We start from the raw sequence: 115,343 nt of genomic DNA, 5'->3' as shown, positions 1-115,343 counted from the left end.
AGGTGTTAATCTAATGATTACCAGCTTCGACGGCGGCTACATTGGTTACGTCACACCGGACGCCTATTACAACCGCCCAACCTACGAAACCCGCGACATGAACTGGTTTGGTCCCTACAATGGTGCCTATTTCGAGGAAATGATGATGGGATTATTGAAAAAGATATAGGGCCGCCCAATCAACCAACACCATGCCCATTCGTCTACCCATACTCATAGCGTTAGTAATCAGCATTACGGTATTTGCTGTTCCACCCGCCCACGTAGAGACAAGGCATGCCTTGTCTCTGCAAATGAACCAATCACACCAACCAACTGCCGTTATCCGCACTAACCTCCTGGGTTATCGCCCCAGCAGCCCTAAAATAGCGGTTTGGGGTAGCTTGACTGACCAGACGTTGACGCAGTTTCAGCTTATTGATGAGCAGACAAATCGCGTAATCCAGCAATTACCGGCCGGAAAGACGTTTGGGGCTTATGGGCCGTTTCAGCAAACCTATCGACTCGATTTTTCAACTGTCCGAAAACCAGGTCGCTATTACCTGCAAACAAACGACGGCGTCCGCTCACCCAGTTTCCGCATTGACGAAACCGTTTATGATGGAGCTGCCGATTTTTGTTTACGATATATGCGCCAACAACGAAGTGGCTACAACCCATTCCTGAAAGATTCCTGTCATACGCACGACGGCTATACACTCTACGGCCCCATGCCCGATAGTACCCATATCGACGCATCGGGTGGGTGGCACGATGCGTCCGACTACCTGCAATATGTAACTACCTCTGCCAACGCAACTTATCACCTATTGGCGGCTCAGCGCGATTTCCCGAAGGCGTTCAGCGATCAGCATCAGGCAAATGGATTAGCGGGCAGTAACGGACAAGCCGACGTACTGGACGAAGCGCAATGGGGATTGGATTGGTTGCTGAAAATGCACCCCAGAGAGGATTGGCTCTTCAATCAACTTGGTGATGATCGCGACCACGCCGGTATGCGGATTCCGAAAGAAGATAATTTCTACGGGAAAGGTTTTGAACGCCCCGTTTACTTCGCGTCGGGACAGCCGCAGGGGATGTTTAAGTACAAAAGTCGCGCAACTGGTGTAGCCTCTACCGCCGGAAAAGTCAGTAGTGCCATGGCCCTAGGTTATCAACTACTGCATGCTCGTCAGCCCGATTATGCGAAAAAGCTTTGGCAACGGTCGAAATCAGCCTATCAGCTTGGTTTGAACAAACCGGGAAACTGTCAGACGGCACCCGGACGAGCACCGTATTTCTACGAAGAAGACAATTATACCGACGACATGGAGCTGGCCACTGTTGAGCAACTCAATGCCGCCAAAGCCGCAGGAAAACAGGCTGTTAGATGGCAAACTAAAGCGCTGGATTTTGCCCGACAAGAACCGGTTACACCCTGGATTCTGAACGATACCGCCCGACATTATCAGTGGTACCCCTTTGTGAACGTTGGCCATGCAGAACTGGCAAAAAAACTTCCTGCCAGTCAGCGTAAAACGGTTACTGATTTTTATAAGCAAGGCATCGAAACCATCTGGCAACGTGCGAAACAAAATGCGTTTTATCGGGGTGTCCCCTTTACGTGGTGCAGCAATAACCTCACCACCTCCTTTGCTACCCAGTGCTTCTGGTACCGTCAGTTAACGCATGATACGCAGTACGAAGCACTTGAGCAGGCCAATTTCGACTGGTTATTTGGCTGTAACATCTGGGGCACCAGCTTCGTGTATGGCCTTCCTGCTAATGCTGATACCCCCTCCGATCCGCACTCGGCCTTTACGCACCTGAAACAATACCCTATTGATGGCGGGCTGGTAGATGGTCCCGTGCGGGGTAGTATCTACAGCAAACTGATTGGCATTACGCTCTATCAGCCCGACGAATATGCGGCTTTCCAGAGCAATGTGGCCGTTTATCACGACGATTATGGTGATTACAGCACCAACGAGCCAACAATGGATGGCACGGCAACGCTCATTTACTTATTAGCCGCCAAGCAGGCCGAAAAACCTAGTGCTCTTAGCCCTAAAGCGTTCCCTAAAAAAGTAAGCAAACCTGTTAAAAAGCTCAACCTACCAACAAGCGACACCAAATCAACCTATTTCAAAGGGGCAAAAATTAGGGGCGATACCTCGCTCAAGCGACTCGCACTCGTCTTCACAGGCGACGAATTTGCCGATGGTGGCTCAACAATTGCCCGAACGTTACGCAAGCACGACGTTCGGGCTTCGTTTTTTCTGACAGGTCGTTTTATTCGAAATCCAAACTTCTCCGCGATAATCAAGCAGTTGGTTCAGGACGGAAATTACCTTGGTCCCCATTCCGATCAGCATCTCTTATATTGCGATTGGGGTAAACGAGATAGCTTGCTCGTCAGTCGAAAGGAGTTTGTGAGCGACTTACGGGCGAACTATTCCGCCCTAGCTCGCTTCAATAATTCATCTAAAAATCCTCGCCTATTTCTACCGCCTTATGAGTGGTATAACGACAGCATTTCGATCTGGACCAGGGCCGAGGGGGTTCAACTCATCAACTACACACCCGGCACCCTGAGTCATGCCGATTACACTACCCCCGAAGATCGGAATTACCGAACCAGCGAGACAATCCTGCAATCAATCCACACGTATGAAGCAAAAAAGCCAGCGGGATTAAACGGATTTATCTTGCTGATGCACATCGGTACTGGCCCCACGCGAACGGATAAACTTTATGATCGCCTGGACGAGTTTTTAACTGACTATCAGCGGAAAGGCTACCAGTTTGTGCGGGTGGATGAATTGTGATTTTAGCCGAAACTTTACGCATGAAAGATAGTTGATAGGATACCCGGTTTCCAGTGATTTAGCTGGCGTCGGCTTACTCAACAAATGATCTTTTCTTATGCGTACGCTCCTATTTTTCTTCGTAGCCAGCCTGTCTGGCTCTCTTTGTTTTGCACAAAGTGATACCACAAAAACCACTACTCAGGAACCTGTTGTAAAGCAGGTAGCCATTCCAGGTGTTGATACGCCTATATCGGGTGGTGGTATGACGGCCCAAACGCCAGCGAACCCAATCCCACCCGTGCAGAACGACAAAAAACGAAAAACAATGCCCCCCAGCGATCCACGGGCCTTTGGCGTGTCGGTACCATTGGGAAAAGCCAGGAAAGATACTTTAAGGAATTAGACTTGTAAGGTGGACCTCTGGTCCGCATAGTTGAAACTTAAAAACTACCTATGCGGACCAGAGGTCCACCTTACCTAGCTCGTTGGTTTGTCAGGCAAGGGAGCCGAAGCATGAAACTCGGCATAAATCCGATGCATGTATTCATCTAATAACGTTAATATTCGATCACGATCAGGCGAATTGACAATCAATCCAACGTGGTATTCCCGATTGATACGCCAGAAAATTTCGGGTTCGGTAAACACCGAAAGATCAGGCCATTGTTGACGGGCTAATGATACAATTAGTCCGGCGTAATTTTCTTTATCAACCGGAGGCACATAGTGCTCTTTACGGGCAACGGCGATTTCCAGTTTGGCCCACTCTCGCCATAAGTTGACGCCCGATGCGGCTTCAACCATCTCGGCAATATGCGCACCACCTACTCGGGAAGACGTCTCCAGAAAATACAATTCGCCATCGTGATCTCCCCGAATGTATTCGGAATGTGAAGCGCTGTAACGCATCCCGAATGCTTCCAAAACCTGATCGTTCATCTGCTGAAGCGCATTCGTTTCGGGGGTGTTCAGCGGCAGTGTTCCGGTACGAAATACGCCACCACCGTGAGCAACTTCCATAGGCGTAGCCAGGTATTGACTTACCCGCGAGAAAACCGCTTTTCCATCGACCGACAAGGCATCAACGTGATAAACCTTACCTGGCTTAAATTCTTCGATCAGGTAGTGATGCCGAAGATCGCCGAGCAAATGAATAGCCGACCAGGCTTCTTCCAGCGAATGCACTTTCCGAATACCCGTTGTAGAGGCCTCTGAACGGGGTTTAATGAGCCAGGGCGATTCGGTTGTCTGTAAAAAAGCAGTAACTGTCTCGTCATGAAACAACGAACTAAACGCTGGAACCCGAATTCCAGCAGCAAAAGCCCGCGTCCGCATGGCCAGTTTATCCCGAAAGTATCGAGACGTCGTTTGCCCCATTCCATCAATGCGAAATGTTTCCCGAATAAGGGCGCCTTTTTCTACGTCGAAGTCATCCAGAGCCACGATCCGGTCAATCTTGCGGGAGCGCATCGCATGCGCCAGACCCACAATCATTTTTTCCAGCTCTTCGGGAGCGTTACTGGGCGAAGGCAGAAAAAAGAACTCGTCGATAGCCTCACGAGGCCAGTTTTCATTCGCTAATTTCTGATCCGTTAACAGATAGACGGTGTTGCCCAACTCTTTGCAGGCCTTCATGAAATCGTGCCCCTTGAGGAAGGTGGCTATGCACAAAAAGGACAACTGGCTCATAGTGATTTAGGTTGTAGTTTGTGGTTAGTCATTTGCTGGTGCCTATCCTCTGGTGTGGGTAGTAGTTAACATTGGCAAACTACAAATTATAGCTACTAAACCTACGGCCAAAAAACAAAAAGGCGAACTTTTCTTAGCAAGTCTCCGCAATTAATGCTCGTAAATAGGCAATTAACAACCGAATGCCAAATCCTGTTGCGTTTTTCTGCGAACCAAATTCTGTATCAGCGAACGCCATTCCGGCAATATCCAGGTGCGCCCAGGCTGGATGATTTTCCGAAAACACCTCCAGAAATTTAGCCGCGCTAATTGATCCGGCAATGGGTTTACCGCTGAAGTTTTTCAGATCGGCTACATCCGATTTGATGTCTTCCCGATATGCATCCCAAAGTGGTAACCGCCATAACCGCTCCCCTGTTTGGTTAGAGGCATCAATAAGTTTGCTGGCCAGTTCATCATTTTGGGTAAATAAGCCAGCCGCGTGGTAGCCTAAGGCCGCAATAACATTGCCTGTAAGTGTAGCCAAATCGATCAGGATATCGGGCTGGTAATTGCGGACCATATAGCCAAGTCCATCGGCCAGAATCACGCGCCCTTCGGCGTCCGTATCAATGACTTCAATGGTTTTTCCGTTATACGCCGTAATTACATCACCCGGTTTGGTTGAGCGGCCATCGGTTGAGTTTTCGGTTGATGGCACAATACCAACTACGTGAATCGGCAGTTTCAGCTTGGCCACCACCTCTACGGTTCCCAAAACAGCCGCAGCACCACCCATATCGCTCTTCATCAGGTGCATATTCGACGACGTTTTGATCGATACACCTCCCGTATCGAACGTAACGCCTTTGCCTACTAACCCTACCGTTAAAGGATTAGCAATGCCTTCTGGTTTATATTCGGTTACGATCAGCACGGGTGGCACATCGCTTCCCTGGCTAACACTCAACAAAGCGCCTAGCTTCTGTTTTTCCAGTTCCGCCTTATCAAGCACTGTCACAGAATAGTCATACTGACTACCCGACGAAACGGCCCAATCGGCTAATGTTTGCGGAATTTTATAATTAGCAGGCGCATTCATCAAGTCCAGAATCTGCCGCTGGGTTTGCGCAATGGCTTCGGCGCGGTTCAGGGCTTCTTTCGCTAGTTCCTGCTGATCTATATTGATATAAAGTGTCAGTTGCCCTGCATCGGAAAAGAAAACAGGAGCTGCCGGTTTATCTGTCTGATAGAGTTTCAGATCGTATCCACCCCAGCGAACACCCAGAACAGTGGCCTCGATTACCTCAGCCCTAAAGGTTGTTAAATCAATGCTAAGCTGTTCCGACAGTTTCGCTTTCTGCTCGAAAAATAACTTCCGAAACGCACGAAGCCAGTCGATTTCCTGCGGATCAGTCCCCAGACCAAGCAGATATGTTTTGTTGCCATCGGCCCTGTATAAAACCAGCACCTCTTTGGCATCGGCCTTAAAATCGCGTTGGAGTACAGAAACTGGTAGCGCCAGTTTCTCGGCGATACTGTCCAGTTGATTCGAAAGGTCAGTCGTTTGTTCAATCGGAATAATCAGATCGCCAGCGCCGGAAGCCTGGGTACTTAGGGTAATATTCATAGGTATTTATGGAACGCTGATTTTTAGGATCAATATGATTTTTTAATAAAACAACCACTCTACCGCTTTCGGGAATTCACGACCCCAGTGGGCTTCCTGATGGATTCCGGTTGGATCAACAGACAAATGAATATCGATAGGGTTGCCGCCATACGCCTGGCGGGCGAGTGATTCGTTGAATCGCTGAATATTCGGCACCATATACTGCGACTCCTTTTCTCCGCCATAGGCATAAATTTTCATCGGCACTGACGCCTTGAAACGAATGGCATCAAAATAGATTTTAGGCGAAATCCAGAGTGAAGGTGAAAAGACCATCAATCGTCCAAATATTTCAGGGTGCATCAGACCCGCATAAATGCTAATCAGACCACCTAACGAACTCCCGCCAATACCCGTATGAGTTGCATCAGGTAAGGTTCGAAACCGTTGATCAACCAGCGGTTTTAAGGTTTTTCGAATAAAGTCCAGATAGTATTGGCCTCGGCCTGCACCAGCCCGTGTACGGTGAAACGTAAACTCCCGAATACGCTCGTCATGGGCATGATCAATGGAAATCAGAATAACTTCGTGATGGTGTCTGGCTGCCAGAAGTGCCATTTTCTGGTCGATTTCCCAGCTCCCATAGCCCACTCCGCCACCAAATAAATTCTGGCCATCATGCAGATACAAGACGGGGTATCGCTTTTCAGTCTGATCATAATCATGCGGCAACAGGATATGAACCCGACGTGTCTGGAGGAGTTTGGGCGCGTTGAACGTATCGCCGAGCAGGGCTATTTTAGGTAAAAAGGCCGGATTGAAAGGCATCCCGAACCATCGCCAGTGAGGTACATACTCCCGTTTTGAGTTGACAGAACGTGGTACTGTTCGGTTTCCAACCGACTCACCCGATGCACTCAGCTCGACATGATCCCAGCCACCACGGGTATATTTATATTCCAGCGTTTTGGGCAGTTCCATCCCTTTAGGAAATTCGTACACAAACTGATCTGGCCCAACAGGCTGCATCTGAAATTGCGCCAAATCGGGAAGCCAGTCGCAAAAATTACCCGATACAAACACCGGGCGATCGTCGCTGATGGGCGTACGAAGTTCTAAACGTAGTGATGAAGACATACGTTTAAAATCGGATACTGAGTAAAGTTGGTTCAGACGACGTATGAAAAATTTAGAGCATCCCTACGCCAGGGCCCAATCTTCGGTTAGCCCTTTCACCATATGAACCAACTGTTTATAGCTGGCGGGTTTCGTGAGACATTGGTTAGCGCCTAAAGCTAAACTCCGCTGCCAATCAGATTTGTCAGACGATGTAGTCAGCATCACAACGGGTAAGTGAGCAAAACTGGGGGCGTTCCGAAGTTGATTGAGCGTCTCGAAGCCATCCTGACGATTCATATTAATATCTAACAGAATCAATGAAGGCAACTCTTCGCAGTTCGTTAGCTGCGGCAGTAATTCATCACCATCGGTCAGCGTACGGACATGAATAGGCTCATGCGTTTCCTTGAAAGCGGAGCGAATAAACAATTGATCGTCTTCATCGTCATCAACGATCCAAACGGAAGGGGCATTAGGTAGCCTGGAGCCGGTTAAGGAATGTATGGTCATGACGATTCAGAAAGTAAGAAGGTTTAACGGCGGATAAAGCAAAAGTAATTGCCGACTGATTACGGCGCAACAAGGAATAATACAGAGACTCAAAAGCAACAATAATCGTTGGAATTCACAAATTTTTATTGATTGAGTCGGCTATAAAATCGAAACGACATTCAGATAAGCAGCCTATAAATATACTATTTTATCTCGTAATTAATCAAGGCGTTGCGACCAATTTAATATTTATTTAACGGGCTTTTTCGGTAAAGATTTTACTTGCCTTCCGCTATTTATTAATTGGCCATCCAATTTCAGAGCGTCAAAGTGCGCTGACCCTGCCCTTTAAATCGAGAGGTAACTACTTATCTACAACCAATTTACACACTAATCCATTCATCATCCTAATAATTTTTTAATTTATTTTTAACATAACTTTATAATTAGTCTAAATACCACTTAATTTTGCCCCGACATTACGGTTCAATTATTCTTTAAGCATGATAAAGCTAAACTTACGCGCTCGATTTGTATGGGTACTAGCATTTGCAGTCAGTCTGTCTGCCTGTAAAGACGAAGAGAATCCAACTACGGTTCGTCCCCAACTCCGAAAAACTGTTGACTACGCAAAGCTGACCGATACGACCACCTACGCTAACTTTTTCGTTGATGATGCTGGCGTTAAAACCGTTGATCTGACTACAGGCGCCAACCGTCTGTTGATGTTCCGGGCGATCAATACCTATAATGGCACAGCTGTTAGTACAGGCGCTACGCTGGATGCTACTGTATTGAAAAATATGTTTTCGAACACAAGCAATCCCTTTTCGGGAACAGCTAATGCGGCTTTAAATAGCTCAGGTGTTCAGTTGCGTAACGTAACGGCCTCTTCTCTTTCGGCTACCGACGCCGAAAAAGAGCGGACAACGATTGAAGCTGGTTTTCCTAAAATCGCTACAGCCAGCAAGTTTGTAACTGCTACGGCATCAGAAGGCAAGGCGGGTAAACTAGGCACCTATCTGGTCGATGAGCAAGGTATTGAGTGGGCACAGATTATCCAGAAAGGCTTGATCGGTGCTTTCCAGGTTGATTACATTGGTAACGTTCTGCTCAGCGATAAGAACCTCGCGCTGGACAACACAACTCTGGTTGCGGGTAAGAAATACACGGCTCTGGAACAAAACTGGGATGAAATCTACGGCATCATTACGGCCAATCCAGTTTATGGTGGCAAAGCCACTACCACCTCGTCTGGCGAAAGCTTCATTGGTTCTTACCTATGGGAATACAATAAGGAAGATTTTACCAAGGTGCATAAGGCGCTGTTAACCGGCCGGGCTGCTATCGTTAACAACGACTTGACTACCCTGAAAACACAGGCAGACTTTATCCATAAAGCGATGGAAAAAGCCATTGCGGGTGCTGCTCTGGGCTACCTTGGCAAATGGAAAACCGGTACGACTGATGCGGCTCGTGCACACGCTATGGGCGAAGGGCTAGGCTTTATTTACAGCCTGCGTTACGCAACCATCGCCAAAGCGGATGCTGCTTTTTCAGACGCAATTCTTGCCGGTCTGATTGGTGCTCCCAATGGTTTCTGGGGTTTGACCAATGCCAAAATTGATGCGGCTTCAACAGCCATCAAAACGAAATTCAGTATTCAGTAAGCCCAATAGAAGCCGACGAATAATTCCAAAATTTAATCAGGATATACATTCAACTCGTACAGAGCGGTATTTTACGTGCCGCTCTGTACCTATTTAGTCTCATGAACCAATTCAGGTGGAAACAGATCGGCTTTATGTCCGCGTTTATCGTGGCATTATGGGCATGCGGAGGTGGTGGGTCCGATAATCCAACTCCCACACCACCCAATCCAACCGATCAGGCCAGCAGCGACCGGAAAGCCATGCTGACCAACATTGCCGACAATATTATTGTACCGGCCTACGCTAACTTCAAAACGAAGTTTGAGGCTATGGTCGCTAAATCGGATGCGTTTGCGGCTAAGCCCGACAAAACGACACTGACCGATTTCCGACAAGCCTGGGCGGATGCCTATACCGAATGGCAAAAAGTTGAGCTGTTTGATGTTGGCCCGGCTGAACAGTATACTTTGCGCAATTTCTTCAATATCTACCCGACGAGCGTTAGCGGTATTGAAGACTACATTGCCGCTGGTTCAGGCTCATTTGATGTACCGGCCTCTTACCCTAAACAGGGTTTTCCGGCCTTGGATTATATGATCAATGGTGTTGGCACTACCGATGATGCCATTGTAGCCAAATACACAACCGCGACGGATGCTGCCAAGCGAATTGCCTACCTGAAGCGCCTGACGACTCAGATGAATACCCAATTCACAACCGTTAATACTGCCTGGACTACGGGCGGTTACCGGGACACATTCATCAACAGCACAGGGCTGACGGCCAGCGGTTCAACCGGGAAACTGGTAAATGGCTTTGTCCTAAATTACGAACGCTACATCCGGTCGGGCAAATTCGGGATTCCGTCGGGTGCTATGGCCAATGGTACAGTGGCTCCCGATAAAGTAGAAGCCTACTACAAAAAGGATTTATCGCTAACCCTGGCGAAAACAGCCCATCAGGCATCTATCGACTTTTTTAACGGTAAAAATGTAAAAACGGGTGCCGAGGGACCAAGCCTGAAAACGTACCTGAACGGTATTGGTGCCAAAGACAGTCAAACCGGCAAATCACTGGTCGATATTATCAACGCCCAGTTTGAGTCGTCCAATCAAAAACTCGCTGCGCTGAAAGCCAACCTAGCCGATGAGGTTAAGAGCAACAATACGGCTATGGTGGCGGTCTACACCGAAATGCAGAAAGCCGTTCGGATGCTAAAAGTGGATATGACTTCGGCCATGAGCATCACGATTACCTACACCGACAACGACGGGGATTAGCCTAAGAATTGTTTCAGGTTTCATGTTCAATGTTCCAGACCGGCTAATATTCCGACTCCAACATTGAACATGAAACCTGAAACCTGAAACAAATCAAAAGAATGCGAAATTATCTTCGCAAGACCACCTCCGCAGCTCCCTTAGCTGTTTTCAGAATCCTATTCGGACTGATGCTCTTCGGGAGCATTGTTCGTTTCTGGAGCAATGGGTGGATTGCTGATTTATACGTTACACCTCATTACTTTTTCCCGTTCTACGGCTTCGAATTTGTGAAGCCACTGGGCAACTATACGTATCTGCTTTTTGTGATTTGTGGCCTCTCGGCGCTACTGGTAGCCATCGGCTTGTTTTACCGTGTGGCCATCAGTAGCCTGTTTCTGAGCTTCACCTACATCGAGCTGATCGACAAAAGCACCTATCTGAACCATTACTATTTCACGAGTATGGTTTGTTTGCTGCTGATCTTTTTGCCTGCACACGCGTACTTTTCTGTCGATGCTTATCGCCGTCGCAGCTTGCTGGCAGACCAGATTCCAGCCTGGTGTCTCGATTCACTGAAACTGTTCGTGGCACTACTGTATGTGTTTGCGGGATTGGCCAAACTCAACAGCGATTGGCTAGTACATGCGCAACCCCTACGGATCTGGCTACCTGCCCATAATGACCTGCCTATAATTGGCTCCTTGTTCAATTATCCCTGGATTCCCTACGCGTTCAGCGTATTTGGTTGTGTGTATGATCTGTCGATTCCGTTCCTGCTTTGGAACGCCACAACCCGAATCTGGGCCTATGCCGCTGTTGTGATCTTTCACGGCTTAACAGCGCTACTGTTTCCCATTGGTATGTTCCCGTACATCATGATGGTGACTGCTTTGATCTTTTTCTCAGCCAGTTTTCACCAGACACTTATCCGACAATTTGGCGCCTGGTTAGCGATCCCCTATAGCTTTCTATGCCCCCAACGTGTGTATCGGTTTCAGCCCGGTATGAGCAAACTCGTGCTGGGTTTACTGGCCATTTTCTTTGTCGTCCAGATCGTGTTTCCATTCCGGTATCTGCTTTATCCGGGCGAGTTATTCTGGACAGAACAGGGCTACCGATTCTCGTGGCGGGTAATGCTAATGGAAAAAACGGGCTATGCGCAGTTTACTGTTAAAGACAATTCGGGGCATCAAACCATTGTCAACAATTCGAACTTCCTGACGCCTTTGCAGGAAAAAATGATGTCTACCCAACCCGATATGTTGTTGCAATACGCGCACATTCTTCGGGATTACTACATCCAACACGGATTCCACAACCCGGAAGTCTACGTGGATTCCTATGTAGCCCTAAACGGTCGTTTGGGAAAACCGCTGATTGAGCCAACCACCAATCTGGCCAACAAACAAGACTCATTTACTAACAAAGAGTGGATCACTCCTTTCCATGATACGATTTACGGTTTTTAGTTATGATAGTTGTGTTGTCGGGTTCTTAAACCTGACAATGTCAGGTTTAAGAACCCGACAACACGGCCTGAAGATTTCGGTTTTATTTCTTTTTAGTCTTTTTTCTACTTCCGCCTTCGCCCAGTACCAGCTATCAGGAATGGTGCAGGCCCGGCATGATAGTACAGCTATAAAAGGCGTTACCATTTATCTGAACAACGGAAAGCGTCAAGCATTGACCGACAGTTTGGGCAAGTTTGTGTTCGTCAATTTGCCCAAGGGTCAATATGTATTGTATACCAGCGCCCCCGATTTTAAAGCCACTAAACAGACGTTTACGCTGGCCGAACACGATTTATCCGTGCACATTCAACTGACGAGCCGACAAGAAACACTGGCCGAAGTGACCGTTACCGACAAGCAGTCCGATTTCGGTTTTACCCGCATGCGGGGCGTGGAAAGCATGGGTATTTATGAGGGAAAAAAGTCGGAAGTGATTATCCCCGACCAACTGGTAGCCAACCTCTCGACTAACAACGCCCGTCAGATTTACGCTCGTGTGGCAGGACTCAATATCTGGGAAAACGAAGGCGCAGGTCTACAGCTCAGCATTGGCGGGCGCGGGCTCGACCCAAATCGAAGCTCCAATTTCAACGTGCGCCAGAACGGTTATGACATCAGCGCCGATGCCCTGGGCTACCCCGAAAGTTATTACACCCCTCCTACCGAAGCCGTAGGCCGTATTCAGATTGTGCGGGGGGCGGCTTCGCTCCAGTACGGGACTCAGTTTGGTGGGTTACTCAATTTCGTTATGAAGAAGCCCGTCGTCGACCGAAAGTTTGAACTGACAGCCCGGCAAACAATTGGCTCTTTTGGGTTTTATAATGCATTCACTAGTGCCAGCGGTACGGTGGGCAAGCTGAGTTATTATACCTTCTTCCAGTATAAAAAAGGCGACGGCTGGCGACCCAATTCGCATTTTACCAATTACACGGCCTTTGCCGATATTGATTACCGTTTTTCGGAGAAAACCACACTGGGCGTCGATGTTACGCAAATGAGCTATCTGGCACAGCAGCCGGGTGGGCTTACCGACGATATGTTCCGCGAAAATCCCCGACAAAGTAATCGGGAGCGTAACTGGTTCAAGGTCAACTGGACCATGCCCGCGCTCCATTTCGATCATAAATTCAATACCAACAATGAGTTTAACTTACGGGTATTCGGCTTGTATGCGTATCGGAATTCGCTCGGCTTTCGCCCCAATCGGGTGGCCAGCATCGACGATAACAGTGAGCGGGATTTGATTAAGGGTGATTTCCAGAACTGGGGTACCGAAGCCCGGTATTTAAAGCGCTATACGCTGAGCAAGCAACAGGCAGTTTTGTTAGTAGGCGGACGCTACTATCACGGCTTTAATCATAGTGTGCAGGGGTTAGGCAGCACTGGTAAAGACGCCGATTTCAACTTCATCAGTGACGCCAACGCCATTTCGTACGATTACCGATTTCCCAACCGCAATGTCTCAGCCTTTGCCGAAAATATCTTCTACATCGGCGAGAAACTGTCCATTACGCCCGGTGTTCGCTTCGAATATATCAAAACGACTGCCGATGGTTTTTATGGCACCATCACCCGCGATTTAGCAGGGAACATCATCAATTCGGTCAGTACGAACGAATTCAGAACCAACGGGCGACAGTTTGTGCTGGGCGGCATCGGCATCAGCTATAAGCCAGTTTCCCAACTAGATATCTACGGAAACCTTTCGCAGAACTACCGGTCTATCACGTTCACCGATATGCGTATTGCCAATCCATCGTCGGTAATTGACCCCAATATGCAGGATGAAAAAGGCTACTCGCTTGATCTGGGTATTCGCAGCACGCAGACCACGCTTTACAATTTCGATGTGAGTGCGTTTTACCTGAACTACAATAACCGCATTGGTGAGGTGCAGTTTTACGATGCCAACGACCGGGTTCTCCGCCGTCGGGGTAATATTGGGCAAGCCGTGATTATGGGGATCGAATCCTACGCTGAAGGTGATTTCCTGCGACTAGCGAATCCAGCAAACCCGAATGTCAGTGGAGTAATCTTTGCGAATGTCGCCCTGATTCACTCGACCTACAAAGCCAGCGAAATTTCTGGTGTGGTGGGTAATCAGGTGGAGTTTGTACCTGACCTGAACCTGAAAAGTGGGATACGGCTGGGTTATAAAAACTTGAAAGGGGCGTTTCAGTATACGCACCTGTCCAACCAGTTTTCAGATGCAACCAACGCGACGGAAGGAGGTGTTTCGGCAGTTCTTGGGCTGATTCCAGCCTATACCATTCTGGACGCCAGCTTGTCATATCAGTTCAGTCGTTTTCGGCTGGAAGGCAGTCTCAACAATTTGGCCAATACCGCCTACTTTACCCGACGAGCAACGGGTTATCCCGGACCAGGCATTTTGCCATCCGACGGCCGAAGCGTTTATGTAACAGTGCAGGTGAAGTTATAAAGATATACTGGTACTTTTTGTACAAGAAAAGTCAATCAATGTGTTCGCTTTTGTAAAACAGTAATTATTATTTTTGTTTTACAAAAATCGCCTACATACGCGTTCATTACAGACCATAAAAGTTAATATTGGTAACAAACCACGCCTATATAGGAGCTCTTCATTGTAATCAAAGGTATGCATTGACCATAAATTCTAGTACTTGTCCAATTTAGATTCTAGAGATCCTTTCGATTCTAATTGATCGTTTAGGTGTTGATTATCAATAGAATCCGACAGAATCAACCGCACGGGCGAACCCGAAAATCTACTTTGGTAAAGCACTAGTTTATATCGACATGACTAACGACGACTTGTTTTTCTGTTATTTAATCTAATCTGATTAGTAGTCAAACCTATTGTAACGTTAGAAATCCCACCATCATAGAAACTCATTTAACATGAAATTACTACTTATACTACTTATTTCATTACCCTTATACGCGCAGAATAAAGCAACAAAAGCACCTAAAAAAAGCGTATCAGTAATGCAAGAACCAGCAGCACCCGTAGTTATAAATAAATATGAAGAAATAGACAAACAAATAACTACAGATACCACACAAGTATCTATTCAGCAATTGAGCAATCGCTTCCAAAGCTTTCCCTCGGATGAGGCAAAAGTAAGAGCGATTTACATGTGGGTATCCAAGAATATTGCCTACGATGTTAACCAATTATTTTCGTTCCACTTTGGTGAGACGTCTGACTTATCTACAGATCAAATTTTACGTAAAAGGAAGGGAGTCTGCGTCGATTATGCATTATTATTTAATGAGCTTTGTACTAACGTGGGGTTAAAATCATATACTGTTGAAGGCTATGTAAAAAAAGGTAAAGTAATAGGTGATTTTGGCCACGCGTGGAATGCTGTTCGTATTCATGATCAATGGTACTTGTTCGATTCTACATGGGGAGCCGGCTATGTATCAGAACGAACATTTACCCAAGCGCCCAATGATGTTTACTTCATGGTTCCACCCGATGAATTCATCTACTCACACATGCCTTTTGATCCTCTATGGGAGTTTTTAGAGCATCCAATTACAAATCAAGAATTCTATAATAATCTTAATAAATCAGCGAATATAAGCTCTCCTTTTTCCATCAATGACAGTCTGAAAATATACGATCAGCAACCACACTTAAAACGCCTGGAAGCTGCAGAAAAGAGAATCCAGAAAAATGGCAATGTAAACTCTATGACAGAAATATATCTTCACAACATAAAGTATGAAATTTTAAGTACTTACTACAGTCGGGGTGTTGATGCCTATAATGAAACCGTAAAGTTGATCAAGAATTTTACAAACTATAGAATTGCCCGTTTCACTCCCTTAAAATCAGATGAAGATATTAAGAAAATGTTAATTGATATCGAAAGTCAATTAGCAGCCACTAAACGAATTGTAGCCGAAATTCCTCTGGAAAATAAGGACGTAATAAAAAAGGTTGACGAAATCAATAAATTACTGGTTGAACTTGACCAAAATGTAAAGGAACAGAATCAGTTTTTGACGAAATACTTTAAAGTCTGGAAACCTTTACGAAAGGCCATGTTATAAAAACGAAGCGTTCCCTTTTATTGACTCTATACAATCGTCAATAAAAGGGAACGCTTCGTTTTTACAGGCATTTAATGCCTGATAGCATCACTGTTATGCAGGAACACTAACTGCTCCTGTAGGGCGGAAACTGTTGACGAGCTCTTGGGATGATGTACGAACAACCTGTGAATCAGCTACGCGGCTTGGCAAAAAGATAAGCCGGATATTCCGCTGACGAGCCGCGACCCCGAAGTTCTGAATAGCGGTAACTACGTCGCTGTCAATGTAAGACGACTCCGTTCCGTTGATTTCAACGATAGAATTATCAGGAACACTTTTCAGAAGTTTCACTAATTTGGCCTTGCTCAGGAAGGACACATGATCGCCCAGACTTACGTGAATCCGTTTGATATCCCTGTCATAGTCCATTCGCACGCTGTGTGTATTCTGATAATGGTCGCGCAGGATAAAGAAAATACCCGTTGCCATTCCGATGCCAATACCTGTCAGCAGGTCGGTCAGTAGGATTGCCAGAATGGTAACTACAAACGGAATGAACTTGGTGATACCCTCCGCAAAAACAGCCTTCACAATCTCAATACGAGCCAGTTTATAACCCGTTACTAACAGAATTGACGCCAGACTAGCCCAGGGAATTTTGTTTAACAAAGTCGGTAACGTTACCACACAAACCAGCAACAGCGTTCCGTGAATCAGTGCCGCCAGTTTGGTTCGGGCGCCCGCGTTGATACTAACCGAACTCCGAACAATAACCGAGGTAAGTGGAATACCACCAATCAGTCCACTAATCAAATTACCAATTCCCTGCGCTTTCAACTCATGGTTGGCCGGTGTTTTCCGCTTCAGCGGGTCTAGTTCGTCCGAGGCTTCGATAGCCAACAGGGCTTCCAGACTCGCAACCAATGCAATTGCGACTGCCGATGTATAGACGAGCGGGTTAGTCCACTGCGAAAAATCGGGCAAGGTAAATAGCTGAAAAAAAGCCGCTGTACTTTCAGGAACAGGCAATTGAACAACGTGATTTCCCTTCAACACCCATTCTGGGGCAATTACCCGAACCAGTTCATTGATGCAGATACCCAGCACTACGACGACCAACGCAGCCGGTACATTTTTAGCAAAAGCACGCTGCCGGAAAGCAGGCTGTTCCCACACATAAAATACGGCTAACGATACGATCGTAATCAAAATTGCCACGCCCCGGAATTGCCCCAGCGCCATGTGCAGTTGTTCAATGATATTGAAACCGCCCGGCTGGAAAAGTGTAAGCCCTTCAGCGGCATCGGCATCGTAACCCACCAAATGCGGTAGTTGCTTCAGAATCAAAATAATACCAATACCAGCCAGCATTCCCTTAATGACTGACGATGGAAAAAAGTTGCTAACAATACCGGCTCGGGCAAACCCGAGACCGATCTGAATAAGACCGGCGATACACATAGCCAGCAGAAAGGCAGGGAACGAACCTAATGCCTGAATCGCGCTGAGTGTCACTACAATAAGGCCAGCTTCCGGTCCCGAAATACTTAAAGCCGACCGGCTAAAAATACCGACAACCAGGCCGCCTACAATACCAGCGATGATACCCGCAAACAGCGGTGCTCCCGAAGCCAGTGCGATTCCCAAACACAAAGGCACTGCCACCAGGAACGAAATCGCTCCTCCCCGGATGTCGCCCTGCCAATTGCTGAGATCAATAGATTGAAAAATAGGTTTCTTCTTGTTCATGTTCATTGTATAGTTGTACTCTTTGGGGTAATGCACTTTAATCTTATAATTCCTGGGCTCTCACTGGCCTATCACCTTCGTGGGACTGACTGGTTGATAGTTTCCGTACGCTCGACTTTTCGATTTGCCGCAGCCGTTGTTCCAACCGGACTTTCTCGTTGTACAACGAATCGGCGCGTTGACTTTCGGCCTCGTATTGAGCGCGATAATTGCTGTTCCTCAAGCGGTTATCGAAATAGAGGTTATAGGCAACAAGCAACCAGATCAATCCCCATACAACCACCCAGCTAGCCGGTTTTCTGAAGTTCGTTTTTCCATTAACGTTGTTATCCATGATCCAAAATGGTTTAGGTCACCACTCTACGAATCCATTTGGGCTAGTATTTGTACCCTTTCGTTTCTATCGATTCTGCGGATTCTTTAGATTCTCTTTATTCTGGTTATCAACACGATAGCATCAAAACAATCTATAGAAACAGTTAGAATCTATTTTGCCAAAGCCCTAGTCTGTCTGGAGCCTTAAAAACGATTTTCTGCCATAGCAGCTCACAAAATCCCCATAGAGTTCATGTGATTTTTGCGAGCTTACTATGACAAAAAACTTCATTTTCACTTCCAAGACTTAATTCAAACAGCTTCTAAGACTCAGGTAACAAAGTTCGTTTAATCAACTACAGCGTTAATTAAGGACCTCTTAGAAGGTGATGAGAGGGTAGTTAGAAGTCGATTAGAGATCGATTAGAAATGCTTGGGCAATTGAATGGTAAACGTGGTACCCTGTCCAATTTGGGAAGACACATTGATTCGTCCGCGGTGAAGCTGAATAATCCGGTAGGTCAACGGTAGGCCGACACCATGCCCGTGAATTCGTTTGACGTTTTCGGCCCGGAAGAAGGGTTCGTAGATACTTTTTATATCGGTTTCTGAAATGCCAACACCTTCATCTTTAAACGTAATCGTTACCCATTGGTCATTGGCACCCAGAATAACGTCCACGCGTTTTTTCTCCGAAAACTTACAGCCGTTTTCCATGAGGTTGAAAAAAGCCGAGTACAATAATGACTTGTTCCCTTCCAGCGTCAGTGAGGAGGGAACGTGATCGGTTTCGCCCTCGAACGAGAACGCAACCGTATAGTCGGCTTGCCGATTCATGAGCATTTGGGCCGCCTGATAAATAATCTCATCAACACTCACTTCGCTGAATTTCAAGGGTGTAGCGCCCAGGCTAACCATCGTCAAATCCAGCAAGTTATTCGTCAGTTTGTTCATGCGCTGGATCACGCCCAAGGCCGCTCTCCACTTTTCTTCGTGTTCTTCAACGGTACGCCGTTTGAGTAGCGTTACCTCAATTTGCCCTGTAATAATGGTGAGTGGCGTGCGTAATTCATGCGACGCATTGGCCACAAAATTTCGCTGAACTTCAAAGGCTTCCTGCACGCGGTCGAGCATCAGATTGAACGTATGGGCCAGTTGAGCCAGTTCGTCGTGGTCACTACCAGCCGTGACGCGCTGATCCAGATTCGACGCCGTAATCTGATCGACCTGTCGAACAACATCGGAAATTGGTCTGAGCGTTCGACCGGCATAAGCCCAGCCTACGGCAGCCACCAAAGCCAGACTGCAAACCAGGCCTACAATCATGATTGTACCCAAATGACCGATTTCCTCTTTTCCGTATTGGTCATAGGCCGAAGCCACCAGCACATATTCCTGATTCTTATGCTGATACGTAAAACCCACAATCTCAGAGCGATTCTTCCGAAAGAAAATCTCTTTCTTCGTCCGAATAAAGCTCAGGACTTCGGGCTTTACGATAGAGCTATCGCGGGTTGAATACAGAATGTGGTTGTTGTGATCGTAAACGTTGATTTGTTCTTCAGGAAGTGCTGTAATGTTATTGCGCTCGATGATTCGAAACAAACGAAGGTCAATTTCTTCTTCATCCAGCAACAGCCGGGCCACGTTTTTAGCCTTATCGCTTAGTCGACTATAAAAATCACGTTGCCGAAAATACTCCGCCGTGGCATACACCACTCCCGAAAACAGGAGGAGAATAGCCGCTACGATTCCTACGAACGTAAGCAAAAGGCGAGTGCGTATTTTCATGAGAGCTAGTTATGAATGAATAATGTACAACTCTGCATTATTTTTTATCCATTCATTTAATCATCATTGGCCTGCATAATGTAGCCGATGCCGCTGATGGTATGGATCAGTTTTACGGGAAAATCCTTGTCGATTTTCTTTCGTAAGTAATTGACATACACGTCTACTACATTGGTTCCGGTATCGAAATTAAGGTCCCAGACATGCTCCATAATTTCGTTACGAGTAAGGGCTTTGTTCTGGTTCTTCATAAAAAACTCAAGCAATGCCAATTCGCGAGCGGTCAGCATCAGCTTCTGATTTCCTCGCTTTACGGCTTTGCTTTGTTGATTAAATTCAAGATCGGCAATTTTCAGGATGGGCGGTTCCTGCGATGCCGCCCCACTCCGCCGATTCAGAGCCCGCAATCGAACAACTAGTTCGCGGAACTCGAATGGTTTTACCAAATAGTCGTCAGCGCCGGCTTCGAATCCGTTCACTTTACTATCAGTGCTACCAAAAGCTGTCAGCATCAGAATAGGCAACGTTTCAAAGCGGTTGCGAATCATGCGGCACAGATCGAATCCGTTAATAACCGGCAGATTTACGTCCAGGATTACAATATCGTATTCTTTGTCAGCCAGTTGCTTTTGCGCTTCCATGGCATTGCCCGCTGTATCGGCCTCAAAATCATACTCTTCTAAACCAGCCTTGATGAGCGAAGCAACTTCCCATTCATCTTCAACAATCAAAATTCGCATAGTTGTGTCTGCAGACAGCGGTTCATCCAAATAAAGGGTAAAGTAAACCTGTAGAAATCATTTTTATTGCACGAGGTTCCGAATAAACGTAGAAGTCAGGCCTGTTATTGGTAGGATATGTGGTTAAAACATAACGTATTTTGTCGTTGAACAAACAACCCGAAACCAATCGTAAACGGAATGGAAACAGGCAGCTCATCCGGGAATTGCCTGGCTTGAATGCTTCTTTTGTACGCTTATGGAACTACTTGTTGCAGCGGCCATTATTGGCTATATTATCTACCTGCGTTATTATGCCGATTTACGAACCAAGTCGGAGAAAGACGTTGAGAAATTACAGGCGGGCATACAGTTTTACAAAGCAGGTCAGTTTGTCGATGCCCTGAATTTTTTTGAGCGCTACCTGCAAAAAGAACCTACTTCCAGTGTTGCGCACTTGTATCAGGCCAAATGTTATCGAGCTTTAGGCCAACTTCCAGAAGCTATCGACGCCTTAAAGAAAGGCGAAAGTTACGACAATACCGTGGCCGACTTACATCTGGAAATGGGGCATATTTTGTACGATCAACAGGATTATTCGGCGGCCTATCTGGAGTTTGACAAAGCCGTATTTTTCTCGAAAGGATTAGAAGCCGATGCTTTTCAGGGACGGGGAACCGCCCGCCAACACCTGGAAAATGATGAACAGGCCCAACAGGATTTGAATCGGGCGGCTACGTTGCGGGAGTCTGAACGCCTGAGTGCAGCAACAACCACTCCGAAATCCGATGTTTTTTTTGATCGAAAGCTCCTCAGTCATACCGTGGTAATTCTGATCAACAGTGTGGTTTTGCTGGTAGTTATCAAAAATGCTCCCGTTATCCATCTACCCTATCTGCTGGCAGCGATTGCCGCTACAGTTATCGGTTACCTGGAACCCCGAAAAGGCTGGGCACTGGCCATCATTCAGGCAGCAACCCTTTGGGTAGGGTATACTTTTTTCACGAAAGCTCCTCAAACCAGCGGTGCACGCGACCTGGAGGCATTTGGCCTTTACGGGTCAATGATTCTCACCTTCATCGGCAGTTTTATTGGTGGCGTACTAAAGCGACAATTAATCCGCTAATTGAATTTTACCCCTCAACCAATTACGCTATCCCGAGTTCTCAATGGCTTCCAGTTGCGCAATCGGAAGCCATGAGAACTGGTCAATTTATTGGCCTATTGGGCCTCCAAAAACCGCACGACGATGACTGTGTTCTGCTTATCTTTCGTTTGCTCGTAGGCAATCAGCGTTCCATTTTTTGTGCCAAGCACGGCCGGATAGGTGGCATCAACCGATTCGGGAGTTAGGTAGGTCGTTGGGCTAACGACTCCATCCACCACGGTTCGCATGCCGATCCGCTGCACAAATGAACCCAGTTCGTTGGAGCCATCTTTGGAAATCGATTCATCCCAAACCCACACCAGCCGTCCGCCAGCCGACGCGATCTGAGGGTGTTTTGCTCGGTTCGATAACACACTGGATACCAACTTATCAGAACCCAAACGAGCCAGTCGTAATCCGGCAGCATCTTCCTTTCCCGAAAACCAGGTGGTCAAGATATCATTGCCGACTTGTGCCACAACGGGTCCCGCGTGTGGGCAGGCGTTCACTTGCCAGTGATCGGCAAACAGCACCTGCGGTTTACTAAATGTTTTACCGCCATCCGTCGAAATGGCCGTACTCATATCACGGGAAGCGATTTCACCCGCTTTCGCGGCAGGCAGCAAATCACGATAGGTCAGGTGAATGGATTTTTTGGCATCGACAAATACATTCATCCGGCAGCATTGGCAGGCATTGTCATCAACCAGAACCGCCGAACCGAAGCCTTTACCTTTCGTTGTCTGTGCAAATACAACTGGGCGTCCTTCCCGATTTGGCAATTTTTCATCGAGCCAGGCCACACCAATTTCGCCATTGGGCAGGCGCGTAATGTCGGCAAACGAATGACTCATTCCGGGTCTGACATCCTGATGAACTGGCGTTGGTTCAGTCCAGGTTTGCCCTTTATCGGAAGACATCGTATAGAGCAAATCCCCGGCAAAACGTGAAGCCGGTGTAGGGTTAGGCACCTCAAAAACCGCCAGTAATGTACCATCGGATTTTTCGGCAATCTTCGGCATCCCTTCGGCATGAGCCGACAGCGTAGCGGGTGCTTTCACCCGTATTTTCTCGCCAAAGGTTTGCCCGCCATCTTTCGAAACAGCGAAATAAAAAATACTTCCTTTGTCGCTTTCTTTTTCTACCCAACTAAGGAGCGGGTTACCCGAAGCATCGGTTGTCAGGCGCGGGACGGCCCCAACAAATTGCGGGTTCGAAACGGCGGTTTCGTTGGCTGGTTTTTCAGCAATCAGACTGAAAAGGAGGAGCGTGATAAGTAGGCTTTTCATGATGTTTTAAATAGGCAGTCATTTATTTTATCGTAATCTACCTCACCCCAACCCCTCTCCTGTTTTCAGGGGAGGGGTTGGGGTGGGGTAAATAGTTTCATTTTCCTGAAATACTATACTGAACACCAAACACAAAGGTGCGTGGGGCGGCTGGTGTGTAGGTGGTGCGATCGGTGGCGTTGTTGCCCCGTGTGGCGTTAGTGGCGAAAAGCGCGTTGGTCACGTTCAGGATATTCGAGAATAGCTCAATGCCTTTCCATTGGTAGCCAACCCGAACATTAGCGAAATCGTACCCACTATAATTAACCGTATTGATCTGGTTCTGGTACCAACTCGCCACATGCTGCCACTCAACCGACGTGCGGAAGCCCTTCAGCCAGCTGGGGTAGTAAGAAACTTCGGTGTTCCAGAGTGTGCGTGGGGCCGATGGCATATCCTTCCCGTTTACGTTCTGTATGGCATCGGACGTCCGCTGGCTAAGCGTAAATTCAACAAATTGGTGCACTGCGTGCGTGCCCCCAAATCGGAAGAATATCTGCTTTGAAGGCCGGTAGGTAACCCCCAACTCAACGCCCCGGTGCAGTGTCCGACCCGCCGATTGGTAATCGGTGGAGTTATCGAGCTGACGAATGCTGAGCAACTCGTTCGTGCCATTCATTTGGTAAAGAGCCACATCGACATACACTTTGTTGTTCAGCAACGAAGCCCAGCCACCCACTTCCATATTGTCGAATTTGGCGGGTTGGAGGTTGTAGTAAAACTGGTCGCCGGAAGCCGTGGGCGTGGTCCGTTTCAGGAAAATCGCCGTGAGCGCAGGGGGCGAAAACCCTTTGGCGTAGTTGGCATACAAGCCTTTACCATTACCCAAATCGTACGTAGCACCAATTTTAGGCGTCATCTGGCTATAGTCCTTACTCCCCGAACTCTTGTCCAGCGCATTGGTATAATTGAAAGCCATTCGGTCGTAACGCAGCCCTGCCGACACGCGCAATTTAGGCAATGGCTCAAGGTCATACTGGACGTAAGCTGCGGTATTATGAATATCGGCCTGGTAGTTGGCTAACTGAATATCAGGACGTTCCTGCAACTGCGTGTATTTGATAACCGATTTCTTATCCGCTCTTAACTCTGCCGACAGATCAGTCTGGTAGGCATAATAGGTGTTGGGCGAGAGGTCGAGTGTAGCACCAACAATGAGCTTGCTGTTCAGGAAATTTAACCGTTGCGTGTGCTGCGCAATGAAGCCGTAGCTTTTGAAATCGTTACTGTTAATCTGCCCTGTTGCGGTTGCCGCACCCGTTGTCCACCGAATGGAATAAGCCGGATTCTGGCCCACACTGTTGTTTCGAACAAAAGCCGTGATGAACGATTGGGAGCCATCCCTCCAATCATGTTCCAGGGTTAGGCGGCTGCGTAACGAGAAAGTTTTTCGGTACGTAAAATCGGTGGTGCTCACGTACTGCCGGGCGAAAAATGCCGAACTATCAACGCTACCACTCGTCTGCGAATTATAATCGTTGTACGACAAGGTACCCGTCAGGCGAGTTCTGGGTGCAAAAGCGTATTCGAGTCGGGCGAAGTACGACGATTTGTCATAATCGGAGCTGGCTAACCATGAATTCCGTTGCCGCGACACGAAGCCTCCGAGGTAAATTCCAAACTTGCCCTGTCTCGCTCCCGCCCCAACCTGAAGTCGCTGGTAGCCCCATTGATCAACCTGAATTCCCGCACGCGCCGTGGGCACAGCCGTTGGCCGTTGCGTAATGAAATTCACCGCTCCCCCTACGGCTTCAGGCCCATAAATCGACGACACAGGGCCTTTGACTACCTCAATCGAGCTGACCGTAAACTGATTCATTTCGAGCAGCGCATTGTGATTAAACACACCCATCGGTCGAATTGGCACACCATCTTCCATGTAAAGAAAATACGCATTAGTGGTCATCGGCTGCCGAATAGCCATCATGTGTTGCTCATTGTTGAGGTTCACCATGAGCACTCCCGGTGTTTTATTGATCACTTCATAGATGCTCGTCGGCTTCGTTTCGTTGATCAGTTTGGCCGAGAGTTTGGAGATCGCAATGGGGGTTTCGGTACGGAGGGCAGCTTCCCGATTTCCGGTCACAACCACCGTCTGAAGGTCTTCGGCAGCGGGTTCCAGTGCAATTCGTAGCAGTTGCCCCGGTGTCAATGTAATCTCTTGTCGACGATAACCGACAGCTGACACAATGACTTTTGCCGCACTATTGGTTACTGAGAAATGACCGTTTGCATCGGTAACGGTTCCCGATTTACCATCAGCCCAGGCAAGGGTCACGCCGGGCAACGGTTCATTGGTTTGGGCGTCAAAAACAAGCCCTTGTTTTACTTCCTGAGCGGAAACAGAATAGACAATCATAGCCCATAACCAGGCGGTTATGAGTAACTTATAAATTTTCACAATATGATTAGTTTAAGTCGAGAATTTGAATTTTCAGACATGTAAGGTTCGTAAGACCATTCTTTTTCAACAGTCCAGCTTATCGGTCTTTGGCGAAAACGACTTAAACTCGGGGTGGCTGAAACAGGCTCGCTAACGGAGCGATGTAAGCCGGAAAGCAATACGCTGAAAACCCAGCACACAGGATCAATTGCCAGGCGGGAAGAAACTCGAAGGAAAAGCTTACCTGACAAAACAGTTGCATAACTGGCGAATTCTGTACTCGCTCAGTGGTCTCTTTGTCCTGCTTTTCCTGCTGTGTCTTTAACTGTTTAGCCAGATAGCATTTACCATCGCAATGCAATTGGGGCTTATCGCGATTTTCGCAAAGGACACGGGCAATGTACTCTTTATTGAGCTGATAATGCGCAATGATTCCCCATGGACTAACCATCGGTAGCAGCGTTGCAAACAGCAGTATGTAGAGTACAAATGTCCTCATGAAGTTTTTAACAGCAAAAAGTAGATCAGAAGAAGACCTCAGTAATCAATTATCAATCAGACTAGTAATACCATAGGCCTCTGAATAACCCTTAATGTGAATTCAGGATTAGACTGTGTCTGTTTTGGCCCATTAGGGCCTTCACAGCATAGCGTCGGTAGAAAAGCCCCTAGTTATAGATAACGTGTGCCGTTAGGTACGCAATTGTTATGTACCTAACGGCACATTTTGTCTTTGAAATCGATTCTTTCTACCGACGCTACGCTGTAAAGGCCCTACGGGCCACCCATAATCCGGCTCATTACAAGACACAATGGATTAGCCTTTGGCATGAGAAAACCGCCAAAGATTAGGGGGCAAGATGTGAAAGATTAAATCTGGGGAGGCTGAAAAAGGGCCCCTAAGGGTGCACGGTACGCCGATAGTAAATAAAGTGGCAATTGGCTGACCAACAAACGAATGGTTTGTGGCACGATCAGAAACGTACTGAAGTCAGCGCAAAACAGGGTAATGACTGGCATGTGCTCCAGACGGGTAGCCGTCTCTTTGTCCTGTCGATCCTCCTGAGCCTTCAGCTTTTTAGCCAGATAGCATTTTCCATCACAATGCATTTCGGGCTTATCGCGGTTTTCGCAAAGGACGCGGGCGATGTAATCCTTATTGGCGTGATAATAGGCAATGGTCCCCCACTGGCTGACTGTTGGCAGCAAGGTTGCGATCAGGAGAATATAGACCAATGCGATTTTCATCAGGGGCAAAGGTAAGGCACGATAGGGTGTAGGACAAGTTCTTTTTTTGACAGGATTAACAGAATTTTCAGGATTTATTTTGCTGATATTTCCGGCCAATAAATCCTGAAAATTCTGTTAATCCTGTCGAAAAACCGTTTTTCTTCTTATGTGCTCGTAGTCTGACCAGACGCACCAACAACCAGACTACGAAGATTTGTATCGACATTTAATCCTGATCAACTTCCCGGATTAACTGTTGAACCGAAAGTTGTCGTTCAGCGGGTAGCGATTCGAGAGTTTCCAGCAGCGATCGTTTTAGTTGTTGCCATTGGTGTGATTTCAGCAACGTCAGCTCCGCCATAAACTCAACCGTTTCCGGATTCTCATGAGCTGGTTTATCGGTTCGGGCAACGGGCAGGCGGGGGCTCACCAACTTGATTAATTGCTGTGCTAATTCACCCCGAATGTATTGATCTAGTGTATAAGCTGGGATTCGACCTTCGGTATCTGCTTTTTTAAGTGTTGTTGTCAGTTTATAATGCATGATTTCCGGTAACCGGATATGCTTTTTTTTCTGACAGGATTTACGGGATTTACAAGATTAATAAGACGGGTTTTCGCCTGTAAAAACCTTGTAAATCCTGTTAATCCTGTCAGAAAAACGCTTTTCTAGATAATGCGAATTGGCTTCTTATCCTCGTCGAGCGCCACGAACGTGAACGTTCCATGAATGGCCTTATGGCGCTCCATCGAGTACATTTCTTCGACGTAAATTTCTACCGCGATCCGAATACTAGTATTTCCCACATGTTCGACCCGACCAACCAGCTCGATAATCGTACCCGCCGGAATCGACTTGGTAAAATTGATTTTGTCGGACGAAACCGTGACCATGCGCTTCCGGGAAAACCGAGTGGCGGCAATAAACGCCACTTCGTCCATCAGTTGCAGGGCGGTGCCTCCAAAAAGCGTATCGTAATGATTGGTTGTGCTGGGAAAAACAGCTTTGAAAATTCGGGTTTCGGCCGCTGCGATTCGGGTCTTTATTTCTGGCGTTTCGTTAATGTCCACGTAATAAATCTGCTACTAGTTTCTGGTGAGCCAGGTGATTGAATTCTGTTCGGACAGCCAACAGACAGTCAGCGCACAAACAGCCCTGGTAAGTCGAACTGACGTACTGCCGCTGGGCATCCGTCAATTGCACTACCTGACATTGGCACAAATTGATGCTTCCAACGCGGCACTCGAATGTACGATGGCAGCGGGGACAAGCGGTGTGTTCGTGTTTACCGGACGATGGGTGTTCCATTCGATTCGACCTCCTGTTCAAAGGCAATGAAATTGACTACTTGTTTCTGCCGATTTACGATGGGCCGAATCACGATCTGACACAGATAAGCAGTTTGGTCTTTTCGATAATTCAACAACTGTCCACGTACTAACTTCTGCCGTTCAACACCTTGCCTGATATGCCGTCGTGCTCGCATAGACGTACCTTCCCCTTGCAAAAAAGCGGGTCTGCGTCCTAAGGTCTCCCGGCTGGAATAACCCGTCATTGTCTCAAATGCAGGATTCACATACTGAATAAGCTGGTCAAGATCCGTAACTATAATGACCATTGTATTGCTTAGCAACTCACGTCGAATTGATGCGGGTAACTTCCAGTCCTGTGCTTTGGCCAACGACATCCACCCTGCTGCTTCTACTCTTTCAGCAACTGGGGTTGTTTTCTGTCTGAACTCCCAACCGGCTATTAATGGGGCATGCAGGAACTCCTGATTATGCTCAGCAAGGTATTTGTCGTAAGGTCCGCAGAAATCCATATTGCAAAGGTAAGCCTTCTGCCAACTAGTTGGCAGAAGACCACTTATTTATGATCATACAGACTCAGTAACTAATTCGCGCGCTGTTTGGGCGGCCTGCACCATATTTTTCAGGGCTTCAGTCGTTTCTGGCCAACGGCGCGTCTTCAATCCACAGTCTGGATTTACCCATAAGTTTCGAACAGGCAGCACGTTAGTCGCTTTTTGAAGCAGATCGACCATTTCCTCAATTGTTGGTACACGCGGGCTATGGATGTCGTACACGCCAGGACCAATTTCGTACGGATAGTTAAAATTGACAAACGCATCCAACAATTCCATTTGCGACCTCGACGTTTCAATCGTGATCACATCGGCATCCATGTTCGCGATGGCTTCGATCATGTCGTTGAACTCCGAATAGCACATGTGGGTGTGAATTTGCGTGTCGTTCTGAACGCCAGAAGCCGAAATCCGAAACGCCCGTACGGCCCAGTCCAGATAGGTTTTCCAGTTGTCTTTCCGCAGCGGCAATCCCTCCCGAATAGCCGGTTCGTCAATCTGAATAACCCGAATACCAGCCGCTTCCAGATCGACTACTTCATCGTGAATAGCCAGTGCAATTTGCAAACAGGTATCCCGGCGCGGCTGATCATCCCGCACAAACGACCATTGCAGAATGGTTACCGGGCCAGTCAGCATTCCTTTAACGGGTTTGCTCGTTAACGACTGAGCAAATTGCGCCCAACGCACGGTCATGGGTTCAGGCCGATAAACATCACCGTAAATAATCGGCGGTTTCACGCAACGAGAGCCATAACTCTGCACCCAGCCGTTTTCGCTGAAGGCAAACCCGTCGAGCAGTTCGCCGAAATACTCAACCATGTCGTTCCGCTCAAACTCGCCATGCACCAGCACATCCAGGCCAATTTTTTCCTGCCAGCGAATAGCCTGCTCGGTTTCGGCGCGAATAAAATCTTCGTATTGGTCGAGCGTGATTTCGCCTTTTTTAAACTTCGCTCGATTGGCGCGCACGGTTTCCGTTTGCGGGAACGAGCCAATCGTAGTTGTTGGAAATAAAGGCAATTGTAGACGTGCCTGTTGTAGCGGCTGGCGCACAGCAAACTCACCCTGACGTTGGTCGTCTTTCTCTGTCAACTGATTCAGACGTGCCTGAACAGCAGGGCGATTAATCAATGTCGATTCCCGACGGGCCACTAACGCAGCCTGATTTGCGGCTAATGTTGCCGTTGCCTGGGCGTTCTTGGGCTGCCGGAATAGCGTAACGAGTGTGGCGACTTCGTCCAGTTTCTGCCGGGCAAAGGCCAGCCACTGCTTAATTTCGGGGGTTAATCCCTGCTCGTTGGTTTCCGAGTTCAGATCGACAGGGACGTGTACTAACGAACATGACGGTGCAACCAGAATTCGGTGCTGGCCAAGTTTCTCAACGGCCCGCTGAAGGGTTGCCTTCGATTTTTCCAGATCATTGATCCAGATGTTTCGTCCGTCAACCACACCCAACGACAACTTCGTTGATTTGTGCACGAAATCGGTTTGCAGAATATCGTCTAACTGACTTGGGCACCGGACCAGATCCAAATGCAGGGCATCGACCGGCAATTGAATAGCCAGATTCAGGTTAGCCCCGTAGCACTCGAAATACGACGCTAACAGCAAATTAAGTTTCGGGAATTGTACCCGCAATCGATTGTAGGTTTTTGCAAAAGCGGCTCGTTGGTCATTCGTCAAATCCAGTGAGAGCGTCGGTTCATCGAGTTGAATCCAGTTGGCTCCCTGCGCTTGCAGACGCGTCAAAATCGCTTCATAAACAGGCAGTAGGCGATCCAGTAAATCCAATCGGTCGAAACCAACTTCTTTCTCTTTGCCGAGTAACAGATACGAAACCGGCCCCAGCAATACAGGTTTGGGTGTAGTTCCCAGCGTTTGTCTGGCCTCTTCGAACTCGTCAAAAATTTTCTCTGAGAGAAGCGTAAAGGTCTGGTCGGCAGTAAACTCCGGTACAATGTAGTGATAGTTGGTATCGAACCACTTAGTCATTTCCATCGCTTTCAGATCCAGTCCATCCTGCTGATGGCCCCGCGCCATAGCGAAATAGAGCGTTAGCTGGTCAGCGTTTTGGTGGGCCGCATCAGGCTGGTCGAGCAGCGGGCGAAACCGCTTCGGTATCGCGCCAACGGTCAGGGACATGTCGAGCACCTGATCGTAGAACGAAAAGTCGTTGCAGGGAACCAGCGTAATGCCAGCCTGCTGTTGGGTCAGCCAGTTGCCTTGTCGGATAATTCGACCGGCGTCCTGAAGCTGCTGACGGGTGATTTTGTTGGCCCAGAATTGCTCAGAGGCCCGTTTGAGTTCGCGGTGGCTACCGATTCGTGGATAGCCGAGATTGTGTGCGATCATGTTAATAAATGATAAAATGGTTGATCGCGTTCGATGCCGAACTCCATACGCTTACCACGTTATCAACACTTTATCAACACGACACACCTAACCAGGCCCCAGAACGAAGCAGGAAAAAGATAGGATGGTCAAGTTTGATGAAGCCCAATCGCGTGTGGGCGTAATCAGCAAAGCTAAGGCAAGTCTCCTGGCTTGTGACGGTATCTGCCGTCCTTCTCATCCCGCCCGTTTCGGCGAACCGATGGGTAAGACAATGGACATCGAGGGCAAACCCTTTTCTAAATGGTCACTGACAGTAGCAACGTCTGCTCGTGAATTTCACACGATTCCTTTTTCATTTCCTGAACCTCTCAGGAAAACCATTAGCTAATTTGACGGAAAACAAAGAACGTTAACACAAACTAACCGTATTGCGCTGGCAAAAACAAGAAATACACGTAATCCCATCTCTTTCGGCCTATTGAGCTGAGCGAATTAATTGCTGATATTTTTTCATACTCGCCGGGTTAAAACCCGACGCATCTGATCCATTCTTTGTTTTTGCGCCGGGTTTTAACCCGGCGAGTATGAAAAATACAGGCGTTTTCATCCTACGAACACCTGACTTATATCAGTTCAACCCCTGCCGTTAGTCAACTAATATCCAATTACTTACAACGTACTTTGAGCCATCAAACAGGGGTAACGAACTGGTTTGATGGACCCTATTTTTTCGGATTTACTTAGTCGTTTATGAGCATGGAACAAGACTTAAAAGGAAAGACAGCGCTGGTAACCGGTGCCGCTTCGGGTATTGGCAAGGCAGTAGCCCTTCTTTATGGCCAGCATGGGGCCAATGTGATGCTGTCGGATATAGATGAAGCCCAGGGACAACAAGTAGCCGATGAACTAAAAGCCATTGGGGCGAATGCCCGCTTTCTCAAAGCCGATGTCGGCGACCCAGCCCAGTGCCAGGCGCTGGTACAAGAAACCGTTGCCACCTTTGGTTCGCTGGATATTGCCTGCAATAACGCGGGCATTGGTGGGGAGCAGAATATGACGGCTGATTACAGTCTGGAAGGCTGGCAACACATTATTAATGTAAACCTCAACAGTGTTTTTTTCTGTCTGAAATACGAGCTGGAAGTGATGCTGAAACAGGGTGCAGGCAGTATTGTCAATATGGCTTCGATACTCGGGCAGGTTGCCACGGCGGGTGCGCCGGGATACGTAACCGCCAAGCACGGCATGATTGGCCTTACGCAAACAGCCGCTATAGAGTATGCGTCGCAGGGCATTCGCATCAATGCCGTTGGGCCGGGCTACATTGATACTCCGTTACTCAATATACTGTCTGCCGAAGTGAAGCAACAACTAATTGGCTTACACCCAATTGGTCGCTTAGGCAAAGCCGAAGAAGTTGCCGAGTTGGTCATCTGGCTCAGTTCCAACAAATCGTCCTTCGTAACCGGCTCCTATTATCCGATCGATGGTGGGTATCTGGCTCAATAAATCAACCAGCAAACTACTCATGAAAACCATCCTCTTAGCTACCGACTTTTCAGCCAACGCCAACCAGGTAGCGCAATTTGCGGCTCAACTGGCCTACGACCAAAAATCCACCCTGATCTTGTTTCACGCGTTTCATGTCTGGCCAGATAATGCCGCTAAAGTGGGCGACTTCCCACTGTCTGTAGAGGCCACGCGGGAAGCCAGTGAAAAAGCCCTGCATCGACTGGCTGCTGAATTGCATGAATTGGTGGGCTTAACCGTACCCATCCGATGCCTAACGCAGGAAGGGCACACCATGAATGCGATCTGGAAGGTAACCAAGGCCGAGCAAGTCGATCTGTTGATTATGTCGACAGTAGGGAGTGCCCCGCAAAGTGCACAACTACTGGGTAGTCTTGCCACTGAAATGATTGCCGAAACCGAAGTACCTATCTTACTGATTCCACCGGGCATTACCTATACGGGCCTGAAAAATATAGTACTCGGCATTGATCTAATCGCCCCTCCCGACGCCGTCGTGTTGGATAAGACACTGAAATTTGCCCGGTTGTTTGGTAGCGTGATCGATGTGCTATGCATCAGCGAAGAAGCCAACGAAGCCGACCTACATCAGCGGGCAGAACACATTCGGCGGCTACTCAATACCCAACCACATACGTTGACCATTGAAATCAGCAACGAACTCTACGACACCTTACTAGGGTTTGCGCATTTGAACAAAGCTGATCTGATCATCATGCTCCCAAAAACGCGAAACTGGTTTCAGAAGCTATTGGCCGAAGGCCGAACCCAGCACATGGCGCGCCTGACCGATTTGCCCTTGTTGGCCGTTGTTTGATCCGAATTGTTTTTTCGACAGGATTAACAGGATTTCCATGATTTGTTTACCCGTATTGCACCCTTGGTCTGTATCCTCACCATAGCCGTCAGGTTAAGACTTTGATTAGCTGTTCTCGTGCTGTCAGCGGGGCCGCCCGCTTAACCTGACGGCTACGGTGAGAATACAGGCCGAGGATACGATCCGAATTATTTTTTCGCCAGTAAAAATCCTGAAAATCCTGTTAATCCTGTCAAAAAGCACTTTTCCTTCATAATATGCCCTGTTTTTGACTACCTGTTGCATTACTCGGCCCACTACCTTTGCGGGCATGAAAGCGGTCATGTGTCTTTTCTCGTTGTGGATTCTGCTGTTGACGGGTCTTCCTTGCCCGGATGCAGACTGTCATGCGCAAGAAGATAGACTGACTAATACTTCATCGGCGGCTCACTCGACCAACGATCCCGACCACGGGCACAAAGCGCCCTGCAGCCCGTTTTGCCACTGCACAACCTGTCTTGGCTTTTCAATTCCCCGGCCGCTTGGCTATACAATCTCTGAGCTACAAAGTGTCCTGATTCCTGCGAATCAGGCATTTGCGTACCAATCGCCCAATCAGTCAGATGTAGCGCTCGCCATCTGGCAACCGCCCAAATTATAAGCGTTTTTCATGGATTTTCTTCCGGCTGGTCATCCATCAGCCGCTATGTTCCATTGTATCTCCATACAGGATGAAAAACCTTATTTTATTTCTACTTTTTTCCTCGACCGTTTGGGGCAATACAGTATTCCTGAGTCCGGTCTCTTCCCATAAACCTCTCCTCCAGGATACCCTGCGCGTTTCTATCCGGCATGCACTCACCAAGCAATCCATTCCCGGTGCAACGATTCTAGTAGTGGGTACCACAACTGGTGCTGCGACTGATACTGCCGGTTTTACGCGAATGAGCCTGCCGCCAACTGGCCCCTACCGGCTGCGTATTTCGGCTGTTGGTTTCGAGTCAGTTGTGCACACGCTTATCGCACCGAGTAGCGATACACTGCAAATTTTCCTCAAACCGTCGGAGGAATCACTGGACGAAATCACCGTTTCCTCTACCCGAAGTGGCCGTAGTGTTGCCGACGAGCCAACGCGGGTTGAGGTGATTGACGCCGAAGAACTCGACGAAAAAGTGAATATGCAACCGGCCAATATTGCCGTTATTCTGCGTGAAAGTCCAGGAATTCAGGTTCAGCAAACGTCGGTCATGTCGGCCAATGCGACGTTCCGAATTCAGGGGCTCGATGGTCGTTATACCCAACTGCTACAGGATGGGCTTCCGCTGTATAGTGGCTTTTCGAGCGGATTGAGTCTGATGCAGGTTCCTCCACTGAATTTGAAACAGGTGGAAGTTGTGAAAGGCTGTCAATCAACCTTATACGGAAGTGGAGCCATTGCCGGACTCGTCAATTTAGTAACGAAAGAGCCAACGCGTGAACGAGAATTGTCTTTTCTGCTTAATGGTACGTCGGCGCTCGGGCTTGATCTTAATGCCTATTATGCCCAACGAAACGAAAAAGTGGGGCTGACGTTCTACGCCACCCGCAATCTGCAACGAGCTTACGACGCCAACAACGACCAATTTTCAGATCTGCCGCAAACGGCCCGCACAACCATTCAGCCTAAGTTTTTCTGGTACCCGAATCCAACCACAACGGTTTCGGCCGGGGTGATCTGGGTCAATGAGCACCGAACAGGAGGGTATATTCCAACCATTCGGAGCGAGACATCGACCGGATATACCGAAGCGAATGACTCCCGACGATTAGCTACTCAATTTCGGCTGGAAAAGCGGTTTACCAATGATGCGGTGTTGACCGTCAAAAACAGTTACAGTCGCTTCCAACGATCGATAGCGCTGCCCAATTATATGTTCGATGGGTTGCAGCAATCCTCTTTTTCGGAGGTGAGTTATTTCAAACACCAATCAAAAACCGACTGGATTGCCGGTGTAAATCTGTGGACGGATGCTTTCCGGCTCGAAAACTCCCTCAACACAGTCAGTACAGGCGACATTTACCACCAATCCATTTTAGGTGCTTTTGTTCAGAACACGTTAACCCTCTCCGAGCAATTCAGTCTGGAAACAGGCTTACGGGCCGATGCCGTGACAACGAACGTCAATACGCCGTCTAACTTCTCCAGTCCGAAACTGTTTTTGCTTCCTCGGTTCTCGTTGCTATACCGGGCAGCCGACCATTGGACAAGTCGACTGGGTGGTGGACTGGGCTACAAAGCACCCACTATTTTCACTGAAGATGCCGAGCGGATGTCTTTCCAGAACGTTAATCTGCTATCGATGAATGGCAACCAAACCGAATCGTCGATGGGCTTGAACTGGGACATTAATTACCGTACTGAGTTAGGCGATCAAACCACCTTGACCATTAATCAGTTGTTTTTTTATACTCAATTGAATCGCCTGACGGTTTTGTCGACAAGTGGTCTGGCGGCCTTTCGTACAGCCAACGGAAATTTATCGACCCGCGGTTTTGAAACAAACGTACGACTGACTTATCACGACCTTCATAGCTTTCTGGGGTATTCGTTTATTGACACCAAACGTAATTACGACAACCTGACGGGCATGATTCCGCTGACGGCCAAACACCGACTCTATTTTACCACGCTCTACGAAACAGATCGGTTAAAAACCGGTTTTGAGGCTTTTTATTCGGGCACACAACAACGCATGAATGGTACCAATACACCCGCTTACTGGACGTTAGGCTACATGATTGAACGGAAATGGTCGTTTGGAAAAAATACAAAAGGAAGCATTTTTATTAACTTCGAGAATTTCCTCGATGTGCGTCAGTCGCGCTTCGAACCACTCGTGAGTGGCACGACTACACAACCTGTTTTTGTTACCGATATCTATGCTCCAACCGATGGCCGAATCATCAATGGAGGTATTAAATTAAAACTTTGATTGGTCAGGCGGTTGTCAAATTTACTCAGGAGTTGTCAAGCATAGATTCCTACCTGCTGGCAAAGCCTGACCAAATTTGACAACTGACTGATCATCCCTGACTTTGCTATATGGCGCACGATCATCACGACCACGCGGGCCACAGCCACGGCCCTACTGTTTTAACATCTATCAACCGAGCGTTAATCATTGGCGCGATCCTGAATGCGGGCTACGTGGCCGTTGAGTTTGCATTAGGTTTTTATTATAACTCACTGGCACTCATTGCCGACGCAGGCCATAACCTCAGCGATGTAGCGAGCTTATTACTATCGCTACTGGCATTTCGGTTGGCACGCGTTCGGCAAACACCAAGTTTTACGTATGGCTACCGGAAGAGTACCGTCCTGGCTTCACTGACCAATGCGGTTATTCTGCTGATTACGATTGGGGCCATTTTCTGGGAAAGTCTCCAGCGATTTCGCCATCCCGAACCTGTAGCGGGCGGTGCTGTGGCCTGGGTTGCTGCGGTCGGCATTGTTGTCAACACGGTGTCGGCTCTGTTGTTTTTCCGAAACAAAGAGCACGATCTGAACGCCAAAGGCGCTTATCTACACCTGGCTGTCGACGCGCTGGTGTCGCTGGGCGTAGTGGTGGCTGGTGTTTTGATCACCTACACAGGCTGGACCTGGCTCGACCCGGTTATCGGTATTCTCGTTGCCATTATTATCATGGGCTCTACCTGGCGGTTGCTCACCGATAGCCTGCGATTATCGATGGACGGTATTCCTACCGACATAGACCTCGCGGCTGTGCTGGCCGATCTGCGAGCGGTAAACGGTGTGAAAGACGTACATCACGTGCATATCTGGGCCATGAGCACAACCGAAAACGCCCTCACAGCTCACCTTGTTCTACAACCGGGTCTGTCAGATTCCCAAATTGTCGCACTCAAACACGACGCCCGCCATCGACTTGAGCACCAGAAAATTAGCCACGCAACGCTGGAAACGGAGATAGTAGCTGAAGAAGATTGTAAAACGGAGATTTGTTAGACTCTGACAGGATTAACAGGATAAAACAGGATTTTTCTGGCCTGTTAATCTTTGTCAGTATATAAGGTAATGTTAACGACAGAAGATAATTTCAGATCAGAATCCATGCAGGTCGGTCCACTTCCATCTCAATGTCTCTGTGACAGGAAGCCTTGCCCAGGCTACGAATCGCTACTGGAAATTACAGATCGTTTGTCAGTAAAAATCAATATTACTTACGCTTCAAAAATCGATAAGCGGCAGCCGTGGCCAGTCCACCAATCAAATACCAACCAATAGTTATGGCGGTCGTGGCTGGCGTGCGGCTACTGGGTGCTGTTCCTAGACCCAGTGGACCAGGTAAGCCTACTGCACCCGCCCCTGCTACAACGCCTAGAGCAACGCCAGCAGTCAGCGCATGTTTGGGTTTCGCTAGGCCTATCAGGCTGTAGTAAAGCGTGTTCGACACTATATCTCCCCCTAATGCCCAGTCATGCAGTTTATTATCAGAAGGTACGTTGACATCTGCTTTTTTGAGCACCTTCTTCATCGCCCGCATTCCCAGAATGTCAGCTCTTGGTGCCTCATCAATGAATTGGCGAGCTGTTTCATGCAAGATCGTTAGTGCACAGGCACCAATCAGGCCGCTACCCAGCGACGGTAGGATTGTTTTGTTTAAGTCAGTCATATTGGCTTAACTTGTAAGCTATTCCGAATGTTATCGAGCCTCAGAGCCTTGTTAGCCAGAGGGATTCGACAAGCTAATTTTACTTAGTTTTCCAACAAACAACCTGCTTTCTTCCCGATGAAATTCTCCTTCCGAAACGACAAGATAAACGTAGCGTTTGATGTATTACGCGAGGTTGGTCAATGGCTTGTCGACAATGGTCAGGAACTCTGGCAAATTGATACGCTTACTCCTGAAAATCTTCTGGATGAATACACAACGGGTAACTTGTACGTGATGTATGCCGACCGGGAAGATGGCACAGCCCCAGAGCCTGCTGCCGTATTCATTCTTCAATGGGAAGATCCACTCTATTGGCCCGATGTACCGCCCAACACATCCAGTTTTATTCACAAGCTGGCTATTCGTCGGGCTTTTGCCGGGCAAAATTTATTTGCGGCTATCATTGATTTCTGGAAAAGCGAATGTATGTTACGAGGCATACGAACCCTGGAACTAGAGACCGATGCAAGTCGACCCAAACTCATGCAGTTTTACGAACGCTATGGCTTCAAACCAACCCATCAACGTCAGATTCATGAATTTGGCCAGACGTTTCTTTGCCAATATTATGTAATGACGTTTTAGTTCTGGCGCTGTAGACTGGCGCGAGTATTCACTCGTGCCTTTTATAAAATCAGTATTTACTGACGCAAGCGAATGCTTGCTTTATGAAAAGGCACGAGTGACTACTCGCGCCAGAGCTAAAACATCATTTATAACACGATCACATCAATCAATCCCTTTCGTCCAGCATAGTTGCGGGCGCTACTATACAGGTAATCTTCTGGCTCGTCCACAAATCCGGCCTCTACAGGATTATTATGAATGTAAGCGAGCTTCTGTTCAAATATATTGCCTGTAGATAACTCGATTGAATGAAACCCCTGTTGCCATAATTGATGGCCATTATTCGCAGGGTTCTGATGGCCCGCTCGCTTGAAAATCCAGCACATCCAATTCCGGCGACTTTCTTCACTATCCTGCTCAATGATAGGAAATAACAAAGTAGAGGTGTGCCGTTTCATATCGCGCATAATATGCTCGATTGGGTTTTTATTTGTCCCAACAATCATATGCAGGTGATTTGTCATCAGGCAGTAAGCATATACTTCCAAACCTTTCTCGGCTATACAATAACGTATGCTATCGAGCACAATATCTTTGTAGTGGCGACGGGTAAACACATCAATCCATTGAACAACAGTGCATGTTACGAAGTAAACTTTTGACTGATCTCTAACTTTATATTTTTTGCTCATTTTATATACTTTTATGGTGTAAAAGTATATATTTTTTTAATTCTAGCGCGAGTATTTACTCGTGCTTTTTTTGTAAAGTCAGTATTCACTGACGCAAGCGAATGCTTGCTATAAAAGGCACGAGTAAATACTCGCGCCAGATGCTTATAACCCTATGCGTTCGCTCGTCATCTTATTTATTTTCCTGAGTATAGCGAGTTGCCAGTCCAGTTCGCAACCAGAGCCGGTTCAGTACAGTGTGCCTGTGGAAGTTGAACCGTACCTGAAATCGTTTCGGGATGAGGCTAGCAAGCGTAATAAATCCATTTCGACGGCCAATCTGATTATTTCCTTTGGATCGGCCCAAACTGAAGATGTTTGTGGTCAGTGTATCCTCCAGGCTGGTAAAACGCCCCAAATTACCCTGAGTTCTGATGACTTTTGCTGGAAAACAGCCAGTACGAATGAGCGGGAATGCCTGGTTTTTCATGAATTGGGCCATTGCCTGCTGAATCGGGCGCACAAAACAGATAAATTCCCCAATGGCGCCTACGTCAGTTTAATGAACCCCGATAATGTAGCCGTTTATGCCACCTGCCGTTACCCGATCGGGGGTGATGAATGCGATAAACGCGACCGCCGGGACTATTACCTTGATGAGTTATTTGATGCCACTACCCCAACGCCAGCCTGGGGAAAATAGCCCGTTGATTATTGCACCCGGATCAATTCGGTTACAGCAATGGGGCGACCATTTTCAGTAACACCCTGTAACGTTATACGCAGCGTCCGTACAACATCCGACATCGGGAAAATTAACTGGCTGTGGCCCTCGCTATCGGTCTGTATCAGTGGTTTCCAATAGAGTACATCACGGCGATCAATACGATCCGACGCCGAAGACGTTTGGGTCTCGGCGGAATATTTTGGCATATAGAACTCCCGTTGAACCGAGGCATAGCCAATAAGTTGCAAGGGTTTCATGCCGCCTTTTTCGGTACTTTTCTGTTGATCGGGCCGGAAACGTTTCGTGTAAAAGGCAATAACGCCATTGCCACCCCGAACACCATATATACCTGCTGTTCCACCATTTTTCAGGACTTCGATACGCTCTATATCACCCGGGTTAAAGGTTAGTAAAGCCGTCCCGTCATTATCCTGAATGGTCACTCCATCAACTAAATACAAGGGCTGTGAACTACTTTTCAGCGTACCTACCCCCCGAACTACTACATGATAATTCTGCGTAAGCGGATCTTGTGTAACACTTACACCCGCCACCTTCCCTCGCATCATTTCGTAGAGATTGGCAAATCGTGGGGATTTTTCATCGAAAACAAGCGTAGCATCGGCTTCGCTATGCAGACTAGATCGTTGCACATCCAGCGGACGTTCGTCCAGTTTCCGGGCCCGAACAGTAACAGTTTGCAAAAGTTTGACTGTTTTATCCCGGTATAAATCGGCGTCATTCTCCTGACGAGTCCGGGCAGCGGCTAATTGAGCGTGTAGGCTGGTCCAGTTAGCGGGAATGTTCGTTGTATCAGGTTTCCAGAACGTCCAGGGACCATCCAATACCAGATGAGCGTCTTTATCGGCAAAGTTTTTCAGTTGGTGATCGGCAAGCTGAGTCATCAATTGCACCGTATCGGCAATTTCCAGACCCGCCAATCGAAACCGCCCCCGATCGTTTGTGCCAGCCGACCGTACAAAGGAATGCTCCGGCACCGTAGAAGCCACCATCACCTGAGCGCCCGATATAGGTTGATTTTTCGCATTCAGCACTTTCCCCATCAGCGACACCCCGCCCAGAAGTTCGGTCGATGAGGTGCCACTTACCCGTCGCCAGCCCTGTGTCAACAGCAGATCATCAACAGCCCGGCGTGTTTCGAGTGAATTATCTTTCAGGTAAACATTAGGACTCTCGACCCGTCCACTTAATTCGCCTGTCAGCAATAGATGGGTTTGGATCGTGGCCGAAGCCGTATCGTCAGGAACTTGACCCGCATCGGTAATCGAGGCCGACAAAACAGCCATCGTTGGCAGTCCTTCATCACTCATGTTGATACTCAAAATAGCCTGTTCACGAGGTTTATAAAGGGGCTTATTCAGGCCCACCAACACCCGCAAAGGGGGGAAATGATCCGGAATAAATACGAGTCGCTCAGCCTGGGGTCGGGCGGCTGCGTTATAAAGTGTAATCTGATTCAAGCCCGCTGGTAGCCCTTCTACGGGCAAACTCACCCGAGCGATTCCATTCTGTAATAGGATTTTCCGCTGATCGACCAGGCGACCCCGTTGCTGGATAAGCACGTACACCGAGTCTAGCGAAGGTAAATTTGTTCCGGTAATCGTTAGGGCCAATCGATTTGTATCGCTAACAACATCAGCCGAAAAGTTGTAGCCCTCCTTTTCGGCCGGAGAGAGCGGTACCAGTTGATGCTGACCATTATGGACAACATCGGCATAGTATTTTTTATCCGCTTCGGGCGTCATCACAAAACTTCCCATCCCGAACGCATTGACCGTTACCGGGCAAATCTCCTTGCCTTCGTTCGTAACGACCCGTCCCGATGCCATGACGCCTTTTCCATCCGGATCAACCAGTTTAACGCCCAAACGGGCTGGCAAACCGATAATCCAGCGCCCTCCTTCGGGCAAAACCTGTACATCCAACGGTTTGGGTTCTGCATCGATCGACTTCATTACTGAAGTTTGACCTAAGTTATTCACGGCAATTGACCGCTCAAAAGCAGGCCGAATTTGCCCGTCATCTTCATCCGTATAAGCGCGCAACCGATACGTGCCCGACATCAGAGAGTCTGAGAATCTAAAGCTTCCTACTGCCCGTCCATCCGTTACCCGTAGCCATTGATGCTGCACGAGTTTACCCGTTGGCGTTAACACATCTACATGCATGGCCGTTTCGCCCAAAGGTCGACGGTTCGTAGCAGCATCGAGTAAATAGGCACTCAACCACATCCGGTCGCCGGTAGCATAGAATGGTTTATCGGTGTGCACGAATATCGACGGAGCCAACACCCGAAAGCGCTCGTTAAACGCATCCGCAATCCGCTTCTGGCGGGCATCGGGCAACAAAAATCGCCCCTGAGCAACAATGGGCGCATTGGTAACTGGATCAATATCTCCGCTTGCTGGCTGCCAATCGGCGGGAAGCATGGTCGACAGACGGTCGTCGGACAACGAACCCGAAATCAACATCCCATTAGGTATTGTGATGGTTCCGTCCGTCGTCAATTGTAATTGCTGTGCGGGTAATTTGATTTCTGAATAGGCGTAACGAGCATCCATATACGGCGAATACAGCGATACGGCATTTGTATAAAACACGATCAATGTCTTGTCTGATACCAATTGCCGTTCGAACGGGAGCCGACCTGGCCGGATTAACTCCTTCAATTTCAAGGGTAACAAATGCCCTTTGGTTGTATCTGTCCCAATCGAACCAGCCAGAACGATCCGGTTGGCTATTGATTTCATCGGTAGTACTGTAGGGTCTTCCTGATAAACCAGAAAGCCCTCCTTTTCATAGTTTCCTTCGACCAGACTGGCCATCAGATGCCGGACGGAACCTTTGTAGGCAATCATCCGATTTCGCCGGAATCGCTTCGCCTGTCGCTCATCAGCGGGTTTCATTTCTTCGAAATGGATGGTACCGGCATAATACACCTTCTTGAACGACCCATCGAAATACAGAAGCTCGTATCTCAACTTGTAGCCTAACGCCTGATTTTCAATAACAAGAGGTTCTGATGCCGTTGCCTTTAATTGCCCAGCCTCTTCTTTGAAGCTGAGCACATCGCTGTTCATAATCAGGCATTGACTCCCAAAAGGCTCGCCGAGCAACTGACGTTTAAATTGCCGAAGGTGACGCTCCCATTTCTTCTGATTACCCCGAACGGTTACTGTCAGCAGTGTTTGGTCGCTAGGTTTAAGGCGAAAATTGGCTTTGTTATTTTGATTGGCATCCAGACGCAACAGCCGTTGTTGCGGGTGGTATCCAACAAAAGAGGCCACGATTTCAACTGTACCCAGCGGTACGCCGGAGAGTGAATAATAGCCTTGTTCGTTTGTGACGGTGCCACGTGTACTACCATTGAGGTATACATTGGCAAACGGCATGGCTTTACCTGTTGTGGCATCGGCTACAGTACCGGTCAGGGTAGTTGTTGTTTGTGCAAATGCCCATGAAGAGGCCAGGCAGATTAGCAGACAGACAGTCAGATAAACAACAGAAAGCCAGCGATTCATGAGGAGTTCACAGTTAGTTTCTCATCATGCAGAAGGCAAACAGTAAGTGGTTTTACTCAACTCATCAGCGAGCCAACTTCTTCTAGTTGTTCGCCCGAAAAAGCTACGGCCCGTTCGGCAAATAAGGCCTTGGTAGCGGCCCAGGTTGTGCGAAACAGCTCACTTTTTCGGTAGGCTTCGAGTGCCTCGGCAGACGTCCATAAGCTATAGGTCATGCGAACATTGGGCTGGTCAGGATCACGGAGAAGTTGTAGATGACAATTACCTGGAAACGAGCGGATATGCTGCTTCGATGCATCAAAAATAGTGTGGAAGTCAGCGAGTTTCCCTTCCTGAAACGTCATACGAACAATACGAACCAACATAATTTTATTTTTAACCACAGAGACACGTAGAATACTAAGTTTTAAATTAGTCATTCGTTTAACAACTTACTTCCTACTTTTGATGGCACAGGACTCATTCCCTTAGAAATATAAGCTAGTAAAACTCTCTTTTTTTGCCTGAAAATGGGGTTATTTTTTGTCATTCCGACGAAAGGAGGAATCTCGAAGTCGCATATTAGTCAAGCTTGACCGGGCCGCCGGAGCGGATTCCTCCTTTCGTCGGAATGACAAAAAACAATCAATTCCAGCTTTGTTAAGAGAGCCAAAATAGCTTTAAAACTCTATGTTCTCTGTGTTTAAATAATAAACCCTTACTTTATGAATTACCGTACTTTTGGCCGAACGGGCTGGCAAGTGTCTGAAATTGGCTATGGCATGTGGGGACTGGCCGGCTGGACTGGTTCTGATAAAGAAGAAGTGCTGCGGGCTCTTCAACGCTCGGTTGAACTAGGTTGCAATTTTTTCGATACAGCCTGGGCCTATGCCGATGGCGTCAGTGAAGAAATTCTCGCCCAACTGCTAAAAAATAACCCCGACAAGCAGTTATACGCAGCCACCAAAATTCCACCTAAAAATCGTAAATGGCCATCAAAGCCCGAATTTAAGCTGGAAGACGTTTTCCCTGCCGATTACATTGTTGAATACACCGAAAAAAGCCTGAAAAATCTCGGTGTTGACACCATTGATCTACAGCAATTTCACGTCTGGGAAGACAGTTGGGCCGAGCAGGACGAATGGCAGGAGGCCATCACAAAATTAACCCAACAGGGAAAAGTGCGCGCCTGGGGACTGTCAGTGAACCGTTGGGAACCGGACAACTGCCTGAATACCATCCGCACTGGGCTCATCGACGCCGTTCAGGTTATTTATAACATCTTCGACCAGAACCCCGAGGATAACCTGTTTCCCCTTTGCCGCGAAATGAACATTGGTGTCATTGCCCGCGTCCCATTCGACGAAGGCACCCTAACGGGCACGTTCACCAAAGAAACTACCTTTCCAGCCAGCGACTGGCGTTCGACCTATTTCGTACCGGAGAATTTGAACAGTAGTGTCGATCATGCCGACGCGCTTCGGCCACTGATTCCGGCTGGTATGACTATGCCCGAAATGGCCCTGCGCTTTATCCTGAGCAACCCTGATGTACACACAACCATTCCCGGTATGCGCCAGATTCGGAACGTAGAGGCTAATATTGCAGCAAGTGACGGAGCTGGTCTATCGCCCGAAGTATTGCGTGAATTGAAAGGCCATCGCTGGGATCGCACCCCAACTGAATGGAGCCAATAGCTTAATGATGTATGATATATGATGTAGGATGTGTATAATCGAATTTGCGGGCAATCATATAGACTACATCATATATCATACAGCTTATGAAAATTCTCTTAGTCGAAGACGAACCAGACTTACAGAAGGCGGTTTGCCATTATCTGGAAAGCGAAGGCTATATCGTTACGACTGCCGATACCTATTGGCAGGCCACGGAGAAAGCACATGATTATGACTACGATTGTGTGATCGTCGACTTAATGCTTCCGGGCGGCAACGGCCTCGACCTGGTCCGTGCACTCAAAAAGCGGCAATCAACAGCGGGCATCATTGTCATAACAGCGAAAGATGCGTTGGCCGATAAACTGACAGGCCTCGATGCCGGAGCCGATGACTACCTGACGAAGCCCTTTCATTTACCTGAGTTAAATGCCCGATTACGGTCTGTACTCCGCCGACGGTTGTTCGGTGGTCAGGCCCATGTACAGGCGGGTGAGCTTACCCTCTGGCCCGATCAGCAACGGGTAAGTATTCAGGATACAGACATTAAATTGACGGGGAAAGAGTATGAGCTTTTACTCTTTCTGGTCACGAATGCCGACCGACTCCTATCGAAATCCGCCATTGCCGAACACGTTTGGGGCGATGCGATGGATGCCGCCGATTCGCACGAGTTCCTCTACACGCACGTTAAGAATCTGCGTCGGAAGCTCATTAACGCGGGTTGTCCCGATTATATCCAGACGCGTTATGGGGCAGGCTATGTTTTCTCCACCCGAACGTCATGAGTCTACTTGGTCAAACTGCCCGTTATTTATTACTGACGGCCTTGTTCATTGCACTGGTCGGCTCAGTGGGGTTTTATACGCTCATCCACCGAAAAATTCGGCATGAAGTTGATGAGATTCTAACCGCCGAAGTAGAACAAACCGAACAGCGGCTACAGCATCAACCTCTTAGCAAAGTTTCGGATTGGGATGATAACCCACGCATTGAACCTGCCAACAATCCCTTACGGCCCCATTTTAGTGATAGTACTCTGCCGGATTCATTAGGCACAAATGAACCGGTTCAGATTCGCCAACTCCAGCAAACCGTGTCGGCAAACGGACAGCTGTACTTAGTAACGGTTCGATTACCCTACTACGAGTTCAACGAATTGGCCCGCGAGATGTCGGCCGGAATCATTATTGGCTTTCTGGCCCTAATGGGCTTATCCGTAGCCATTGGTTTGGGGTTATCCCGCCGATTATGGGGCCCATTCTATGGCACCATCAATCAGCTTGGCAGCTTCCGGCTCGACAGTACAACGGATCAGCCCTTCCCCGAAAGTCGCGTCCGGGAGTTTGGTTTGCTCAGTCGCTCCTTGAGTGAACTGACGCAGAAACTGCGTCGGCAATTTTCATTGCAGAAACAGTTTACCGAAAACGCATCGCACGAGTTGCAAACACCGCTGGCCGTGGCTTCGGCAGAATTGGACTTCCTGATGCAATCGGAACGGCTAAATGAAGCTGATCATATTCACCTACAACGGGCAACCGATGCCCTTAGCCGGCTTAGTCAACTGAACCGTTCGTTATTGTTGCTCACTCAGGTTGAAAATGACCAGTTTTCAGCCGATGAACCGCTGGATTTTAGTGCTCTATTGACGCAATACATTGCGGAGTATGAGCCATTTTTCGAGCACAAAAACATGGTCATCAGGCAGTCGATTTTACCAGCCGTACAGTTGCACATTAATCGACAACTGGCGGTTGTGCTGGTCACTAACCTACTAAAAAATGCGGCCCGGCATGGAGGTGCCCGACCGGGAGAAACCAGCGGTTCTGTCGGAATTACTTTAACGACAAATTCGCTCACGGTTCAAAACACGGGTACCCCGCTCCCATTCGCCGACAGTTTATTATTCAATCGGTTCGTTAAAAATCCTGCCCGCCCTGACTCAACAGGGCTAGGCTTAGCGTTAGTGAAACAGATTGCGGATCGGTACGGCTTGTCGCTAACGTATGAGTACAACAACAAAAGCGGAATGCATTCATTTCAAATAGGATTGCAATCGTAGAAGAAAATCAATACTTCAAATTCTCTTCATAATTCATTCTTTACTTGCCGATAAAATCTGTATGGAATGAAACTAGTTGTCCTTTTTACGCTACTCACCCTGGCGATTATGCCCGTATTTGGCCAGACCAATCGGGTTATTCGGGTTGAAGACAGTCTCACCCACGAACCAGTCATTGCCGCCACGGTTCAAACTTCTACTAAGCTGAACGCAGCCCGACCCGTCATTGGCGCTGTGACGGATGTCAATGGCGTTGCCCGAATTCCCAATTTGCCAGCGGAAGTCAAAACTCTGACGGTTAGTGCCGTGGGTTATGAAACAGAAGTTTTTCCGCTAACAGCGGGAGCCGATACGCTCGTTTTTCGTCTGAAAGCCGCTGTTGAAGCCATCGACGAAGTAACTGTAACCGGCACCCGTACCAATTCGCGTATCGAGGATTTACCGATAAAAGTTGAAGTTCTCGGCCAGGAAGATATGGACGAAGAAAGTGCCGTAGTGCCCGGCAACGTGAGCAGTATTCTGGGCGATATTTCGATCATTCATGTACAACGCACATCGGCCACCAATGGCAATCAGGCCATTCGGATGCAGGGACTTGATCCGAAGTACACGCAAATTCTGCGCGATGGTCTGCCCCTGTACGAAGGCTTTTCGGGAAACCTTGGTGTGTTGCAGATTCCACCACTTGATCTGAAGCAGATTGAAGTCTTCAAAGGTTCGGTTTCGACGCTTTACGGTGGAGGAGCTATTGGTGGCATGATCAACATTGTTTCCAAGACACCCACGTCCGAGAAGCCGGAGTTTACCGCCCTGCTCAACCACTCGGGCCTCAAAGAAAACAACCTCAACGCCTATTATTCGCAACGCTATGGTAAAACTGGCCTGACCTTATTTGCAGGTTATACTGACCAACAGGCCGTAGACGTAACGGGTGATGGGTTTACGGATAGTCCGGGCATCAGGCAGTTCAACTTCCACCCTAAATTTTTCTATACTCCATCCGATCGTACGAAACTCAACATCGGATACTCGTTTACGAAGGAACACCGCGAAGGTGGCTATCTCCCTGCTCTGGAAGGATCGTTTGCCAACGGTTATAAAAACCTCACCGACCTGCAACGACACACGGTTGATTTCGATATCAACCATAACACGTCTGAAACAAATACGCTGACACTGAAAGGAGCGGTTAGTACATTCCATCGCCAGAATACAGACTATCAAAAATTGTCCGATGGACGGCAATCATCCATCTATCTGGAGGGGAATAATCTGGCTCGACTCGGCAAACATCAGCTCATTGTAGGCGCCAATTTGACGGTAGAAGCTTTCCGCAAAAATCCTGACAGCACCCGGCTTGTCGATTATACCTACCAGACCATCGGCGGATTTGTACAGGACGATTGGCAAGTAGGCGAAAAAGTGGCTATACAGGCCGGACTCCGGCTCGATCATCACAATACATTTGGCAGTTTTCTATTGCCCCGGTTGTCGGTGAAGCTGAAACCCGCTGAGCCCTGGACCGTTCGATTGAGTGTTGGAACGGGTTACAAAACCCCGAACCTGTTTGTCAACCAGACACCCGGCGCCTTAAATGTCAGCTTGATTTTCCCACGGTTACTGCCGATTGATGTCAATTCCGTAAAAGCAGAACGGTCCGTTGGCGGCAACATCGACATTGCGTATTCCAAGTCGTTCGAAAGTGGCATTTCGCTTCAGGTCGATCAGGCGCTTTATTACACCTATGTCAACTCGCCAGTAGTGTCGGCCTTTGCCAGCACGTCGAATAATCTGGGCGCTTATACCCAACTCATCAACGCGCCTTATAACATCCTTAGCCTCGGAACTGATACTTACGTCCGCCTGGAATACAAAGCGTATGAACTGTATTTCGGTTATAATCATACCCTCGCCCGTCGCGACGGCCCAACCGACAATACATACTTGCCGCTGGCTCCCCAAGACAAATTCTCAACTACGGTGGCCTGGGAAAACGACCATTTCCGGTTTGGCATCGAAACAAGTTACGTTGGCAATCAATACCTGTACAACAACCAGAAAGTGGCCAATTACTGGTTCTTCGCCGGAGCCGCCGAATACCATTACAACGATCACTGGCGACTCGTTCTGAACGCCGAAAACCTGTTCAATATTAAGCAGGCCAATTACGAAACCGTTGTTCTCGGCGCGAATCCAACGGTTCAGCCCACCTTCCGCCCCATTTGGGCACCGCTTGAGGGTCGAATTGTGAATTTAGCGCTGAAGTTTACGTTGTGATATAAATGTATCTACGGGCTTCAGCCCGTGTTGTGAATTGAAGCTCTGGCGCGAGTATTTGCTCGTGCCTTTTTATGAAGCCAGTATTCACTGGCGTCTATGCAATCAACCCAAACGCCAGCGAATGCTGGCGATATAAAAAAGCACGAGCAAATACTCGCGCTAGTCCGTCTCATATTACTCAACAATCAACACCGAGTGCACACCTAACTCCGGTACAATCACTGTAGCAATCCCATTGGCATAACGAATCGGTAAGGTTTTGTTTTCGGGCTGCTGGACAATACGTTTGGGCTTTGTAGCCGTGCGAAGTCGGACGGTTAGGTTCGTCAGGAGCGGCACTTCGTCGTAGGTAAATACTTGCGGGTCGGCGTGGCGACCACCCGTATTAATCAGATTAACAGCTAATCGGTTATGTTGACGATTCAAAACCACATGTACCAAATGCGAACCAGTCACCTCAATCAAAGGCTTAGGCAGCAACGGGCGAGTTAGTGACGAAATAAAATCCCGTAGTTTCGCCGACTGGTGTTTTTCGTAATCGCGACTCAGATCAGCATATACGGCCGTTAGTTGACCTTTGCCAAATGGCGTTTCGGTAGCAATAACGCCCTCCACGGGATCACCGGTTTCCGATTTGAGAAATTGACCAACGGCTTTCGTAGTCTTGCTCGCAACACGCACAGGCTGAAATGGTCCCGTGAGTACAACAGATGCTCCCTTATGCAACACCCATTTGGGCCCTTTCGCCAATGCAGCTGTCGTCGCAACGCCCAGTTCTGTAGCAAATGAAGACGTCGTTTGAGCACCTATTAACAGCAAATGACCGCCCTGACGGGTATAGTCAAGTAGCTCCTGCCGAAACGTCGGATTTAGGGAATCCTGCTGCGACACCACAATTACCGGATATTGATTTAACTGTCCCTGAAGATGTTGCTCTGAGAGCACTTCAACAGGCAGTTGTGCATCCAGAAGCGCCGTTAGCACCCCATTGATCCGTTGCGTTTGCCCATTACCAAACAGCCCTTTATTGAATGTATTAACGGTCGAATTAGCATACAGTACCGCAATTTGCGGAATGGGCGTGCTTCCTTCGCAGAAAGGCTGACGGGCCCGTACAAACTCAGCTAATTTTGTCATCACAGGCAATTCGCGAAGACCAATTGAGGCATCACGACGCTGCTGGTAATAAGCCTGAAAACCACCGCCAAGTGAGATTATTTCGGCGGCTTCCTGCATCAGATGAACCGCTGTTTTCTGATCGCCCTGCCGCTGCACGGGACTAAATTCATACCAGAAGCTCCACGACATCAGATCCCATGGTTTGTGGTAAAGCTGGCCTTGGGCAGCCATAACCCGTCCTTCCAGAGCCGCGGAATTTACACTGTTACTGGGCGTCAGATCACCCGACAGAAAGTCGACATTAGTCTTGATGGGTTCCGGCATCATAGACGAATACGCCCAGTTCGACGCGATTCTGAACGTTGGCCGATGCCGATGGACAGCATCCGTATAATGCCCGATGTACTGAGTGAACGAACGCCGGGCGAAGTCTATAAACGCCCTGTAGCCAGCATCCTTCTCCGAACGTGGTACGGTTTGAATACCCGTCTCAGCTCGAAATTTCGCCAGTGCCGTTGGTGAGTAATCCAGCACCGTTGCCCAGCACTCCCCATCGACCCACACGCCATCCGCACCGTAATCGGCCAATTCGTTCAATTGCGGAATCAACAACGAATCGACGTAAGGGCCGTGGACGGATGTTTTCGATTTATCGATAGTCACATCAGCTTTTTGGACTGCCCAATTTGGATGTTTAGCCAATACCGCATCATCGTACACACCCGAATAATGCAGGTACAAATCGACGCCATGTTTACGAGTAACAGCCCGATAAAATGCCAGCGGATCGTTAACGATGTGTGGAGCGACCGTCGCATTGGCCACTTTTGACGGATAACTCGACACACCCGGATGTCCTTTACAATCGACCTGAATAAAATCGGGCTTGACCGCCGTTAGCAATGAATCCAGGCTTTTTTCAGACAGATTTCGTCCAATCAGTGAATCTTCAGCTACAGCATGAAAATCGAAATGGAGGCCAAAGTACCGTTTTGACGTAGGTTTAGTAGGATTTACGCTTGACTGCGCAAGGGCATGAAAACTTGAAAGGGCAAAGAGTAATACAAGAAAGGCCTTCATTATTGGTGGGTTGGTTGCAATCAGAGGAAGAGTAATAGCGGTAAAGCTTACTGCCAGCTCACATTATAACCCCGAAAAATAGGAGATGATTTTATCGTAAGACAGAATCATCGTGCGATAAAATCATCTTACAATTGTTTGCACTTTGTGTCAGTTGAGTAAGAGAGAAAGGAAACGAATCATTCCCCTTCTCCCTCTCGTCCTTCCTCCTTTTTCTCCTCTCAATACTCCTGCGACAACGGGTGTACCATAAACTCATCAATAACCACATGCGCCGGGCGGCTGACAATGAACAGCATCGATTCTGCCATGTCTTCGTTCTGGAGCCAACTCGCCCGTTTGTCAGAGCGATCACCTTTAGCGTGGAAATTCGAGTCTACCAGACCAGAGTAAACACCCGTCACTTTGATGCCAAACGAACGCACTTCTTTCCGCAGCGCACCCGTGAAGGCTTCCTGTGCGTACTTGCTGGCCGTGTATAAAGACCCGCCCGCAAAGGTACGCTTGGCCACGTCCGATGCCACCACAACGACATGTCCCGAGCCCTGTGCTTTCAGGCTTGGTAACGCGGCTTTGGTCAGGATGAAGGTGCCTTTTACATTGGTCGCCATCAGGTCGTCCCACTCGCTGACGGTGAGTTCGTCTACATTTTTGAAAACACCGTAACCCGCGTTGTTGATAACGACATCGATATGTTTGAACTGATCAAGGGCGGTTTGAACAACCGCTTCCATATCCGATTCACTGGTAACGTTGCCGGGAACAGCTACGATTTTGCCCCGAACATGGCCTTCGGTGGCTTCCTTTTCGAGTTGAGCTAGTTCTTCGGCGTTGCGCGCGGTTACAACCACATTGGCACCGTGTTCGGCCAAGAGCAAAGCCGTTGCCCGGCCGATTCCCCGCGAGGCTCCTGAGATGATGATGGTTTTATTTTCGACGGTCATAGGATTAGTTTTCTAACGCAAAGGTCGCTAAAAGTTTTCGACAGGATTTACATGATAAACAGGATTAATCGTCTAGAAAAATCCTGTTTATCCTGTAAATCCTGTCAGAAAAAATAAATTCTTTCGCTCTCCAAGCCACAAAACGGCCATTTAATCAATGAAACATTTTTTTTAGACTCGTCTAAAACCAATTATAATTCGCCTGCGTATCTTTGGTACAGGTTTGATAGACTGATTCCCACGAATCAATGCTCGGTTTGCTCCACATACATCGGTTGCGCGTAGCCCGTTTGCTGCTTGGCCTCTTTCTGGCGATGTGGCTTAATGGTGTGGTATTTCGCCACGCGCACCGCTTGCCGAGTGGTAAACTGATTGTCCACGCTCACCCCTACTGGCCTTTTGGAAAAGGGCCTATTCTTCCCAATAACCATACAGCGCAGGAAATTCTACTGCTCGATCTGGCGGCCAATCTGCCCGTAGTTGTTGGCAGTTTCTTTGCGTTTTTATTTCTGTTGCGGGAGCGTTTGCAATCGGTTTTTCTGTTCAGGAACCGCGCCTTTCAGTCTCATTTCCGTTTCCGTTGCTTCTCTCACCGGGGTCCTCCCGTCGTTTGGTAATTTCCTGATTGGCAAACATCGACCTTCCGGCCGATGCTTCATGCTGTATTCTCTGGAGTACTTCACCAAACGTTAACACCCTGAATGAACAAATTTTTCCTGCTGATCAGCTTGGGACTGTACAGTCTCGGGCTAAGCATGCTGTATGCACAGCCATCTCCTACCCGAATTATTCGCGGCTCAGTTACCGATGCCGACAACCATAAACCCATTCCGTTTGGCAACGTAAGTCTGACCGGACAAAGTAAAGGGGCAATTACTGACGCTCGAGGGCAGTTTTCGCTCTCGATCAAGGCCGATACGTTAGCGCATGAATTGATTATTTCCTGCGTCGGCTACAAATCCGACACACTACAAATTAGTGCCCAAACGGACCAGTACAATGCTATTTTACTCCCTGTTGTGAATGCGCTCAACGAAGTTGTTGTTACAGGAGTTACACGCGGAACGCTTCTCCGGCAGAATCCCGTCGCGATTCTGGCCATCTCGTCGCGGGCCATCGAGAGTTCAAGCAGCAGCAATATCATCGACGTACTGGTGAAGAATGCACCGGGTCTGAATGCAGTTAAAACAGGCCCGAATATTTCCAAACCCTTCATCCGCGGCCTGGGCTATAACCGTGTGCTAACCCTCTACGACGGCGTTCGGCAGGAAGGGCAGCAGTGGGGTGATGAGCATGGGGTCGAGGTTGATAATTACAACATCAGCCGGGCCGAGGTAATCAAAGGCCCTGCCAGTTTGATGTACGGTTCCGACGCGTTGGCGGGTGTGGTGAGCATGATGCCAAACTACCCAAAAGATACCGAAGGCAAACTCAAAGTTGGGATTGTAACGGAATATCAATCGAATAACCGGCTGTTGGGCGAGTCGCTGAGTTTGGCGTCGGGCGGGTCGCGCTGGGCCTGGAATTTACGTGGTTCCATACGAGCCGCCACCAATTACACCAACAAGATCGACGGTCGGATTTATAATACCGGCTTTTCGGAGCGGACCTTAACCGCCATGCTCGGATATTCGGGACATCAGGGTTACTCTCGTTTCGGCGCTTCGCTCTACGACAATTTGCAGGGGATTCCCGATGGCAGCCGCGATTCCTTGACCCGCCAGTTTACTAAACAGGTTGCCGAAGCCGATCTGGACGACATCCGGAATCGCCCAATTGTACCTGCCAGCGAACTATCGTCGTATAAGCTTAGCCCACTCCATCAGCACATTCAGCACTATCGACTCCATACCAATAACCACTATCAAATTGGCAACGGCGAGATCGATTTACTGCTCGCCTTTCAGCAAAACGTACGTCGGGAATATAACCACCCAACCCAACCTGACCAGGCTGGTTTATTCGTTCGGCTGAACACCTTTAATTATGGCTTGCGGTATAACCTGCCAAACTTCGGGAAGCTGGCAACAACGGTGGGCGTTAACGGAATGTATCAGGCCAACAAAAACAAGAATGGCACGGCTTTCCCCATCCCAGATTACAATCTCTTTGATGTCGGTACGTTTGTGTTCCTGAAATGGCAGGCCGAGAAACTAACGTTAAGTGGTGGTTTACGCTATGACCGACGGCGCTTGACCGGAGATGATTTTTACGTGCGTGTCGATCCACACACGGGTTTCGAACAACACGCTACTTTACCCGATACGGCCAGATCGACCTTGCAGTTTCCCGCTCTTCATCAATCATTTACGGGTATTTCGATGAGCCTGGGCGCGACTTACGAGTTTTCGGACAAGCTGGCTCTTAAAGCCAATATCGCCCGAGGGTATCGCGCACCAAGCATCACTGAAATTGCCTCTAACGGACTTGACCCCGGTGCGCACATCGTCTATATCGGTAACCGTAACTTCAATCCTGAGTTCAGTTTTCAGCAAGATCTTGGTCTGACAGCCACTTTTCCAGACGTCAATTTTGGGGTAAGCGTGTTCAATAACTTCATTCAGAACTACATTTCACTCGCGCAGCTAGTCGATGCACAGGGCGAACCCGTCGTGATTGTGCCGGGAAACAAGACCTACCAATATCAGCAGTCTTCGGCTCAATTATATGGGTTCGAAACCCAGTTCAGCCTGCATCCAACTACCTGGCGGGGATTCACTTTCGACAATAGTATTGCGCTGGTATACGGCTATAATCGGGGGCAGCGGTACACCGATGCGGGCGTTCTGGGCCAATACCTGCCTTTTATCCCTCCTCTACGCATATCGACGGGTGTTAGTCAGCTTCTTCCAACAAAGTCTAAATGGCTGACCGATATTACGATCAAAGCCGATGTGGATTACAACGCCCGGCAAGATCGCTATCTGGGTCTGAATGATACCGAAACGGCAACGGCCGCTTACACGCTGGTCAATACGGGTGCCGATGCGTCGATTCGTGTGAGCCAAAACAAGCCAACCTGGCACGTAGTGTTTCAGGTCAATAATCTGTTCGACGTCGCCTACCAATCGAACCTGAGCCGGTTGAAGTATTTCGAATATTTCACACAATCGCCCAACGGTCACCTCGGTATGTACGGCATGGGCCGGAATGTTTGCCTGAAGCTGATTTTGCCGTTTAACTAGTCTGAACCGGGATTTCAACAAGATTTAAAAGATTTTCAGGATTAATATGTTCTGTATTAAGTAATCTTGTTAATCTTTTAAATCTCATTAAAATCCCGGTTCAGACGTATTTCTTGAAATGCCTTATCATCTCGCCAAAATTCATGCCCAATGACAAACCCGTGACGGCCTGTGTCAGTCGTTTGGTTTTGGTATCGATGGTTTTGGCGTCTTCAATCCAGTTGCTGAAGTAGTTCTGATGGCTTGGGCTCAACTTGCGGAAGTTCGCTAAGGCGGCTGGGTCGTCTTCTAAGCACTCAAGCAAATCAGCGGATTGCGGCAATGGATCGTTATCGACTTCAAGAGTGACCTTGATTTGTGTTCCTTCTTCTTCCTTCCCGATTCCCCGACGCATGGTAGCGTTTATGGGCATCATAAAACCGCCATCTGGGTTTATGGAGCGCCCCATCGGAAGTAGAGCAACCAGCTTAATGGGGTAATTATCCAGCGTTCCCTTCACGCGAAAGGCCTTTTTCTGTCCGGGTTTCAGTTCGTCGCTAATGGCAAGCGGAATCTCGATGTACGTCCACCGGGTTTTATCTCCTTTTTCACCGAATTTCAGAAGGGTTGTTGTAAATGAGGGCATAGGGCTTGTTTGTTTATCGTGGTGTCAGTTACTTATAACCGACATTTCAGGACGGTTCGCCGTTGCGATTCTCAAAACTTAATTCTTCGCACCGGTAGGTTTTGAGAAACCTAAGACGTCAGCTATAAGTAGCTGACATCACTTATCACAAGCTTCAATACCGCGCCAGCGTAGCCTCCAGCGACGTCTTCATCTCTTTCACCAGACTTGCCGGTTGCAGAACCGTCAGGTGTTCGCCGTAGCTGCGCAGGTGCATGAGCAGGTCGCGGTTGGGTGCCAGTCGAAGCCGGACGATGCATTCGGTTTCGGTGTCGCTCAGTACCTCCTGAGTTTGGTGAATGGGTTTAGCTTTTACGTAGCGCCCAAACAACGGACTGAATGACAAGACAATATCTTCAACCGGACCGTGGCTGTCTGTTATGCCGTAAATATGCTCGAATAAGTCGCTTACATTGGCTAGTACAGTCGGCGGAACATCGCAAGGATCGTCTAGCAATTCAAGTTCGCTCATGCGGTCGAGGGCAAAGGTTCGTTCGCCCCCACTGGCCGCGTCGTAGCCAATGACGTACCAGCTATCAGACACCTCCCGCAATAGAATTGGGTGAAGAATCCGCAGTTTGGGCCGTTCGAGCGTAACAAGATTGGGGTCAACGGTGCGGGCTTTGGCTTTGCGCATGGTCAGGCTACCACTCATCGATACGGCTTCTTCGTGCTTGAGATATCGAAACGCCACCTGCCGATTCTGGTTCACCGCTCTGATTAACACGGGTACATACTGCCGATTGCCACCCAGGATTTTCTCCTCAACATACACAACCCGTCGCGTTGGCGCATCGGTTTTCACTTCCCGAATAATGTCCAGACTCTGCCGCACACGTTGTAAGGCATTATCCAGTTCATCGGCTACCGACGCGCCCTGTGTAGCTGCCAGTACTTCCCGCGCCTGCTCCAACGCTTCCATATCGTCGGGAGTCAGCATTAAGTTCAGCAACCGGAATTGTGGATTGCTGTAATAATAACCGTTGGCCCGTTTATCGTACTCAATAGGCGCATCGTGGTCTTCGCGCATCCGTTGAATATCCTTTTCGAGCGACGAAATAGACCGGATGCCGCATTTATCCTGGCAGAGTTCAAAAAGTTTCTGCTTTGAGTACCGGCGCGGATATCGGCTAATGATTTCGTCGATGAGTCGATACCGTTGAAAGGCTGAGCGGGTTATAGGCATACAATATTATATATAATACAAATAAAACATATTCACTCAAATTGTGATTATATTTGGCGAGCACAAAGGAGCGAAACTTTTTTCAATAAAAAAGAAGACCGTAAATAGATTACGTTTTGGGTAGTATACTTTTGAATCGGACAATCACATAGACTTATCATGACTCATACCTCACGTCCCCGCGCAAACACATCGGCTTACACGCCCCGCCCATCGCTTTCAACCCGGCAATTAGTTGACCTCGAACTGGGTTTATTTTTACTTCAGCAACTACACCCGGATGCTCCTGCAACGGCGCTTCCTGCTTTACTCCGGCCTGATGATACCGATTGGTCTGGCCTGACTCCCAAACAGAAAAAATACCTGAATCGTGGACGACTCCTGTTGTCTCACTTTGCCTATAACCGCCAGTGGCAGGAATTATTAACAGCTTATGCATCGGCTCCCGGTCATCGACTGGCCTTTGATCTCAGCCCCGATTGCAGCCATTTTTCCGAAAAAACGGTTGGTTTCTCTCGCAACCGGCTTGGCGTTTTACGCAAAATGCTGGCCTAATAAATTGGTCAGGAGTGGTCAGGGGCTGTCAAGAGTAGATAAGTAAGGTTTCCAATACTACTCTCGACAAGACTTGGCCATTCCTGACAAGACTTGACCGCTTCTGACCACCCCTGACAATACTTGACTATCCTTCACAACTCCTGACTAAGATTATGCTGAACCAGTTGCTCCAACGGGTATGGAACCGCCCTGCCTCAGTCGATACCGATACTACAGTTCGCCCACACCCCAATACCCTGAAGCTTACTCCTGCTGAACAAGTTAGGCCTATGCCATCCGAATCACCCAACTCGACGCTACGGACGGTGAAACTGATTATGGTGACCGCCGAAAACAACAACAAATTCTATGAAATGCGTGAAAATGAAAACGGTACGTTCGATGTCTACTACGGCCGGGTAGGTGGTTTTCGCAATAAAGCTACCCATCCCATAGCGCAGTGGAACCAGAAACTCCGTGAGAAAACCGCCAAGGGCTATACCGACCAGACCCACCTTTTTGCAGAATCCAGCCCTGTAACAGATGCCAGCACCATTGCCGATCCAGCTGTGCGTGGCCTGATGAGTCGGCTACTGGAATTAGCTAATCTGTCTATTTTTCAGAACTATACCGTTACCGCTCAGCAAGTTACCCGCAAACAGGTTGAAGTGGCCCAACAAATGCTCGATGAGTTAGCCAAGCACCTAAAGGTAGGTATGGATACGGTTGCTTATAACGCCAAACTCCTCGACCTGTTTAAAGTGATTCCCCGTCGTATGGCCCACGTCGGACAGCACCTGGCAAGTGATACACCGCTTTCGGCCGATGATCTCCAACCTCTTCGGGACAACCTCGCCGACGAACAGGCAACGCTCGATGTCATGCGCGGTCAGGTCGAACTAGCCCCCGTTCCAACCGGTCCCGACCAGGCTCCGCCAACGCTTCTGGAAAGTATGAATCTGACCATCGAACCCGAAACAGACAACCACGTTCTGAAACTCATCAAACAAATGATGGGGGCCGATGCCAACAAATTCGACGCGGCTTTCAGCGTACGTCATGCTGCTACCGACGCTGCTTTCAATGCCTACATAGGTAAACAACAAAATCGTAAAACGCTGGCCCTCTGGCACGGAAGCCGTAGCGAGAATTGGCTGTCGATTCTGAAAAATGGTTTGGTGCTACGCCCAGCCAATGCGGTAATCACGGGCAAAATGTTCGGATACGGAATCTACTTCGCCGATCAATTTAGCAAGTCACTCAACTACACATCGCTGAACGGTTCGGTCTGGACTAACGGTCGGCAGAATGAAGCGTATCTCGCGATTTACGAAGTACACGTTGGTGAGCAACTGGAACTGACCAAACACGAACCGCAGCATATGCAGTTGGACGGCAACGCGCTAAAGAAACTAGATTCCCGATATGATTCGGTATTTGCCCGTCAGGGAGTTAGTCTGCAAAAGAACGAATTCATTGTTTACAACCAGGCGCAATGTACGGTTCGGTACATCGTCAGAATCAAATCGTAAGATGGAGGCACAACGTAAAAAATTAGACCCGCTGGTTATTCGATTTGTGGCCACGGCACTCATTCTGGCTAACGGCAGCACCACTACGCTGGACGTCAAAAAGTCGCTACGCCAACGTGGCTACGAAGCCCGTCAGGCCGATATTTCGCAATGGCTTCTGGTCATTTGTTTTTGGGAGAACTGGGCCGTAAAAGACAATGGCAAACATCGAATTTACTCCTTTCAAAAATTCGGCATTGCTCAACCGATCAATAATTAATTTTTTTCGACAGGATTAACAGGATAAAACAGGATTTTAACTGATACATAGAATCCTGTTTTATCCTGTTAATCCTGTCGAAAAAAATTTCAAAAAAATAGTACAACGTAAAAAGGTTACGTTCTAGTGATGTGATATTTGTATAGAACAATAAACAAACATACAAATGAACACGCTCCTCACCACCGCCCCTGTTGCTCGCCCGGCTCTTGCTAGCTTGTTACGCTGGCAGGAACCGCTGGCTAGTCGAATTCGGTTTCGGCACGCATTGCCGGGCATGGTGGCGAATCGCTTGCTTAACGTTGAATTAGGATTGTATCTGCTGGCCGAACTGGTTCCCATGGCACCGCCACAAGCGTTGCCGGATCTGTTGAATGGTCAGGGATACATTTACCGGCAGCGGCCTATCTGGTCGCCCCGGCAGCACCGTGCGCTAAACCAGGCCCGTATTCTGTTAGCACCTTACCTAGACCGGAGCGCCTGGTTCAAGGCACTGGACAAATACGCCAACCTGTCGCCGGAATTGCGGGCCTTTACCCTCAACGGTAATCTCCGCACCGACATCAGCAGCTATTTGCTCCGTGAGCGGGTGGGTCTGTTCTCTCGGGCGCTGGCCTAAGCCAAACGCGATCTGCGTACGTACTAAGCTAGTGGGTGTATTTACGCCCGCTAGCTTTCTCTCTTTATACTCTTCCTCGAAACCTTCCTTATTGCTTATATGCCACCTATACAACCTGCCTCGTTCGGTAACTCCCTGAATCAATCTGCAATTAAGAATTCACAAAACTCATGATGAATTGCGGAGCACTCATGAGTCAGATACGATTACTACAGCCAGGCTTTAAAATTGGGCGCTACCTTTACTGGCTCCACCTAACGCTAGTCAGCTTGTTCATTTGCCGATACTGCTTCGTTTGCTGGACTTATCAACCAATGGCGCGATTGGTCGTCTGTAAATTTATGAGGCAGGTACTGCGCTTTCGGTGAAAGGTTTATATGAACAAAACAGCACCAATCATGACCAAGCAACCAGATATGAGCTTTAAACGTTATCTTAGCGAATCGAACCTATATCATGATGAAAACTGCCACAAAACCCATCAAATCCTCGTCAGATAAAAAGCCCAAATCGAATTTAAAAGCGGCTTTGGGTAAATATAAGGGAGTTATTATGGAAAAGGATGGTTGTTGGGATGAGGATCTAAAGAAGACTATTTCTGATTGATGAAGTATCTGCTTGACACCCACATTCTCATCTGGCTTCTTACCAACAACCCTAAACTCAGCTCCACAATCAGAGCCATTCTGGCTGACGAAACCAACGAGTTCTTTTTCAGCATGGAAAGTGTGCGTGAAATGATCCTAAAGGCGAAAACAGGAAAATTAATATTACCTGCTGATATTGATCTATTGCTCTTCGAGTTGCAGGATGAATTTGGCATTCGTCTGCTGACAGTTAAGCCAAAACATTTAAAGCAGCTCTACACTTTAGAAACACCTACCAACCATAAAGACCCATTTGACCACCTGCTGATTTGCCAAGCCATAGTCGAAAAGCTAACTATGATCAGCGCAGACCGTAACTTTCCTTACTATAAAACTCAGGGGCTCCACTTAGTGGAGAATTTGGTTTAGCCCAATGGCGCGATTGGTCGTCTGTAAATTTATGAGGCAGGTGCTACGGTTTCGGTGAAAGGTTTATTTTCGACAGGATTTACAGAATTAATTTTGCCAGTAAACAATCCTGTAAATCCTGTCGAAAAGCATCAGCCGCTTATGCTTAGCCGAATCCAACTTCAGCAACTCGCTAATACCACCAGCTTTAGCCGGGGCGAAGACTATTTCTATAATAACGCCGTTCGACGCATCAAACGTGCGGGCAACACCTTTACCGGGAAGGTTGAAGGTTCAGAGTTATATGAGGTTTCGCTAACACTAAGTCATCTTGATACACAGTTTGACTGCGATTGTCCATACTATTACGAGGGTATCTCCCTACGGCTTTAGCTGAAGGCTGGCGTACATCATATCGAGCAGGCCGTTGACGATGGCGGTTTCGGCAAAACCGGGCTTGAGCCGCGACGAAACCACTTCAAACGTGTAGGTGCCAAACGCAGCATCATTGGGAATATAGCCCGACCGGGCAAACCCGTTGGTCAATGTCACCATCATGGTGTTGGCAAAGGGCGATTCTTTTTTCAGGCGGGTCCAGATGGGGCTGAACACTTCGCCGTTGACGGCCGCAAACGCAATGTCGCCCACCCGAATCAGCCCGAGCCGGATCGGAATCGAGTCGGCGTCGGCATACGTACCCGCGTAGCCTGCCCGACCTTCGTCCAGCCGCTTGCGTCCGGGGCAGTGGATGATGCGCTGATCGGTCTGAACAATGGGGTTGCTTATTTTCCGCTTGATACCCCGCATGGTGTGCAGCACCTCCTCGCCCAGCAGTTGCCCCATCGACAGCAGCATCTGCTTTTGCTGCTCCATCAGTTTGATCACTTTGGGGTCGCTCCGGTCCAGTCCTTCGCCACCGGGAGGCATTTTGTTGCTGATGTCAATGCCTCGTTTAGCGTACTCCTTCACGCGAATCTCGCGCAAATCGTAGGTCTGCTGGTAATAGATCGGGTTCTGGTCACCACAAGCCCCCGTCGACCAGAGGGCTACGGTCTCGTCGTCGAAGTTGTTTTCCAGATACCGCGACGCGGCTCCCGGCACATCCCCGCTGACCTTGTCGAACATCCCGGAGATAACCCCGTGCATGGCATAATTGTAGTAGATGGCAATGGGTTTACCGGCCAGCGATTCGAAGGTAACCACAGCTACGGTTTTATCAGATGGTCCATCGTAGTTGGGTCCCTCCCACCAACGACGGGTTTCTGGGTCGATGATGTTGCGGTTTACGTTGATGTAGGATACTCCTTCGCCATAGCCCACACGGGCGGGTTGCAGCTTGTCTTTCGCCAGTTTAACGGCACTGGCAATTTTGGTCTCAAAAGCCTCGCCACTGATTCCAAACGGGACACTGTGCGTATGCGTGGCGGTGAGCTGGATGTTCTGGGTAGGAATACCCGATAGCACTTTAATCTTCGCGAGGATACGGTCGGCCATTTCGTCGTTGATACCACCAATATCCACCGAAACGAGAGCCACGGTATTACTGCCATTGTTGATGACGACAGCCCGTGAGTAGATGTTGTCGTTAATTCCGAAATACGGTTTTTTCAGCTCGCTCAGGGCGGGTGTTATGTCTACTTTGGCCGCACCAATGGAAAGCGAAGTCGGTGGGATTGACTGCGCTATCACTAGATTTACGGTGTTGATTAGCCCGATCAGTAACAGGCTTATCGTACAGTTTAGTAGCTTTTTCATAGGTTTAGTCGTTTAGGCTGGTTAGCCATCAAAGGTAGATTAACCCTAAAGATACCCAATAATGAGCCCGGTGTATGGTCTCCATTGGGCAATCGCTCCCTCACTCACTCCTCATGTAACCGTTTCTGATCAATCCCCCAACCCAAAATACCCCTTATCTTTACGCCCTCAACACAAGCTTTCCGCACATGGCGTTACCCGATAAACTCGCCGACCTATTTGGCCAGAGCAACTCACCTAAACTCCCCGCCGTCAAGGGATTACAACAACTTAGCTACAAAATCAGCTGGGACCCGCTCGACGATGGAACAGCACCGCCGGAGCTTAAGTCGCAACTGGCAGGTTTATATGAGGCTGTGCGAAACCGACCCAACCGGCGGCAGGTAGAGCAGTTGCAGAATCTGGTTCAGCAGTATCCTAATGTACCTATATTGAAAAACTACCTGATGCTGGCTTATGAACTGACGGGGCAGAAGAGCCGCGCCCGCGAGTTACTGGACCAGACCGTGAAGCAGCATCCGCGCTACCTGATGGGACTAGCCAATAAAGCCCATCAGTATTTACAACAGGACGATACCGAGGGCGTAGAGGCACTATTCGGCGGTCCACCTACCGACATTTCGCTGTTTTATCCCGACCGATCGGAGTTTCACGTATCGGAGGTAGCTAACTTTACGCACGTAGCGTTTGCCTACGATCTGGCGAAAAACAAGCCCGATGCGGCCGAAACCCGGTTGCGGCTGCTGACCGAGCTGGGCTATCATTCTAAAGAGCAATTACGGTCGCTGAAGCAAGAACTGGATTTTGCCCGGATGCGCTACAACCTCGATCAGTTGCAGGAAGGTTTAGCCAATGCCATCAACATCGAAGGTTCGTTTCGGGCGGGCGACAAACAGACTAACGAGCCGCCTATTTTCCAACACCCCGAAATTCAGTGGCTTTATCAGTACGGCTATACTATTCCGGCCGATAAAATTGCTACGCTGCTGGCCCTACCTCGTCCGTCGCTCACTGCCGATTTGTCGAAGGTATTGCTCGATACCATCTATCGGTACGAGCATTTTCAGGAGGAAGATTGGGATGAGAAACGGCACAACTTTGCCAGTCATGCCCTGTTGCTGGCTACTGAGTTGCAAGCCGACGAGTGTCTGGAGGCCGTCCTGGAAACACTTCGGCAAGGTGGTGATTTTCGGGATTTCTGGTGGGGCGATTATACCGATGATTTTTATGTACCTTATTTCCGGCAATTGCTGCCTCAGCAGGCCGATGCCCTCAAGGCGTTCATGCTGGAGCCGGATGTGAACACCTATTCGAAAAGCACCATCTCGAACGCCTGGGAACAGGCCGTGCAGGACTACCCCGAATGGAAATCCCTGGCACAGACCTGGTACGCGGATGTGTTTGCCTATTTTCTCAACCATGCCGACGATGAAGACCTGCTCGACGCCGACCTGATTGCGTTCATGATCAGCGACGTAACGACGTTACACCTCACAGAACTGATGCCACTGATTCGAACGGCCTACGCCCGCAATCTGGTTACGCTGAACATTCAAGGCGACCTGGCTGACGTAGAGCGCGAAATGATCAAACGGTCGCTGCCGCCCGACCACCGACCGCTACGCTCCATACTGGAGCAGTACGACTATCTGCGCGATCCGTCGGCCTGGCACAAAGCCCATCCCAATCCAGAACTGGAAGCCTGGCGCGAAGAACGTAAAGAGAATCTGATTAACAACCCGAAAGAAAGCGAATGGGATTTTCTGGACGACGAAGACGATGATACGCCCCCGAATGGTGCGCTGTTCCCGTCGCAACGGAGTAGCTACCCTATGCCGCGTCAGGTACAACCCACGCCCGGACGTAACGACAAAGTATCGGTTCGCTACACGGATGGGAAAGTCGTGAAGGACGTGAAATACAAGAAAGTCGAAGCTGATGTTCAGGCCGGGAAATGTGTATTAATGTAATTCATTGTCTACGTTCTGAAGCGTTTACGCCAACATCGGGTGTAAGACATGAAGAAATAGTAAAAAATTATGCGTGTAGAAGATTTATCGCCCGAGACACTCGACCGAATAAAGGGCAGTCGTTGGGATCGCATTATTGAGAAACACGAAGGCCCTGAAACGTGGGCGTGGAAGTTTAAAACGTACTCGCCGGACGATATGATTTTCCGCTGGGAACCCAACTTCGACCCGGTTGCCGCTCGCCCACAGTTCATCTCGATAGGCGATTATTGGATACTTTTACCCATGAGCCGAAGCCACCATCCGAATGTCACCATTCTGCATCATTTTCGGAGCGAAGACCGCGCCAAGTTGGTTGTCTACCTCAAAGACACTACCTACGACGATAGTATATTCGGAGCTGGATACGTTGCCATTGGTGACCTCCAACCAGAAGGCTTTTACCTGACCACGCTCTACCATGAGTGGTTCATTATTGATTATGACGCAGAGGCCAAGGCTACGTTTGGGGAGGAAGATTCTTAGGAGCCTCCGTTATTTCAATATTACTATGGCTTTCTGTGCTAGCAAGGCTGGCATTGTATCATCATCTTCGTCCATACCCCAAATGTAGGCGTGAGAAAGGTTCTCAAATCCATGTTCTTCAACTGTACAAGGATCATGGAATGCTGACAAACCAATATGTAGTACATCCGCATTAGCTAAAGAAGCCAGTGCAAACTTACTGAGGTCGCGTACAGACTGTTCAGGTGTAGTCAGACTGGCAACATCGACCGACAGCTTTCCTTCGTCCTTAGGCCTGAGTTTAAATTAAAGTTTCTTGAAGTTGGCCGACCGTCGGGATCAACATATTTATGCCAGGGCGAGCGGTATATACTCCGGTATAGTTGTTCTTCGTCTGCTACGGGGGTACTATTCATCAATCCTACATTATCGGTTAAGCCATTGTAACGTTTCCCGCAACGACTCTGGGGTTAGTGGTCCTTGTTGCGGAACTTCATCAGGCTCAATACGAACAAATTTGATTCGATTGTTTGGGTACGCCAGCAATTCAGCCGATTTATCACCTTTGCGCAGATTAATCATAATTTCGCCTACTGGGCCAGGTGATGTGTGGTAAATAGGTTGCCCGGTTGCCGTAAGAAGCAGCGCAATATCCAGTGCCGCCAGTACAGTTTGATGCGCTGGCGCAATGGCCTCATCCTCATCCCAGTTATCTACGAGCTGCTGATACGCAATGATGGCAGCTAGATGCTGACGGTTGGGCGATGGTAAACCCACTACGGATTGAGTCGGGTTAATTTGCCCCGCCAAAATGCCCTGTGCGAAGTCGAGTATATCGAACATGATCGATGAGTTTCGAGGCTACGTAGGTTTATGTCAAATCAAACGGTTCCACTTGCGCCGACTCTCCAAAAAGCTTCTCTAAATTTATCAATTCAGCTTTAGGATATGCTATTAAAATAGCGTCAGTAAACTCAGATGGGCGGTACATTCTGCCAATCAGCTTTTGAAAATGCTGAGAGACGAAATCGTTCAAAGAAAATGTTAAGGGAGTAACTTTATAAAAGGCATAATTTTCCCGCAGATAATTCACTAGCTTTTGCCTAAATAATGTCCTGGTTTGTTTTTGAAAACGGTCATGATCTGTCCGATTTCCAGACACATATGCTGAAAGAACGTAAAGAAAATTGATATTATACGCTTGTAGCAACAACGTATCACGATCAAATAGCCTGCCGGGAAAATGATGATTAGGTGGCTCTATACTTTCAGTAAATGTTAAGCTGGGATCGTTCCAGGTTAGCTGACTATTCACTACTGCACTTATAAAAAAATTAGGCGTAGGGTTATAACCTTCTGTCAAGGGATCACGGTAATATAAGGGCTGCTTTAATTTGCTTTTATTCAGTAAGTCGATGTTATACTGAATAACATTTCTAGCATATGTATACTGTTTATGAATGGATTCTCTACCAAATCGAGTCGTATCTTTATAATACTTACTGTCGCCGATATAATAGATATGATCTACATTTACTAAATCCCTGTAGTCGAAAATGTGATCAAGTTCTTTACCATCCTTCTGTAGCTTGAAGCGATCAAGGGCTGATTTATCGGATAATAGATTATCAATCATATCCTCAAAAATGCGGTTAAAATCGCGCGCTAATGTTACTTCAGGTAAATGACGATTACTACTAACACGGTCCTGATTGGAAAAATACCCACAAAGAAGATTCCACAAGCGTAATAATTGATCAGAAAAATACTTGTAGCGAATCGGTCGGAGACGACGCAGTCCATTACGAAGTAATGCAGTCCGTTCAGAGCCGGTTGGTAATGTATAAACGTTGGGTAAATCAATTCGCAAATAATACCGTGCCCTCAAATCATCTAACACTAAAAGAAACAACACAATCAGTTCCTCATCGACGTTAATGGCCCGCTGTTTGGTAAAAGTTTGACTATAAATTGGTCGCCCAGTTTCATCTAACGTTGGGAGCTGGCGTGACACTGTTCGGTTCCAATCGGTCTGTCCGCGCTGGGCCGTACTACGCTTTTTTAGAAATGTAAGAAGAGAGGCATTACAATAAGCTCAACACCCAATCCAGTTCGGTTGCTGAGTGCCGGTCAGCAGTACTAATAACTGTTGGTAGGCCAACTGCTTCAGTTATTTCGTTATCAGGGTGTTGGCGTTGATACTGACGGATGGCTAAATACAGCCATGTTGAGATCGTAAATAAAAAATCAAGCCGCTGTTCTGTTTTGAGCTTCTGTCGAATATCTGGACGATATGGTAACTGTCGGAGATCATCGGGCAAATAATCACCTAGAAAAAGGCCGTTTTGAAGAAATACTTTGGGAAGAATAACAACTGCCTGTTTATCTGCATGGCAATATCCTACAAACGGCACTTTACTGTGCGTTGGCGAAACAGGCCAGTAATATCGTTCTGGTAGCAAAGCCGACAGATGGGAAGTTTCATAAGGATATTCTTCAAACAGAATTGTCATTCAGGTACGATGCCGTTCGCATCCATAAAGCGTTGCAAAAGGCTGATTTGCTCATCAGGCGTTCCTCGAAACAGATCGCCAAATGTTTTAATCTGGGTAAGCTCGCCCGATGCAGCTTTCTCCTGAAAAATTGTATTCCCTGATTCGTGCTCATCGCGCCAGACTTCGTTCCAGAGGTAAAACAGGACTTTGGCCCGAAATTGGTCGGATGAAACTACGTTATCGGCAGGATCAATAAAGCGGTTTCCTAGCTGCTTGTCCTCACTACCTTTAAGATCGTAAATTAACGGATTGATGGCTTCAATGAACACTCCCCAATTGTAGCGCAACTCGCCGATTTGAATATGTAGTGTACTCGCGTCTTTATAATCAATTGGAATGTACTGCCAATCCCACCGCCGTTTGAAAGCGCTGTCCATAGGGAACAACGACTGATCGGAGGTATTCATAGTGGCATAGATCAGTAGATTAGGTGGCAGCATCAACTGATCATAACCACCTGTATGACCTACATAGGTTTTTGGACCGATCAGTTTAACAGCTAAGTAACTGGCTAGATCAGTATCAGCATTTAATGTGTATTTCGAAAAGCCGGTACTGGAATCGCGGTCAAGAAGTTGAAAAAGGTCGCCAAAAATCTGAGCGCAGTTGCCTCGATTAATCTCTTCAATAATCAGGCAAACTGGCGTATCAAGATCATTCCATGCCTGTAGATAGGCTTTTGTGAATATCTGTGGCACAAAGGAATACGTGATTGTATTGTTTCCTTTCCCATCGTTAACGAGCGCTGGTTTGTATGCTCCAACAAAACCAGCATAATCCGTATCAGGATGGAATGTAGTACGGAACACAGTCATTCCCTTCGTGTCAATCTGCACCTGCCGTGATTTTCCCGCTCCAGGCGCGCCAAAGTAGATTTTTTGTTTAGAGGTTTTTCTAAGATCAGACATTCCAATCTTACTACCTTTCGACTTGGGGTCGACTGCTCCTAAATCAATTGTAGCTTTAAGTTCTGTTACTTCATCTGGTACGTACCTTGCAAGAACTGTATCAGCTAAATCTTCAGATACTTTCGGGTTAAACTGCTTAAATAGTGCCAGAAGATTAATTACTTTCTTTCTGTTTTCACTTGGATTATCTTCACTAAATAAGCTACTGATGTTGCCAGATGCCGATGTTGATCCAATCCCAAGTGTCGTTTCTTGCTCACTTAGACCGGATTTTTTGTAATAAGTTGATCTCTTAAACTCTTCTGGGGTTATTAGAAAGTGTTCTGCCGTTGTTAATACTTTAGCTCTAAGTGAACAGCGCGTTTTAGCCCATATAAATTGATTGATGTTTTCTGCAGGAACAGGTTTAGTTAATTGTTTATCCCTGTAAAAATATACATCTTCAACTTGAGCTAGTCCTATCAACCCCCTTCTTGCATTAGGACCGTCGCCACTCGGATTACGAGAGCCATGTACAAGTATCAATATATCTCCAATCTCTGGCTTTAAGTTATAAGTAGATTTCTGGTCTTTACCAGTTGCTTGAACAGTAACTCTCGGTGGTTGCCCAAAATCCATGACAATTTCATTTGGTATATTTTTTTCCCAAACTGTTTTATCATAGTAATTACGATAGTCACCTCCAATATCAAAATTCCGTATATCTACGTCAGGACGAATAAATGAGCCGCGTAAATTATCTTCGTCAGCTTTTCTAGGACCTAACCGGACTATATAAAAGCCAGGTAATGTTTGTGGCATTTGAGTTGAAATTATACTAATACGGAATCTTCACCGATAAGTGTTTCGACAGTAATCGATTCAATTTCCTGTGTCGCCAAAATACGCTGTCCGAGCCACTCCGTTACAGGTACTGAAACCGCGTTACCAAGAGCATGGTAACGCAAACTATCAATATCATCTTTGGTGTTGAACAATCCATCAGGCATTGTCCAATCTTTTGGAAAGCCTTGCAAGCCTTCGCACTCTTCTGGAGTAAGCCTTCGTACACGATCCCGATAAGGAATATAAGTTCTGCTCCAGTCAGTACCTGTATGGCGTCCACTTGTCGCTGCCAAACAAAAACCCATTTTAGGAGCAATTGGCGGATCCTGTATTAATTCTATTCCTTTTCGGCTAGTAAGGTCAACGCTTTCCATAAAGGGGGAAACAGTTTCCTTCCCTGGTTTTCGACCCTTCTCAAGATGCCTCGTGCCGCATTCGGGCTCAAAAAGTATTTCAGCGGTACGTCTTGGATTACGATGACATCCAACAATGTAGACTCGTTGACGTGACTGGGGGACTCCGAAATATCGGCTGTTAAGCACACGCCATCCCACACCATACCCGAGTTCGGCCAACGTTTGAATGACGACTCTAAAATCTCGTCCTCCGTTTGCAGTGAGTAAACCTGGTACGTTTTCGAGAACAACAATGGATGGTAAAGTTCTACTAAGTAGGTCAGCGAATCGGTAAAAGAGTCCAGATCGTTTCCCGTTAAGCCCATCGCGAGACCTTGCTCTCGCCAGCGATAAATCTTGGCATGGGAATCCTCCACACCAAACATCAGATTCAGGGACATCTGCATAATCAACTGTAGTTATATCTGTGTCTTTTTTTACGTGTGGCCAGTGGTGATGTAAAATATTGTTACAGAACTTGTCAATCTCGCATTGATAAACAGTCTCCATACCTGCTCGCTCAAAGCCAAGGTCAAATCCGCCAATACCCGCGAAAAAAGATGCAACTTTTAGCTTTCCACTCATAAAATAAAAAAGTAAATGACAGCAAAAGATCAAAAATCTAACTCCCCCTGCACAGCATTCTTTGCCCGCAAGTATTTAATTTTTTCTTCAGCGGCTCGTAGTACAGCATCTGAGCAGGCTTCGTCAGCTAGCTCATAGGCTACCTGATCAGAAAGGTACAGCACCAATACGTCCTCAAATGGCTCATTAAACAAAGCAGCTAGTTGCTCAACCTGAACACGGGTAGCTTTACGTTGGCCTTTTTCAATTTTGGCCACAATACTTGTGTCAATATCTAGCTGTGCGGCAACTTTACGCAGGGGCCAGTCAGCCCGCTCACGACATTGTCGTAACCAGTCACTAAACGTATTACGGCCGATAGATGTCTTGTCCATTTTATTTGGACGATTATTTTTGGACAAATCATGTCAATAAAAATGAGACTTGCAAATTCTAGCTCACTTTTTTGAAGATGAAGGAGAGGAACTGCATAAAATAATGATCAATAAGAGATCATTATTTCTTTAACAATCTCCCTCACCCACCTCTCCCCCAATCGCTCCTGCTCCACACGCCAGCCGTTGCGGTTGAGCAGTTGAAATAACGATTGTTCTTCATCCGTCAGAAAAGCTAATTCCGGTACAGAGGTTGATTCACCTTTGGTAAGGAGGTGCTTATGTGCATCGAACGTAGCGCGATCCATGAGGATTGATTGCGCTTTGGGGAAGAGTTTGCGGCACTGGTCTAGCATCTGGAAACCGTGGGCGTCCAGGTCGCCCCAATAGTAGAGTTGTTTGTCGTGCAGCCAGTCTGTGCCACCCAGCAATGTAACGGCGAAACCTCCACCCCAGATGGCAATACTGTCGGGGAGGTTCGGGAAGGTCAGAAAGGAGGTCAGGTTTTCGATGATGAACACACGACTTCCGGCCAAAGTCAACGCTCGAAATTCGCTCAACCAAACGCTAACGTGCGATAACGCGGGGTGTATACGTAGCGACGCATCCAGAAACCGAATCTTAACTAACGGTTCTTCTACATACACATGAAAGCGTTTGTAGAAATCGGTTTCGTCGGCGTTCAGGTGATCGGGAATCAGGTGATCGAGGAGAATGCGTAAAACAGGGCGGTTGGTCTCGATAAACTTGGTTGGCACGGCAATGGGCAGGCTCCGTACGTATTGCTGCGGTTTTGGATGTTGCAGAAAATAGGCGGTTACCTTTAACAAATCGGGCCATTTATCAGCCTGTTCAAGGATTAACTGAGGTATACGTTCCAACAAAGGAAGCAACGCGGGCGCTATTGTCTGAATCTGTTCGATAGTCTGTACAAAAACAGCGTAATCAGCCGCTTTGCCCGTTAGCTTCAGGAAATCCTCAAGGCCATCCAGATAAATGCGGGTAATGTAAGCATTCTGGCCCACCAGCTTACTTCCCTGCGTTGTCCACTCCAACGAATAGCCGAAGCCCCGCACCGCTTTCGATTGCTGATGCAGGGCTTCCTGTTCCTCCCGAATCGTAATAAACCGGGCAAGTTTATCGGCGGCTTTGTCTAAGCCAATCTGCGGAATATCCTTCGGGAAGAAGCCTTCGATCGATCCATTGAGTCGGGCACGGAGCACGTCGAGCCACCAGCGTTCAGCTTTCCGGCGAACTTCGTCGGGACTAATCATCGGTCAATGCAGTTTTGTGCAACTCTTTGGCCTCCTGGTATGCCTTAATGGTTAAGTTCCGCACCTTCGATAGTTCGTCAGTCCCTTTGGCAATGTAATGCACATGCTGCACGTATCGCTGGATGATGTTGACTTTTTCGCCGGGCGTTACAATCAGCAGTTGCAGGTTCATTCGCCCGAATAGTTCCAACCCATAACGGGTGCTTTCTTTAGAGCCACGTCCGAAGGCTTCGTCAATGACCACGAGCCGAAACGTACGTGGAGAGCCTTCCCAGGCAATATTGTATTGATACGAAATGGCCGACGCCAGAATGGTATACGCCAGTTTTTCCTTTTGCCCACCCGATTTACCCGACGAATCACTGTAATACTCCTTCTCGGCATGATTCTCCTTATAGCGTTCGCTGGCCCCGAATGAATACCACTGGCGTACATCGGTCACTTTGGTACGCCATCGCTGGTCTACTTCGTCCTGACTCATCAACCTGTCCAGAATCTGTTTAACATCGGCGAACTTCCGCTCAGCATAATTGTCAACGTCGCCCGATGTATTACTCAGGCAGTTACGCAGGTCATTTCGGAACGTAACAATGTCGGACGTTGTAACGGGCTCGGGCACCAGTTGAATGTAGGTATCCAGCGTAGGATCGTAGGTAATTTCGGCCAGCCGTTCGTTGATTTTCTGAATTTTATCCTTTACGTCTTTTTCCGATTTACCAAGCTGCATTTGCAGGTGCACAATGCTGTTGATAGTACCCTCCTTCAGTTCTTTCCGGAAACGCTCCTGGTGACGCGGTAAATCATCGTCGGTGATACGCTGGTATAATTCTTCATAATCGCGGGCGGCAGTTGGCATGGCCCGTGCCTCATAATCACGACTTTCGACAGGAAACGCATTACAGAACTGCTGCATCTTTTTGACAACATCCTGTCCGGTGCGTTCTTTTTGCCCATTCAATTTGTCGATCTCACCCTCTTTACCAGTCAATTGTTTACGAAGTTCTTCTTCTTTCCGCTCAATAGTATTGGCATTCAGACTCTGGATGTCAAGGCGGTCGTGAATAGCCGCTTTGTGGGCATCAGAAAGCTGATCGTTAGGAATGGCCAATCGGTTGAGTCGTTGCAGCCAGAGCGGTAGTTGCTCCATGATGTCGTCGTCGCTCCGGAAAAACGATTCCAGCAAGTCGGCATCCTGGCTCACTACGCCCAGCGTATCGAGTGCATCATAGAGTTTCTGAGCCAGTGCTGTGGTCTGGTTTTTCAAGCGACCCACCTCCTCGGCCTGTTTCTTGTAGGCTTCCTTTTTTGCTTTAAGTTTTAGATCGGTATTCGCAATATCCTCCTCCAGCCGACTCAATTCCGATGATTGTTCGGTCAATGCCAGCCGCTCTGTTTCGAGCTGTTCAATTTCGGCAGCCGTGCGCGACCAGTCCAGTTCCGAAAAATCGCGTTGTTTACGCAGTTCATCCACAGCTCGCTCCTGATCACCCAATTGCTTGAGCATCCGTTCCTGTTCATCAAATTGCTTTTTGGTTCGGCCAAATTGCTCATCAAGCAGCGACAACTGATTAATCAGTGCACTGATTTTCTCTTCATTGCTCCAACCCAGTACGTAGTTTCGGCGGTTAGTAAGGTCACGGCGATCGTCTTTTTCGTGCCGCATTTTGCCCATTTTTACCTGCCCATTACGAGTCATGGCGTAAGGCGTCCGGCGAAATTCCTCCACCGATTCACAGCAAATAAGATTATGTTCCTGTCGAAGCTGCGTATCCAGCCAATCATAAAACGGACTGTCCTCTTTGATATCCACCTTATTCACTAATGATTGTGACGAAACCCGGTCAACGTACCGATGCTCATGACCGATGGTTCGGTAATACACCACTCGTTTGCCCAATTTGATATGCTCCATCACCTCCGCCACGCGGCTGTAGTCGGCATCATGGACCAGCAAACTCAACCCTAACCCGTACAGTCGATTTTCGATAGCCCCTTCCCAAGCACTATCGTCTGGATTTACCCGAATTAGTTCACCCGCAAAGGGCAGATCGGACTCAGCCAACCCAGCGGCTTCAGCAATCCGCTGGCGAATCGTTAGCCAATCGCCCGGAATCTGCGTTTTGCGTTGTTTGAGTGACGAAATTTCATCCTGAAGTTCGTTGCGGTCATCAGTCAGTTGTTGAAGTTTTTTCAGCAGCCGATCACGTTCGTCCTGTGCGGCACTTCGGCGTTTTTCAAGCTGTTCGGCAACAGTATTTAACTGTCGCAGATTGGCTGTAAATGTTTCAACGTCTAATGACACGGGCAGAGAAAGTGTCTCACACAACTCACGGTAGCGCTTGGCGTTGGCGGTCCGCTTGGCACGAACATCATTTTTTTGGTCAATTTCCTGCCCAATAGCCGTAAGCCGACGCCCAACCGATGATGTTTCTCGAGCTATACGCAAGTCATTCAGGCGACTGATAAGCGCATCCACTTCACGTTCCAGTTCATCCCGTTTCCCAGCCTCAATCCCATAATAGGTATCATAAGCCTCCAATTCTTCCCGATAAATCTGGGCTTTGTGATAGGCAAAAAAAACGGGCAATTCCTCAGCTAACTGAGCCAGATCAGCAATAACAGTTTCCTGTTGCTGATAGTCCCGCCAGCGGCTGGTAACGGGCTCCAGCAATTTTAGTTGGTATCGGGCCTGCTGCACTGCTTCGTAGGCTGCGTTTAAATCGTCAAATCGCCGAATGACGGTGTCAATCGTTTGATCGATGTCGGTTTTACTCAGCATCTGGGCCCGTACAAAATCGGTCAGGTTAGCCACCTGCTTCATGGAAATGGTCTGGTAGAACAGATCGAGGGCCTCTTCGCTCCGAATGCCCAATAGTGACCGGAACCGGGTCGAATAATCCTCGAACGTATCATATACCCACTCCTTCTGCTCCTTTAGCCGCCGTTTGAGGTCGCGGATACTATCGAAGCCGGTAAAATGCTGTCGAATCATCAGTTCCCGTTCCGAAACAACAAAAAACTTATTGGGTGAATCTGTTATGTCGGGTACCGTAAATACCTGCGCCAGCGTGACTACCTGATTGGTATTTTGGGTCGTAAAATAAGCCAGTATAACGGTATGGGTCGTGGCTGGATCGCGCAGATAAACCGCTTTACTTTTGTGCGATGTTTCCAGCTTTTCGCCCTTGAACGCTCCCAGTACATAGGATTTCAGGTTACGCTCCCGCTTGTCGGACCCAGCGGCTTTGTTATACGTAATCCGATCATTCCGTACCAGCAGCGTGGTTAAGGCATCTACCAGCGTCGATTTCCCTGCGCCGATATCGCCCGTTAGTAAGGCATTATCGCCGTTGGGTTCGATATGCCAGACTTTCTTATTGAACGTACCCCAGTTTAGTACTTCCAGGCGGCATAAGCGATAGCCTGCTTTAGCGAAGGTGTCAGTCGGCGTCATGGTCAGGTGCTTGCTTGAAATAGGTGAGTGCGTATTGGCGAAGTTTTTCTTCAAACTCGCTGATGAATTCTATGTCGACAAATGAATTGAGAATCCGCCGAACTTCATATTCATTGCCTTCGCTCCCCAGACTACGTAGCAAACCGTATCGTTCGAGCGTATTGATTGATTCATCGATTCGGTCACGGATTTTAGCTTCATCGGTCTGACCAGCGTTCAGGAAATTGGTTAACTGCTCGTGAATATCAGCCCGGTTCACGCGCAGCATGTTTTCGACTGAAAAGCACTGGTGCTCAATCAACTGCTTCCGAAGAATCACAACAAGCAGCGTAGTTGGGTAATTGAGTTGCCTCTTTTCAATAATCGTAGGAAGTTGGTCACGGATATCGTCTTCTACGTCGAGTTCAATAAAGCGGGCGTATCCTTCAGCCTCGTCGAGTTCCAGATCACCACCCCATTCGGCAACGTGTTTGCGAACACTATGCTGGTGTTTCAGCAGCAGACGCCAGAGCCGGTCTCGTACTGGATTGTCCTGTTGTTGAAACAGTGGGCCTTTGTAAAGCGCACCCAACACCTGCGCCTTTTCGATTTGAGCGATATCCATTGCAGTATAGGTTTTGACATAACAATTTTTCTCTGACAGGATTTACAGGATGAACAGGATTATTTGCTCAAGAAAATCCTGTTCATCCTGTAAATCCTGTCAGAAGAATTATCGAACAAAAATTATTTTCGGCAATTGCAGCGTCCTCAATCCCTCCTCAGTAGCAAAGGTTATTTCATCCTGCGTATCCTCCCGAACAGTGGCCTTGTTCTGGGCTTCGCTCTGGGTTGCCAAAGTCAGATAGCCAACAATCTCGGCCAGTCCTTTTTGAGGAGGGAATTCGGTCAGCATGACTGCTAGCGAAACCTGTGGACGATGACGTAATAATTGGCCCACATTCGCTTCCAGTTGCTCCAATGAAACATCATCGTCAGTCAGAAGAGCCGATATATCGGCATCCTGTTCGCCGACTTCTAAAGCTAATGAACGAATAGTAGCCACAATAGGCGGTCGAAATAACCGGCGATTCAGAAAGAAATCGAGTTGCGGTTTGCCATCAATATGCATCAGATCGCGCTCTTTGGGTGGCTGCGATTTTATGCGGACAGCTAGTTCCAGTACCGATTCGATCTTTTGCAAAACGTGCTTATGCTCCCGAAAGAAATTGGTCTCGATCAGTCGACGTAAGCTTTTTATGATCAAATCATTGGCTCTGTTAACATGCCCTCCAGCTTCAACCAGATCGAATTTGAGCCGTTCGAGATCACGCAACGCCAATGTTGCATCCTGAAGCGCAGGCAATTGGACCACTTCACTCATTAACGCATCGAATTCATCCTGTTTCGTCTGATTCATGAGCAACTCCCAAAAGGCTCGAAAGCTTTTTCCCTGATCGTGTTCCCAGATACGCTCGTCAATCGTTGAAAAGAGTTTATCTAAAAGACGTCCTTTGGAGAGCGAGGTTGTTAGAATTTCATCTCGCAAATTCCTGTCAATATCCCGAAAATTCTGCTCTACCTGCCGAAAGTCGGCTAGTAATCGCCGGGCGGTTTCCTGTACCAACTGAAAATTTTCGCGGATACGCGTATCGTTCCATATGTCGAGTTCACCGCGTTCAATCCGATCAATTTCGGCTTCGCGCTCCCGAATTTCCCGGCGCAACTGCTCAATTCGCGTCGCTTTATCGCCCGAACTCCGGTAGGCTAACTGCTCCAGCAAATCAAACAAAACCCGCAGTCGAGATTCTGTACCAATGAACTCATGCTGATCAAGCTCCTGAAGCCAACGTAACAGTAGAACAGCGTCGGGTGTTAGTTCGTAAAATGGCTCATCATGAAGCAAATCATCGTAAAACCGACGTAGCATCCCATCTTTTGTCCATTCGTCCAGATAATCGCGGGGCGCCCTGGCGCTAGTATCCAGTTGATCGATGGCCAGTAAAAAGTCGGTGATGCGGTTAATCAGATCGGGCTCAAGATAACGACTCTGGCGACGCTGCTCAAACGCTTCGTGTAAACACGATACCATGATCGAAAAGCCATCCACTCGCTTCCGAAAAGCTGCCAGCACCGGGTGCCGTTCGTAGAGAGTTTTTGCCCATTGATAATCGAGTGCTTGTGCTTTTTGAGCCATAGAATATGCAGGTGCCAGGTTACCTGAAACACAAACCTATTCGTTAAGAACGTAACCTATGTACGCTCTTTCAAAAGCTAAACACTATTTCTATTTAACGTATGAAATTCAAATGGAAAGAAGCTAAAAGTCAACCTATACAGGGTAAAATATATTATGTGGTGTAGAAGGGATAATACAGTCTAAGCAGATAAACTTATTGAAGATCACAAAGCAAACCAACACGTACGATAAGTAATCTTATTACCTATTCTAAAACAGCCTCAACTTCCTGTTTTAGAATAGGTAAATTTTTCACAACCACACTCCACACAATTATTTCATCTACTGCATCATAAGCATGAATAACCCGGTTGCGCAGATCAACAATCCGGCGAGCGTTGGATATGGCTATTGTGTCATTTACTTTTAAAATGCGATTAGTTGCTTCTCCGATAATTTCTATTTCTCGTTCAACAGCGCGTTGAATCGTGATACTATTTTGATAGATTTTAAAATCGCGTTGGCCATCTAAATGAACATCGATATGGTCGATCGCTTCCAAAATATCTACTAGCCATTTACGAACGTCGTTATTCATAAATTGCCGTTTTCGTTTGCTCCAGTACTGTTATGAAATAAGGATTTTTGAGGGAGCGTTCGGTTACTAAATCGACAGGGCGGTTCAATACCGATTCTAACGCGTGGGCAATTGTAAAGTAATTTTCACTATAGCTCACTGGATCTAAACTTTCGTCAAAACCAATAAGCAGATCAACATCACTCGTCTCTGTAAATCGATCCGTACAAACTGAGCCAAACGCATACGCCCTTTTCACGCCATTCTCTTTTAGAATTCGTGTGACGATTGGCAACTGATCGGCTAAAAATGGATGGATCATAAGCTACTTCATTTGCTTGTTAAATAAGCATCAGATGTATCAAACGCTCGAAGTTTCTGTAAGTATAACGAAATTATTAAAACGTCAGACTAAACGTACTCCCTGCGCCGGGGTGAGAATCGGCGGTGAGTTGGCCGTTGTGGAGCTGCATGATCTGGCGGGATAAACTCAGGCCGATGCCGGAGCCGGTTTTCTTGGTGGTGTAGAATGGAATAAAGATCTGCTCCAGGGCTTCCGGTTCAATACCCGGCCCATTGTCCGTTACGCGAATGACTACGTGTGGCCCTAACGATTCCGCACTGATGTTGATAATGGGGACAATACCTTTCTCAACGCTCTCTACGGCATTTTTTACCAGATTCAGGAGCACCATTTCAATTTGGGAAGCATCGGCACGAATCGCCAGATTGGGTGATCCAACCGTAAACGCAATCTGACACTGAGGAGCATTAGCCTGGGTCAACTGCACAACCGTTCGTAAGAGCGGTTCAACAGGCACATCGGCAAAAATCGGTTGCGGAATGGTAGTGAAATTCCGATAGGCATCCACAAATTGCATGATACCCGCCCCCCGTTGCTCAATGGTGGTCAGGGCATCGCGCAGGTCATTGATTGATTCGCCAACCACCGAGGGGATCGCATTGAACGCATTATCACTCGGTAAGGCAAATGGCAACAAATCGGTCTCGACAATGTCGCGCATGGTGCCCGCCAACGATACAATTGGGGTAATAGAGTTCATGATCTCATGCCGCAACACCTTGGTCAGGTTCTGCCAGGCATCGAGTTCGCGTTGCTGTAATTCCGAACGGATGTTTTGCAACGAGACCACTGTAACCAGTCGTCCCCGCAACCGCACTGCCGTACAACGCACCGACAGTTCGCCATCGGCACCCGTCTGATACGAAACGGGCGTAGGCGATGCTTTCGCCGAGAGCAACAATTCACTTAGTTCGGGGTGAGTCGCGTTCAGGTCATTAAGGGTCCGTAATCGGTAAATGCCCAATAACCGAAGGGCAGCCTGATTCACCAGCTCCACTTGTCCGCTAACATCGAAGGTCAGCAGACCAACGCTAACGTGCTGAACAATCGTGTTGACATAGTGGAGGTTGGCTTCTTTTTCGGCCCGCGCCTGCCGGAACGCGTCCAGTACTTCATTGAACTGGTCGTTGAGTTCATAAAAGGAAGGCCCCAGGTTGTTATCGGCCCGAAACGAAACGGCAAAATCGGAATAGCGCACCGATTCCAGAAACCGGGTCAATTTACGGTTAAGGCTGGTCACATAACGGTACAGATTGACCGTTATCACGATGTGAAGTATGGCTAATGGAAACAGCATCAGGCCATTAACCTCCTGCAACCAGAAGTACGTTATGGCACTGGTCAGGATAATAATGCCAAGAATACGCCAGCCTATGCCGATAACGAATTGGTTCATGCTAGCCCGCAATCCAGCTAAATGGGTACTCCAGGGTAGGTACTTTGGTCCGTTCGGCAATCCGACGCAAACGACCAGGCAGCGCCATGACATAATCGCGGGCCCGCTGACCAGCATCGTTCAGATCGGTGATGGAATCGATTTTCCAGTCAACCAGCAACGATTCCGCAATCTCAATATAATCGTAGGTAGTGTACACGCCCAAACGCTGTGCCGCATCCGAAAAGTGGCTGAATGTCTGACCGATTTTCACGCCCGTTTCGCGCAGGAAGTGAGCGGGCATTACGATTTTCTTCCGCATCATGTCTTCAAATGCCAGCATCATTTCGGAGGGGTCGACTTCAAAAATCTGCCGGACAAAATCTTTATAGGCTTTGGCATGGCGCATCTCGTCGGAAGCAATTACACCACAAATTTTCGACAACTGATTGCAACCCGCCTGTTTAGCCAGCGTAGCCGTCCGGCGGTGCGATACGTTGGTCGCCAGTTCCTGAAACGAGGTGTAAACGAAATTGCGGTAGGGGTCTTTGCCCGTTCCAATGTCGAAACCATCGGCAATCAGGTACTGGGTCGATACTTCCATCGCCCGCATGTTGACCCGGCCCGATAGGTACAGGAATTTATTGAGCAGATCGCCGTGCCGATTTTCCTCGGCCGTCCAGCTACGAATCCAGCGCGTCCAGCCGCCGGGTTCGCCCTGCTGGATGCCTTCCATGTCCATCAGCCACGACTCATACGTGGGCAACGCTTCTTCGGTGATGGTATCGCCAACCAGTACGGCTACGTAATCGTACGAAAGCTCACGGGTGCTTTCGCGCAGTAGTTTTATATCGTCCAGAAATGAATCTTTTGTCGAATCGGGCAGAAAATCGGACGGTTGCCAATTAGTCTCGATAGGCTTAAGAAATTCATCAACAGAAGCGTCGATTTTTTCGCCGACGAATCGCATAACATCCAAACGTGTGCCAGATAAAATCATATAACAAGTAACAACAAAACAGTTCAATTTCCCTTAGTGACTACAAAGTTCGGCTAAAAGAGTCGATGTTTTAGATTCGCTTTCGTTTTTCTTCCCGACTATACGCGACTCATGCTTAATTTTGGGATAAACTAATTGCCGCGCCGACACTTGTCGCCTGTATGAAAAAACTTCTTGATTACCTTTTAAGCTGCGTTTACCTGCTTTATTTCGGGTTAGTGCTTTGTATTTTCCATGTGGCTCAGGTCATTGCATTTAACGTATTTGGCCGACCTGCCCACAAAAAAACGGTCGACTGGATGAACGCCTGTATCGCCTATGGCTGGTATCTCACGGGCAGCACCATTGACTTTACACAACAAACTAACCTCCCCACCGACCGGCCGATTATTTTTATAGCCAACCACCAGAGCATGTTCGACATTTCGCCAATTATCTGGTTTATGCGTCGACACACGCCCACCTTTGTATCTAAAGTCGAACTAGCGCATGGCATACCGGGCGTGTCGTACAACTTGCGAAAAAGCGGTGCTGCGCTCATTGATCGCAAAGACCCCAAGCAGGCGATTGTTGAGATTGCCCGATTGGGAAAGCTTATTCAACAGAACAATTTATCGGCCGTTATTTTTCCCGAAGGCACCCGAACCCGATCTGCAACCGGCGAAATGCGTCCATTTGTAACCGGCGGGGTAGCTACTTTGTTAAAACGGGCGCCTAACGCGCTTGTCGTCCCAATTGCCATTCGGGGAACAGGGCATTTCAACCCAAAAGGATTATTCCCGCTTACCTCGTTTTCAAAAATGTCGTGGACGGTACTCTCGCCAATAGAGCCTGCCGGACGAACTCCTGATGACGTCGTACAGCAATCCAGAGTAGACATCGCCACTGAGTTGGGACACGCTTAAATTAGCGAAAAACTTGCCTTTGTAATTATTAATGAAAACTTCGTTTATTTACGGGAAATTTATACCACCGCATGACTCCTGATAAACGTCTTGATCAAATCGAACCTGTATTAGCTGATGTAGCGCAGAAAACTGACCGTCTGATCGAATCAAATGGACAGATTCTTGTCATAGCCACTCGGGCTGATGCCAATGCTGAAATTGCTGCCCGAGGAGTCGCTGATTTGACGATTGAAATACGTCAGCGATTTGAAAAAGTTGATCTTCGTTTTACACAAGTTAATGAACGATTTGATCAGGTCGACGATCGATTTGTACGGGTGGACAAACGATTTGATCAGGTCGACGATCGATTTGTGCGGGTGGACGAACGTTTTGACCAAGTCGATCATCGATTTGTGCGGGTTGATGAACGGTTCGATCAAGTTGATTATCGATTTGTACAAGTTGATGAACGTTTCGACCAAGTCAATCATCGATTTGTGCGAGTTGATGAACGGTTTGATCAAGTCGATCATCGATTTGTGCGGGTTGATGAACGGTTCGACCAGCAACAGCAGCAAATTGATGATCGGTTCGAGCAACAACAGGCTCAAATTGATGAGCTACGAACTGAAATGAGAGAAGGGTTTGTACAGGTTAATCAAAAAATTGAGCAAGTACTGACCCTGCTACTAGATCGACTTAAGTAATTACTCGCTCAGAGTAAATACTGTTTACAACCCAAATTTCTCCAATCTTCTGTACAACGCCTGTCTTGATAGGCCCAACTCTCTGGCTACGTCGGTAATACTGCCCCGATGCTTTTGCATGGCCTGTTGAATAAGTTGACGTTCCATATCCTCCAGTTGCAGCGTTTCGTTCACAGGCGACACGGATGCCGAACCATTTTTGAAGATAAAATTCGTCGGCTCCAGCAAAGTCCCCTGAGTAGCTCCTGGCACATCAGGTTTAGCCAAAATAACGGCCCTTTCCACCGCATGTTGCAACTCCCGAACATTACCTGGCCAACGGTATTGCTTCATTTCCGCTAACAATGCCGGACTTAGACCCGAAATTGAGCGATTGTATTGCTTCGCATATCTTTTCAGGAAATGTTCTGCTAATGGTCCAATATCGGATGGACGTTCACGAAGGGCAGGCAGGTGAAGTTCGATCGTATTGATCCTGTAAAGCAAATCCTGTCGGAAAGCCCGCTCGGCAACACGTTCATTCAAATCAGCGTTGGTAGCGCAAATAAGCCGCACATCAATGGGTCGGGCTTTGTTCGATCCAACACGCGTTACTTGTCGCTGTTGCAAAACCGTTAGTAAACGAGCCTGTTGGGCAGGGCTCAGATTACCAATTTCATCCAGAAAAATCGTGCCGCCATTGGCTTCTTCAAACCGGCCTGCACGGTCGTCACGAGCATCAGTGAAGGCTCCTTTAACGTGACCAAATACCTCACTCTCAAACAAGCTTTCAGTCAGAGCGCCTACGTCAACGCTGACAAAGGGCTTATCACGCCGATGCGACTGGTCATGAATAGCACGCGCAACCAAGTCTTTACCGGTACCATTCTCGCCCAAAATCAACACGTTGGCATCCGTCGGAGCTACTTGTTCAACAGTATCCAGAACAGGCCTCATGGCCGAACCAATAATGTTCGTTTGTTTGGTCGCTTTTTTGGCTGGCGAAACTGGACCATCCGCTTTATTCGTATCGTCTGATTGCTGGCTACCGCCGGCTTTGCTGATAGCTCCGCGAATAGTTTCCAGGAATTTATCGTTCTGCCAGGGCTTCAGTACAAAGTCAACAGCACCCGCTTTAATAGCCCGTACCGCCATCTCGACGTCGCCGTAGGCAGTAAATAATATGACTCGCGCTTTGGGGTCGATGTCTAAAATACGGTCGAGCCAGGCAAAACCCTCACGACCGCTGCTCACATCGCGCTGAAAATTCATATCGAGCACAATGGCATCGTAGCGATTGTTATTGAGCAGAAATGGCAGTTTTTCAGGATTCTTTTCGATATCTACCGAAGCGACGTGGCGCTTAAGAAGCAACCGGGCTGCCAGCAGTACGTCGGGATCATCGTCGACGAGTAAGAGTTTAGCATCTTGCATACACTAAAGATAACGAGTTAGACGATTTGTTGCACGCTACTCTCGATTCAACAACGAATTACGGTTTTCTTACGTACTTTGACCCATAAAATTGTCATGAATGGTCTTCCGTAAGGAGGAGTGGTCAAAAGGGGCAACAACCAATTTCTGACTACATACGACCAGTCGCTGGCACTCTATTTTCGTTTAATGGCTGACAATTCTTCTCCTTTTACTGACCGCTGGTTTTATGCCCTTGTGGCCGTTGGCGTATTTCTGAATGCAACGGGCCTGTTCCCACCTGTTATGGAACTCGACGGTGCGCTATATGCCTGCATTGCCAAACAAATGGCGCAAACCGGCGATTTCATCAACCTGTACGCCGTCGGTACCGATTGGCTCGACAAGCCTCATTTCCCATTCTGGGTCATCGCCCTAAGTTACCGAATTTTCGGCATCAATACGTTTTCGTACAAATTTCCGGCATTGTTGTTTTTTTTAGGTAGCGTTGTGTACACTTATCAGTTCACTCGGCTAACCTATTCAAAAGTAACGGCTCAGGTAGCTTCGCTGGTGCTTTTGACAGCTTTTCACGGTGTTCTATCCAATAGCGATGTACGGGCCGAGCCCTATCTGATGCCGCTTATTATAGGACCTGTTTATCATTTTTATCGGGTATTTCTGAGCACTGGAAACACCGTATCTTCAAGATATGGTGTTTCTGAAAGTAGCCTGCATCTCCTAATAGGTTCCTTCCTGACGGGTTGTGCCCTAATGACCAAAGGCGTTTTTGTACTGATTCCGATTGGGGCCGGTTTAGTATTACATTGGCTGCTGACCGGCCATTGGCGGGAGCTATTAAAAATCCGCTGGTATTTAGCGATTGTGCTCTCATTTGCCTTTACGATCCCTGAAATTTATTGTCTGTATCAACAGTTCGATTTACATCCGGAGAAAGTCGTTTTTGGTAAAACGGGCGTATCAGGTATTCGATTTTTCTTCTGGGATAGCCAGTTTGGGCGCTTCTTCAATACAGGTCCGATTAAAGGTGAAGGCGATAAATTTTTCTTCGTTCATACACTGTTGTGGGCATTTATTCCCTGGTCGTTACCACTGTATATGAGCATCGGGAAAGGACTAGTCGATTTGGCAAAACGTCGCATCGGACCAACTTTCCAGCCCGAATACATTTCGCTCGGGTCTGGATTGGCTACGTTCGTTTTGTTTTCGTTATCCGGGTTTCAGTTGCCCCACTACCTGAATATCGTTTTCCCATTCTATGCGGTACTAACGGCTCAGTTCTTAGTAAGTCTTCAAATCTCTAATCTTCGCAAATGGACGATTGCCCAAACCGTTATCGGCATACTCCTGATTGTGGTCATAGGGGCACTTTTATGGCTGGTTCAACCGGTCGGGCTAAATACAGCTCTTGCCTGGGCATTAACCCTAACAATTCTGCTATTTGTGCTCTTTCGGCAAAACGATCTCCTGTCGCTAATGGGCCGTATGGTGGGGGTAATGTTCGTTGTGGCAGGGTCGCTGAATTTATTTTTATACCCGACTTTCCTGCGCTATCAGGCGGGTATGGCAACAGCAGACTATGTCAACACCCAACCGACGCTGGCCAATCGGCCAACTATTTTGTACGAACCGGGTACGGGCGTAGGTGGAGGAAGTTTCTGGTCGTATGAGTTTTATGCCGAAGGGCCTACTACCTATGCGCGAACCGATTCGGCTTTACGAGTTCAGGTGCAAACGGGTCCCAAATCTGTTTTTACAACCACCGAATATGCCGATTCGCTTGCCATGCGCGGCTTCGATGTCCGACAATTGGCCATCTTCCCCTATTATCACGTCAGCCAGTTGACGTATGATTTTCTAAACCCTTCGACCCGATCAAAAACGTTACTGCCTTATGTGCTGGCAGAAGTGCATATAAAGAGCGCATCGGAAAGCCGAACCGGAGTAAAAGAGTGAAAGAGCGTTTGATATATGCGATCTAACAGACTCAGATGAAGTTACGACAAAAGCGGACAAATTCCGTCCGAAAGCGGACAGCGCACTAATGCTGCCACAAATTAAATACCTGATAATCAACAGTAGGCATCAACTGGCATGACATTGGCACAGGTAATTACAACGAATGAGGTCTGAGCTAGTATCTGCTCTTTCACACTTTCCCTCATTCACTTTTAACTTAAATGGATCGCGTCTTACCTAAACGATTTTGGACCACACAACGCCTGGCAATTTTTGGGGGCGGTGCATTGGTTCTGGGCTTACTAGCTTACACAGTATTCTTTGCCGATCGACGGTCGAAACTGAACGTTGAAAAAGATAAAATCACCGTATCAAGCGTAACTACTGGGCCTTTTGAAGATTTTATTGCCGTAACGGGCGTTGTGCAACCACTTAAAACTATTCGACTCGATGCTATTGAAGGTGGTTATGTGACTCAGAAGTTGATCGAAGGCGGTAACATGGTTAAGAAAGGAGAAGTACTTCTGAAACTGGAAAACCAAAGCCTTAAACTCAGCTTCTTACAATCGGAAACAGAAGCCAACCGACTCGTCAACGACTTACAGACTACCCGTCAACGCCTTCAGGTTGAGCGCTTTACGCTTCGCAAAACATTAGCAGATCTCGACGCCCAAATCGATCAGGCAAAAGACTCGTACGATCGTCAGGCTAAGTTGTATAAAGACAAAGTCGTTTCGGAAGAGGATTATTTGAAAGCCAAACGCGCTTACGAACGGCTAACGGGTCAGCGCAGTATCGAGATCGAAACGCAGAAGTATCAGGAAGAGAATGCCAAGTTCCAGATTAAACAATTGGAAGGCACCTTGCAACGTACGCAGAAAAATGTCGCTCTTTGGCAACAGACACTGGATAATCTGGTGGTTAAGGCTCCCGTTTCGGGACAGTTATCCAGCATCGATGTAGAAGTCGGTTCGAACATCAACCGGGGCCAGAACATCGGTCAGATTGATGACCTGAATGGATTCAAAATGCGGGTTGGTATCGATGAGCACTACATCAGCCGGGTATTTTCGGGACTGAAAGGCTCCTTCGAATTCAATGGCAAAATGCACGAGCTTGAAATCAGCCGGGTTTATCCAGAGGTAAAAAGTGGCCGGTTTGAAGTAGACATGATTTTCCCGAAAGGAACGCCCGAAGGAATCAAGCGGGGTCAGTCGTCGCCAATCCAATTGGAGTTAGGGAAAGCAGCCAAGGCTACACTATTGCCCGTAGGCGGCTTCTTCTCCGACACAGGCGGCAACTGGGTGTATGTGGTGGATAAATCGGGCAAACGCGCCATAAAACGTCCGATCACGCTTGGTCGCAAAAACCCTGAGTTCTACGAAGTCCTAACCGGACTGGAACCAGGCGAGCAAGTTATTACGAGTTCTTACGAAAATTTTGGCGATAACGAAGTACTTGAATTTTAACCTCATCTAAACCGGGATTTTTATGATTTGACTGACCAACTATGATTTTAGCCGTCGGCTTTCGTTGAAAGCAAAATCATAAAAATCATAGTCAGTCAGTTAAATCATAAAAATCCCGGTTCAGACATCCATTCAAACAATGATCCAAACAATTGACCTTCAGAAACTCTTCGCAACCGAAGAAGTAGAAACCACCGCTCTCAATGGCATCAATATGGATGTAAAAGACGGGGAATTTGTAGCCATCATGGGTCCATCGGGCTGTGGTAAATCGACGCTGCTCAACATCCTGGGCCTGCTCGACAACCCAACCGACGGGCAGTATAATTTCTACGGCACCGAAGTGGCCAAAATGACCGAGCGGCAACGGGCACAGCTTCGTAAAGGTTCTATCGGCTTCGTATTCCAGAGCTTTAACCTGATCGACGAACTGACCGTTTATGAAAACGTTGAGCTGCCACTGCTGTACCTGAAAACTCCTCCCGACGAGCGGAAGAAGCGGGTTGAAGAAACCCTGGAACGGATGAGCATCATGCACCGACGCAATCACTTCCCACAACAACTATCTGGCGGTCAGCAACAACGGACGGCTATTGCCCGTGCGGTAGTTGCCAAACCCAAGCTGATCCTGGCCGATGAGCCGACGGGTAACCTCGATTCGAAAAACGGCGAAGAAGTAATGAAACTCCTCGGCGAACTGAACGACGAAGGTACCACAATCATCATGGTAACGCACTCTCCTTACGATGCCGGTTTTGCTCACCGCATTGTGAATCTGTTCGACGGTAAAGTAGTAACCGAAAACTTCCACGTCTAAAACCGGGATTTTTATGATTTTGCTGATTGGCTTGATTCACAATCAAGCCAATCTCTTTTCTATACAAGGGAAACATCTTATCGGCCGGACCAATTATTTAACTCATAAAATCCCGGCTCAGTTGGTTTACTGGCCGTGGGCATCGCTCTATTAATCATAAGCTATCAAAGTATAAAAGCCGCTCTGATGAACCCTATGACAAGTTTACATTCTAAATAGCCGGGTGCTCGGTGCCGGGAGCACGGGTTGCTGACCCTGCACCGAGCACCCGGCGCCATGCCAGCCTCTAAAACCCTATGCTACGCAACTATTTCAAAATCGCGATTCGAAGTTTACTCAAGAATAAACTCTATTCAGGCATTAATGTGGTCGGACTAGCGCTCGGCATGGCGTGTAGTTTGCTCATTGGGCTTTGGGTAAAGGACGAACTCAGCTACGACCGTTTTCTGCCCGACGCCGACCGAATTATGTACGTTCGGGTCAACTTTCCCTACAATGGCGAAATCGTCACGAACGATGTCACGCCCGGCCCTTTGCAGGAAGCCATTGCCAAAGATGTACCCGAAGTAGCTGCTGTTACCAAAATTAATTACGGCCCTGAACTGCTGATTAAACCCATTGGCAACCAGACGACAGGCGAAAAAGCCGCTAAAGAACGGGGTCATTTTGCCACCCAGGACTTTTTTGGTGTGTTCGATCTGCCTGCCATTTACGGCAATCCAAAAGCCGCCCTGGCACAAACCAACCAGATTGTCATTACGCGAAAAATAGCCGAGAAATATTTTCCGGCTGGCCTGGCAATCGGAAAAACGATCCAACTCGACAATGACAAACTATATGTAGTTGGGGCTGTTATTGAAGACTTACCAAAAAACTCCACGCTGCAATTCGAGTGGCTGGTTAACTGGAAAGTACAGGAACAGGATTGGATGACCAAATGGGGCAACAACTCCTTCAACACCTACGTCCGGCTAAAACCGAACACAACGATAGCCCAGGCCGAGGCCGCCATGAAAGATATCTATCCACGTTTTGCGGGTAAGAATTTCGAGACGGGTCAACCTACTCTGCAACCCATTACCGACTTGCATCTATACTCCACCTACAAAAACGGTAAAAGCGTCGGCGGGCGAATCCAATATGTGCGTATTTTCTCCATGGTTGCCCTGTTTATCCTGCTGATTGCCTGCATAAATTTCATGAACTTGGCCACAGCCCGGTCGGCAACGCGCGCTAAGGAAGTTGGCGTTCGGAAAGTGGTTGGTGCACTCCGTTCCTCGTTGATTGGGCAGTTCCTGAGCGAATCTATGATGACGAGCCTACTGGCTGTTGTGCTGGCTCTTGGTCTGGTATGGTATGTGCTCCCTACCTTTAACGAAGTATTTGGCAAGCAACTAGCGCTCAATCTTGCCGAGCCAGCGCTTTGGTTAATCATCTTGGGTTTGGTGCTGGTCACCGGCTTTTTGTCGGGAAGCTATCCGGCTTTATTCCTGTCCTCACTTCAACCCATCAAAATCCTAAAAGGCCGTTTACAGTTTGGTTCGGGGCCAGCGCTGTTCCGGCGCGCACTAGTGGTGTTTCAGTTTTCGCTTTCGATCTTTCTGATTGTGGGTATGCTGGCCGTAGGTAAGCAGATGAACTACCTCCGCACCAAAAACCTTGGCCTCGACCGCGAGAATGTCGTGTATGTGCCGCTGGAGGGCGAAATAGCGCAGCCCAAAAAAGTAGACGTCTTTCGGCGGGAGGTGATGCGGAAGCCATCCATTGCATCAGCAACAACAACCATGTCGCTGCCCGTCAATATTCAAAGCTCATCAGGCGATTTGAAATGGCCGGGTAAAGATCCGAACCAGGGTACCAACGTATCGGTAATGGCCGTTGGCGAAGGTTTCACCCAAACTATGAATATCAAGCTGCTGGCCGGACGTGATTTCCGGGCAGATAGTCCTGCGGATTCGGCTCGGTACATTATTAACGAAGCCACGGCCAAACTGATGGGTATGAAAGACCCTGTCGGCAAGGAAATAGAATTCTGGATGGGTAAAGGTCAAATTGTTGGCCTGATGAAGGACTTCCACATCAACTCACTCCATCAGGCCATTAACCCGTTGATCCTGCTTTTCAACTCAGCAAATACGAGTTACTTGCTGGTCAAAACGCGGCCCGGCCAAACACAGCAGGCCATTGCGGATCTGGAACAGCTATCGAAGGAATTCAACCCGAATTATCCCTTCAACTACCATTTCATGGATGAAGAGTACGAGAAAATGTACCGAAGCGAACAGCAGGTGAATACACTGGTCAATTATTTCGGTGTGCTCGCTATTCTGATTTCGTGTCTGGGATTATTCGCATTAGCCGCGTTCACGGCCGAGCAGCGGACCAAAGAAATTGGCGTTCGGAAAGTGCTGGGAGCCAGTATCGGCAACATCGTCGGTATGCTTTCTACCGATTTCCTGAAACTGGTTTTTGTGGCTCTCGTCCTGGCCTCTCCCCTCGCCTGGTGGGCGGTTAGCGAGTGGCTGGGTACGTTTGCTTACCAGACCACATTACCCTGGTGGATTTTCGCGATAGCTGGTGTACTAGCTATCACAATTGCCTTTTTGACAGTGAGTTACCAGAGCATCAAAGCCGCAACGGTGAACCCGGTAACGAGTTTGAAGAGTGAGTAATCCGAACCGGGATTTTAACAAGATTAAAAAGATTTTTCAGGATTTCTAGAGGCTTCTTTGAAGCCATTTTCAAGTGAATCTTTTTAATCTTGTTAAAATCCCGGCGGGGCCGCCCGCGCGGTCAGACGAGATATTGATTCAAATCCAGTTGCAGGATTTCGGAGAAGGACGATTCGGTTGTGAGGCCACCGTCGCCAAAGCGATACCGAAACCAGTGCTGGGTTTTGTAATTGTAGATAAAGCCTTCACGGATACCGTACAAATCGCTGTCTATTAATTGAACAACTTTTTGTATATCATCCTTTTGGCCTTTTGCCTTGCATATCTCAATAATGATTGGGGTTTCATCCGTACTGTTATCAATTAATGACAAGTCGGGAACAGGGCTGGCTTTGGCATCATCGAGCATCGTTTCAGGTAGTGGTTCTAACTGAATCGTTTTTTCTCGATAATAAAGAATGCCCAGACCAACGTTCAGTTTGGATATAACACGTTGATGATCGGCAGGAGCCCAAACTCCCTGATCCTCCTGAACAAGCAGGGGGGGTGTTAAAGGTGGGAAATACATATGTAACGATTTTTACCAAATTTACTAAAAAATATATGCTTCGCAACTACCTGAAAGTCGCCTTCCGCACGCTCTGGAAAAACCGTACGCACACCTTAATCAACATCGTTGGGCTATCGGTTGCGTTTGGAACCTGTGTGTTGTTATTCCTGACAGCCACCTTCGAATTGTCGTACGATGGCTTCCATACAAATGCCGACCGCATCTTTCGGCTGAACTTCCTGTCGACTAACCGCGATGGTTCGCCCAATCAAAGCTCTACGATGCCGTACCCGATTTCGCCCGCGCTCAAAGCCGAGTTTCCGGAGATCGAAGGCGTCACGCGCTGGTTTGATCGGGGTGCCAGTGTTCGGCATAATGACCAGACATATAACAAGGATGTTCGGATGGCAGACGCCGATTTCCTGCAGATGTTCACGTTCCCGCTCATAAAGGGAAATGCCAAAACGGCCATGAATAGCCTGAGCGACATCGTCATCAGCGAGCGTATGGCTAAAGACGTTTTTGGGAATGAAGATCCTATCGGCAAACCGCTTCAGCTACGCATGAACAATGTCTGGCAGGCATTCACCGTTACAGGCGTTCTTAGCAATGCCCCTAAAAATTCCACATTCGAGTACGACGCTCTGATCCGTAGCGAAAACGCGGGCGATTATCAGGAATTCAAAAGCCGTTGGGATCATGGCAACCACGATGTGTATGTGAAAGTAAAAGCAGGAACCGACGAGCAAACCCTGCAACGACGGACGCAGGCATTTATGAATAAATACTTTGCAAAGGATATTAAAGAGCGTCAGGAACAGGGATATCCCAAAAATCAACTAGGCTTTCAGCAAAGCCTGCTCCTACAACCCATGCTCGATGTTCATTTTGATACCGTAACCACGCACGGTAGCGGAATTAGTCGGGCTTACGTGTACACGCTTTTATTGATCGGTCTCTTTATTCTGGCTATTGCCTGCATCAATTTTATCAATCTCACGATTGCCCAATCGCTCTCGCGGGCGCGGGAAGTGGGCGTTCGGAAATCGCTGGGCGCGCAGCGGGGCCAGTTGTTCGGTCAAATCTGGGGCGAAACGTTGCTACTCTGTTTCGGTGCCCTGCTGATTGGCTTATCTCTGGCTTATGTGAGTTTACCGACCTTTAACCGCCTGTTCCGAAGCTCGCTCATATTAGCCGACTTCCTGAAACCAGAGGTATTACTCATCACGGGCCTGGGTTTTCTGCTCATTACATTAATAGCCGGTGGTTATCCGTCCTGGTTTGTCACGCGCTTTAATGCCGTAGAGGTCTTGAAAGGCAAAGTCAAAGTGAGTCGTCCGGGACTGCTACGTAATTCACTCATCGTCACGCAGTTTACAATTGCCTGTTTGCTCATTGTTTGTACCGTGATTGTGCGTCAGCAGATCAGCTACCTGCAACAGAAACCCATGGGTTTAGATAAAGAGCAGGTAATCAGTATTCCGGTAGGCAACGAACTAAACGGAAAAGATGCCCTGAAAGCCATGCGCGACCGACTGGCGAATCAACCCAATATTGCATCTGTATCAGGTTCGGGTGTTAACATTGGCGCGGGTCTGGACGGCAGTTCATCCCGGATGATGTTCGGCTTCCAGTACGGCAAGCGTGACGTTACCTGCGATTGGCTACGAATCGACACGGACTACCTCAAAACAATGGGGATCAAGCTTCTGCAAGGTCGCGACTTTAGCACGGCATTTAGTACCGATTCAAGTTCGTCGGTGTTGATTACGCAAAGCATGGCCAAGGCGCTCGGCGAGGCTAATCCAATCGGGAAGTTCATCAAGCCCGATAACAAAGAGTATCAGATTGTTGGTGTGGTATCCGACTTCAATCTGTACTCACTGCATCAGGAGGCCAAACCCATTACCCTGCAAATGCAATCGAACTTCCCAATTCAGTACATTCTGGTTCGAGTCAATCCGCAAAACCTGACGGGTGCAATGGAGTCCATCAAGGCCGCCTGGAAAACGATTGCCCCCAAGCAGGAATTCATTGGGTCGTTCCTGGATGAAAACACCGAACGCTGGTACCGGAAGGAACAGCGACTGGCAACCATTTTCTCATCGGCGGCAGGCATTGCCATTTTGCTGTCGTGCATGGGTCTGTTTTCAATTGCCCTGATCGCGATTCAGCAGCGGACCAAAGAAATTGGCGTTCGAAAAGTTTTGGGCGCATCGGTATTCAGCATTGTTGGGCTGCTCTCCAAAGATTTTCTGAAATTGGTTGTAGCGGCCATTGTCATAGCCTCGCCAATTGCCTGGTATGCCATGGATAAGTGGCTATCCGATTTCGCCTACAAAATCGACATCGAATGGTGGGTCTTTGCGCTGGCGGGTGTCCTGGCCATCATTATTGCACTGGCAACCGTGAGTTTCCAAAGTGTGCGAGCCGCCTTGATGAATCCGGTGAAGAGTTTACGATCTGAATAAATGCGTGGAGCAGGGGGCACGGAGCGGGGACTAGCAACCCCTGCTCCATGCTCCCTGCTCCATGCCAACCTACACTCCCATGCTCAAAAACTATCTCAAAATCGCGCTGCGCAATCTAGCGAAACACAAGAGTAACACGGGTATCAACATTGCCGGTTTGGCCATCGGCATGGCCTGTTGTCTGCTCATTGTGATGTACGTTTCCGATGAGTTGAGTTATGATCAGCACTGGCCCAACGGGGAGCGCGTTTATCGGATGGCGCTCGAACGCAAATATCCTGGCCGTAGCACGAAGTATGCAATCATTCCGCCGTCTTATGCGCAATCGGTTAAGAAGGAAATACCGGAAATTGAGCAGGTAACGCGCGTTTTCTCGGCGGGCACCAATGCACCAGTCTTGGTAAAACTGGATGGGCGAACCATTGAAGAGAACAACTTTATGGTCGTCGACTCCACCTTTTTTCAGGTATTTCAAACGCCCCTGTTGTACGGGAAACCCGATCAAGTACTTAATCGCCCAAACGCGGTTGTTCTGACGGAAAGCACAGCGAAGCGGTTGTTTGGCGCAGTCAACCCCGTTGGCAAGACACTAGAGATTGTACAGGGGCCAAAGCTGGAAGTAACGGGTATCTGCGCCGATCCATCCCACAACTCCCACTTTACGTTTAACTTCCTGGCGTCGACAAGAGGGTTCCCACAAGCCGAACAGGTTAACCACATTGGTTTTTCGGCTCATACGTACTTACTCCTGCGCCCCAATACAAAGCCTGAAACAGTAGAAGGCAAGCTCCCGGCGGTGGTCGAGAAATACGCTGCTGGCGAAGTAGAACGCACATTTGGCGTGTCCTACCGCGATTACATCAAGGCCGGAAATGGGTATTACTATTTCCTCCAACCTCTCCAGGCAATTCACCTCGATTCGCACCTGGAAGCTGAACACCAACCCAACGGAAGCCGATCACTCGTCGAGATTTTCTCCATCATCGCGGTTTTCGTATTGCTGATAGCCTGCATCAATTTTATGAATCTAGCCACAGCCCGTTCGTCGGAACGGGCGCGGGAAGTGGGTATCCGAAAATCCCTCGGCTCAACAACACAGCAACTGGCCGCCCAATTCCTGACCGAATCGGTCTTGCTCAGCCTGTTTAGTTTAGGGGTGGCTATGCTGCTGGTGGCCAGTTTACTCACGCCTTTCAACACGATAGCCAGCAAGTCGCTTACTTTAACCTCGCTGGTACGTTGGGAAACGCTGCCGTTGTTGCTGGGCGGAGCTATTGGCGTCGGCTTGCTGGCTGGCAGTTATCCGGCAGGTGTATTATCGGCCTTCGAACCAATTAAAGTATTGAAGGGTAAGTTCAGTTCGACCCGTCAGGGCCACCTGTTACGAAACGGCCTGGTCGTGTTTCAGTTTTCAATATCAGTTCTCCTGATTGTCAGTACCATTGTCGTATTCAGTCAGTTGAATTTCATCCAGCGGAAAGAACTTGGGTTTACGAAAGAATCAGTCATAAAACTCAAGGGTGCGTTTTCGCTCGCCAACCATACCGAAGCCTTCAAAGAGGAAGTGGCTAAATTATCGGGCGTAACGGGCGTGGGAGGAACCAGCAGTGCTCCCGGCGAAGAAGGCTTTTTCGGCATTACATTCCGCAAGAATGGCGAAAACGAAAGCGTTACCGGTAAAGGCTGCGTTGTTGATGAACAGTATCTGCAAACGATGCAGATGAGTATGCTGGCCGGGCGTCCGTTTAGTCGCCAGTTCGATGATTCGCTGTCCGTTATTTTAAACGAAGAGGCCGCCCGGCAGATTGGCCTGACCGACCCCATCGGCAAGCAAATTACTAGCCCCGACAACTTTGTGCAGGAGAATGGTCAACCCGTTACGTACACCGTAGTGGGCATCGTTCGTAATTTCCACTTTGGCTCGTTGCATCAGCACATTGGACCGTTATTCGTCCTGAATGACCGGCTCTTCAAAAAAGTAGATAACCAGCTTGTGGTGCGGGTTCGTACCGATGAACCGGAAGCCCTGGTTGGTCAACTAGAACGTATCTGGAAACGTTACCTACCCGACCAGCCTTTTCACTATTCGTACCTCGCCACCGACTGGAGCGATTTATACAAATCGGAACAGGTTGCCCAGCGAATCTTTGGTCTATTTGCCATGCTCGCCATTTTCATTGCCTGCATGGGGCTGCTGGGATTGGCTATGTATGTGATCCGGCTACGCACCAAAGAAATTGGCGTTCGGAAAGTGCTGGGGGCATCCATTCCGAGTCTGGTTGCGCTGCTCTCGAAAGACTTCCTGAAACTGGTTTTCATCGCGATTATCATTGCCGCTCCGATAGCCTGGTATATCATGAGCCAGTGGCTACAGGATTTCGCCTACAAGATTGACCTAGAATGGTGGATGTTCGCCGTAGCGGGTTTGCTGGCGGTGGGCATTGCTTTAGTGACCGTCAGTTTCCAAAGCATCAAAGCCGCGCTGATGAACCCAGTGAAGAGTTTACGATCTGAATAAATGCGTGGAGCAGGGAGCGCGGTGCAGGGGTTGCTAGTCCCTGCACCGCGCTCCCTGCTCCACGCCAACCTCTACCCCTATGCTCACAAACTATCTCAAAATCGCCTGGCGGGGGCTTCTTAAAAACCGCCTGTTTACTTTCCTAAATTTGGTCGGCCTGGCAACAGGACTGGCCGTGGCGCTGCTCCTGATCCTATACGTGAAGGATGAGCTTCAGTTCGATAAATACCACACCCATGCCGATCGCATTTATCGGATTGCGGTGACGGTTTCCTTCGACGGGAAAACTATGAAATGGGCAAACGCGCCCAATGCGGTTGGCCCGGCGCTCAAAGCCGATATTCCCAATGTGGAGCAGCAGGTACGGCTACTTCGCCATAATTTTGGGCAAACCGCCTTCGTCAATTCGGGCGACAGAAAATTTGCGGAAAAGAATTTTTATTGGGCCGACGGTAGCCTGTTCGCTGTTTTCGATATACCCCTCCTCAAAGGGAATCCGAAAACAGCGCTCGATGGCCCCCGCAAGGTTGTACTCAGTCAGGCAACTGCCGACCGTTATTTCGGAGCAGAAAACCCAATTGGTAAAATCCTGAATGTAGACAATCAGGACACGCTGGAAGTAACGGGCGTGTACGCGAATTTTCCGGGGACCTCGACGCTGGATGCCGACATGATCGGCTCGTTCAGCAGCGTGCGTTGGGCGCAGCATCCATCCTGGGGCAACGCCAGTTTTGAAACCTACCTCTTACTGACCCCACAAGCCAGCCCAGCTCAGGTTGAACAGCAAATGATGGCCGTTCTGAATAAAAACGTCCCGAAATCTGATCAATATTTCACGCTCGGACTACAACCTCTTACGGATATTCACCTGCATTCGGCCGATATTACCAACGCCAGCACCACGCGCATTGGCGATTTTCAGCAGGTCAAAATTCTCCTGATTCTGGCGATTGTCATCTTACTGATTGCCTCGATCAACTATATGAATTTAGCCACAGCCAAGGCCCAAATTCGGTTCCGCGAAGTTGGCGTTATCAAAACAGTCGGTGCATCGATGCGGCATCTGGTTACCCGTTTCTACCTCGAGACCGCACTAATGATGTCGCTGGCCCTACTGCTGGGAGTAGCACTGGTGGCAGTGAGCTTACCGCTATTTAATCAGTTAACGGGTAAACAGCTTCCGTTTCAGGCCCTGTTATCGCCTGAAGTAATTGGTGGGCTGCTGCTCATTGGGCTGATTATTACACTGATTGCAGGTTCGTATCCGGCTTTTTATCTATCGTCGTTCTCCCCCAAATACCTGCTCAGTACCACCTTCCGAAACCAGTCGGGAGCGGGTTTATTCCGGCGGTCGCTGGTGGTTATTCAGTTTACGGCCTCGGTGGTGCTGATGGTCAGTACGTTTATTTTCTACCAACAATTGCAGTTTATTCAATCGCAAAAACTAGGCTACGAACCCACACAGGTGTTGGCGGTCATGACGTCGGCGGCAAAAGATAGAGCCCAAATCGACGCTCTGATGAACGACTACCGCAGCCTGAGCAATGTGGTTGATGTATGTCGGGCACAAACGTTTCCCGGCGATGCCGGTAGCGGACGGACGCTTACGAAATCGGACAACCCGAACGGCACCAACGCCAGCGACGGCATGGCCATCCAGACGAATCGGGTGGGCAGCGAGTTTATTAACGTACTGGGTTTAAAACTTCTGGCAGGGCGCACATTACCAACCGTAAAAGACCCTAAAGACACGACAGTGCAGGTTGTACTGAACAAAACAGCGGTCGATTATTTAGGCTATACACCCGAAAAAGCGCTGGGTCGGAAAGCGTACAATCTGTTTGGTTGGGATCGGGCCGAGATCGTGGGGGTTGTCGAAGATTTCCACTTCGAATCACTCCACAAGCCCATTGGTGCCTACGCCTTCCACAATGCCGATACAGAAGGTCGGCCCTATTTGCTGATTAAAACCAGAACGGCTCATTTACCCGAAACGATGCGGCAGATGGAGCGTATCTTCCAAAAAGACATGCCCGATTCTGCCTTTGAATTTACCTTCCTCGATGACTTCCTGAACACGTTATACCGTTCCGAACAGCGTACGGCACAGGTTGTACTGGTATTCTCGGCGCTGGCTATTCTGATTGCCTGTTTGGGTCTGTTTGGGCTGGCTGCGTTTACCGCCGAACAGCGAACCAAGGAAATTGGTGTACGTAAAGTGTTGGGGGCATCAGTATTCAACATTGTGGGCTTGCTCTCCAAAGACTTCTTAAAACTGGTTGTCGTCGCAATCCTGATTGCCTCGCCCTTAGCTTGGTATACCATGAACCAGTGGTTACAGGATTTTGCGTATAAGATCACTATCGAATGGTGGATGTTCGTTGTTGCGGGGCTATTGGCCATAGGTGTGGCTCTGTTGACCGTGAGCTTCCAGAGCATCAAAGCCGCCTTAACGAATCCGGTGAAGAGTTTGCGAAGCGAATAATGTAGAGACGCAACCCTTTGCGTCTCCTCGCCCGGACGGTTTTATTGCTGACGCACATGGAGACGCAAAGGGTTGCGTCTCTACAAATCTACCCCCATGCTCAAAAACTACCTCATTCTCGCTTATCGGAATCTGGTTACCAACCGGGTTACGTCGTTTATCAACATTGTTGGGTTATCCATTGCCGTTGCGTGCAGCATCGCCGTTTTTCTCATTCTGAAAAACTTCTGGACGCTGGATAACTTCCACATTAATGGCGACCGAATTTTCATGGTGGAATACACACAGGAAGTCAATAAGGAAACGCAGGTGTACGGCAACGTTCCGGCTCCTATGGCAGCCGCTCTGTCCACCGATTTCCCGCAGGTGAAACGAGCGGTTCGCGTTCAGCGGGAAGGCGTTCAGGTCATTCGTAAGGAAAACCTGTTCGATGAAATCATCACCTATGCCGATACCAATTTTTTCCAGCTATTCACGTTTCCCCTCAAGTATGGGAACCCGGCTGCGCTGGCCGATCCGAACGCCGTTATTCTGAGCAGCGAAATGGCGGATAAATACTTTCCAAATCAGATTCCAATTGGGCAACCGTTGGCCATTGTTACGGGCGAGCGGGAAAACAAGCAATTTATCGTTCAGGGCGTTGCCGAAAAGTTCCCGAACAATACTGGTTTCGCCTTCGATTTGCTGACTGGTTACCACCCCATTCATGCGTCGCTCAAGAATCAGGATTGGACTTCTCACATCTATGGCGTTTTCATCGAGCTTCAGGACAAAACCGACATTAAATCGCTGGCCGGACAAATGGGTCGGTATGTCGCTTTGTATAATTCCAAAAACAGTGAGAATCCCATCAAATCGTTTGTTTTCGATAACCTCCGCAATCCAGCTCCTGATGCCTATACTGTAAATCGTCGCCCGGCCGAGGCAAACCACCCTATTACGACAATTCTGTTCTCGACTATTGCCTTGATCATGATGGGATTGTCGTGTTTCAATTACGTCAATATTTCATTGGGAGCCGCTACGCAGCGATTAAAGGAAATTGGTGTTCGTAAGGTGATGGGCGGTACGCGTCGGCAACTCATTGCTCAGTTCATGACCGAAAACCTGTTGCTTTGCTTTGTAGCCCTGTTGCTCGCGTTGGTCATCACCACCGTTTTTCTGGTGCCCTTGTTTAATGATCTAATGGTCATGAGCATATCGCTCTCCTTTGATCAAAATATACCATTATGGGGTTTTCTGGCTGGATTGTTGGCGTTTACGGCCATTGCTTCGGGAGCTTACCCAGCGTTGTACGTCTCGGCTTTCAGGCCTATTGCCGTTCTGGCCGGGAAACTTAAGTTCGGTACTAAAAACACCTTCAGTCGGGTGCTTCTGGTTGCCCAATTCGTGCTGGCCTTTATGTCGGTTATTCTCGGTGTTGTGCTAACGAGTGCGGGTGTGCAATGGAAAAACCTCGACTGGGGCTATAATCCCGACCAAACGCTGGTCCTTCGCCTGACCGATAGTACACAGTTTACCATCGTCAGGAATGAGTTAGCCCGAAATCCGTCGGTCAGAACAATTGCGGGGGCCGAAAACCACGTCGGTGAATCTGTGGGCCGGGCAACAATTCAGTTGGGCGACGTGCAGGAAAATGTGCTTCGCTACAACGTTGGCCCCGGTTATTTTGACGCACTGGGTCTGGAACTGGCGTCAGGCCGTTTTTTCGATAGCAACCGTACCGCCGAAAATGCGGAATCGGTCATTGTGAACGAATCGTTTATTCAAAAGCATCACTGGAAAGATGCCGCTGTCGGCAAGTCGATTCGGGTCGATAAAAAACGGGTTACCATTGCCGGAGTCGTTAAAGATTTCAAACTCATGGGTTCGGGGGCGGCACGTCCGGTCATTTTTTTCGCAGCCGAACAACCCATGTTTAGTTATCTGGTTGCTCGGTTCGATCCGGGAAGCGGACCCAAAGTTACAGCCGATCTGGAGCGAATCTGGCAGGCCAATTTCCCCAACACAACGGCATCTCATTTTTACCAGAAAGACGTGTTCGATGGCTTTAATACGACCTTCCAAAACCTTTCCAAGGGATTCGGGTATCTGGCCGGACTGGCGTTGCTGATCGCCTGCATGGGTCTGTATGGACTGGCGGCTCAGCATTTTTCCCGACGAATAAAAGAAGTGGGCGTCCGGAAAATGCTGGGCGCAACCGTTGCTCAGATTGTTCTGCTGGTCAATCGTGAGTTCCTTCTGTTGCTATCCATCGCCGGATTCCTCGCCAACGCCATTAGCTTCCTGGGCATCAAGGTATTGCTACAAAATACACAGGAATTTACGGGTTCATTCCAGCCAGGTATCGTGTGGTTCCTGCTCGCCAATACGGTTGTTTTCATTACGGCAGCCATCGCCGTTGGCACGCAAAGCTGGAAAATGGCCCACGTCCAGCTATCGAACGTTCTTAAAAATAATGATTGAAAAGCGCGGGGCACGGAGCAGGGTCTAGCAAACCCCGCCCCGTGCACCTTGCTCCATGCAAATTCTACGGCCTTTCTTTCTGCCACCATATAGTCACCTTCCCGGCGGTAGCCTCAACCTATTGAGCGAATACGGCTCCGATATAGAACCAGAATTTCATGGAAGCGGCTGTTTGAGTTATGAGTTCAGGAAGCAACAAAACTACCGCTCAGAATTTATACTCAGCCTAAGAACATAGTAGGTACAAGGCCTTACAAACTATTTTATAGTTTTCTGTTCACTCTCAAGCACAAGAAGCCACTCTTTTCTGTTCACTTCCAAACACATTATTCGACGTGCAGGAAACGACAGGATTACTTGACAGGCTTAAGCACCACGAAAAATTGACGATCACAGTAAACGAAAACTGCGCGATCGAACTACCCGAAGATGCCCTACAGAAGCTACTTCAGCCTCACAGGTTATCTTATTACTATTTTGTGTTTATGGATCAGGGTTCTGAAACCGTTCAGACCGATCTGAAAGATGTAGCCATATCAGATAGTCAAGTGGTTTTTGGGTTACCCAACCAGATTTTCGCGCACGAAGCGGCAAAAAAGAAAACCCAGCACTATAAGATTGGTTTCGATGAAAACACACTGAAATTACTCCCACATGCTTACCCTTTTTTAGTTAACCCCCTCAACTCTAACGTAATTACCTTTGATCCAGAGGCTAAAGAGCGAGTCAAAGCCATTCTTTCTATCTTGTTTCAACTGCTTCATTCGTCCAGAAAACCAATAAAAGCGGACATTATTCTGGCGCACTTAAACACATTGCTCACGGAGTTTAACAGTGCCTACTTCGAGAAAGGGCATTATGAGGCCTGGGTCAATCCGAAGGTTGAGAAGTATATCGAATTTAAGCTTGCCGTCGAAACGGAACTGACGGAGCAGCAAACGGTAGACTTTATCGCCAAAAAACTGGGAATGACCACGAGTAGCCTTTACGCTGTGGTGAAGGAATATTCCGGCGTTTCGCCTAAAGAATGGATTACCAATCGACTGATACAGGAAGCTCAACGTCAACTTCAATATACTACCGTTTCAGTGAAGGAACTGGCTTATGCGTTGGGCTTTAATGACCCGAGTTATTTTTCACGGCTATTCAAAAAGAGGACGGGCAAGAGCGTTACTGAATTTGTGACAGACTTGCGCGATTTGTCCTCAAATTGAAGTGATTTTTACATTTCAGCCGTTTTTCAACTGGCTACTTTTGCCCACTCACTTAAAAGACAGTTGATGAACATGAAGGTAGCATTAGTAACAGGAGCGACGCGGGGCATTGGCCTCGACGTAGCCAAACAACTCGCCCGGAATGGGTTCTACGTTTACCTCGGCAGCCGATCCTTGGATCGAGGTATAGCCGTAGAAAAAGAACTCAACACTCTGGGAATTAGCAACATTGAAGCCGTTCAACTAGATGTCACCGATGATCAATCGGTCAAATCTGCCCGCGAAGTGATTGGTACCAAAACATCAGTCCTGGATGTTCTGATCAATAACGCAGGTATTTCGGGCGAGCTGGCCCAATCGGCACTTGGATCAACCATTGATCAATTTAAGGTAGTGTTCGATACCAATTTATTAGGTGTAATTCGGGTTACCCAGGCATTCTTTGATTTACTAAATCAATCGCCAGAGCCCCGTATTGTGAATGTAAGCACCGCAATGGCTTCGCTACAGCTAGCCGCCGACCTTGGCAATAGTGACTATCCCAACAGGTATGTTGTCTACCAGGCGTCGAAAGCAGCCCTGAATATGTACACGATCAATCTTGCTTACGAACTCCGCGAAACCTCATTCAAAGTCAATGCGGTATGCCCTGGCTATACCCAAACTGATTTTACGGGTCATCAAGGTACAAGCACCGTGGAACAGGCAGGAGAACGTATTGCTAAGTATGCACTGATTGGTCAGGACGGGCCTACAGGTAAATTTTTCAGCGAAGAGTACTTTCCCGACCCAGCAACCTGCCCTTGGTAAACAGGCTGTCCTTGTAGAGGTTTTGCTCCCCTCTCCCGTTTTGGGAGAGGGGCCGGGGGTGAGGAGATTTCAGGGGGCAAAAAGCGCCCAACTGCTCGTGGGCAAGCAGCGGCCACTATCCCTCTGTTTTGTCCGTGGCTGTCCGCCAGCTGTCCAGATTCGGACATTTCCGAATTAAACTTTTAAGCTAACACATTATTAATAAGCTACTTATCTTTTCGGTACAACATTTGGGGTAATAAAGTATGCGTTGATAATTCCCAAATGCCGACTCGATGGCTCATACGCAGTACGGTTTTATGTGTTTCTTGCACGTTCGTCCTACGCCAAAACCCAGCCTTTTATGCTCCTCAATTATCTCAAAATCGCCTGGCGAACACTTCGTAAACAACAGGGTTTTACGTTTATCAATATCTTCGGATTGGCCGTTGGGTTGGCCTGTTGCATGCTCATTATGCTTTATGTGCTGGATGAGCTGAGCTTTGATCGTTACAACGAAAAAGCCGACCGCATCTACCGCATTCAAACTCACCTTAAGTTCGGGGGTAATGATATGAACTTTGCCCTCGCCCCTGATCCCATAGGCCCAACACTCAAAAAAGACTATCCGCAAGTGGAGCAGTTTGTGCGGTTGCACCGGCGTGGAACGTGGTCGGTGAAACGAACGGGTGAGCCAACGAGCATTCGGGAAGACGATATCACATTCGCCGATTCGACCCTATTCGATGTGTTCACGCTGCCCCTTGTATCCGGTGATCCCAAACGGGCACTCGCCGAACCCAATACGGTGGTTATTAGCGAGTCGGCTGCGAAACGGCACTTTGGCAATCAGAATCCGCTGGGCCAGGCGATGGTTTTCGACAACAATAAAACCTTTAAGGTATCGGGGGTAATGCGCGATATGCCCCAGAACTCGCATTTCCGCAGCGATTTCTTCCTGACCATGCTCAACGATGACTATGAATGGGGACAGTGGCTTAGCAATAACCATTATGCCTACATTTTACTTAAACCAGATACCAATCCGGCTGTTTTTGCCAAAAACTTCGACACCATTATTGAAAAGTATATTGGCCCGCAAGCGCTGCAAACGGTGGGTACAACCATGGAGCAGTTTCGGAAGGCTGGCAACGAGATAGGATACTGGCTCATTCCGCTTACCGACATCCACCTGTATTCTAAACAGCAATACGAACTTTCCCCGAATGGCGATATTCAATACGTCTATATTTTCTCGGCGGTTGCTCTGTTTATTCTGCTCATTGCCTGCATTAACTTCATGAATCTGGCTACGGCCCGCTCAGCAAATCGAGCGAAGGAAGTCGGGGTTAGAAAGGTGCTGGGCTCGGAACGTCAACAACTGGTTGGTCAATTTATGACCGAATCGGTGTTAACTACAGTTCTGGCCATGGTCGTGGCAATCAGCATCGTAGCTATCGCATTGCCGGGCTTCAATACTATTGCCGGAAAAGAGATGAGCATTCAGCAACTCATATCGCCGTATTATCTGCCATTGCTTATCAGCCTGCCCATCATCGTTGGCTTACTGGCGGGTAGTTATCCTGCCTTTTTCCTATCCACTTTTCAGCCCATTACGGTACTTAAAGGCAAGATAAACGTCAGTTTCAGAAGTGCTGGCTTACGGAGCGGGTTGGTCGTCTTTCAGTTCATGATGTCGGTCGTATTGATTGTGGGGACAATTATTGTGTATCGACAAATCACCTACATCCAAACCAAGAACGTAGGCTTCAACCGAAACCAGGTTCTAAGCGTCTACGGTGTCTATTCGATTGGGAAGCAGGCAGAAACCTTTAAGCAGGAGGTGCTACGGCTTCCAGGCGTCGTAAGCGGTAGTATATCAGGTTTTTTGCCGATACCCTCTAGCCGGAGCGATAATTCGTTCTTTGCCGAAGGTGAGTCAAATCTGAACAACGGTATCAATATGCAGAACTGGGGTGTTGATTACGATTATGTAAAGACATTAGGGATGCAACTGGTGAAGGGCCGTGATTTTTCACGAGCGTTCGGCTCTGACTCGTCGGGTATAATTCTAAATGAAGCCGCGGTGAAGGTATTAGGTTTCAAAGATCCGGTTGGTAAGCGCGTCTGGCGGTTTACAGATAATCAGGCTAGAACCCGAAAGACCTATACCATCCTTGGTGTTGTTAAAAATTTCCACTTTGAGTCGCTCCGGCGCAACATCAGCGCGTTGTCTCTGGTGCTGGACTCCAATTCAGGGGCCGCTTCGTTCCGGATCAGTAGCACAGATTTACCCGCAGTCGTAAAACAGATTGAAGCAAAATGGAAGCAAATCGCCCCTGGTCAACCCTTTAGCTACCAGTTCATGGACGACAGCTTCGACGAAATGTACCGGGCCGAACAACGCATCGGCACAATCGCGCTAACCTTTGCCGCACTCGCCATCTTAATCGCCTGTCTGGGTCTGTTCGGACTGGCAGCATTCATGGCTGAGCAACGAACCAAAGAAATCGGGGTTCGGAAAGTGCTGGGCGCATCGGTCACCAGCATTATTGGCTTACTCTCCAAAGATTTTTTGAAGCTGGTCTTCATTTCCATTATCATAGCCTCGCCTATTGCCTGGTATGCCATGAGTCGATGGTTAAACGATTTCGCCTACAAAATCGACATTGAATGGTGGATGTTCGCCCTGGCGGGTTTATTGGCCGTAGGCATTGCTCTGTTGACGGTGAGTTTCCAGAGTATCAAAGCCGCGCTGATGAATCCGGTCAAGAGTTTACGAAGTGAGTAGAGACGCAATCCTTTGCGTCTTCTTCTTATGCGTCTGCAATTTTAGTCAGCCGGACAAGTAGCCGAAAAACCATCCGATTAAGGAGACGCAAGGGATTGCGTCTCTACACCCTACTGCCCTATGCTCAAAAACTATTTCAAAATTGCCTGGCGATCCATTCGTCAACAGCAGTTATACAGCCTGCTTAATATTACGGGTTTGGCACTCGGTCTGGCCACGTGTGGATTACTGATTCAGTATGTTCAGTTTGAGCAGAGTTATGATCAGGTCGCCGTTGATCGTGAAAAGGCGGATGATAAATCCATTTATCGGGTCGAAAGCCTGTTTTATGGGGGCGGGCACAAATCAGAGCATTGGGCAACCAGTACGAACGGCTTTGCGCCAGCCATGAAAGCCAACTTCCCAGAGGTAGAAAGCTTTACACGCATCATCTGGCGAAACTCGGAGCGGGTTGTCCGGTACGAGAATCAGAAGTTTCGTGAGCCCCACGTTTGCCTGGCCGACTCGAACTTCTTTACCTTTTTCGATTATCCGGTGGTGCGCGGTGACCGGCGAACCTTCCTGAATGAACCTAATTCCGTCGTACTGTCGGAGTCGGCGGCACACAAGTATTTTGGCAACCAGAACCCACTGGGCAAAACTCTCGAAATCAGTACCCGATCGCAGCAACTGACTTGTCAGGTTACGGGCGTTTTTGCGGACCTGCCCGTCAACTCGACCATGCAGTTCGACATGCTGATTTCTGGCCGAACCGCCCCGCCCCGCGCCTGGCACTTCTGGTATCAGCATGCCAGCTACACGTTCGTGCAACTCAAACCGCATACTGATCCCGGTAAGGTCGAAGCTAAATTTCCGGCATTGGCAGAGCACTATAAAACCGAGCCAACCATGCGGGATGTTACGTGGGGCATCCAACTGGTGCCGCTTCAGGACCTGCACCTTAATGCAGCTACACCGAACGAAATTGAAGTAAAAGGCAACCGAACTGCCGTTACGTTTTTATCCGTTATCGCCCTCGTCATTCTGCTGATTAGCTGGGTGAATTACAGCAATCTAACTACGGCTCGGATGATGCACCGGGCTAAAGAAGCGGGCGTTCGACGGATGATTGGCTCTACGCGACGGATGCTACTGTTCCAGTTTGTGATTGAATCCCTGCTAGTACACACCATTGCGCTCGTTCTGGCCATACCGATGGTACTTGTTGCTGCACAACTACTTCCCGACTCGTTGCACCTGCATTCGGCACAAAGCGTGTGGGCCGATCCGTTGGTCATTTTCGGGTTTCTGGCGTTGTGGCTAGTGGGCATTGTGTTGACAGGCCTTTATCCGGCAACGGTATTGCTCCGGGCTTCCCCCGCTTCGGTACTGAAAGGACGTTTCCGCTTTTCGGGCAGAGAACGGTCGTTTCGACAATCGCTGGTTGTGGTGCAGTTTGCCATCTCGGTCATTTTGCTGGTGAGTACGCTGGTTGTTTATCGGCAAACGGCCTACATGATGAACCAGCGTCCCGGTGTGCTGACCGATCAAACGGTCGTTCTCAAATCGCCCGTCAATACGCCTGATTATGCGGGTAAAATTGAACTCCTCAAGAAACGCATCAATGCACTGGCCGGTGTATCGAAGGTGACAGGGTCGGGTTCTGTTCCGGGCAAGGAAGTAGGGCAGTTTTTGGCCAATCGTCGGTTCGAAGCCAGTGCCGCCGATAATAAACTCGTCGAAATGCTAAAGGTCGATTTCGACTTCATGCCGACCTATGGATTGCGCTTACTGGCCGGACGCGGCTTCGACAAAACCCGCCCCGCCGATTCAACGGCTCTAGTGCTCAACGAGTCAGCCGTTAAGCTATTCGGATTTACGTCGAACGAACAGGCTATCGGGCAAAAAATAGCGCTGGAAACAACACCAAAGCAAGCCAGCGAAATCATTGGTGTAGTGAAAGATTACCACCAACAATCGCTCCATCAACCGTTTACGCCCATCATCCTGTTTATGGACCCAGCGTTCAGCTGGATTCCAACAGATTATTACTCAATCAAATTCCGAACCGACAATCCGCAACAGTTGCTGAGTCAGGTGGAAACGATCTGGGGGTCGCTGTTTCCAGAATCGTCGCTGGATTACTTCTTTCTGGACGAATTTTACGGGCATCAATACCAGTCGGATAAGCAATATGGCCTTCTGTTCAGTATTTTTTCAGCCCTCGCTATTTTCATTGCCTGTCTGGGTTTATTTGGGCTGGCCACCTTCAGCGCCGAACAACGGACTAAGGAAATCGGGGTACGTAAAGTGTTGGGGGCGAGTGTTGCCAGCATCGTGGCGCTACTCTCCAAAGACTTCCTGAAACTGGTGATTGTCGCCATTGTATTAGCTTCTCCCCTCGCCTGGTGGGCCATGACCAAATGGCTTTCCGATTTCGCCTACAAAATCGATATCGAGTGGTGGGTATTCGCTCTGGCGGGTTTGCTGGCTGTGGGTATTGCCTTATTGACCGTCAGTTTCCAAAGCATCAAAGCCGCGCTGATGAATCCGGTGAAGAGTTTGCGGAGTGAATAGCGTGGAGCAGGGAGCGCGGTGCAGGGTTTAACCAGGCCGCCCAACTAAACGAGCCCTTTCTTGCCCCGTTAGGGATGGTCCGCCACCGCGGCTTAACAGCGTAGCGTTGGTAGCTTCGAGACCATTCCCAACCGCCTTCGTGCCGTCAGGTACGTAATCAGTTTCGTACCTGACGGCACGATTACCAAAATCTCAAATCACGTTATCTACCGACGCTATGCTGTTCGATCCCTACGGGATATAGTTACATCGCTCACAAAAAATTAACAGTCCACAAATAGCCTTTGCAGTGAAGCCAGACGTACTATTGGGAGATAATGTCTTCCCAACTAGCTGGCTCCATGAAACTTCCCGGATCGCTCCTTTTCCCATTCTTACTTTTATTGTCAGCTTTTACGGCTCGTGATACACCCCAACCCAAGACCAGTGTGAAGGATGTGATGGATGGTGTTGTCACTCGTTTGTATAAAACCTACCAGCCTCAGCAACTCGACACGATTCAGCAGAATTTCGTGCTTTCCTTTCTGACTCCGCAGGAAAAAAAGGTGTTAGCTACTCAGTATTGGACTTTTAAGACCAATGTCCCGGTTGTTGTTTCGCTCATGCGCGATAAGGCGCAGAAAGTTCTCCCGTTCTGGCTGGAAGACAGTGGCTTTCGGAAAACGGAGCTGATCGTCAAGAACGAAGAATATACCTACGAAGTCTGGCAAAAGACCTTTGATGCAGGCGTGGTTTCTCTGGGTATCAATGGATTCGATAAACATCGGCCGGTGTATTTCATTAGCGCGAAAGCATTACGCCCAAATGATTCATTGCGTATCACCCCCATTTTTCCGGCTCAACAAACGTTTACTACGTTTCAGAAAGGAGCCTTTACCTACCACGACTGGAGCGATTTAACGCTGAACGAAGTACCTGAATCATTACGTGGTCAGACGTTGTTTCAAACAATTCGGGGAAGAGCCCGCGAGGCTCATTTAGTAGGTGCTTTCCGACAAACCAAATTCCCGTCCAGCACCCGGCCCGATCATATCCTACTTAGCTGGAGCGGCTCCCCCACCACGACCCAGGACATTCAATGGCGGGTAGCCGCGTCGGTACCGAGTGGCGTTACCAAATACTGGCTCAAGGGAAGCCGGGACACCCTGACCAAAGCGGCAAGTCGCTTTATAATGGAAGATCGGCTGTTGCAGAATGATCGATACGTACATCGGTTTACAACACAGTTAACCGGCTTACAACCGGGTAAAACGTACGAATATCAGGTTGGTTCGGCGAATGGGCTCTGGTCGGCGGTGGCTTCTTTCCAGACGCAATCCACTACGAATGAGGGCTTTTCGTTTATCTGGTTTGGGGATACGCACAAGTCGCCTGTTTTTGGCGATATGGCTCAGCAAACGCTTATCCGTCATCCCAACATTTCGTTTTACTCAATAGCGGGCGATTTGGTCAGCACGGGTTTGCATCGGGATGAGTGGGATGAATTGTGGCAGTATTCGGGAAATGTTTTCCAATCTAAACCGCTGTTGCCCATTCCCGGTAATCACGACAGTCAGGATGGGCTGGGCGCGTGGATGTACCAACAGATGTTCAGTTTGCCGCACAATGGCCCGAAACATCCCGAAGTGCCTGATGAGCAGACTTATGCGTTTACTTACAAAAATGCGTTGTTCTTAATGATCGACGCGACGGCTCCCATCGAGGCACAAACTGCGTGGATCAAGCAGCAACTCGCCCAATCAAAAGCCGATTGGAAGTTTATGTTTCTCCATTTTCCACCCTACACGTTTGAAGAAGATTACGCCGATATTCGGAAAGCCTGGGGTCCACTCATCGATCAATATCACGTAGACATGGTCATGAGCGGCCACGTGCATTATTACATGCGCTCCAAACCCACCTATAACGGCAAAGACGTTGCCAGCCCCGCACAGGGAACGATTTATACCATCTCCATCGGCATTCCCAGCGAACACGAAATCTGGCCCGACGAACCCTATGCAGCCCTCCGTTACAAAAACGGCCCTTTCTATCAACTAATGGACATTCAGGGGAAAAAGCTGACGTATACGGTTTATGATAAGGACGGAAAGGTTAAAGATGAATTGGTGATCACGAAATGATAAGCGCGGGCGGGCACGAGTATATTGAGTTGAATTAAATAAGTGTCGAATTGACTATGTAACCCCTATCAGCCCACTGCTTTAGCTGTGGGGCTGTGAAAAATACGCTATTCATGAACCGTTTCAACGGTTTGGATTCCCAATAAACCGTTGAAACGGTTGAGGTCATTCGATTTCTTTACGGGCAACCCACAGCTAAAGCGGTGGGCTGATAGATGGTCTTTTCAGCGATTAATTTCTTCAAGTCAATTTACCCGCGCCAGCTTCTGGCATAAGCTTAACGTTTTTTAACAACCTGAAAAACAACCCTTCAGTACTTTGGAGCATTCTATTGATGGGCTGTCAGAACAAATCTGGCAGCGCCAATAGACCGCATTTCATTTACCCTGCCCCGTGCTCCCTGCCCCATGCTAACCAACTACCTCAAAATCGCCCGCCGTAACCTTTGGAATAACAAACTCTACACTAGCCTAAACGCTGGCGGGTTGGCCATTGGCCTGACGGCTTGCCTGCTCATGATTCTGTACGTGAAGCATGAATTCACCTACGATCGTTTTCATGCAAATGCCGACCGCATCGTTCGGGTAACGTCGTACCTGAAAACGCCCGACGTGCCGATGTCGATAGCCCCCAGCCCCATCTTGCTGGCCAGTACCTTGAAACGGGATTATCCGGAGGTCGAAGCGGCCGCCCGGTTCGAACCGGTGTCAGCCCCCATTCGGTATGGCACCGATTTGCGAAATGAACCCAATGTGTACTATGCCGATCAGGACGTTTTCTCGATCTTTACTTATCCCTTCATCGAAGGGAACGCGGCACGGGCATTGACCGAACCCAACACAGCGGTTGTTACGGAAAGTTTTGCCCGAAAATACGCCAGACGTACCCGTGTGCTGGGCGAGACGTTCCTTTGCAACAAACAGCTCTATCGAATTACGGGCGTCATGGCCGATTTGCCCTCAAACGCCGATATGAAAATCAGCGCGTTATTGGCCAAGGATTATACGAAATACACCGACTGGCTAGTCGATGACTTTCCGGTTTATACATTCGTTCTGTTCCGACAAGCCCCCAATCTGAACGCCTTCGAGAACAAACTGGCCTTGATTAGTAAAACCCATATCCAGCCGGAGTTGAAGAAAGTAGGCGCAACGGGCTATTCTGTTGTATTCCAGACCGAGTTTCTGAAAGACGTACATTTTAGTCAGGGGAAACTGGGCGACATGCCAAAAGGCAATAAACAATACGGCTATCTCTTCCTCTTTCTGGCTGGCTTTGTGCTGGTCATCGCCTTGCTCAACTACATCAATCTGTTGACGGCCAGAGCCACCGGGCGAGCCAAAGAAGTGGGTATCCGAAAAGCCAGTGGAGCGTTACGACAGCAGTTGGTCGGCCAGTTTTTGTTTGAGTCATTTCTGTTGAGTGTACTGGCGGTCGTTCTGGCCATCATCCTGCTGGCCATCACCATTCCTTTTTTCAACGACTTATTACAACTTCAGCTCAATGTATCCTGGCGCGACGGTTTCCTGATCGCGGGTATTGCGTTACTGAGTACCGCCTTGCTGGGTGGACTCTATCCGGCTTTTGTCTTGTCTGGCTTTAACACGGCCACTGTATTACGAAAACAATCAGGAGGTTTGGGGAGAGGATTCGGGCTTCGGCAGACAATAACGGTATTCCAGTTTGTGTTGGCGGTGGGTATGATTGTCGGTGTGCTGGTGGCGCATAGGCAGATGAATTACATGCAGCACCGCGATCTGGGTTTCACCAAAGAGCAGGTATTAACCGTTCATCTTCCCGACGATTCGCTGGCCAGAACCTACGGGTATGCCCTCGCCAGCGAGCTGCGGCACCGCACAGAAATTAGGGATGTATCGCTTGGATCGGGAATCATGCCCGATGCTCTACTGACCAAGGCAACGACCATTTTTCAATCGGCGGGCAAAAAACGGGAAGTCATGGGCAACTATCTCTCCATCGATGAGCGCTTTTTGCCGTTGATGAACATGAAACTGGCGAGCGGCCGGAACCTATCGGCGGGTTCGGAAGCCGATAAGAATGGGGCATTTCTGGTGAACGAAGCCTTTGTGAAACAGGCTGGCTGGAAACAGGCCATTGGCCAGCCGATGGAAGGGTTTATGCACAAGGGCAAGGTCGTTGGTGTGATCCGGAATTTCAACTATCAGTCTCTGCATACAGCCATAGAACCCGTCATCCTAGTGTTCAATACGTCGCCACCCGCTAACCTGACGCTGAAAATGAAGCCGGAACAGTTACCACTGGTACAAGCGGCCTGGCAAAAGCACTACCCAAACTTCCCCTTCGAATACACGTTTCTGGACGTGGCCTTTGATGCCCAATACCAAAAAGACAAACTTATGATTACCTTATTCAACGGGTTTTCATTGCTTACCATACTGGTTTCCTGCCTGGGCTTATTCGGTTTAGCGACCTTCTCCGCCGAACAACGCACCAAAGAAATTGGTGTGCGCAAAGTGCTCGGCGCCAGCGTTCTCAGTATCGTAACGCTCCTCTCGAAAGATGTCCTGAAACTGGTCCTGATCGCCATCATCATTGCTGCTCCCCTCGCCTGGTACGCCATGAACCAATGGCTCGCCGACTTCGCCTACAAAATTGATATCGCGTGGTGGATGTTCGCCCTAGCCGGTTTTGTAGCGGTGATTATTGCCCTGCTGACGGTGAGTTTCCAGAGTGTAAAAGCCGCGCTAATGAATCCGGTGAGGAGTTTGCGGAGTGAGTAGCCTGTGGAGCTGGATCAAGACAGAGATTTTACGTAAATTAGCTTCGTGAAAATAAATAAGCCAATACATCTCGAATTTGTCGTAGACAAGCTGACAAACTCAATTCAAAACACAATATCAGGGGATAGCTTTACTACCGAAATTTTGCGTTTGACCAAGTCTGACTTAAAGAATGTAACTAAAAAGAGCGGGTGGAATTTTAACTGGAGATCAGAACTTAACGACAATACAAAAGAAGTTTTCAAATTGACAATCATCAACAATCCAGGTATAATTCAAGGTCTGTTGAGTTTGACATTGGAGCCTGATTATGTGTATATGCACTTACTTGAGAACGCGCCGTTTAATATCGGTCAAACTAAGCTTTACGAAGGCGTTGCCGGAAATTTAGTGGCTCATGCCTGTAAAGTTTCATTTCAGCAAGGATTTGATGGGTTTGTGGCTTTCACCGCTAAGACGAAGCTAATAGAGCATTACGAAAAAACGTTGGGGGCTTATACGTTGGGCGGTCACAGAATGATTATTCCAACTCAATCAGCACAAATCCTAGTCGATAAGTATTTTAAATCATAACCGTCATGGGACATATAAAAGAGCCAAAAGGTATTGATTTTGTAATTGAAAGTGAGCCATTAACAGATAAAGCTCGTCAGGAAATCAGTGCATTTATTCGTGATTACAAGAGTAAGGCAACTCACAAAAAAGTAAAATCGAAAACAGCGACAATCCAACCAAAGTCTCTTCGAGCTTAGCAGCTCCACTAAACTAGTGTTAATAAAATCTGACTATCCTATTAATGAAGAAGCACTGCGAGGTATAAAAGCCTTGACAAGTGAATATGACATTATTGTTTCAACCGAAGTCGACTATAATCAACCACAAGTCAAAAATTACTTATACTAAATCAGAATCTTCATGTCGTATATTAGCCAGATGGATTATACGACTAAAATTA

General features: G+C 48.2%; 89 protein-coding genes, 1 pseudogene and 1 riboswitch (1 of these 91 running past the window's edge). Of the genes and pseudogenes, 48 read left to right on the top strand and 42 right to left on the bottom strand.

Translation table 11 applies throughout. From position 1 onward, the window contains the following. From ACYVGR_RS15580 to ACYVGR_RS15570, 3 genes are all read left to right on the top strand, one after another. Positions 1-169 carry the 3' end of a neutral/alkaline non-lysosomal ceramidase N-terminal domain-containing protein gene (locus tag ACYVGR_RS15580; protein ID WP_460958227.1) on the top strand. The gene continues 1,187 nt to the left of window position 1, outside the view, so only the last 169 of its 1,356 coding nucleotides appear in the window; the start codon falls outside the window, past its left edge; its stop codon occupies positions 167-169. Between the two features lie 22 nt (positions 170-191). Further along, positions 192-2,807: a glycoside hydrolase family 9 protein gene (locus ACYVGR_RS15575; RefSeq protein ID WP_460958225.1), complete on the top strand. Its 2,616-nt coding sequence runs from the start codon at positions 192-194 to the stop codon at positions 2,805-2,807. 97 nt (positions 2,808-2,904) lie between these two features. After that, positions 2,905-3,192, top strand: coding sequence for a hypothetical protein (locus ACYVGR_RS15570; RefSeq protein WP_460958223.1), 288 nt, complete (start codon positions 2,905-2,907; stop codon positions 3,190-3,192). A 74-nt stretch (positions 3,193-3,266) separates the two neighbouring features. Here ACYVGR_RS15570 and ACYVGR_RS15565 read toward each other — a convergent pair whose 3' ends face one another. From ACYVGR_RS15565 to ACYVGR_RS15550, 4 genes are all read right to left on the bottom strand, one after another. Further along, positions 3,267-4,478 (bottom strand): ATP-grasp domain-containing protein, encoded by a 1,212-nt coding sequence (locus ACYVGR_RS15565; protein WP_460958221.1) that lies wholly within the window; start codon positions 4,476-4,478, stop codon positions 3,267-3,269. A gap of 133 nt (positions 4,479-4,611) precedes the next feature. After that, positions 4,612-6,087: a leucyl aminopeptidase family protein gene (locus tag ACYVGR_RS15560; RefSeq protein ID WP_460958219.1), complete on the bottom strand. Its 1,476-nt coding sequence runs from the start codon at positions 6,085-6,087 to the stop codon at positions 4,612-4,614. A 42-nt stretch (positions 6,088-6,129) separates the two neighbouring features. Next, on the bottom strand, positions 6,130-7,206 hold the full coding sequence (locus ACYVGR_RS15555) for an alpha/beta hydrolase (RefSeq protein ID WP_460958217.1): 1,077 nt from the start codon (positions 7,204-7,206) through the stop codon (positions 6,130-6,132). A gap of 63 nt (positions 7,207-7,269) precedes the next feature. Continuing rightward, complete coding sequence (locus ACYVGR_RS15550; protein ID WP_460958215.1) at positions 7,270-7,698, bottom strand: response regulator; 429 nt, start codon at positions 7,696-7,698, stop codon at positions 7,270-7,272. Positions 7,699-8,183: 485 nt separating this feature from the next. On the opposite strand from ACYVGR_RS15550, the gene ACYVGR_RS15545 reads away from it, so the two are divergent. From ACYVGR_RS15545 to ACYVGR_RS15525, 5 genes are all read left to right on the top strand, one after another. Further along, the gene (locus ACYVGR_RS15545) at positions 8,184-9,350 is read left to right on the top strand and encodes a DUF4856 domain-containing protein (RefSeq protein ID WP_460958213.1); all 1,167 of its coding nucleotides are present in this window, start codon (positions 8,184-8,186) and stop codon (positions 9,348-9,350) included. 101 nt (positions 9,351-9,451) lie between these two features. Continuing rightward, positions 9,452-10,612 carry an imelysin family protein gene (locus tag ACYVGR_RS15540; protein WP_460958211.1) on the top strand — a complete coding sequence of 387 codons (1,161 nt, stop codon included), beginning with the start codon at positions 9,452-9,454 and terminating at the stop codon, positions 10,610-10,612. Between the two features lie 101 nt (positions 10,613-10,713). After that, on the top strand, positions 10,714-12,063 hold the full coding sequence (locus ACYVGR_RS15535) for an HTTM domain-containing protein (protein WP_460958209.1): 1,350 nt from the start codon (positions 10,714-10,716) through the stop codon (positions 12,061-12,063). A 37-nt stretch (positions 12,064-12,100) separates the two neighbouring features. After that, positions 12,101-14,545, top strand: coding sequence for a TonB-dependent receptor domain-containing protein (locus ACYVGR_RS15530; protein WP_460958207.1), 2,445 nt, complete (start codon positions 12,101-12,103; stop codon positions 14,543-14,545). Between the two features lie 440 nt (positions 14,546-14,985). Continuing rightward, entirely contained in the window at positions 14,986-16,149 is a 1,164-nt protein-coding gene (locus tag ACYVGR_RS15525) for a transglutaminase domain-containing protein (RefSeq protein WP_460958205.1), read from the top strand. 93 nt (positions 16,150-16,242) lie between these two features. Here ACYVGR_RS15525 and ACYVGR_RS15520 read toward each other — a convergent pair whose 3' ends face one another. The 4 genes from ACYVGR_RS15520 to ACYVGR_RS15505 form a co-directional block, all read right to left on the bottom strand. Continuing rightward, complete coding sequence (locus ACYVGR_RS15520; protein WP_460958203.1) at positions 16,243-17,880, bottom strand: SulP family inorganic anion transporter; 1,638 nt, start codon at positions 17,878-17,880, stop codon at positions 16,243-16,245. A gap of 43 nt (positions 17,881-17,923) precedes the next feature. Next, the gene (locus ACYVGR_RS15515) at positions 17,924-18,214 is read right to left on the bottom strand and encodes a hypothetical protein (protein ID WP_460958201.1); all 291 of its coding nucleotides are present in this window, start codon (positions 18,212-18,214) and stop codon (positions 17,924-17,926) included. A 404-nt stretch (positions 18,215-18,618) separates the two neighbouring features. Further along, positions 18,619-19,986: a HAMP domain-containing sensor histidine kinase gene (locus ACYVGR_RS15510; RefSeq protein WP_460958199.1), complete on the bottom strand. Its 1,368-nt coding sequence runs from the start codon at positions 19,984-19,986 to the stop codon at positions 18,619-18,621. 56 nt (positions 19,987-20,042) lie between these two features. Next, complete coding sequence (locus tag ACYVGR_RS15505; RefSeq protein ID WP_460958197.1) at positions 20,043-20,726, bottom strand: response regulator transcription factor; 684 nt, start codon at positions 20,724-20,726, stop codon at positions 20,043-20,045. 238 nt (positions 20,727-20,964) lie between these two features. Between ACYVGR_RS15505 and ACYVGR_RS15500 the strand changes: the two genes are divergently transcribed. Further along, complete coding sequence (locus ACYVGR_RS15500; RefSeq protein ID WP_460958195.1) at positions 20,965-21,831, top strand: tetratricopeptide repeat protein; 867 nt, start codon at positions 20,965-20,967, stop codon at positions 21,829-21,831. A gap of 95 nt (positions 21,832-21,926) precedes the next feature. On the opposite strand, the gene ACYVGR_RS15495 is transcribed toward ACYVGR_RS15500, so the two are convergent. From ACYVGR_RS15495 to metE, 9 genes are all read right to left on the bottom strand, one after another. Then, positions 21,927-23,141 (bottom strand): exo-alpha-sialidase, encoded by a 1,215-nt coding sequence (locus tag ACYVGR_RS15495; protein WP_460958193.1) that lies wholly within the window; start codon positions 23,139-23,141, stop codon positions 21,927-21,929. A 97-nt stretch (positions 23,142-23,238) separates the two neighbouring features. Continuing rightward, entirely contained in the window at positions 23,239-25,539 is a 2,301-nt protein-coding gene (locus tag ACYVGR_RS15490; RefSeq protein WP_460958429.1) for a TonB-dependent receptor, read from the bottom strand. A gap of 145 nt (positions 25,540-25,684) precedes the next feature. Continuing rightward, positions 25,685-26,062 (bottom strand): hypothetical protein, encoded by a 378-nt coding sequence (locus ACYVGR_RS15485; RefSeq protein WP_460958191.1) that lies wholly within the window; start codon positions 26,060-26,062, stop codon positions 25,685-25,687. A gap of 371 nt (positions 26,063-26,433) precedes the next feature. Beyond that, entirely contained in the window at positions 26,434-26,811 is a 378-nt protein-coding gene (locus ACYVGR_RS15480) for a hypothetical protein (protein WP_460958189.1), read from the bottom strand. Between the two features lie 208 nt (positions 26,812-27,019). Then, positions 27,020-27,337: a hypothetical protein gene (locus ACYVGR_RS15475; protein WP_460958187.1), complete on the bottom strand. Its 318-nt coding sequence runs from the start codon at positions 27,335-27,337 to the stop codon at positions 27,020-27,022. Positions 27,338-27,462: 125 nt separating this feature from the next. Further along, positions 27,463-27,864, bottom strand: coding sequence for an acyl-CoA thioesterase (locus tag ACYVGR_RS15470; RefSeq protein WP_460958185.1), 402 nt, complete (start codon positions 27,862-27,864; stop codon positions 27,463-27,465). Next, a complete protein-coding gene (locus ACYVGR_RS15465; protein ID WP_460958183.1) occupies positions 27,854-28,102 on the bottom strand; it encodes a cysteine-rich CWC family protein in 249 nt (82 codons plus the stop codon). Before ACYVGR_RS15465 ends, ACYVGR_RS15470 begins: the two co-directional genes overlap by 11 nt. Beyond that, on the bottom strand, positions 28,080-28,616 hold the full coding sequence (locus ACYVGR_RS15460) for a PAS domain-containing protein (RefSeq protein ID WP_460958181.1): 537 nt from the start codon (positions 28,614-28,616) through the stop codon (positions 28,080-28,082). The genes ACYVGR_RS15465 and ACYVGR_RS15460 overlap by 23 nt, the downstream gene beginning before the upstream one ends. A 54-nt stretch (positions 28,617-28,670) precedes the next feature. After that, complete coding sequence (gene metE, locus ACYVGR_RS15455; protein ID WP_460958179.1) at positions 28,671-31,013, bottom strand: 5-methyltetrahydropteroyltriglutamate--homocysteine S-methyltransferase; 2,343 nt, start codon at positions 31,011-31,013, stop codon at positions 28,671-28,673. Between the two features lie 160 nt (positions 31,014-31,173). Continuing rightward, positions 31,174-31,392: riboswitch (cobalamin riboswitch) on the bottom strand. Between the two features lie 359 nt (positions 31,393-31,751). Between metE and ACYVGR_RS15450 the strand changes: the two genes are divergently transcribed. From ACYVGR_RS15450 to ACYVGR_RS15430, 5 genes are all read left to right on the top strand, one after another. Continuing rightward, entirely contained in the window at positions 31,752-32,504 is a 753-nt protein-coding gene (locus ACYVGR_RS15450) for an SDR family NAD(P)-dependent oxidoreductase (RefSeq protein WP_460958177.1), read from the top strand. Positions 32,505-32,523: 19 nt separating this feature from the next. After that, a complete protein-coding gene (locus ACYVGR_RS15445) occupies positions 32,524-33,342 on the top strand; it encodes a universal stress protein (RefSeq protein ID WP_460958175.1) in 819 nt (272 codons plus the stop codon). A gap of 310 nt (positions 33,343-33,652) precedes the next feature. Next, positions 33,653-33,982 carry a DUF6660 family protein gene (locus ACYVGR_RS15440; RefSeq protein ID WP_460958173.1) on the top strand — a complete coding sequence of 110 codons (330 nt, stop codon included), beginning with the start codon at positions 33,653-33,655 and terminating at the stop codon, positions 33,980-33,982. Positions 33,983-34,052: 70 nt separating this feature from the next. After that, positions 34,053-36,293: a TonB-dependent receptor gene (locus ACYVGR_RS15435; RefSeq protein WP_460958172.1), complete on the top strand. Its 2,241-nt coding sequence runs from the start codon at positions 34,053-34,055 to the stop codon at positions 36,291-36,293. 110 nt (positions 36,294-36,403) lie between these two features. Continuing rightward, a complete protein-coding gene (locus ACYVGR_RS15430; protein WP_460958170.1) occupies positions 36,404-37,327 on the top strand; it encodes a cation diffusion facilitator family transporter in 924 nt (307 codons plus the stop codon). Between the two features lie 211 nt (positions 37,328-37,538). On the opposite strand, the gene ACYVGR_RS15425 is transcribed toward ACYVGR_RS15430, so the two are convergent. Continuing rightward, positions 37,539-37,994: a hypothetical protein gene (locus ACYVGR_RS15425; RefSeq protein WP_460958168.1), complete on the bottom strand. Its 456-nt coding sequence runs from the start codon at positions 37,992-37,994 to the stop codon at positions 37,539-37,541. 117 nt (positions 37,995-38,111) lie between these two features. On the opposite strand from ACYVGR_RS15425, the gene ACYVGR_RS15420 reads away from it, so the two are divergent. After that, positions 38,112-38,621 carry a GNAT family N-acetyltransferase gene (locus tag ACYVGR_RS15420; protein WP_460958166.1) on the top strand — a complete coding sequence of 170 codons (510 nt, stop codon included), beginning with the start codon at positions 38,112-38,114 and terminating at the stop codon, positions 38,619-38,621. Positions 38,622-38,749: 128 nt separating this feature from the next. Here the strand turns inward: ACYVGR_RS15420 and ACYVGR_RS15415 are convergent, their stop codons facing one another. Next, positions 38,750-39,295: an REP-associated tyrosine transposase gene (locus tag ACYVGR_RS15415; protein ID WP_460958164.1), complete on the bottom strand. Its 546-nt coding sequence runs from the start codon at positions 39,293-39,295 to the stop codon at positions 38,750-38,752. A 154-nt stretch (positions 39,296-39,449) separates the two neighbouring features. Between ACYVGR_RS15415 and ACYVGR_RS15410 the strand changes: the two genes are divergently transcribed. Further along, positions 39,450-39,977 carry a hypothetical protein gene (locus ACYVGR_RS15410; RefSeq protein WP_460958162.1) on the top strand — a complete coding sequence of 176 codons (528 nt, stop codon included), beginning with the start codon at positions 39,450-39,452 and terminating at the stop codon, positions 39,975-39,977. Positions 39,978-39,985: 8 nt separating this feature from the next. Here the strand turns inward: ACYVGR_RS15410 and ACYVGR_RS15405 are convergent, their stop codons facing one another. Both ACYVGR_RS15405 and ACYVGR_RS15400 read right to left on the bottom strand, forming a co-directional pair. Continuing rightward, the gene (locus ACYVGR_RS15405; protein WP_460958160.1) at positions 39,986-43,543 is read right to left on the bottom strand and encodes a carboxypeptidase-like regulatory domain-containing protein; all 3,558 of its coding nucleotides are present in this window, start codon (positions 43,541-43,543) and stop codon (positions 39,986-39,988) included. Between the two features lie 56 nt (positions 43,544-43,599). After that, the gene (locus ACYVGR_RS15400) at positions 43,600-43,908 is read right to left on the bottom strand and encodes a putative quinol monooxygenase (protein ID WP_460958427.1); all 309 of its coding nucleotides are present in this window, start codon (positions 43,906-43,908) and stop codon (positions 43,600-43,602) included. Between the two features lie 339 nt (positions 43,909-44,247). Between ACYVGR_RS15400 and ACYVGR_RS15395 the strand changes: the two genes are divergently transcribed. The 4 genes from ACYVGR_RS15395 to ACYVGR_RS15380 all read left to right on the top strand — a co-directional run bounded on the left by ACYVGR_RS15395 (position 44,248) and on the right by ACYVGR_RS15380 (position 49,540). Beyond that, a complete protein-coding gene (locus ACYVGR_RS15395; RefSeq protein WP_460958158.1) occupies positions 44,248-45,219 on the top strand; it encodes an aldo/keto reductase in 972 nt (323 codons plus the stop codon). Between the two features lie 86 nt (positions 45,220-45,305). Then, positions 45,306-45,989, top strand: coding sequence for a response regulator transcription factor (locus ACYVGR_RS15390; RefSeq protein ID WP_460958156.1), 684 nt, complete (start codon positions 45,306-45,308; stop codon positions 45,987-45,989). Further along, a complete protein-coding gene (locus ACYVGR_RS15385; protein ID WP_460958154.1) occupies positions 45,986-47,263 on the top strand; it encodes a sensor histidine kinase in 1,278 nt (425 codons plus the stop codon). The genes ACYVGR_RS15390 and ACYVGR_RS15385 overlap by 4 nt, the downstream gene beginning before the upstream one ends. A gap of 66 nt (positions 47,264-47,329) precedes the next feature. Further along, positions 47,330-49,540, top strand: coding sequence for a TonB-dependent receptor (locus ACYVGR_RS15380; RefSeq protein WP_460958152.1), 2,211 nt, complete (start codon positions 47,330-47,332; stop codon positions 49,538-49,540). Between the two features lie 177 nt (positions 49,541-49,717). On the opposite strand, the gene ACYVGR_RS15375 is transcribed toward ACYVGR_RS15380, so the two are convergent. Beyond that, positions 49,718-51,742, bottom strand: a complete 2,025-nt coding sequence (locus tag ACYVGR_RS15375) for a hypothetical protein (protein WP_460958150.1) — start codon at positions 51,740-51,742, stop codon at positions 49,718-49,720. A gap of 221 nt (positions 51,743-51,963) precedes the next feature. Further along, entirely contained in the window at positions 51,964-52,686 is a 723-nt protein-coding gene (locus tag ACYVGR_RS15370) for an SDR family oxidoreductase (RefSeq protein ID WP_460958148.1), read from the bottom strand. Between the two features lie 248 nt (positions 52,687-52,934). Between ACYVGR_RS15370 and ACYVGR_RS15365 the strand changes: the two genes are divergently transcribed. Both ACYVGR_RS15365 and ACYVGR_RS15360 read left to right on the top strand, forming a co-directional pair. Beyond that, on the top strand, positions 52,935-53,303 hold the full coding sequence (locus ACYVGR_RS15365; protein WP_460958146.1) for a hypothetical protein: 369 nt from the start codon (positions 52,935-52,937) through the stop codon (positions 53,301-53,303). 84 nt (positions 53,304-53,387) lie between these two features. Then, a complete protein-coding gene (locus tag ACYVGR_RS15360; RefSeq protein WP_460958144.1) occupies positions 53,388-55,871 on the top strand; it encodes a TonB-dependent receptor in 2,484 nt (827 codons plus the stop codon). A 100-nt stretch (positions 55,872-55,971) separates the two neighbouring features. Here the strand turns inward: ACYVGR_RS15360 and ACYVGR_RS15355 are convergent, their stop codons facing one another. Continuing rightward, entirely contained in the window at positions 55,972-56,496 is a 525-nt protein-coding gene (locus ACYVGR_RS15355) for a YdeI/OmpD-associated family protein (RefSeq protein ID WP_460958142.1), read from the bottom strand. 154 nt (positions 56,497-56,650) lie between these two features. Further along, a complete protein-coding gene (locus tag ACYVGR_RS15350) occupies positions 56,651-57,721 on the bottom strand; it encodes a helix-turn-helix transcriptional regulator (protein ID WP_460958140.1) in 1,071 nt (356 codons plus the stop codon). 159 nt (positions 57,722-57,880) lie between these two features. Between ACYVGR_RS15350 and ACYVGR_RS15345 the strand changes: the two genes are divergently transcribed. From ACYVGR_RS15345 to ACYVGR_RS15320, 6 genes are all read left to right on the top strand, one after another. Continuing rightward, positions 57,881-58,276 (top strand): pPIWI_RE_Z domain-containing protein, encoded by a 396-nt coding sequence (locus tag ACYVGR_RS15345; RefSeq protein ID WP_460958138.1) that lies wholly within the window; start codon positions 57,881-57,883, stop codon positions 58,274-58,276. 155 nt (positions 58,277-58,431) lie between these two features. Continuing rightward, positions 58,432-59,790, top strand: coding sequence for an ADP-ribose polymerase (locus ACYVGR_RS15340; protein ID WP_460958136.1), 1,359 nt, complete (start codon positions 58,432-58,434; stop codon positions 59,788-59,790). Between the two features lies 1 nt (position 59,791). Continuing rightward, the gene (locus ACYVGR_RS15335; protein ID WP_460958134.1) at positions 59,792-60,049 is read left to right on the top strand and encodes a hypothetical protein; all 258 of its coding nucleotides are present in this window, start codon (positions 59,792-59,794) and stop codon (positions 60,047-60,049) included. Positions 60,050-60,215: 166 nt separating this feature from the next. Next, positions 60,216-60,668, top strand: a complete 453-nt coding sequence (locus ACYVGR_RS15330; protein WP_182460507.1) for a pPIWI_RE_Z domain-containing protein — start codon at positions 60,216-60,218, stop codon at positions 60,666-60,668. 605 nt (positions 60,669-61,273) lie between these two features. Beyond that, on the top strand, positions 61,274-61,684 hold the full coding sequence (locus tag ACYVGR_RS15325; protein ID WP_460958132.1) for a type II toxin-antitoxin system VapC family toxin: 411 nt from the start codon (positions 61,274-61,276) through the stop codon (positions 61,682-61,684). Positions 61,685-61,825: 141 nt separating this feature from the next. Further along, positions 61,826-62,056 (top strand): SWIM zinc finger family protein, encoded by a 231-nt coding sequence (locus tag ACYVGR_RS15320; protein WP_460958130.1) that lies wholly within the window; start codon positions 61,826-61,828, stop codon positions 62,054-62,056. Here ACYVGR_RS15320 and ACYVGR_RS15315 read toward each other — a convergent pair. Continuing rightward, complete coding sequence (locus tag ACYVGR_RS15315) at positions 62,045-63,418, bottom strand: neutral/alkaline non-lysosomal ceramidase N-terminal domain-containing protein (protein WP_460958128.1); 1,374 nt, start codon at positions 63,416-63,418, stop codon at positions 62,045-62,047. The genes ACYVGR_RS15320 and ACYVGR_RS15315 overlap by 12 nt on opposite strands. 188 nt (positions 63,419-63,606) lie before the next feature. Here ACYVGR_RS15315 and ACYVGR_RS15310 point away from each other — a divergent pair, with 188 nt between their 5' ends. After that, positions 63,607-65,388 (top strand): tetratricopeptide repeat protein, encoded by a 1,782-nt coding sequence (locus ACYVGR_RS15310; RefSeq protein WP_460958126.1) that lies wholly within the window; start codon positions 63,607-63,609, stop codon positions 65,386-65,388. A gap of 69 nt (positions 65,389-65,457) precedes the next feature. Continuing rightward, complete coding sequence (locus tag ACYVGR_RS15305) at positions 65,458-65,913, top strand: hypothetical protein (RefSeq protein WP_460958124.1); 456 nt, start codon at positions 65,458-65,460, stop codon at positions 65,911-65,913. A gap of 405 nt (positions 65,914-66,318) precedes the next feature. Here the strand turns inward: ACYVGR_RS15305 and ACYVGR_RS15300 are convergent, their stop codons facing one another. From ACYVGR_RS15300 to ACYVGR_RS15235, 14 genes and pseudogenes are all read right to left on the bottom strand, one after another. After that, complete coding sequence (locus ACYVGR_RS15300; protein WP_460958122.1) at positions 66,319-66,735, bottom strand: hypothetical protein; 417 nt, start codon at positions 66,733-66,735, stop codon at positions 66,319-66,321. Between the two features lie 28 nt (positions 66,736-66,763). After that, a pseudogene (locus tag ACYVGR_RS15295) lies at positions 66,764-67,951 on the bottom strand (hypothetical protein); the annotation flags it as partial. Between the two features lie 25 nt (positions 67,952-67,976). Next, positions 67,977-68,405, bottom strand: a complete 429-nt coding sequence (locus ACYVGR_RS15290) for a hypothetical protein (protein WP_460958120.1) — start codon at positions 68,403-68,405, stop codon at positions 67,977-67,979. Next, entirely contained in the window at positions 68,402-70,156 is a 1,755-nt protein-coding gene (locus ACYVGR_RS15285; protein WP_460958118.1) for an McrB family protein, read from the bottom strand. Before ACYVGR_RS15285 ends, ACYVGR_RS15290 begins: the two co-directional genes overlap by 4 nt. Positions 70,157-70,167: 11 nt before the next feature. Continuing rightward, entirely contained in the window at positions 70,168-71,160 is a 993-nt protein-coding gene (locus ACYVGR_RS15280; protein ID WP_460958116.1) for a DNA cytosine methyltransferase, read from the bottom strand. A 29-nt stretch (positions 71,161-71,189) separates the two neighbouring features. Further along, positions 71,190-71,534, bottom strand: a complete 345-nt coding sequence (locus tag ACYVGR_RS15275; protein ID WP_460958114.1) for a helix-turn-helix domain-containing protein — start codon at positions 71,532-71,534, stop codon at positions 71,190-71,192. Positions 71,535-71,641: 107 nt separating this feature from the next. Further along, a complete protein-coding gene (locus ACYVGR_RS15270; protein ID WP_460958112.1) occupies positions 71,642-72,808 on the bottom strand; it encodes a Wadjet anti-phage system protein JetD domain-containing protein in 1,167 nt (388 codons plus the stop codon). Further along, complete coding sequence (locus ACYVGR_RS15265; RefSeq protein ID WP_460958110.1) at positions 72,801-76,262, bottom strand: ATP-binding protein; 3,462 nt, start codon at positions 76,260-76,262, stop codon at positions 72,801-72,803. The genes ACYVGR_RS15270 and ACYVGR_RS15265 overlap by 8 nt, the downstream gene beginning before the upstream one ends. Then, the gene (locus tag ACYVGR_RS15260) at positions 76,249-76,866 is read right to left on the bottom strand and encodes a DUF4194 domain-containing protein (protein WP_460958108.1); all 618 of its coding nucleotides are present in this window, start codon (positions 76,864-76,866) and stop codon (positions 76,249-76,251) included. The genes ACYVGR_RS15265 and ACYVGR_RS15260 overlap by 14 nt, the downstream gene beginning before the upstream one ends. Positions 76,867-76,974: 108 nt before the next feature. Beyond that, positions 76,975-78,438 carry a DUF3375 domain-containing protein gene (locus ACYVGR_RS15255; protein WP_460958106.1) on the bottom strand — a complete coding sequence of 488 codons (1,464 nt, stop codon included), beginning with the start codon at positions 78,436-78,438 and terminating at the stop codon, positions 76,975-76,977. Positions 78,439-78,685: 247 nt separating this feature from the next. Beyond that, positions 78,686-79,018 (bottom strand): HepT-like ribonuclease domain-containing protein, encoded by a 333-nt coding sequence (locus tag ACYVGR_RS15250; protein WP_460958104.1) that lies wholly within the window; start codon positions 79,016-79,018, stop codon positions 78,686-78,688. Further along, on the bottom strand, positions 79,011-79,319 hold the full coding sequence (locus ACYVGR_RS15245) for a nucleotidyltransferase family protein (RefSeq protein WP_460958102.1): 309 nt from the start codon (positions 79,317-79,319) through the stop codon (positions 79,011-79,013). The genes ACYVGR_RS15250 and ACYVGR_RS15245 overlap by 8 nt, the downstream gene beginning before the upstream one ends. A gap of 76 nt (positions 79,320-79,395) precedes the next feature. After that, entirely contained in the window at positions 79,396-80,757 is a 1,362-nt protein-coding gene (locus tag ACYVGR_RS15240) for a sensor histidine kinase (protein WP_460958100.1), read from the bottom strand. Position 80,758: 1 nt separating this feature from the next. Beyond that, a complete protein-coding gene (locus tag ACYVGR_RS15235; protein ID WP_460958098.1) occupies positions 80,759-81,736 on the bottom strand; it encodes an acyl-ACP desaturase in 978 nt (325 codons plus the stop codon). Between the two features lie 161 nt (positions 81,737-81,897). Here ACYVGR_RS15235 and ACYVGR_RS15230 point away from each other — a divergent pair, with 161 nt between their 5' ends. Together ACYVGR_RS15230 and ACYVGR_RS15225 are read left to right on the top strand one after the other, a co-directional pair. Then, positions 81,898-82,641: a lysophospholipid acyltransferase family protein gene (locus ACYVGR_RS15230; RefSeq protein ID WP_460958096.1), complete on the top strand. Its 744-nt coding sequence runs from the start codon at positions 81,898-81,900 to the stop codon at positions 82,639-82,641. A gap of 71 nt (positions 82,642-82,712) precedes the next feature. Further along, positions 82,713-83,333, top strand: coding sequence for a hypothetical protein (locus ACYVGR_RS15225; RefSeq protein WP_460958094.1), 621 nt, complete (start codon positions 82,713-82,715; stop codon positions 83,331-83,333). Positions 83,334-83,357: 24 nt separating this feature from the next. Here the strand turns inward: ACYVGR_RS15225 and ACYVGR_RS15220 are convergent, their stop codons facing one another. Beyond that, entirely contained in the window at positions 83,358-84,746 is a 1,389-nt protein-coding gene (locus tag ACYVGR_RS15220; RefSeq protein WP_460958092.1) for a sigma-54-dependent transcriptional regulator, read from the bottom strand. Positions 84,747-84,935: 189 nt separating this feature from the next. Here ACYVGR_RS15220 and ACYVGR_RS15215 point away from each other — a divergent pair, with 189 nt between their 5' ends. The 4 genes from ACYVGR_RS15215 (at position 84,936) to ACYVGR_RS15200 (ending at position 91,663) form a co-directional block, all read left to right on the top strand. Further along, positions 84,936-86,702, top strand: a complete 1,767-nt coding sequence (locus tag ACYVGR_RS15215) for an ArnT family glycosyltransferase (RefSeq protein ID WP_460958090.1) — start codon at positions 84,936-84,938, stop codon at positions 86,700-86,702. 224 nt (positions 86,703-86,926) lie between these two features. Next, positions 86,927-88,174, top strand: coding sequence for an efflux RND transporter periplasmic adaptor subunit (locus tag ACYVGR_RS15210; protein WP_460958088.1), 1,248 nt, complete (start codon positions 86,927-86,929; stop codon positions 88,172-88,174). Between the two features lie 139 nt (positions 88,175-88,313). Further along, on the top strand, positions 88,314-88,991 hold the full coding sequence (locus ACYVGR_RS15205) for an ABC transporter ATP-binding protein (protein WP_460958086.1): 678 nt from the start codon (positions 88,314-88,316) through the stop codon (positions 88,989-88,991). Between the two features lie 296 nt (positions 88,992-89,287). After that, positions 89,288-91,663 (top strand): ABC transporter permease, encoded by a 2,376-nt coding sequence (locus ACYVGR_RS15200; RefSeq protein WP_460958084.1) that lies wholly within the window; start codon positions 89,288-89,290, stop codon positions 91,661-91,663. Between the two features lie 121 nt (positions 91,664-91,784). On the opposite strand, the gene ACYVGR_RS15195 is transcribed toward ACYVGR_RS15200, so the two are convergent. Next, positions 91,785-92,231: a hypothetical protein gene (locus tag ACYVGR_RS15195; RefSeq protein WP_460958082.1), complete on the bottom strand. Its 447-nt coding sequence runs from the start codon at positions 92,229-92,231 to the stop codon at positions 91,785-91,787. A gap of 35 nt (positions 92,232-92,266) precedes the next feature. Between ACYVGR_RS15195 and ACYVGR_RS15190 the strand changes: the two genes are divergently transcribed. The 12 genes from ACYVGR_RS15190 to ACYVGR_RS15135 all read left to right on the top strand — a co-directional run bounded on the left by ACYVGR_RS15190 (position 92,267) and on the right by ACYVGR_RS15135 (position 115,140). Further along, entirely contained in the window at positions 92,267-94,684 is a 2,418-nt protein-coding gene (locus ACYVGR_RS15190; protein ID WP_460958080.1) for an ABC transporter permease, read from the top strand. A gap of 61 nt (positions 94,685-94,745) precedes the next feature. After that, on the top strand, positions 94,746-97,202 hold the full coding sequence (locus ACYVGR_RS15185) for an ABC transporter permease (RefSeq protein ID WP_460958078.1): 2,457 nt from the start codon (positions 94,746-94,748) through the stop codon (positions 97,200-97,202). 79 nt (positions 97,203-97,281) lie between these two features. Next, the gene (locus tag ACYVGR_RS15180) at positions 97,282-99,687 is read left to right on the top strand and encodes an ABC transporter permease (protein ID WP_460958076.1); all 2,406 of its coding nucleotides are present in this window, start codon (positions 97,282-97,284) and stop codon (positions 99,685-99,687) included. A 96-nt stretch (positions 99,688-99,783) separates the two neighbouring features. Then, the gene (locus tag ACYVGR_RS15175; protein ID WP_460958074.1) at positions 99,784-102,153 is read left to right on the top strand and encodes an ABC transporter permease; all 2,370 of its coding nucleotides are present in this window, start codon (positions 99,784-99,786) and stop codon (positions 102,151-102,153) included. A gap of 485 nt (positions 102,154-102,638) precedes the next feature. After that, the gene (locus ACYVGR_RS15170; RefSeq protein ID WP_460958072.1) at positions 102,639-103,367 is read left to right on the top strand and encodes a helix-turn-helix domain-containing protein; all 729 of its coding nucleotides are present in this window, start codon (positions 102,639-102,641) and stop codon (positions 103,365-103,367) included. A gap of 72 nt (positions 103,368-103,439) precedes the next feature. Continuing rightward, positions 103,440-104,177, top strand: a complete 738-nt coding sequence (locus tag ACYVGR_RS15165) for an SDR family oxidoreductase (protein WP_460958070.1) — start codon at positions 103,440-103,442, stop codon at positions 104,175-104,177. A 343-nt stretch (positions 104,178-104,520) separates the two neighbouring features. Continuing rightward, positions 104,521-106,947: an ABC transporter permease gene (locus tag ACYVGR_RS15160; RefSeq protein WP_460958068.1), complete on the top strand. Its 2,427-nt coding sequence runs from the start codon at positions 104,521-104,523 to the stop codon at positions 106,945-106,947. A 120-nt stretch (positions 106,948-107,067) separates the two neighbouring features. Next, positions 107,068-109,503, top strand: a complete 2,436-nt coding sequence (locus tag ACYVGR_RS15155; RefSeq protein ID WP_460958066.1) for an ABC transporter permease — start codon at positions 107,068-107,070, stop codon at positions 109,501-109,503. A 317-nt stretch (positions 109,504-109,820) separates the two neighbouring features. Beyond that, complete coding sequence (locus ACYVGR_RS15150; RefSeq protein ID WP_460958064.1) at positions 109,821-111,626, top strand: purple acid phosphatase family protein; 1,806 nt, start codon at positions 109,821-109,823, stop codon at positions 111,624-111,626. Positions 111,627-112,033: 407 nt separating this feature from the next. Then, entirely contained in the window at positions 112,034-114,388 is a 2,355-nt protein-coding gene (locus ACYVGR_RS15145; RefSeq protein WP_460958062.1) for an ABC transporter permease, read from the top strand. A 45-nt stretch (positions 114,389-114,433) separates the two neighbouring features. Further along, entirely contained in the window at positions 114,434-114,961 is a 528-nt protein-coding gene (locus tag ACYVGR_RS15140; protein WP_460958060.1) for a hypothetical protein, read from the top strand. Between the two features lie 5 nt (positions 114,962-114,966). Next, positions 114,967-115,140 (top strand): hypothetical protein, encoded by a 174-nt coding sequence (locus tag ACYVGR_RS15135; protein WP_460958058.1) that lies wholly within the window; start codon positions 114,967-114,969, stop codon positions 115,138-115,140. Positions 115,141-115,343 lie beyond the last annotated feature (203 nt).

This window comes from Spirosoma litoris, from assembly GCF_054776755.1.
This window is presented reverse-complemented; position numbering and strand designations above follow the sequence as displayed.

What these genes read in the sequence shown, in the direction of transcription:
- ACYVGR_RS15420 (WP_460958166.1), top strand. Translation starts at nt 38,112, where the DNA reads ATGAAATTCTCCTTCCGAAACGACAAGATAAACGTAGCGTTTGATGTA.
- ACYVGR_RS15485 (WP_460958191.1), bottom strand. Translation starts at nt 26,062, where the DNA reads ATGAGGACATTTGTACTCTACATACTGCTGTTTGCAACGCTGCTACCG.
- ACYVGR_RS15380 (WP_460958152.1), top strand. Translation starts at nt 47,330, where the DNA reads ATGAAACTAGTTGTCCTTTTTACGCTACTCACCCTGGCGATTATGCCC.
- ACYVGR_RS15315 (WP_460958128.1), bottom strand. Translation starts at nt 63,418, where the DNA reads ATGAAAAAGCTACTAAACTGTACGATAAGCCTGTTACTGATCGGGCTA.
- ACYVGR_RS15245 (WP_460958102.1), bottom strand. Translation starts at nt 79,319, where the DNA reads ATGATCCATCCATTTTTAGCCGATCAGTTGCCAATCGTCACACGAATT.
- ACYVGR_RS15255 (WP_460958106.1), bottom strand. Translation starts at nt 78,438, where the DNA reads ATGGCTCAAAAAGCACAAGCACTCGATTATCAATGGGCAAAAACTCTC.
- ACYVGR_RS15350 (WP_460958140.1), bottom strand. Translation starts at nt 57,721, where the DNA reads ATGCCTATAACCCGCTCAGCCTTTCAACGGTATCGACTCATCGACGAA.
- ACYVGR_RS15460 (WP_460958181.1), bottom strand. Translation starts at nt 28,616, where the DNA reads ATGGATTTCTGCGGACCTTACGACAAATACCTTGCTGAGCATAATCAG.
- ACYVGR_RS15555 (WP_460958217.1), bottom strand. Translation starts at nt 7,206, where the DNA reads ATGTCTTCATCACTACGTTTAGAACTTCGTACGCCCATCAGCGACGAT.
- ACYVGR_RS15495 (WP_460958193.1), bottom strand. Translation starts at nt 23,141, where the DNA reads ATGAAAAGCCTACTTATCACGCTCCTCCTTTTCAGTCTGATTGCTGAA.
- ACYVGR_RS15445 (WP_460958175.1), top strand. Translation starts at nt 32,524, where the DNA reads ATGAAAACCATCCTCTTAGCTACCGACTTTTCAGCCAACGCCAACCAG.
- ACYVGR_RS15205 (WP_460958086.1), top strand. Translation starts at nt 88,314, where the DNA reads ATGATCCAAACAATTGACCTTCAGAAACTCTTCGCAACCGAAGAAGTA.
- ACYVGR_RS15145 (WP_460958062.1), top strand. Translation starts at nt 112,034, where the DNA reads ATGCTAACCAACTACCTCAAAATCGCCCGCCGTAACCTTTGGAATAAC.
- ACYVGR_RS15225 (WP_460958094.1), top strand. Translation starts at nt 82,713, where the DNA reads ATGACTCCTGATAAACGTCTTGATCAAATCGAACCTGTATTAGCTGAT.
- ACYVGR_RS15355 (WP_460958142.1), bottom strand. Translation starts at nt 56,496, where the DNA reads ATGCCCTCATTTACAACAACCCTTCTGAAATTCGGTGAAAAAGGAGAT.
- ACYVGR_RS15300 (WP_460958122.1), bottom strand. Translation starts at nt 66,735, where the DNA reads ATGTTCGATATACTCGACTTCGCACAGGGCATTTTGGCGGGGCAAATT.
- ACYVGR_RS15155 (WP_460958066.1), top strand. Translation starts at nt 107,068, where the DNA reads ATGCTCAAAAACTATTTCAAAATTGCCTGGCGATCCATTCGTCAACAG.
- ACYVGR_RS15290 (WP_460958120.1), bottom strand. Translation starts at nt 68,405, where the DNA reads ATGACAATTCTGTTTGAAGAATATCCTTATGAAACTTCCCATCTGTCG.
- ACYVGR_RS15575 (WP_460958225.1), top strand. Translation starts at nt 192, where the DNA reads ATGCCCATTCGTCTACCCATACTCATAGCGTTAGTAATCAGCATTACG.
- ACYVGR_RS15330 (WP_182460507.1), top strand. Translation starts at nt 60,216, where the DNA reads ATGAACACGCTCCTCACCACCGCCCCTGTTGCTCGCCCGGCTCTTGCT.
- ACYVGR_RS15385 (WP_460958154.1), top strand. Translation starts at nt 45,986, where the DNA reads ATGAGTCTACTTGGTCAAACTGCCCGTTATTTATTACTGACGGCCTTG.
- ACYVGR_RS15540 (WP_460958211.1), top strand. Translation starts at nt 9,452, where the DNA reads ATGAACCAATTCAGGTGGAAACAGATCGGCTTTATGTCCGCGTTTATC.
- ACYVGR_RS15275 (WP_460958114.1), bottom strand. Translation starts at nt 71,534, where the DNA reads ATGGACAAGACATCTATCGGCCGTAATACGTTTAGTGACTGGTTACGA.
- ACYVGR_RS15285 (WP_460958118.1), bottom strand. Translation starts at nt 70,156, where the DNA reads ATGCCACAAACATTACCTGGCTTTTATATAGTCCGGTTAGGTCCTAGA.
- ACYVGR_RS15310 (WP_460958126.1), top strand. Translation starts at nt 63,607, where the DNA reads ATGGCGTTACCCGATAAACTCGCCGACCTATTTGGCCAGAGCAACTCA.
- ACYVGR_RS15320 (WP_460958130.1), top strand. Translation starts at nt 61,826, where the DNA reads ATGCTTAGCCGAATCCAACTTCAGCAACTCGCTAATACCACCAGCTTT.
- ACYVGR_RS15475 (WP_460958187.1), bottom strand. Translation starts at nt 27,337, where the DNA reads ATGCATTATAAACTGACAACAACACTTAAAAAAGCAGATACCGAAGGT.
- ACYVGR_RS15500 (WP_460958195.1), top strand. Translation starts at nt 20,965, where the DNA reads ATGGAACTACTTGTTGCAGCGGCCATTATTGGCTATATTATCTACCTG.
- ACYVGR_RS15525 (WP_460958205.1), top strand. Translation starts at nt 14,986, where the DNA reads ATGAAATTACTACTTATACTACTTATTTCATTACCCTTATACGCGCAG.
- ACYVGR_RS15265 (WP_460958110.1), bottom strand. Translation starts at nt 76,262, where the DNA reads ATGACGCCGACTGACACCTTCGCTAAAGCAGGCTATCGCTTATGCCGC.
- ACYVGR_RS15435 (WP_460958172.1), top strand. Translation starts at nt 34,053, where the DNA reads ATGAAAAACCTTATTTTATTTCTACTTTTTTCCTCGACCGTTTGGGGC.
- ACYVGR_RS15530 (WP_460958207.1), top strand. Translation starts at nt 12,101, where the DNA reads ATGTCAGGTTTAAGAACCCGACAACACGGCCTGAAGATTTCGGTTTTA.
- ACYVGR_RS15365 (WP_460958146.1), top strand. Translation starts at nt 52,935, where the DNA reads ATGCTCGGTTTGCTCCACATACATCGGTTGCGCGTAGCCCGTTTGCTG.
- ACYVGR_RS15560 (WP_460958219.1), bottom strand. Translation starts at nt 6,087, where the DNA reads ATGAATATTACCCTAAGTACCCAGGCTTCCGGCGCTGGCGATCTGATT.
- ACYVGR_RS15135 (WP_460958058.1), top strand. Translation starts at nt 114,967, where the DNA reads ATGGGACATATAAAAGAGCCAAAAGGTATTGATTTTGTAATTGAAAGT.
- ACYVGR_RS15270 (WP_460958112.1), bottom strand. Translation starts at nt 72,808, where the DNA reads ATGATTAGTCCCGACGAAGTTCGCCGGAAAGCTGAACGCTGGTGGCTC.
- ACYVGR_RS15250 (WP_460958104.1), bottom strand. Translation starts at nt 79,018, where the DNA reads ATGAATAACGACGTTCGTAAATGGCTAGTAGATATTTTGGAAGCGATC.
- ACYVGR_RS15220 (WP_460958092.1), bottom strand. Translation starts at nt 84,746, where the DNA reads ATGCAAGATGCTAAACTCTTACTCGTCGACGATGATCCCGACGTACTG.
- ACYVGR_RS15430 (WP_460958170.1), top strand. Translation starts at nt 36,404, where the DNA reads ATGGCGCACGATCATCACGACCACGCGGGCCACAGCCACGGCCCTACT.
- ACYVGR_RS15395 (WP_460958158.1), top strand. Translation starts at nt 44,248, where the DNA reads ATGAATTACCGTACTTTTGGCCGAACGGGCTGGCAAGTGTCTGAAATT.
- ACYVGR_RS15240 (WP_460958100.1), bottom strand. Translation starts at nt 80,757, where the DNA reads ATGAACCAATTCGTTATCGGCATAGGCTGGCGTATTCTTGGCATTATT.
- ACYVGR_RS15360 (WP_460958144.1), top strand. Translation starts at nt 53,388, where the DNA reads ATGAACAAATTTTTCCTGCTGATCAGCTTGGGACTGTACAGTCTCGGG.
- ACYVGR_RS15565 (WP_460958221.1), bottom strand. Translation starts at nt 4,478, where the DNA reads ATGAGCCAGTTGTCCTTTTTGTGCATAGCCACCTTCCTCAAGGGGCAC.
- ACYVGR_RS15375 (WP_460958150.1), bottom strand. Translation starts at nt 51,742, where the DNA reads ATGAAGGCCTTTCTTGTATTACTCTTTGCCCTTTCAAGTTTTCATGCC.
- ACYVGR_RS15180 (WP_460958076.1), top strand. Translation starts at nt 97,282, where the DNA reads ATGCTCACAAACTATCTCAAAATCGCCTGGCGGGGGCTTCTTAAAAAC.
- ACYVGR_RS15345 (WP_460958138.1), top strand. Translation starts at nt 57,881, where the DNA reads ATGACTCATACCTCACGTCCCCGCGCAAACACATCGGCTTACACGCCC.
- ACYVGR_RS15570 (WP_460958223.1), top strand. Translation starts at nt 2,905, where the DNA reads ATGCGTACGCTCCTATTTTTCTTCGTAGCCAGCCTGTCTGGCTCTCTT.
- ACYVGR_RS15195 (WP_460958082.1), bottom strand. Translation starts at nt 92,231, where the DNA reads ATGTATTTCCCACCTTTAACACCCCCCCTGCTTGTTCAGGAGGATCAG.
- ACYVGR_RS15535 (WP_460958209.1), top strand. Translation starts at nt 10,714, where the DNA reads ATGCGAAATTATCTTCGCAAGACCACCTCCGCAGCTCCCTTAGCTGTT.
- ACYVGR_RS15280 (WP_460958116.1), bottom strand. Translation starts at nt 71,160, where the DNA reads ATGAGTGGAAAGCTAAAAGTTGCATCTTTTTTCGCGGGTATTGGCGGA.
- ACYVGR_RS15410 (WP_460958162.1), top strand. Translation starts at nt 39,450, where the DNA reads ATGCGTTCGCTCGTCATCTTATTTATTTTCCTGAGTATAGCGAGTTGC.
- ACYVGR_RS15405 (WP_460958160.1), bottom strand. Translation starts at nt 43,543, where the DNA reads ATGAATCGCTGGCTTTCTGTTGTTTATCTGACTGTCTGTCTGCTAATC.
- ACYVGR_RS15175 (WP_460958074.1), top strand. Translation starts at nt 99,784, where the DNA reads ATGCTCAAAAACTACCTCATTCTCGCTTATCGGAATCTGGTTACCAAC.
- ACYVGR_RS15440 (WP_460958173.1), top strand. Translation starts at nt 33,653, where the DNA reads ATGAAAGCGGTCATGTGTCTTTTCTCGTTGTGGATTCTGCTGTTGACG.
- ACYVGR_RS15400 (WP_460958427.1), bottom strand. Translation starts at nt 43,908, where the DNA reads ATGTTGGTTCGTATTGTTCGTATGACGTTTCAGGAAGGGAAACTCGCT.
- ACYVGR_RS15325 (WP_460958132.1), top strand. Translation starts at nt 61,274, where the DNA reads ATGAAGTATCTGCTTGACACCCACATTCTCATCTGGCTTCTTACCAAC.
- ACYVGR_RS15415 (WP_460958164.1), bottom strand. Translation starts at nt 39,295, where the DNA reads ATGAGCAAAAAATATAAAGTTAGAGATCAGTCAAAAGTTTACTTCGTA.
- ACYVGR_RS15370 (WP_460958148.1), bottom strand. Translation starts at nt 52,686, where the DNA reads ATGACCGTCGAAAATAAAACCATCATCATCTCAGGAGCCTCGCGGGGA.
- ACYVGR_RS15465 (WP_460958183.1), bottom strand. Translation starts at nt 28,102, where the DNA reads ATGGAACACCCATCGTCCGGTAAACACGAACACACCGCTTGTCCCCGC.
- ACYVGR_RS15165 (WP_460958070.1), top strand. Translation starts at nt 103,440, where the DNA reads ATGAAGGTAGCATTAGTAACAGGAGCGACGCGGGGCATTGGCCTCGAC.
- ACYVGR_RS15200 (WP_460958084.1), top strand. Translation starts at nt 89,288, where the DNA reads ATGCTACGCAACTATTTCAAAATCGCGATTCGAAGTTTACTCAAGAAT.
- ACYVGR_RS15520 (WP_460958203.1), bottom strand. Translation starts at nt 17,880, where the DNA reads ATGAACAAGAAGAAACCTATTTTTCAATCTATTGATCTCAGCAATTGG.
- ACYVGR_RS15490 (WP_460958429.1), bottom strand. Translation starts at nt 25,539, where the DNA reads ATGATTGTCTATTCTGTTTCCGCTCAGGAAGTAAAACAAGGGCTTGTT.
- ACYVGR_RS15545 (WP_460958213.1), top strand. Translation starts at nt 8,184, where the DNA reads ATGATAAAGCTAAACTTACGCGCTCGATTTGTATGGGTACTAGCATTT.
- ACYVGR_RS15305 (WP_460958124.1), top strand. Translation starts at nt 65,458, where the DNA reads ATGCGTGTAGAAGATTTATCGCCCGAGACACTCGACCGAATAAAGGGC.
- ACYVGR_RS15450 (WP_460958177.1), top strand. Translation starts at nt 31,752, where the DNA reads ATGGAACAAGACTTAAAAGGAAAGACAGCGCTGGTAACCGGTGCCGCT.
- ACYVGR_RS15210 (WP_460958088.1), top strand. Translation starts at nt 86,927, where the DNA reads ATGGATCGCGTCTTACCTAAACGATTTTGGACCACACAACGCCTGGCA.
- ACYVGR_RS15425 (WP_460958168.1), bottom strand. Translation starts at nt 37,994, where the DNA reads ATGACTGACTTAAACAAAACAATCCTACCGTCGCTGGGTAGCGGCCTG.
- ACYVGR_RS15390 (WP_460958156.1), top strand. Translation starts at nt 45,306, where the DNA reads ATGAAAATTCTCTTAGTCGAAGACGAACCAGACTTACAGAAGGCGGTT.
- ACYVGR_RS15550 (WP_460958215.1), bottom strand. Translation starts at nt 7,698, where the DNA reads ATGACCATACATTCCTTAACCGGCTCCAGGCTACCTAATGCCCCTTCC.
- ACYVGR_RS15510 (WP_460958199.1), bottom strand. Translation starts at nt 19,986, where the DNA reads ATGAAAATACGCACTCGCCTTTTGCTTACGTTCGTAGGAATCGTAGCG.
- ACYVGR_RS15160 (WP_460958068.1), top strand. Translation starts at nt 104,521, where the DNA reads ATGCTCCTCAATTATCTCAAAATCGCCTGGCGAACACTTCGTAAACAA.
- ACYVGR_RS15480 (WP_460958189.1), bottom strand. Translation starts at nt 26,811, where the DNA reads ATGAAAATCGCATTGGTCTATATTCTCCTGATCGCAACCTTGCTGCCA.
- metE (WP_460958179.1), bottom strand. Translation starts at nt 31,013, where the DNA reads ATGATCGCACACAATCTCGGCTATCCACGAATCGGTAGCCACCGCGAA.
- ACYVGR_RS15505 (WP_460958197.1), bottom strand. Translation starts at nt 20,726, where the DNA reads ATGCGAATTTTGATTGTTGAAGATGAATGGGAAGTTGCTTCGCTCATC.
- ACYVGR_RS15235 (WP_460958098.1), bottom strand. Translation starts at nt 81,736, where the DNA reads ATGATTTTATCTGGCACACGTTTGGATGTTATGCGATTCGTCGGCGAA.
- ACYVGR_RS15215 (WP_460958090.1), top strand. Translation starts at nt 84,936, where the DNA reads ATGGCTGACAATTCTTCTCCTTTTACTGACCGCTGGTTTTATGCCCTT.
- ACYVGR_RS15170 (WP_460958072.1), top strand. Translation starts at nt 102,639, where the DNA reads ATGGATCAGGGTTCTGAAACCGTTCAGACCGATCTGAAAGATGTAGCC.
- ACYVGR_RS15185 (WP_460958078.1), top strand. Translation starts at nt 94,746, where the DNA reads ATGCCAACCTACACTCCCATGCTCAAAAACTATCTCAAAATCGCGCTG.
- ACYVGR_RS15335 (WP_460958134.1), top strand. Translation starts at nt 59,792, where the DNA reads ATGGAGGCACAACGTAAAAAATTAGACCCGCTGGTTATTCGATTTGTG.
- ACYVGR_RS15260 (WP_460958108.1), bottom strand. Translation starts at nt 76,866, where the DNA reads ATGGATATCGCTCAAATCGAAAAGGCGCAGGTGTTGGGTGCGCTTTAC.
- ACYVGR_RS15230 (WP_460958096.1), top strand. Translation starts at nt 81,898, where the DNA reads ATGAAAAAACTTCTTGATTACCTTTTAAGCTGCGTTTACCTGCTTTAT.
- ACYVGR_RS15515 (WP_460958201.1), bottom strand. Translation starts at nt 18,214, where the DNA reads ATGGATAACAACGTTAATGGAAAAACGAACTTCAGAAAACCGGCTAGC.
- ACYVGR_RS15150 (WP_460958064.1), top strand. Translation starts at nt 109,821, where the DNA reads ATGTCTTCCCAACTAGCTGGCTCCATGAAACTTCCCGGATCGCTCCTT.
- ACYVGR_RS15340 (WP_460958136.1), top strand. Translation starts at nt 58,432, where the DNA reads ATGCTGAACCAGTTGCTCCAACGGGTATGGAACCGCCCTGCCTCAGTC.
- ACYVGR_RS15190 (WP_460958080.1), top strand. Translation starts at nt 92,267, where the DNA reads ATGCTTCGCAACTACCTGAAAGTCGCCTTCCGCACGCTCTGGAAAAAC.